This is a genomic window from Streptomyces sp. NPDC101151 (assembly GCF_044768335.1).
GTDB lineage: Bacteria > Actinomycetota > Actinomycetes > Streptomycetales > Streptomycetaceae > Streptomyces.
This window is the reverse complement of record NZ_JBIWPP010000028.1, coordinates 1,906-113,212: the sequence shown is the minus strand read 5'-3', so window position 1 is coordinate 113,212 and position 111,307 is coordinate 1,906. Positions and strand designations below refer to the sequence as shown.

Genomic DNA, 111,307 nt, shown 5'->3' with positions numbered 1-111,307 from the left:
CCTCTCGGCCGCCAAGGCGTCGACCGACCCGGCCACGGGCCAGAAGGCTCTGGACTACATCGCCCAGATCGACAAGATCTTCTGGGAGACCAAGAAGGCCTGATCTTCGATCACTCGACCTGTGACTTCTTTGGTCGCCTGGTCCATCTGTCCGCACCCGGTCCGCAGGCCGCCGAACACGGCGTCCATGGCGGTCCGGGTGCGGTCTTTTCGTCTGCACGCGCCGGCACGGCCGTCGCATCGGGCCGGAAAGACTCGCGTGCACATCGCTCCCGCCGAACCGGTCCGCCGCACCCGCCTCTGCGGAACTCCCTTTTCGGAAAACCGGCTTCGCCGCCACCCTCCGCGAAGCCGGCGGTCGCGACGCCCGGCCGTCACCCCTGGACGTGGTCCCGGTCGTCCTCGCCGGCCTCCAGCAGGCCGGCCGCGGCGCCGATGATGCGCGGGTCGGGCGTGCCGACGACCTCCTCGTCCTTGTCGCCGTACGCGAAGCGCGCCAGCACGCTGCGCATCGCCTCGACGCGGGCCCGCTTCTTGTCGTTGCTCTTCACCACGGTCCACGGGGCGTGCTCGGTGTCCGTCTCACGGAACATGGCGACCTTCGCCGCGGTGTACTCGTCCCAGCGGTCCAGGGAGGCCAGGTCCATCGGGCTGAGCTTCCACTGCCGTACGGGGTCGACCTGGCGGATCGTGAAGCGGGTGCGCTGCTCGCCCCGGGACACCGAGAACCAGAACTTGACCAGGTCCACACCGTCGTCGACGAGCATCCGCTCGAACAGCGGTGCCTGGCGCATGAAGCGCCGGTACTCGTCGTCCGTGCAGAAGCCCATCACCCGCTCGACACCGGCCCGGTTGTACCAGGAGCGGTCGAACAGCACGATCTCGCCGGCGGTCGGCAGGTGTTCGACGTACCGCTGGAGGTACCACTGCCCGCGCTCGCGCTCGGTCGGCTTCTCCAGCGCCACCACGCGCGCGCCGCGCGGGTTCAGATGCTCGGTGAACCGCTTGATCGTGCCGCCCTTGCCGGCCGCGTCCCGTCCCTCGAAGACGATGACGAGCCGGCGTCCGGTCGCCTTGATCCAGCTCTGCAGCTTCAGCAGTTCGATCTGCTGCAGCCGCTTGTGCCACTCGTACTCCTTGCGCTCCATCCGTTGGTCGTAGGGGTAGTTCTCCCGCCAGGTGTCGACGGGGGTGCCGTCGGGCCGGATCAGCGCGGGGTCGTCGTGGTCGGTGTGGTCGACCCGCAGGCCCTCCGTCATCAGAGGTGTCATCTCGTCCCCTTCCGGGTCAGTGGAACTGCGGCACGATCAGACAGATCCCGTACGCCACCACCGCCACGCAGGCGAGAAAGCACAGCCCCGCCTGGGCGAAGCCGAGGGACGAGGTGCCACCCGGCTGCTCGCGGGCGGTCTCGACCCGGGCGAGACCGAGGACGCCGAGGGCGAAGACGACGACCACCGCGACGGTGACGCCGATGCTCACCGCGGTGACCTGGCCGAGTGCGGTCCAGTCCAGATGCATGTCAGCTCTCCGTGGCTCAGGCGGCCGTGCCGACGTCGGTCGGCGCGGGGGTGCGGATGGCGACCTCGTGGTGGTCGTTGACGTTGTTCGCATGCACCGGGTTGCGGCGCGCGGCCAGGACGATGACCGCCGCGAGGGCGAGCGCGACCAGCGCGATCACCGCCGTACCGACGTTGCCGCCGTGCTTGACCACGCTCGCGGCGAGCCCGCCGGCCAGCGCGGCGGCGGGCAGGGTGATCAGCCAGGCGGCCACCATGCGGCCGGCGACGCCCCAGCGGACCTCCGCCAGCCGGCGGCCCAGGCCCGCACCGAGGATGCTGCCCGAGGCCACCTGGGTGGTGGACAGGGCGAAGCCGAGGTGGGCGGAGGTGAGGATCACGGTCGTGGAGGCCGTCTCGGCGGCGAAGCCCTGCGGGGACTGGATCTCGGTGAGGCCCTTGCCCATGGTGCGGATGATCCGCCAGCCGCCCAGGTAGGTGCCGAGGCCGATCGCGACACCCGCCGAGGCGATCACCCAGACCGGCGGCCCCGCCTCGTGGCCGAGCGCGCCCGCCGAGATCAGGGTGAGGGTGATGACGCCCATCGTCTTCTGCGCGTCGTTCGTGCCGTGCGCCAGCGAGACCAGCGAGGCCGAGGCAATCTGGCCGACCCGGAAGCCCTTGGTCACCGAGTCCCTGCGGGCCCGCTCGGTGAGCCGGTAGGCGAGGTAGGTGGCGATCAGCGCGGCGACGCCCGCCACCACCGGCGATGCCACCGCGGGGATCAGCACCTTCTCGACAACCTTGTCGAAGTGCACGCCGTCGGACCCCGCGCCGACCCAGACGGCCCCGACGAGCCCGCCGAACAGGGCGTGCGAGGAGCTGGACGGGAGGCCGGCGAGCCAGGTCAGGAGGTTCCACAGGATCGCCCCCACCAGACCGGCGAAGATCATCGCCGGCGTGACGAGCGTGTCGTCCACGATCCCGCCGGAGATCGTCTTGGCGACCTCGGTGGACAGGAATGCACCGACGATGTTCAGGACACCGCTCACCAGGACCGCCGTCCGTGGTTTCAGCGCCCCGGTCGCGATGGATGTCGCCATCGCGTTCGCCGTGTCGTGGAATCCGTTGGTGAAGTCGAAGGCCAGAGCCGTGACGATGACGACCGCCACGAGGAACGTGATGTGGTCCATTCCCCGAGGAAAGCAAGGGCAGGCCAATGCGAGGCGAACTGGAGGCGAAGGCCCAGTCGAACTCGGGGGACTCTGTTGTGTGTTCCTGTGCGAATGCGTTCTGTGCCAAGCTGAGGAGGTGACTCTGGAGGACCTGGTACGGCTGCGGCGGACACGCGACCGCATGGACCGCGAGTACGCGGAACCGCTCGACATGACCGAACTGGCCCGTGGCGCCCACATGTCGCCCGGCCACTTCCAGCGCAGCTTCCGCAAGGCCTTCGGGGAGACGCCGTACAGCTATCTGATGACCCGCCGGGTCGAGCGGGCCAAGGCGCTGCTGCGCCGCGGCGACCTCACCGTGACCGAGGTGTGCATGGCCGTGGGCTGTACGTCCCTCGGCTCCTTCAGCGCCCGCTTCACCGAGCTGGTCGGCCAGACCCCGAGCGCCTACCGGGCAGGCTCCCACGAGGAGAGCGCGGTGATCCCGTCCTGCGTGGCACGTACGTTCACCCGCCCCCGGCGCCGGCTGCACTGAGACGTTCCTCGCGCGGCGGCCCGGCGGGGCCTAGCGTAAGGCCATGGACCTGAAACTCAAGCAGTGCTTCATCGCTGTGGACGACCACGACAAGGCGCTCGCCTTCTACTGTGACGTCCTCGGCATGGAGATCCGCAATGACGTGAGCTTCGAGGGGATGCGCTGGGTCACCGTGGGCTCGCCGCTCCAGTCGGACGTGGAGATCGTGCTGGAGCCGCCGGGCGCGAACCCGGACATCTCGCCGGCCGACAAGCTGGCCATGGCCGAGCTGCTCGCCAAGGGCATGCTGCGCGGCGTCATCTTCACCACCTCCGACTGCGACGCCCTCTACGAGCGGGTCCGGGAGGCCGGTGGCGATGTGCTCCAGGAGCCGACGGACCAGCCGTACGGGGTCCGCGACTGTGCGTTCCGCGACCCGGCCGGGAACCAGCTGCGGTTCCTCCAGCGGGCCGCGGCCTGAAATCCCCCCGGCTCACCGGGCACCGAAGGCCTACGATCCCCGGCGTGATCACCATTCGCTGGACGTACGCCTTCGCCGACCGCCCCGCCGACCGTCTGACCGGGGCCCGCGCCTTCTGGAGCGCCGTCACCGGCACCCGGCCGTCCGAACCACGCGGCGAGCGCGGCGAGTTCATGACCCTGCTGGCCGACGGCTCGGACGCCTGCGTGAAGCTCCAGGGGGTCACCGACGGCGCGGGCGGCGCGCACCTGGACCTCTGTGTCGAGGACCCGGCTGCCCTGGTCCGGGCGGCCGTGGACCTCGGCGCGGTGCTCGTGACGGACCACGGCGACTGGGCCGTGCTGCGCTCGCCCGCCGGACAGCTGTTCTGCGCCGTGCCCTGGCACGGGGAGGCGGCACGGCCCCCGGTGGTCGAAGGCAGCCGCCTGGACCAGGTGTGCCTGGACGTCCCGCCGTCCTCGTACGACACCGAGACCGCGTTCTGGGCCGCGCTGACCGGCTGGGACCTGCTGCCGGGTTCCCTGCCGGAGTTCCGCGTGCTCACACCGCCGGCGAGCCTGCCCGTACGGATCCTGCTCCAGCGGCTCGGCGACGAACGCCCGGCCTCCGCCCACCTGGACCTCGCCTGCGCGGACATCGCGGCGACCCGGACCCGGCACGAGCGACTGGGCGCCACCCACGTGCACCAGGGCCGCCACTGGGCGGTGATGCGCGACCCTGCCGACGGCACGTACTGCCTGACCGGCCGGGATCCCGAGACGGGCGGGCTGCCCGCGGGGGTCAGGGAGCCGTAGCCGCGTACGCGCAGACGACGTGCACCGCACCCGGAGCCCGCGTCGACCACTGGGCGGTGATGCGCGACCCGGCCGACGGCACGTACTGCCTGACCGGCCGGGATCCCGAGACGGGCGGGCTGCCCGCAGGGGTCAGGGAGCCGTAGCCGCGTACGCGCAGACGACCTGCACCGCACCCGGAGCCCGCGTCGACCCGGGCTCCGGGTCCGGCGGGCACCCGTCGTCGTCCGCGCCCGTCCCGCGGAAGGGGCCGGGCGTGCCGTCCTGAGCGTTCCGTGGCTCCGAGCCGTCCCCGTTCTCCCGGACGTACGGCCCGTGCGGCCGGACCGAGCCCTGAAGCCACAGGGTGAACCCGCCCCCGGCAGCCACCGCCACGGCCCAGCCGCGGACGGCCCAGCGCCACCACCGGCGCCGTGGCGCACCCCCCTGCCCGGTCACCCCCAGGGCTCCACGTCCACCACGGCCTCGACCGGCACCGGCCCGTACACGTGCGGGAACTCCTCGCCGTGCGGTGGCATGGCGTCGTACTTCAGCGGCACATCGAGCCGGGCCGGGTCCACGACCAGCACCACCAGCTCGTCCGGGCCCTCGTAGTCGCCGTACAGGAAGGCGGCGATGCGCGGGAGTTGCTCGCGGGTGGAGAAGTGGATGAAACCCTCCTCCTGCAGAGTGCGGCCACGGGTCGACACCTCGTAGACGCCTCGTTCGCGGGCCGCCTCCCACAGGGGGCGCTCGGTGATGTGGACGATGTGCGCAAGCTTCGGCATGCGGCCACGCTACGGCCTGAGCCGTGCCGCGCGCGTCTGCAGATAGCGCCGTTCCGGCAGGCTGAGCGTCCCGGCGGCGGCCGAGGCGTAGGCGGCGCGGGCACGGTCGTGGGCCCCCGCACGCTCCCACAGATGCCCGCGCACCGCGTCCAGGCGGTGGCTGTCCCCCAGGTCCCGCTCCAGTCCCTGCAGTTCGGCGAGGCCGGCCTGCGGGCCGTGCACCATGGCGACGGCCACCGCGCGGTTGAGCCGTTCCACGGGTCCGGGCACCCGGCGGACGAGGAGGTCGTACAGACCGAGGATCTCCCGCCAGTCCGTGGCCTCGGCGGAGGGTGCCTCGTCGTGCACGGCCGCGATCGCGGCACGCAGCGCGTACGGTCCGGCGGGGCCCTGCGACAGCGCCCGGGTGACGAGGGCGACACCCTCCTCGATCGCGGCCCGGTCCCAGCGGCCGCGGTCCTGTTCGTCGAGCGGGACCAGTTCGCCGTGCGGGCCGGTGCGCGCGGCGTGGCGGGCGTCGGTGAGGAGCAGCAGCGCGAGCAGGCCCGTGACCTCGCCGTCGTCGGGGAGCAGCCGGTGGGTGGTGCGGGTCAGCCGGATCGCCTCGGCGGCCAGGTCGCTGCGCTGGAGGGCGGTTCCGGAGGTCGCGGTGTAGCCCTCGTTGAAGATCAGGTAGAGGGTGTGCAGAACGGCGGGCAGCCGCTCGGCCCAGTGGTCCGGCCGTCCGAACCGCACGCCCCGCACCTTCTTCTTGGCCCGGCTGATCCGCTGGGCCATCGTCGCCTCGGGGACCAGGTACGCGCGGGCGATCTCGGCCGTGGTCAGACCGCCGACCGCGCGCAGGGTCAGCGCGACCTGCGCGGCCGGGGTCAGATCGGGGTGGCAGCACAGGAAGAGCAGGCTGAGCGTGTCGTCCTCGCGGGGTGCCCGGTCGGGCGGGGTGTCACGGACGGCGAGGGCCGCCGCCCGTTCCTCCCGGGCCCGCCGTGCCTCGTCCGAGCGCAGCGCGTCGGTCAGCCGGCGGGCCGCCACCCTGATCAGCCAGCCGCGCGGATTGTCCGGCACCCCGCTCTCGGGCCACTGCCGGGCCGCCGCGAGCAGTGCCTCCTGTACGGCGTCCTCGGCGGCGTCGAAGTGCCCGTACCGCCGCACCAGCGCACCGAGGACCTGCGGCGCGTGCCGGCGCAGCAGGTCCTCGGTACCGGTCGCCTCCGTCATTGGGCGCAGATGTCCCCGGCGCCGTCCATGATCGGCCGGATCACCACGGGGTACTCGGTCAGGCCCTCGGGTCCGGGACAGCGCGTGACGCGTTCGGCGATCTCGGTGACCCGCTCCAGGCTCGCGCAGTCCACCACCCAGTAGCCGGCCATCAGCTCCTTGGTCTCGCCGTACGGCCCGTCGGTGATCACCGTCCCGCCGTCCGTGTCGCGCGCGACCAGCCGGGTCCGGGCGGGCTCGGCCAGGCCCTGGGCATCGACGAGTTCGCCGGACTCGGCGAGGTCGTCGTTGATCGCGCCCATGTACGCGTACATGGCCTGCAGCTGCTCCTCGTTCCAGGACGGGGCGTCCGCGGAGGCCTCGCCCCGCATCGCGTCGTAGTCCGCCTGCGTGCCCTGCACCATCACCAGGTACTTCATGGTCCGCTCCTTCGGCTCGGGGCCGCCCTCGGTGGGCGACTCTCACAGGGGACGTCGGAGCCGGGCCGGGATTCTCGACACGGGCTCAGGATTTTTCCGCGCTCAGGATTTTTCCGCGGCGGACTCATCGGGGTGCGCTTGCTCGGAGTGCGGTTGTCGCTCGTTCCCGGTGACCGGGGCCGCGGGCTCGGCATGCTTCCCATGGGACGCGCAGTCGGGGTTGCGGCACGGGCCGGGGCCCCACACCGGCACCCATGCGCCCAGTGTCTTGTGCCGCTTGACGATCGTTTCGACGGGCTGTCCGCAGACGGGACAGACGTGGTCCTCGCTGTCCATGTCCTCAGGGTAGGGCGGCCGGGGGTTCAGCGCTTCCTGCGGTACGTCCGCACGAGCGCGCCGTTGCCGAAGGTGCGCACGGAGTCCAGGGCGAACTCCTTGATGTCCAGGCCGGTGCCGAACATCGGCATGCCGGTGCCGTAGACGATCGGGTAGGTCTTGACGACGAGTTCGTCGATCTCGTCGAGCAGGGCTCCCGCCAGCTGTGAGCCTCCGCAGAGGTAGATGTCCAACCCGCCCTCCTCCGCCTTGAGTTCGCGGACCCGGCCGGTCAGGTCGCCGTCGATGATCTCGACGTGCGGGTCGGGCGAGGCGCCCAGGGTGCGCGAGGCGACGTACTCGCGCAGGTGGGCGTAGGGGCTGGTGATGCCTTCCTTCAGTGCCACCTCGTAGCTGGCGCGGCCCTGGATGACGGTGTCGAACCGCTTGTTCCCCAGGTGATCCAGGCCGAGCGGCCTGCGGCCGTGGGTGGGCAGGGTCTCCGGGAACTCCGTCTTGAGGAAGTCGAAGTACTCCTCGTCCACGAAGCGGAGCATCTCGGAGGCGTCGCCGTGTTCGTCGCCGATGAAGCCGTCGAGCGAGCAGGCGATGAAGTAGGTGAGCTTTCGCAAGCCGGTCTCTTTTCGTAGGCTGCGGAGCGATTGGATGACCACTCCGGTTGTAGTGCTTCATTTGTAGCACTCCGCCTGTAGTGGTGCAAGGTGTTTTCCGGGCTGCCGTCGGCACCGAGGGCAAGTGGGAGAAGGGATTCCGTATGGCGGGCAATCCGGAACGGCGGGCGGCGCTGGTGGACGCCGGGATCGCGGTGCTGGCACGGGAGGGCGCACGCGGGCTGACCTTCCGCGCCGTGGACGGCGAGGCGCGCGTGCCCACCGGTACCGCGTCCAACTACTTCACCGGCCGCGACGACCTGCTGCGCCAGATCGACGCCCGGCTGCACATCCGGCTCGCGCCGGATCCGGAGGTGATGGAGACACTGCTGCGCGCACCCCGTGACCGCTCGCTGGTCACGGCCTTCATGCGGGACATCATGGATCGCGCCACCCGCGACCGGACCGGCTATCTGGCCCTGCTGGAGATGCGCCTGGAGGCCACCCGGCGGCCCGAACTGCGGGCCTCCTTCACCGGGTCGGTGCGCGGTGACCTGGTGCAGGGCATGGAGTTCCACCGACAGGCCGGCCTGCCCGGCGGCGACGAGACCGTCACCGTCCTCTACCTCGCCATGCTCGGCCTCATCCTGGAACACCTGACCCTGCCCGGCGTCCTGGACGGAGTCCTGCGGGGCGTGAGCGTGCCGGAGGGACTGGTCGAGAGGATCGTGGCCACGGTGGTGCCCGAGCAGTAGCCGGCCGATCCCACGCCCCGCTCCCCATCGGCGAGGAATCCCAGCACCTCGCCACCACAATCGGCGGGCCCCGCACATTGTGGGGATGTGCGGGGCCTGCCGGCCGGAGCCGCCGGTGGCCGTGCGGGGTCAGGAACCGCGCGGTCCCGGTGGCTCCGGGGTCCTTTGCCGGCCGCCGGTCACGGCAGCCTCAATTGGTGCGCCGGGTCACGAACTCGGCCAGGGCCAGCAGACCGCCCGCCGCCTCCGGTGCGGGCACCGCGCGGGCCAGCTCCTGCATGGCGAGGGCCATCCGGTCGGCCGCCTCGGCCTGCGCCCAGTCCCGGCCGCCGGCCTGCTCGACGGCCAGGGCCGTCCGCGCGATCTCCCCGCCGTCCCCGGCCTCGCCCGCCACGTACGGCTTCCCGTACAGCGCGGCGAGTTCGCTCGCCGCCGGAGTGCCGGAGACGAGCGCCGCCACCACCGGCAGGGACTTCTTGCGGACCGCGAGATCCGCGCCGGCCGGTTTGCCGGTGCGCCGTGGATCGCCCCATATGCCGATCACGTCGTCGATCAGCTGGAAGGCCAGCCCGGCCTGGCGGCCGAAGCCGTCCAGCGCCGCCACGTCCTCCTCGCCGGCGCCCGCGTACAGCGCGCCGAGGGCACAGGCGCAGCCCAGCAGCGCGCCGGTCTTCGCCTCGGACATGGCGAGCACCTCGTCCAGGGTGACCTCGTCGGGTGCGCGGTGCTCCATGTCCGTGTCGGTGTGCTGTCCGGCGCACAGCTCGACGACACAGTCGGCGAGCCTGGCCGCGGCCGGGCCGGAGGCCGGGTGCGGGTCCTCGGCGAGCAGCCGCAGGGCCAGCGCCTGCAGGGCGTCCCCGGCGAGGATCGCGTCGGGGACGCCGAACACGGTCCAGGCCGTGGGCCGGTGCCTGCGGGAGGTGTCCCGGTCCATCACGTCGTCGTGCAGCAGCGTGAAGTTGTGGACCAGCTCGACCGCCGCGGCCGCCCGGACGGCGGCCGCCCTCGCCCTCGGACCACCGAGCGCGGCAGCCGCGGCGAGGACGAGCGCGGGCCTCATGGCCTTGCCCGCGTTGCCCGCAGCCGGGGTGCCGTCCGCATGCTCCCAACCGAAGTGGTAGAGCGCGATCCGCCGCATCGAGCCGGGCAGCGACTCGACCGCCGCACGCAGCTCCGGATCGACGACGGCCCTGGTGCGCTCCAGCAGCGCGGCCGCCTCCTGTCCGTCGAGCGGACCGGCCCCGGCCTCACCGGCGGCCCCCCGCCGCTCGGACGCTCCTGGTGAACGCTGTTTGGTCTCCGTCATGAACTCGGCCATGAGTCCCCCTCGCGCAGTCCGCGGACGGTGGCACTTCCGCTCCGGCAGGACACATACCCCGAGGATGTACCCGCCCCGAAGGGCGGGAACACGGCCGCGAAGTGCGGAAACGTCACCTCCACCGGCCGATCTCGACGTTCTCCAGCACACCGAGCGCGTCGGGCACCAGCACGGCGGCCGAGTAGTACGCCGTCACCAGGTACTTGATGATGGCCTGTTCGTTGATGCCCATGAAGCGCACGGACAGGCTCGGCTCGATCTCGTCCGGGACGCCGGACTGCCTGAGCCCGATGACACCCTGGTCGGACTCACCGGTACGCATGGCGATGATCGAGGTCGTACGGGCCTCGGTGACCGGGATCTTGTTGCACGGGTAGATCGGCACTCCGCGCCAGGTCGGGATGCGGTTGCCGCCGATCTCGACGGTCTCCGGGACCAGTCCGCGCTTGTTCAGCTCACGCCCGAACGCGGCGATCGCGCGCGGGTGGGCGAGGAAGAGCTTGGTGCCGCGCCGGCGGCAGAGCAGTTCGTCCATGTCGTCGGGGCTGGGCACACCGTCGTGCGGCTGCAGCCGCTGGTCGTACTCGCAGTTGTGGAGCAGCCCGAACTCCCGGTTGTTGACCAGCTCGTGCTCCTGGCGCTCCTTCAGCGCCTCGACCGTGAGCCGCAACTGCTGCTCGGTCTGGTTCATCGGCTGGTTGTACAGGTCCGCCACGCGCGTGTGGATGCGCAGCACGGTCTGGGCGATGCTCAGTTCGTACTCGCGCGGCCGCGCCTCGTAGTCGACGAAGGTGTTCGGGATGTCCGGCTCGCCGCTGTGGCCGGCCGCCAGCGCGACCTCCTTCTCGCCGTACTTGTTGGTCCGCTCCTCGGGGACCGCGCGCAGCTCCTGGAGGTGCTCGCGCAGCGTGTCGGAGCGCTCGGCGACCTGTTCGACGTCCTGCCGGCTGAGGATCAGCACCGTGCACGCGGTGTCCGCGCGGGCGGTGTACTCCCAGATGGCGTCCGGGTCCAGCAGCGCCTGCTCGCCGAAATAGGCGCCGTCGGCGAGGACTCCGAGGACCGCGTCGTCGCCGTACGGGCCGGTGCCGACCTTCTCGACCCTGCCGTGGGCGAGCAGGTACACCTCGTCGCTCTGGTTGCCGAACGAGGTGATGACCTCGCCGGGCGCGTAGTCCCGCTGGCGGCAGCGCCGGGCCAGCTCGGTCAGCACCTCGATGTCCTCGTACGCCCGCAGCGCCGGAAGTTCGCCGAGTTCCGCCGGGATGACCTCCACCTGGTCGCCGGTCTTCACGAACGTGATACGGCCGTCGCCGACGGCGAACGTCAGCCGCCGGTTCACTCGGTACGTGCCGCCCTGTACGTCCACCCAGGGCAGCGTCCGCAGCAGCCAGCGGGAGCTGATCTCCTGCATCTGTGGAGCGGACTTGGTCGTGGTGGCCAGGTTCCGCGCCGCCGCTGTACCGAGAGACTGCTGCGGCTTGCCCTGCTCGGTGCGGACCTCTTCGCCTACCGACATAAGAAAATGCCCTCTCATGTATGTCCCGGTGCCGCATCGCACACCGGTCTCACGAGCGAGCCTTCCATCACGCAACGTACTCGCACCATTACCCGAAAGAGCGGGAATGGATCATCACACCACTGGGCAGAAAGAGGGATCTTGTCCAGTGCCCCCCACTTGCGAGGTCTGTCCGGATCGGCTCGCACAGTGTGCGAACGATGTAGTCCGGGACGTCCGGTTTCGGTAGAAGCAGCGGTACGACAGGGCCGCGACCGGCGGCACCGGGCACAGCACGAAGGAGGCGGCCGTGGCCCCACCCATGTCCGCGAGCGGGTTTCTGGATGCGCTTCGAGCGGAGGGCGTCGAGATCGTCGAGGTCGGCGACTGGCAGACCCACAACCGCAACCACAAGGGCCCCTGGGGTCCCGTCCACGGTGTGATGATCCACCACACCGTGACCCGCGGCAGCGCGCACACCGTGGAGCTCTGCCGCAACGGCCACTCGGCGCTGCCGGGCCCGTTGTGCCACGGAGTGATCACCAAGGACGGCAGGGTCCATCTGGTCGGCTACGGCCGCGCCAACCACGCAGGGCTCGGCGACGACGACGTCCTGCGCGCGGTGATCGCCGAGAAGCGGCTGCCGCCGGACAACGAGGCGAACACCGACGGCAACCGGCACTTCTACGGCTTCGAGTGCGAGAACCTGGGCGACGGGGAGGATCCCTGGCCCGAGGCGCAGCTCGACGCGATCGCGCGGGCCGCCGCGGCCGTGTGCCGCCACCACGGCTGGACGGAACGCTCGGTGATCGGCCACCTGGAGTGGCAGCCCGGCAAGGTGGACCCGCGCGGCTTCTCGATGGCGTGGCTGCGGGAGCGGGTCGAGGAGCGCCTCAAGGCGTAGCCGCGCGGGATGCCGGGCGACAATGAGGGCGTGACCAGCACCGACCCGCTCGCCCCGCGCCTCCCCTCCCCCCTGGAGGAGATCCGGGACGACCGGTTCGCCCGGCACGGCCTGCGTCTGCTCCTCAAGCGGGACGACCTGATCCACCCGGACCTGATCGGCAACAAGTGGCGCAAGCTGGCGCCGAACCTGGAGGCGGCGCGCGGCCGGGCGCTGGTCACCTTCGGCGGGGCCTACTCCAACCACCTGCGGGCCACGGCCGCCGCGGGCCGGCTGCTCGGGCTGCCGACCACGGGCGTGGTCCGCGGCCAGGAGCTGGCCGGCCGCCCGCTCAACCCCTCCCTGTCCCGGTGCGCGGCCGACGGCATGCGGCTGCACTTCGTCGACAGGTCGACGTACCGGCGCAAGGGCGAGCCGGAGACCCTGGCGGCGATCCTGCGCGCGGCCGGCGCCGAGGAGGCGTACGTCGTCCCCGAGGGCGGCAGCAACGCCGCGGCCGTACGCGGCTGCCGGGCCCTCGGCGAGGAGCTGCGCGGCCGGGCCGACGTCGTCGCGGTGGCCTGCGGCACCGGCGGCACCCTCGCCGGGCTGGCCGCCGGACTGGCCACCGGGCAGCGCGCGCTCGGCGTACCGGTGCTCAAGGGCGGCTTCCTGGAGCACGACACAGCGGCCCTCCAGAACCGCGCCTTCGGCGCCCGCACCGGCGACTGGTCGCTCGACGACCGCTTCCACTTCGGCGGCTACGCCCGTACGCCCCCCGAACTCGACACCTTCGCAAAGGACTTCGAACAGCGCCACGGACTGCCCGTGGAGCGTCTCTATGTCGCCAAGTTGCTGTACGGACTTGTCGCCCTGGCGGGTGAGGGCGCCTTCGCGCGCGGGACGGCGCTCGCCGCTGTCGTCACCGGGCGGCCGTTCCCGTAGTACTGGGCCCTGTCGTCGAACTCCCGCCTGCATCGCGACGCCATGGACGCACTAGGCGGCCTCTCGGTAGGCGGCCGCTTCCTCCAGGTCCAGTCGTCTCAGCAGCGCGCGGAGCATCTCGTCGTCGATGTAGCGGTGGTCGCGGAGCGTGACGAAGACCTCGCGTTCGGCGCCGATCATCTCGCGGGACAGTCGCCGGTAGGTGTCGTCGACCGACTCGCCGGTGACGGGGTTGACCTGGCCGAGGCGCTCCCAGACGGCGTTGCGGCGGCGCTCCAGGACGGCGCGCAGACGGTCGGCGAGCGGCGGGGGCAGCGCGTTGCGTTCGTCGGAGAGGAGGTCGTCCAGGCGGTTCTCGGCGGCCCTGGAGGCCTGTGCCTGGGCGTTGGCCTCGGCAAGGGTCTCGGCCTGCTGGTCGTGGCCGGGGAACTTCAGCCGGCGGATGAGGACCGGGAGCGTCAGGCCCTGCACGACCAGTGTGCCGATGACCGTGCTGAAGGTCAGGAACAGGATCAGGTTGCGCTGCGGGAAGGGGCCGCCCCCGTGCACCTCGGCCGGGATCGAGAAGGCGATGGCCAGGGAGACCACGCCCCGCATGCCGGCCCACGACGTCACCATGGCCCCCCTCCAGGTGGGGTTGTCCTCGCGCTCCCGAATGCGCCTGGAGAGAACGCGCGGCAGGAACGCGGCCGGGTAGACCCACACGAAGCGGGCGGCGACGACCACGACGAAGACGGCGGCCGCGTACCAGGCGGCGTCCACACCCCGGTACTCCCCGAGACCCCTGAGCACCGGCGGCAGCTGCAGTCCGATCAGCGCGAAGACCGCCGACTCCAGGAGGAAGGCGACCATCCGCCACACCGCGTCCTCCTGGAGCCGGGTGGCGAAGTCGACCTCCCACGCGCGGTGTCCGAGGTAGACGCCGACCACCACGACCGCGAGGACGCCGGAGCCGTGCATCTGCTCGGCGACGCCGTAGGCGACGAACGGGATCAGCAGGGAGAGGGTGTTCTGCAGCAGCGCCTCCTTGAGGTGCGTGCGCAGCCAGTGGATCGGCACCATGAGCACCAGTCCGACGACCACACCGCCCACCGCGGCGCGCAGGAACTCGCCCACCCCGCCCGCCCAGGTCGCGCCCGCGCCCACGGCGGCGGCGAGCGCCACCTTGTAGGCGGTGATCGCGGTGGCGTCGTTCAGCAGGGACTCGCCCTGGAGGATGGTGGTGATCCGCGACGGCAGCCCGACCCGGCGCGCGATCGCCGCGGCCGCGACCGCGTCCGTCGGCGCCACCACGGCGCCCAGCACCAGAGCGGCGGGCAGCGGCAGCCCCGGAACGACGACATAGGCGGCCCAGCCGACGACGAAGGTCGCGAAGAGGACGTACCCGACCGACAGCAGCGCCACGGGCCGCATCTGCGCACGCAGGTCGAGATAGGAACTCTCGGTGCCCTCCTTGTACAGCAGCGGGGGCAGCACCAGGGGCAGGACGACCTCGGGGGAGAGCGTGTAGTCGGGGACGCCGGGCACATACGAGACCGCGAGCGCCACGGCCACCAGCAGCAGTGGCGCCGGCACCGGGGTGCGCCGCGCGGCCCCCGCCACCGCGGCACTTCCCGCCACCAGCAACAGCAGCGGCATCACGTCCATCGTCCTCGCCCACCCTCGTTTTCCGCGCGGCCACCCGCACACCCGTCGTAATCTGGCAATCATGAAACAGTGCACGCACTCCGACGCGCTGCCGCACCCGGAACCCGAGCCCCTGACCGAGACCTGCCCGGAGTGTCTCGCCCGTGGGACGCATCCGGTGCAGCTGCGGATCTGTCTGTCGTGTGGCCACGTCGGCTGCTGCGACTCCTCGCCGGGCAGACACGCGACGGAGCACCACGAGGCGTCCGGCCACCCGGTGATGCGGACCTACGAACCCGGCGAGGACTGGCGCTGGTGCTTCGTCGACCACGTTCTCGTGTGACACTGCACTGACAGGGCATGCGGCCAATGGCCGTGGACGGTTCGGGCGTCCGACGCCGGGGTACGTCAACCCGGCGCACGCTCTTCCCATTTGGGCCCGCAAACCCTCTAGACACGGAGCGTATCCACAGCTTTACTGTGAGTGACGTCGGGGGGTTGGGGTCCCGGGGACAGGACCGTTCGGGGCGCGATAGCGTCACCGCGGAACCACATATGCGTTACCCCGGGGGGCGACCCTCGGCCCCGTAAAGCTTGTACCACCATGGAGGTGAGGGTGTCCCAGATCGCAGGCGAGCCCGCGACCCAGGACTTCGTGGAAGTCCGGCTGCCGGCTGCGGGTGCCTACCTGTCGGTGCTGCGGACGGCCACGGCCGGTCTCGCCGCCCGCTTGGACTTCACCCTGGACGAGATCGAGGACCTGCGCATCGCCGTGGACGAGGCCTGCGCGATCCTGCTGCAACAGGCCGTGCCCGGCTCCGTGCTCAGCTGCGTCTTCCGGCTCGTCGACGACTCGCTGGAGGTCACGGTGTCGGCACCGACCACCGACGGCCACGCCCCCTCTCGGGACACCTTCGCCTGGACGGTGCTCTCGGCCCTCGCGGGCAAGGTCTCGTCCGCCGTCGACGAAGACAAAACCGTGTCGATCAGCCTCTACAAACAGCGCGGCGCGGGCCCCGGGCCGGCGTGAGGAACGGGGACGGGCCGGTGCGGGACGAAGAACGCGGCACACGGGAGCTGCCGACGGGGGACCGAGGCCCCACGGACGCTTCCCGGCGCATGGCGGACGGCATCGACGGCATCCCCGAGCAGGCCAGGCCGCATCCGGAGGACGACTCCGCTGAGGCCGGCAGCGACGGTGCCGTGCAGAGCGCGCCTTCGGAGGGACGCGGCGGCGTCGGGTCCGCCGCCCCCGCGGAGGCGAGGGCTCGGGGAAGGGCTACGGGCGGGACGATGAGCGAGCACGAGCGATACGCCGAGGACGCCGCGCTGGGCGCGGAGGCCGTGCAGGCCACCCAGCACGACCCCCAGGACCGCAGCGGGACGCGTGCCGCGGAGGCCGTGCGGGCCACCCGGCACGACCCCCAGGACCGCAGCGGGGCGCGCGCCAAGTTCGTCGAGCTGCGCAAGCTGAAGGAGGGCAGCCCGGAGTACGCGGAGCTGCGCAACCAGCTGGTCCGTATGCACCTGCCGCTCGTCGAGCACCTGGCACGCCGCTTCCGCAACCGCGGCGAGCCGCTGGACGACCTCACACAGGTCGCCACGATCGGCCTGATCAAGTCGGTCGACCGCTTCGACCCGGAGCGCGGCGTGGAGTTCTCCACGTACGCCACCCCGACCGTCGTCGGCGAAATCAAGCGGCACTTCCGCGACAAGGGCTGGGCGGTCCGTGTGCCGCGCCGGCTGCAGGAGCTGCGTCTCGCGCTGACGACGGCGACGGCCGAGCTGTCCCAGCAGCACGGCCGCTCCCCCACGGTCCACGAGCTGGCCGAGAAACTCGCCATCTCCGAGGAGGAGGTCCTGGAGGGCCTGGAGTCCGCCAACGCGTACTCCACGCTGTCGCTGGACGTCCCCGACACCGACGACGAGTCCCCGGCGGTCGCCGACACCCTCGGCGCCGAGGACGAGGCGCTGGAGGGCGTGGAGTACCGCGAGTCCCTCAAGCCGCTGCTGGAGGACCTGCCGCCGCGCGAGAAGCGGATCCTGCTGCTGCGGTTCTTCGGGAACATGACCCAGTCGCAGATCGCGCAGGAGGTCGGCATCTCCCAGATGCACGTCTCCCGGCTGCTCGCCCGCACCCTCGCTCAGCTGCGGGAGAAGCTGCTCGTCGAGGAGTGAGCCCTACTCGGCCCGGCCCGGTCCCTTGATCCCGAGGGCCTGGGTCGTCGCCGGGTTCACCAGCAGCACCAGCGCGGCAAGGGCCACGACGGCCAGGGCGATGCCGCCCGGGATGGCCATGCTGTCGGCCTGGAGCAGGTTGTAGGCCACCGGAAGCGCCATGATCTGCGTGATGACGGCGGGGCCTCGGCTCCAGCTGCGCCTGAGCATCAGACCGCGGGCGGCGAGCAGCGGCAGCAGCGCGAGCACCACCAGAGTGATCCCGCCGGTCACGGCCTGCTGTCGGTCGTCCGGGTCGCCCGTGAGTCCGAGGACGACGATCCAGACACCCCCGATCACCAGGGCGACGCCCTCCAGCGCGGCCAGCGCCGCCGCGTACGTCAGCCGGCGCGGGCGGGGCCCGTCGGCCGTGGCGGCTCGGGCGGTGTCCGGGGCGGTGTTCTGCTCACTGCTCACCCCGGAAGCGTAGCCCCGTGCCCCGTGGCGGCCGCCTCCACCCCGCACGCCGGACAGTCATGAGTGTCCAGGCTCACGCTCCTTTCTCTTACCGGATCCCTACCTCGGTCTGGGCCGGGTACCCCCCAGTAGGTACGCTGCCATCCATGCGTGCACTTCTCGTGGTCAATCCGGCGGCAACCACCACAAGCGCACGCAGGCGCGATGTCCTGATCCACGCGCTCGCGAGCGAGATGAAGCTGGAAGCGGTCACCACCGAGTACCGCGGCCATGCGCGCGACCTGGGCCGGCAGGCAGCGGAGAGCGACGACATCGACCTGGTCGTGGCCCTGGGCGGCGACGGCACGGTCAACGAGGTCGTCAACGGCCTCCTGCACGCCGGCCCCGACCCGGACCGTCTGCCCGGACTCGCCGTGGTCCCCGGCGGCTCGACCAATGTCTTCGCTCGCGCCCTGGGCCTGCCCAACGACCCCGTCGAGGCCACCGGCGCGCTGCTGGACGCCTTGCGCGAGAGCAGCGAGCGGGTCGTCGGTCTCGGACTGACCTCGGGCACGCCGGGCACCGAGGACGAGGCGGTGCCGGACCGCTGGTTCACCTTCAACGCCGGACTGGGCTTCGACGCGGGCGTGGTCGGCCGGGTCGAGCAGCAGCGCGAGCGCGGCAGGAAGTCGACGCACGCGCTGTACGTGCGGCAGGTGGTCCGGCAGTTCCTCGGCGAGCAGAACCGCCGGCACGGCGCGATCACCCTGGAGCGGCCCGGCGCGGACCCGGTCACCGATCTCGTTGTCGCCATAGTCTCGAACACGTCCCCTTGGACGTATCTCGGCAATCGCCCGATGTACACGTCACCTAAGGCATCGTTCGATACAGGCATCGACGTGCTCGGTCTCAGCCGACTGTCGACGGCCGCGGTTGCCCGGTATGGCACCCAGTTGCTCACTTCGTCCCCCGAGCGCGGACCCCATGGCAGGCATGCCGTCTCACTGCACGATCTGGACCAGTTCACCTTGCATTCGAAGGTCCCTCTGCCCCTTCAGATGGACGGCGACCACCTCGGACTGCGTACGAGCGTGACGTTCACAGGCGTACGCCGCGCACTGCGTGTGATTGTGTGAGCGGAACGGGCGAAAGTCCTTTCACTCGAACGTTTAGGCCAGGATCCACCCCATGGAAGTACGGCTGTGACCCAGTCGACACCGAGGAATCAAAAAAAACTTTCCGGAAGGGGTTGTATCCGCCGCTGAGGTTTGCGAGTCTCTACGTGGCGATCGGGACGGCCCGCAACACCGGCCTCCACTGATCACCGGAACCCCTCTTCAAACCACAGGACCCCGCCGGGTGAAGACTTGGCGTTCGGCCCTTCACTTGTTGAGGGATTCGTGAAAGCGTTCACATTCACAAGCAACTTGCATGTAATACCAAGGAGAGGTAGCAGCCATGGACTGGCGTCACAACGCCGTTTGCCGCGAGGAAGACCCCGAGCTCTTCTTCCCCATCGGCAACACCGGTCCTGCGCTGCTGCAGATCGAGGAAGCCAAGGCCGTCTGCCGTCGCTGCCCGGTTATCGAGCAGTGCCTGCAGTGGGCGCTCGAGTCCGGTCAGGACTCCGGCGTCTGGGGTGGTCTCAGCGAGGACGAGCGCCGCGCGATGAAGCGCCGCGCCGCCCGCAACCGGGCCCGTCAGGCCTCCGCCTGACAGTCCCACCCCTGCTGACAGCCTGAGCTTGGCGGCGCGTACAGCGAGTACGCATCTCCCGCCCCCGAGCCGCAGCGCGCAGTACCCCCGATGCGCTTAGCGACATAGCAGAGCAGCAACGAGCTTTAAGCCCCGGACCACCAAGTGGCCCGGGGCTCAATGCTGTTCGGGGCCGATCGGGTACGCCGTCCGTTCGGCCTTCCGGGTGATTCCTACTTCTGCGCCCGCACCGGGATGTCGAGGATCACCCGGGTCCCCCGCTCCGGTGCCGGGACCATGTCGAAGGTGCCGCCCAACTCGCCCTCCACCAGGGTGCGTACGATCTGCAGGCCGAGGTTGCCCGAGCGGTGCGGGTCGAAGCCCTCGGGCAGGCCGACGCCGTCGTCCTGGACGGTGACGAGGAGACGGGCCTCCTTGGTGGTGCCGCCGCGGACCGCGGAGACCTCGACCGTGCCGGTGTCGCCCTCGCGGAAGCCGTGTTCCAGGGCGTTCTGCAGGATCTCGGTCAGGACCATGGACAGCGGGGTGGCGACCTCGGCGTCGAGCACCCCGAAGCGTCCGCTGCGCCGGCCCGCCACCTTGCCCGGCGAGATCTCGGCGACCATCGCGAGCACCCGGTCGGCGATGTCGTCGAACTCCACGCGCTCGTCCAGGTTCTGCGAGAGCGTCTCGTGCACGATCGCGATGGAGCCGACCCGCCGTACGGCCTCCTCCAGGGCCTCCCGGCCGCGCTCGGAGTCGATGCGCCGGGCCTGCAGACGCAGCAGCGCCGCCACGGTCTGCAGGTTGTTCTTCACCCGGTGGTGGATTTCCCGGATGGTCGCGTCCTTCGTGATCAACTCGCGTTCGCGGCGCCGGAGTTCGGTGACGTCCCGGAGCAGCACCAGGGAGCCGATCCGGGTGCCCTTGGGCTTGAGCGGAATGGCCCGGAACTGGATCACCCCGTCACCCGACTCGATCTCGAACTCGCGCGGCGCCCAGCCGCTCGCCACCTTGGCGAGCGCCTCGTCCACCGGACCCCGGGTCGGGGCGAGTTCGGCCGTGGTCTGCCCGAGGTGGTGGCCGACCAGGTCGGCGGCGAGGCCGAGGCGGTGGTAGGCGGAGAGGGCGTTCGGGGAGGCGTACTGGACGACGCCGTCCGCGTCCAGCCGGATCAGACCGTCGCCGACGCGCGGCGAGGCGTCCATGTCGACCTGCTGGTCGGGGAAGGGGAAGGAGCCGGCCGCGATCATCTGCGCCAGGTCCGAGGCGCTTTGGAGGTAGGTCAGCTCCAGCCGGCTCGGTGTACGGACAGTGAGCAGATTGGTGTTGCGGGCGATGACGCCGAGGACGCGGCCCTCACGCCGTACGGGGATCGACTCGACCCGCACGGGGACCTCTTCGCGCCATTCCGGGTCCCCCTCGCGCACGATGCGCCCCTCGTCCAGCGCCGCGTCCAGCATGGGCCGCCGGCCGCGCGGGACCAGGTGGCCGACCATGTCGTCCTGGTACGAGGTCGGGCCGGTGTTGGGGCGCATCTGGGCGACCGAGACGTACCGGGTGCCGTCGCGGGTGGGGACCCACAGCACCAGGTCGGCGAAGGAGAGGTCGGAGAGCAGCTGCCACTCCGAGACCAGCAGGTGGAGCCACTCGAGGTCGGAATCGCCGAGGGCCGTGTGCTGGCGTACGAGTTCGTTCATGGAGGGCACGGTGCGAGCGTACCCGGGGCCTCGCCGGCGGCCGAAAAACACCCGCGGGCCGCGGCGCCTGGGAGGGACCCTCAACCCACCCGGCACCGCAGCCCGGAGCATCATCGGCCGTGGGGTGTGCGGTCCCGGTCGGCCGAAGGTCGAGGAGCCGGGGCAGTCAGGGCAGAGAGCACCGGTTCCTCGGTCCGTCCTCCTGTGCGGGGAAGACGGAAGCTGTTCAGTTTTCCCTACGATGGTCGCCTACGCATTGTGGACTAGACCACGATGGCGTGTCCATGCGGGAGAGGGTATGCGTTGAAGTCCGCGGGCACGCAATGCCACGCAGCCTAGCCCGCTCGGGTCAGCCTCGGGGCCAGATGGCCATGGCAATTTCCGCGAGCGCCTCGAGTTCCGCCCGGCTCGCGCCGTCCCGGGCCTGCTGGGACATGCCCTGGATCATGGCTCCGGCGTGCCGTGCGAGGGCAGCGGCGTCGGTGCCTGCCGGCAGCCGCCCCGCGGCCACGTCGGTCCGGATCCGGGACTCGACGGCCGCGATGCCCGTGTTGCGCCGCTCCCGCAGCAGTTGTTCGACCTCGGGGCTGGTGCAGTTGGTCGCCGCGTGGACGACCAGACTGCCGTACGGGTGGGCTGGGTCGGTGTACACGGCGGCGGCCTCGCGCAGCGTCCGCTCGACGGCGGCGCGGGCGGTGGGCTCCTCGGCGAGGGCGCGGTCGCCGAAGGCGCCGTGGGTGTCGGCGTAGACCCGGACGACCTCTTCGAACAGGGTCCGTTTGTCACCGAAGGCCGCGTACAGACTCGGGGCGCCGATGCCCATGATCCGGGTGAGATCGGAGACCGAGGTCGCCTCGTAGCCGTGCTCCCAGAAGGCCATGAGCGCCTTCTCCAGCGCGGTGGCACGGTCGAAGGAGCGCGGACGGCCCCGCGACCGCGACGCCCTGACCTGCCCTGTCGCCTCTGCCGTCTGCCGGACCGTCTCCCGGGCGCTCACCATGGAGTGCATTTTATAGCGTCCCCTAGAGAAATGCCGGAGAAGTGCCGGCACAACAGGCGCCTCACCTGGGCCCGGGAGTCCGATTCTGTTAGATTGGTCTAAACCACATAGAGACCTTTGCTCTGACCTCTCCCAGACCTCCAGGCCCTCTTCAGAACGGCAGGCCCAGCGTGGAAGTTGTCATCGTTCCGGACGCCGCGGCGGGCGGCGAGCTGATCGCCGAGGCCATGGCCCAGCTGCTGCGACGCAAGCCCGATGCCCTGCTCGGTGTGGCCACCGGCTCGACTCCACTGCCCGTCTACCAGGCGCTGACCGGCAAGGTGCGCTCCGGTGCCGTGGACACGTCGCGGGCACGGATAGCCCAGCTCGACGAGTACGTGGGTCTGCCCGCCGAGCATCCCGAGTCCTACCGCTCGGTGCTGCGCCGGGAGGTGCTGGAGCCGCTCGGGATCGGGATGGACGCGTTCATGGGGCCGGACGGCACGGCCGAGGACGTCCAGGGGGCGTGCGAGGCGTACGACAGGGCGCTCGCCGGGGCCGGCGGTGTGGACCTGCAGCTGCTGGGCATCGGGACGGACGGGCACATCGGGTTCAACGAGCCGTGCTCCTCGCTCGCCTCGCGCACCCGGATCAAGACGCTGACCGAACAGACCCGGATCGACAACGCGCGCTTCTTCGACGGCGACATCGAGCAGGTGCCGCACCACGTCATCACCCAGGGCATCGGCACCATCCTGGAGGCCCGGCACCTGGTGCTGCTGGCGACGGGCGAGGGCAAGGCGGACGCGGTCGCGGCGACCGTCGAGGGGCCGGTCGCGGCCGTCTGCCCGGCCTCCGCGCTCCAGCTGCACCCGCACGCCACGGTGGTCGTCGACGAGGCCGCCGCGTCCAAGCTCAAGCTGGCCGACTACTTCCGGCACACCTACGCGAACAAGCCGGACTGGCAGGGGATCTAGTCCGGGGCGCCGGCACCGCTCCGGCACCCGGGACAGGCACCGCTCGGGCGGTCGCGCCGCCGTAGGAGCGTCGCCACCGCACACCTCCCGCCCCCCTGGACTAGACCAACACCGGGTCCGACGGTATATAGAGGAGATCACGGAGCGTGCGGGTGGAGCCCTGAGGCGCGAAGCCGTGCCACGATGTGAGCCGTGACCGATGGGATGTCGGTCGCTTTCGGCATCAGGAGCCGGGAAGGCAGAGCATGAGCACCGACGTCGGCAGTGCGGAGAACGAGGCCGGGACGACGGTCCGTACCGCGCGCGTGCCCAAGTACTACCGCTTGAAGAAGCACCTGCTCGACATGACGGAGACGCAGGCGCCGGGCACGCCGGTCCCGCCCGAGCGCACACTGGCGGCCGAGTTCGACACCTCCCGCACCACCGTCCGCCAGGCCCTGCAGGAACTCGTCGTCGAGGGCCGGCTGGAGCGCATCCAGGGCAAGGGCACCTTCGTCGCCAAGCCGAAGGTCTCGCAGGCGCTGCAACTCACCTCGTACACGGAGGACATGCGCGCCCAGGGCCTGGAGCCCACCTCGCAGCTGCTGGACGTCGGCTACATCACCGCCGACGACCGGCTCGCCGAGCTGCTCGACATCACGGCCGGCGGGCGCGTGCTGCGCATCGAGCGGCTGCGCATGGCCAACGGCGAGCCGATGGCGATCGAGACCACCCACCTGTCGGCCAAGCGCTTCCCGGCCCTCAGACGCTCGCTGGTGAAGTACACGTCCCTGTACACGGCCCTCGCCGAGGTCTACGACGTCCATCTCGCCGAGGCCGAGGAGACCATCGAGACCTCGCTGGCCACCCCGCGCGAGGCCGGCCTGCTCGGCACCGACGTGGGCCTGCCGATGCTGATGCTCTCCCGTCACTCCCTGGACCGGGAGGGCAAGCCGGTGGAATGGGTGCGGTCCGTCTACCGGGGCGACCGGTACAAGTTCGTGGCACGGCTGAAGCGCCCGCAGGACTGACCGGAGTTCGGTTCTTCACGCCACAACCCCGAAATCGACATACCGATATACGGACGAGGTCTTCCGCTGCCCTGACACCGTCACCTAGATTGCCTGCGCATTACACAGATGATCAGCGAGGGGACGGAGCCATGGCATGTCCGAAACGCCTGAAGTGAGACCACCGGTCGTGACACCGGTCCGCGTGATCATCGGCCTGTGTCTCGTCGCGCCCTTCGTGGCGATGCTGTGGGTGGGCTCGTACGCCAAGAACGATCCCGCGTTCATCGGGATCCCGTTCTTCTACTGGTACCAGATGCTGTGGGTGCTGATCTCCACCGCGCTCACGGTGCTCGCGTACAAGCTGTGGCAGCGCGACCAGAGCGCCCGCAGGGCCACGCAGGACAGGGGGGCGGCGCAGTGAAGGACGGCGTCAACGGCGTCGCGCTCGGCGTCTTCATCTTCTTCTTCCTGGCCGTCACGGCCATGGGCTTCCTCGCCGCGCGCTGGCGCAGGGCCGACAACGAGCAGTCCCTGGACGAATGGGGCCTGGGCGGACGGTCGTTCGGCACCTGGGTCACCTGGTTCCTGCTCGGCGGCGACCTGTACACGGCGTACACCTTCGTCGCCGTACCGGCGGCGATCTACGCGGCGGGCGCGGCCGGCTTCTTCGCGGTGCCGTACACGATCCTGGTCTACCCGCTGATCTTCACGTTCCTGCCCCGCCTGTGGTCGGTCTCGCACCGCCACGGCTACATCACCACCTCGGACTTCGTGCGCGGCCGCTTCGGCTCGAAGGGGCTGTCGCTGGCGGTGGCGCTCACCGGCATCCTCGCGACGATGCCCTACATCGCGCTCCAGCTCGTCGGCATCCAGGCGGTGCTGGACGTGATGGGTGTCGGCGGCGGCGAGAACACCAACTGGTTCGTGAAGGACCTGCCGCTGCTCATCGCCTTCGGCGTGCTGGCGGCGTACACCTACTCGTCGGGGCTGCGCGCGCCCGCGCTGATCGCGTTCGTGAAGGACACGCTGATCTACATCGTCATCGCGGTGGCGATCATCTACATCCCGATCAAGCTGGGCGGGTTCGACGACATCTTCGCCAAGGCGGGCGACAAGTTCACCGCGGCGGGTGCGGGCGGTCTCGTACCGGCCCCCGCGGGCCAGTGGACGTACGCCACGCTGGCGCTCGGCTCGGCGCTCGCGCTGTTCATGTACCCGCACTCGATCACCGCGACGCTGTCGTCCAGGAGCCGTGAGGTGATCCGGCGCAACACCACGATCCTGCCGCTGTATTCGCTGATGCTGGGCCTGCTCGCGCTGCTCGGCTTCATGGCGATCGCGGCCGGGGTGAAGGTCACCAACGGGCAGCTGGCGATTCCGCAGCTGTTCGAGGACATGTTCCCGGACTGGTTCGCGGGCGTGGCCTTCGCGGCGATCGGCATCGGCGCCCTGGTGCCCGCGGCCATCATGTCCATCGCGGCGGCGAACCTCTTCACCCGCAACATCTACAAGGACTTCATCCGGCCCGACGCCACGCCCGAGCAGGAGACCCGGGTCTCCAAGCTGGTGTCGCTGCTGGTGAAGGTGGGTGCGCTGGTCTTCGTCCTGACGATGGACAAGACGGTCGCCATCAACTTCCAGCTGCTGGGCGGCATCTGGATCCTGCAGACCTTCCCGGCCCTGGTCGGTGGCCTGTTCACCCGGTGGTTCCACCGCTGGGCGCTGCTCGCCGGCTGGGCGGTCGGAATGATCTACGGCACGTTCGCCGCGTACGGGGTGGCCTCGCCGACCCAGAAGCACTTCGGCGGCTCCGCGAAGGAGATCCCGGGCATCGGTGAGATCGGTTACATCGGTCTCACGGCCTTCGTGCTGAACGTCGTCGTCACGGTGGTCCTGACCTTCGTCCTGAAGGCCGTGAAGGCCCCCGAGGGCCTCGACGAGACCAGGCCGGAGGACTACACGGCGGACGCCGGCGACGCGGGCGTCGAGGTGGAGCTTCCGCCGGCCACGGCAGGCGCCGGTCACTGAACCGCGCCCGAGGGGCACGGGCAACCCCACGCACCCCGCAGCGGGCCGCCGAGCACCACGGCGGCCCGCTGTTCGTGCCCGCCCGCCGTGGGGCCGCCGTCCGCCCAGCGCCCGATGCGCAGCGCCCCACCGCATCGGCGCCCGGAGGAGCCACGAACACCTCGGCCCCGTTCGCACACGCGCGCGGAACCGGAACCCCGTCCCCCACCTGGACGCCGTCCGGATCCCCACCTACGAGTTGACACTCTGAAGCCGCCGCAACACGCAACAGACACAACATCTGGGGGTGACACCACAGCCCGGCACTAGATGTATGCTCGTCCTCGCTGTCGTCGCAGGGGAATCCGGTGCGAATCCGGAACTGTCCCGCAACGGTGTACTTGCGTGTATCCGCACGCCTGTTCAGTCCGAGGACCTGCCGGCAGCGCGCGCCCGGCCGTCCGGTCCGGGTGCCTCCAGACGTCCGGGCTTCGTGGAGTGGGCCGGTGGACGCGACGCCGTGCGCGCTCGTGCTGCCCCCTGCCCTCCGCCAGGCCCCCGTGCCGAGCGAGGGAGAGCCCCACGTGACCATCGCGCCAGCCGAACCGGCTTCAGCCATCCAGGCGACGCAAGCCCCGGTGGACACCGACGGTCCCGGTGCCGCGCTGCTGCGGACCCTGACCGAGCTGACCGCCGACCTCCCCGACGCCGACCCCGGCCGCGTCGCCGCGGCCGCGCTGCGGGGCCGCTCCGCCCGGGCGGACGAGGCGGAGTTGCGCGAGCTGGCCACGGAGGCGGCCGCCGGCCTCATCTCCGAGGACCCCGCCTACTCCCGGCTGGCCGCCCGGCTGCTGACCGTCTCCATCCGCGCCGAGGCCGCCTCGCAGGGCGTCACGTCCTTCACCGAGTCCGTCGCCGTGGGGCACCGCGAGGGCCTGGTGGCCGACCGCACGGCGGAGTTCGTGCGGCTGCACGCCGAGCGTCTGGACGCGCTGGTCGACCGGACCGCCGACGACCGCTTCGGCTACTTCGGCCTGCGCACCCTGCACAGCCGCTACCTGCTGCGGCACCCCATCACCCGCAAGGTGATCGAGACGCCCCAGCACTTCATGCTGCGCGTCGCCGCGGGCCTCGCCGAGGACGACACGGCCCGCTCCGTGGACGAGGTCTCGGCGCTGTACGGGCTCATGAGCCGCCTCGACTACCTGCCTTCCTCCCCCACCCTCTTCAACTCCGGCACGCGGCACCCCCAGATGTCGTCCTGCTACCTCCTCGACTCCCCGCTGGACGAGCTGGACTCCATCTACGACCGCTACCACCAGGTCGCCCGCCTCTCCAAGCACGCCGGCGGCATCGGTCTGTCGTACTCCCGGATCCGCAGCCGCGGTTCGCTGATCCGCGGCACCAACGGGCACTCCAACGGCATCGTCCCGTTCCTGAAGACCCTGGACGCCTCGGTCGCCGCGGTGAACCAGGGCGGCCGACGCAAGGGCGCCGCAGCGGTGTACCTGGAGACCTGGCACTCCGACATCGAGGAGTTCCTGGAGCTGCGCGACAACACCGGTGAGGACGCCCGCCGTACGCACAACCTCAACCTGGCCCACTGGATCCCCGACGAGTTCATGCGCCGGGTCAACGCCGACGAGCAGTGGTCGCTGTTCTCCCCGGCGGACGTGCCGGAGCTGGTCGACCTGTGGGGCGCGGAGTTCGACGCCGCCTACCGCAAGGCGGAGGCGGACGGGCTGGCCAAGAGGACCATCCCGGCCCGCGACCTGTACGGCCGCATGATGCGCACCCTCGCGCAGACCGGCAACGGCTGGATGACCTTCAAGGACGCCTCCAACCGCACCGCCAACCAGACGGCCGAGCCCGGCCATGTCGTCCACTCCTCCAACCTCTGCACGGAGATCCTGGAGGTCACGGACGACGGGGAGACCGCGGTCTGCAACCTGGGGTCGGTCAACCTCGGCGCCTTCGTGAGCAACGGGGACATCGACTGGGAGCGCCTCGACGAGACGGTCCGCACGGCCGTCGCCTTCCTCGACCGCGTGGTCGACATCAACTTCTACCCGACCGAGCAGGCGGGCCGCTCCAACGCCAAGTGGCGCCCGGTGGGCCTGGGTGCGATGGGCCTGCAGGACGTCTTCTTCAAGCTGCGTCTGCCCTTCGACTCCCCCGAGGCCAGGGCCCTGTCCACCCGGATCGCCGAGCGCATCATGCTCGCCGCGTACGAGGCCTCCGCCGACCTGGCCGAGCGCAACGGCCCGCTGCCGGCCTGGGAGAAGACCCGGACGGCCAAGGGTGTCCTGCACCCGGACCACTTCGACACCGAGCTGAACTGGCCTGAGCGCTGGGCGGCCCTGCGCGAGCGGATCGCCGCGGTCGGCATGCGCAACTCGCTGCTGCTCGCGATCGCCCCGACCGCGACCATCGCCTCCATCGCGGGCGTGTACGAGTGCATCGAGCCGCAGGTCTCCAACCTGTTCAAGCGTGAGACGCTGTCCGGCGAGTTCCTCCAGGTCAACTCCTACCTGGTGCAGGACCTCAAGGACCTGGGCGTGTGGGACGCGCGCACCCGTGAGGCGCTGCGCGACTCCAACGGCTCGGTGCAGGACTTCGCGTGGATCCCGGCGGACGTGCGGGCGCTGTACCGCACGGCGTGGGAGATCCCGCAGCGCGGTCTGATCGACATGGCCGCGGCCCGTACCCCGTTCCTGGACCAGTCGCAGTCCCTGAACCTGTTCCTGGAGACGCCGACCATCGGCAAGCTCTCCTCGATGTACGCGTACGCCTGGAAGTCGGGCCTGAAGACGACGTACTACCTGCGCTCCCGCCCGGCGACCCGGATCGCCCGCGCGGCCCAGGCGCAGACGCAAGCGACCATCCCCGTCCAGCAGGCGGCCGACCCCGACGCCGTCGCCTGCTCCCTCGAGAACCCCGAGTCCTGCGAGGCCTGCCAGTAATTCCCGCCCGCCACCCGACCGCCACCCCTGGAGGACGGCGCTTCGCGCCGACGACAATGACTCGTAACACCAACCTGCTCGACCCGGGCTTCGAGCTGACTCTCCGCCCGATGCGCTACCCCGACTTCTACGAGCGCTACCGCGACGCCATCAAGAACACCTGGACCGTCGAGGAGGTCGACCTCCACTCGGACGTCTCCGACCTCGCGAAGCTGACGCCGGCCGAGCAGCACCTGATCGGCCGTCTGGTGGCCTTCTTCGCGACGGGCGACTCGATCGTCGCGAACAACCTGGTGCTGACGCTGTACAAGCACATCAACTCCCCGGAGGCGCGCCTCTACCTGTCGCGCCAGCTGTTCGAGGAGGCCGTGCACGTCCAGTTCTATCTGACGCTGCTCGACACCTACCTCCCCGACCCGGAGGACCGCGCCGCCGCCTTCGCGGCCGTGGAGAACATCCCGTCCATCCGTGAGAAGGCCGGGTTCTGCTTCAAGTGGATCAACGAGGTGGAGAAGCTGGAGCGCCTGGAGTCCAAGGCGGACCGCCGGCGCTTCCTGCTCAACCTCATCTGCTTCGCCGCGTGCATCGAGGGCCTGTTCTTCTACGGCGCCTTCGCGTACGTCTACTGGTTCCGCAGCCGGGGTCTGCTGCACGGTCTCGCCACCGGCACCAACTGGGTGTTCCGCGACGAGACCATGCACATGTCCTTCGCCTTCGACGTGGTCGACACCGTCCGCAAGGAGGAGCCGGACCTGTTCGACGACGAGCTGCAGCAGCAGGTCACCGACATGCTGGCGGAGGCCGTCGAGGCCGAGCTGCAGTTCGCGCGCGACCTGTGCGGTGACGGCCTCCCGGGCATGAACACCGAGTCCATGCGGCAGTACCTGGAGTGCGTCGCCGACCAGCGCCTCACGCGCCTCGGCTTCGCCCCGGTGTACGGCTCGGAGAACCCGTTCTCCTTCATGGAGCTGCAGGGCGTTCAGGAGCTGACGAACTTCTTCGAGCGCCGCCCGTCGGCGTACCAGGTCGCGGTGGAGGGCACCGTCGACCTGGACGAGGACTTCTGAGCCTCCTTCTCCCGCTGGTTCCCTGTGCGGTTCTCCTGGGCCTCCCTGAGCTGCCGGTCGATGCGCCTGTCGCGCACGATGCCGAGCACGGACGGGAGGACCAGGAGGACCAGGATGCCGAGCGTGACGAGCATTCCGATCAGGCCTTCGATCTGGTTTCCGTTCATGTCACTACTGTCGCGCTGAATACTCCTTACCGGGAGTGGCAGGACTGCCGTACACCATCGATTTACTGCCAGCGGTGAGGCACACTGGCCCCATGCTGAAAAACGTGGCGGCCGTGCTGCTCGACGGCGTGCATCCCTTCGAGCTGGGCGTGGTGTGCGAGGTGTTCGGCATCGACCGCAGCGACGAGGGCCTGCCGGTGTACGACTTCGCCGTGGTCTCGGCCGAGAGCGAGACGCTGAGCACCCATGTCGGCGGGCTCACCGTGTCGACGCCGTACGGCCTGGACCGGCTGGAGGAGGCCGATCTGATCGCGGTGCCGGCCGGGAGCGACTACGTCAGCCGGGAGTACCCGCCCGCGCTGCTCGACGCCCTGGTGCGGGCCGTGGAGCGGGGCACACGGGTGCTGAGCGTGTGCTCGGGCGTCTTCGTGCTCGGCGCCGCCGGGCTGCTCGACGGGCGGCGGTGCAGTGTGCACTGGCGGCAGGCCGAGGAGCTGGCGGTGCGCAATCCCCGGGCGATCATCGAGCCCGATGTCCTGTACGTCGACGAGGACCCGGTGATCACCTCCGCCGGCACCGCGGCCGGTATCGACGCCTGTCTGCACCTCGTACGCAAGGAGCAGGGCCCGGAGGTCGCCAACAAGATCGCCCGGCGCATGGTGGTGCCGCCGCACCGGGACGGCGGTCAGGCGCAGTACATCGAGCGGCCGCTGCCCAAGGCCCCGTGCGACACCGTCGGCGAGGTGCTGGTGTGGATGGAGGAGCACCTCGACCGGGAGGTGACCGTCGAGCAGCTCGCCGCCCGCGCCCATCTGGCACCGCGCACCTTCGCCCGCCGTTTCCAGCAGGAGACGGGGACCACCCCCTACCGCTGGATCCTGCGCCAACGGGTGCTGCTGGCACAGCAGTTGCTGGAGGGCACGGACGAGACCGTGGACGCGGTGGCCGCGCGCACCGGGTTCGGTACGGCAGCCGCGCTGCGCCACCAGTTCGTCCGTGCGCTCGGCACGACCCCGAACGCCTACCGGCGCGCGTTCCGGGGCCCCGAGGCCGCCTGAACGCGCGCCGGCCGGCAGTGGACGCCGCTCACCACTCCACTGGCTTGAGCAGCAGCCGGTGGGGCCGGAGGGTGATGCCCACACGGGTGCCGTCGTTCGACCCGCTGACCTGCTCGAAGCGGTACTTCGCGGATATCGCCGCGGTGATCAGGCTCAGCTGGGCCATGGAGAAGTGGTCGCTGGGGCACTTGCGGTTGCCGACACTGAAGGGGCTCATGGCGTACTTGGGCACCTCCTTGACCCGCTCGGGCAGCCAGCGGTCGGGGTCGAAGTCGAGGTTGCGGTCGTAGGAGCGGCCGTCGCGCTGGATGGCGTAAGGGCTGTAGACGATGTCCGCCCCGGCCGGAATGCGATAGCCGCCGAGCGCGGTGTCGGTCACCGCGCGCCGCGTCAATATCCATACGGCGGGCCGCAGCCGCATGGCTTCGACGACGACATTGTTGGTGTGCCTGAGTCCCCGGACGTCCGCGAATCCAACGGGCCGACCGCCGGTCACGGATTCGACCTCGGCGCGCACCTTCTGGGCGTGTTCCGGGTGTTCCGCGAGCACCTGGAGCAACCACATGATCGTGGAGGCGACTGTTTCGCTGCCTGGGGTGACTATCGCGACGACCTGGTCGTGGATCTCCTGTTCCCCGATGGGGTCGCCATTGTCGTCCTTCGCCTCCAGCAATGCCGTCAGCAAATCGTCCGGCTTTTGACCAGATGACCTCCGCTCGGCGACGATCTCGTCGACCAGCAGATGCAAATCGGCCAGCGCCCGGTTGAATTCGCGGTTGGCGGGGAACGGCAGCCGGTACAGCGGCCCGAGCGGGACGACCATCCTGCGGTACATACCGCGGAAGACGGTGGCGAGGTCGATGCTCAGCCGCTCCGCGCGCTCGTCCATGTACTCGCCACGCAGCAGGCAGCGGGCGGCGATGCGCACGGCGACCCGGAACGACTCCGAGGTGCAGTCGACGGTCTCACCGGGCTGCCAGCGCTCGGTCAGCGCATGCGCCTCCTCCTCCATGACCGCGCCGTACGCGGGGATCGCGTCGAGCCGGAACGCGGGCTGGATGGTGCGCCGTTGGCGGCGGTGCCGGGGGCCGTTGGCGGTGGCGACGCCCTCCCTGCCGAGCAGGCCCTCGAGGGACTCCCACAGCGGACCGTCGATCTTGTAGTCGGGGCTGAGCGCGAGTGCGCCGGTGAGCGCGGGCGTGGTGACGGCGTACACCGTCTTGGGGCCGAGCTTCAGGCGCACGACGTCGCCGTGCTCGCGCAGCCCGGACATGAAGGCGAGCGGGTCGCGCACCAGTTTCAGACCGTGCCCGAGGACCGGGACGGCGCCGCCGGCGAGGGGCGGTTCACGCAGTTCCGTGGCCTCGGGGGCCACTGGCTTCACAGACTCGACGGTCATTTCTCACCTGCCGCTTCGTTGTTGACGTACGGGGGCGTGGACCGGTCGTCCCAACTGTCGACCATGTACCGGCCGGACTCGTGGTGGAACCAGTAGACGGAGCTGAACCAGTTCCGCATATTGCCGACACAGCCGCGCACGGCGGCGCTCAATTCCCCGCCGCTGGGCGTGCCGTCGGACAGTTCGGCGGCGAATCGCAGGGCGACCCGCTCGGCTTCGAGAAATTCATCGACGCATTCCTCGACGCGCCACCTGACTTCATCCACCGCTTCTTCGAGGGTCATTCCCTCATGGGTGATGAGACTGATTCCGAGATTGTGCACCTCATCGCCCGCTATTTCCTTGGGCAGCGAGCAGAGGTCGTTGTACCAGGCGGCGAATTCCTGGCTCAGGAGTGCCGGACGGTGATAGGCCGGATGTTTCCTCACGGCGTCCGGGAGTTCACACCCGGCGCTCGGCTCCAGCAGGTCCGTCCATATCCAGTGTGCGAACGTGAGCCGCCGCAGGGCGAGGTATTCCTCGACCTTCGGTACGTACCCTTCGGTACGGTTTCGGAACTCGCGGTCGTAGGCCTCGATCACCTCGTGGAAGTGCCGGGCGAACCGCAGGTTCCAGGTACGCGGCAGGAACGAGTACAGCCGCAGCACGCTGTCCGCGAACCCCGCCACCAGGGGGTCCGGGTGGTGCAGATGGTGCCGCGGTGCGTCGAGGGCCGCGTGCAGGCGGTACCTGAGCCGCCGCCAGTCGGCCACCCGGCCGTGCACGATGTCACGGTCGTGGCGGTCGTCCCAGACGAAGAACCAGGCGCTGTAGTCGGCTATGGCCTGCAGGACCTCGTCGGGGGCTCCGGTGTAGTACCCCGCCATGAGGTCGGTGTAGCAAAGTCCGTCGGCATATTCACGTACCTTGTCCGCCGGCATGAGCCGTTTTTCCAGCAGCCACTGCCGAGTCTTCTCCTGTAGCTTCGGCCAATACGGGTGGAGTTGCCGGGGAAAGACGTCCTCGATCACCGGGAGGGCGAGAGACGGCGGTACTGCGACCGCAGTCGACGATGTGGTGCCGTGTGAGAAAGCGTGCACGAACAGTCCCCTCTCAGCCGCCTGGAGCACACACCCTTCGCTCCGTGTCGTGCCGGGCGCGTGCCGTTGCGTATCCCCGCACTTCCCATTCAGCACCACAACTGACCGTTATGGGAACGGATTTGCTTCACTCACCACCCCAAGATGCCGGGAATCATGCGACGAACAAACGAACGACGCCCGGTCGGGAAGGATCCCGACCGGGCGTCGTAGCGTGCGTCGTCGCTGCTCTCGTACGGTGCTCGTACGTCTCGGCCCGACGTCTCAGTCGTTGGCGACCACGGGGTAGCGTGGCTCGTTCTCGGCCATCTGCCGCAGCGCGTCCTTGCGGTCCCGCTTGGACAGACGGTCGATGTACAGGTAGCCGTACAGGTGATCGGTCTCGTGCTGCAAACACCGTGCGAAGTAGCCGGTGCCGCGGACCTTGATCGGGTTGCCCTTCTCGTCCTGGCCGGTCACCTCGGCGTAGTCGGGACGCGCCAGCGGCGCGTAGGCGGTCGGCACGGACAGGCAGCCCTCGTTGCTGTCGTCCAGGCGGCGCCGGTCGGCGGGCAGGTCGACCAGCTTAGGGTTGCACACCACGCCGACGTGCCGCGCGCCCTCGTCGTCCTGGCAGTCGTAGACGAAGACCTTCAGGTCGACACCGATCTGGTTGGCGGCCAGGCCCACGCCCTCGGCGGTGCGCTGGCTGGCGAACATGTCGGCGACCAGCCGGCCCAGCTCCTCGCCGAACTCGGTGACGTCCTTGCACTCCTTGTGCAGGACCGGGTTGCCGACGACCGTGATCGGCCGCGAGGTGCCGCGCTCGCGCCAGGCGTTCTCGCGCTCCTCGCAGTCCTCCGTGTCGACGACATAGCCCTCGTCGTCGACGGGGAGCACGCCCGCGTGCTGCTGATCGGTGTCCTGCTGCGCCATGACCGACGTACGCCTTCCTCAAATGAACAGGGGGGTGAAGTTGCTGATACAGGGTACGTGCAGCGCCCCTGCGGGGTCCTCAGCAGACCTCTTCCAGGTCCCTCCAGTCCCGGGAATCAGGGCTGTCCGCCACCCAGCCGTCCAGCAGCCCCCGGACCAGCGAAGCCGGCGCAGCGACCCCGCACTCCCGCTCCGGCACCCACAGCTGCCCGTCGGTGCGATGGCCCAGCGGCCCGGGATGGCCGGGCTCGCTGTGATCGTGCGGATCCAGGTGGACACCGTCGCCCTCGTCGGACGGCATCCGCGACTCCGAGCACATCCGGCACAGCAGCCGCACCGAGGAGGACCAGTCCTCCGCCGCGAACCCCGCGTCGGCGGCCAGCTGCTCCAGCGCGTCGCGGTCGGCCTCGGTGGCCGCCTCCAGCAGTACCACCCAGGTGGGGACGGGCGAGGGCGCCCACAGCTCGATCTCGTCGAAGACCGGGTAGGAGTGCCCGGCGGACGTCGTGCGTTCGCCGTGCGGGACACCGTCGTGCAGCACGACCTCGCCCCAGCGCCGTCCGGACGAGGGAAGCGGAATGGACAGCACCTCGATCCGGGCGGGGTCCAGCCTGCGGCCCCACACCACTTCGGCCTCGCCCTCCGGGGAGAGCCGTACGGCCGCGCTGCCCAGCTCCATGCCGAGCGGCTCGCCCGAGGCGGTGGCCCCGCCGGGTACCCGCAGCCCGTACGCCTGCCAGGCGCGGCGGGCCAGCGGCCAGTCCTGCAGGGCGGTCGCGGCGATGCCGACGTTCCACCAGTCGGGAGCGCCGCTCTCCCGGTCCAGGAGGGCCACGGCGCGCAGTCCGGCGGCGCGGGCCTGCTCCCAGTCGTGCCGGAACTTGTGCAGCAGGGCGAGGTTGAACCAGGACTCCGACAGCCAGGGTTCCAGGTCGGCCGCGCGTGTCAGCAGCTCTCCCGCGTCCTCGTACCGGCCGTCGCCGATGAGCGTGAACGCGCGGTCGGTGGCCTGCCGCCAGGAGGCGGAGGGCCGGTGCCGTCCCTTGCCGAAGATCCTCACGATTCCCGCCTGCCAGTTCCAGTTCCGCACGTGGGCTGGCTTGTGCCCCCGGACACCCTCTCCCTCGCATCCAACCACGTACGGTCTCAAGGGCGCTCATTACCCATGGGTTACCCCGCCACGGGCAGGGTCAGACAGTCCCGGGACAGAACCCGGGCGAGCGACTCCACCACCTCGGGAGCGTAGTCGCCGGCGGTGGCCAGACGCAGCTCCTCCAGGGCCCGGAGCGGCCCGTCGGGCCCGGCGTCCCGGGCCTTCTCGTCGTAGGCGTTCACGGCCCTGATGATGCGCGCGGCCGGCGGCTGCTCCCGGCAGGGATCCGCCTGCCGTTCCACCACAACGGCGACCGCCGCGTCCACCCCGGTCTGCCGTACGACGGCCCCGCCGAGCAGGGCGATGCGCCGCTGCTCCGCCGTGGGCAGGGTGGCGGTGGCGCCGACCGGGACCGGGTCGACCAGGCTGAGCTGGCCGATGTCGTGCATGAGGGCCGCGTACTCCAGGACGGTCAGCTCGGGACCTGACAGGCCCAGGTCCCGGCCGACGGCCAGACTGAGCGCGGCGACCCGGCGGGCGTGCCCGGCGGGCGTGTATCCGGCGATCTCGGTGGCCCGGGCGAGGGAGGCGATGGTCTGCCGGTAGGTGGCGCGCACGGCGGCGTAGCGGCGCACGGACAGCTGGGCCAGCAGCAGCGGCAGACAGAACACCGGCAGGGCCCACAGCCCGACCACGGCGACCGCGAGCGCCATCACCGCGCCGGTCGCGCACACGGCGGATCCGATGCCGAGCAGCCCGCGCAGTTCGTCGCGGAGCAGCGGGCCGAAGGGCCAGCGGGTGCGGGAGTGGGCGAGGGCGGCCGCGAGGACGGCGTCGCACAGGGCGGTGAGGACGAGGAGGGCGACGAGCAGCAGCGCGTAGGCGGGGCCGCTCCAGGTCGCGAACACGCCCTTGTTGGAGAGGGGTTGGAAGCAGACGGCGGCGAAGCCGACGGTCAGGACGCGGCGGGCGAGGTGGTCCAGGGTCGGGGTGCGGCCGCACCAGATGTGCGGCACGCTGCCGAGCAGCGAGGCGGCGAGAACGACGGTGACGACCTGCGGGGCGTCGTGCAGCGTCTGGTGTCCCGCGTCGGGTCCGAGCAGGGCGTACGACAGCGATCCGGCGGTGCCCAGCGGCGCGGCCTGCCGCACCTGGGCTCCGCTCCACCGGGTCAGCTCGCCGACGGCTATGAGCATCCCGAAGGCGAGGCCGACGCCCCGGTCGGCTATGCCGGTCCACAGGATGACCGCGAGGGAGGCGGTGACGGTGAGGGCTGCGGAGGCGTGGATGAGCCGGAGGGCGGTCATCGCGGGGCCCCGGTGCGAGCGCCGGCGACCGGCTGCTGGGCCGGGACCTCCTGCGCCCTCTCGTCGGCCGTGACGGCCGGGTGCCAGCCGTGGCGGCCGAGGGCCCGGGCGAGCGCCGTGACCATTCGGGGGTCGAACTGGGTTCCGGCGCACCGCTCCAGCTCGGTGACCGCCGCCTCGACCGGGCGCGCCCTGCGGTAGGAGCGGGTGGAGGTCATCGCGTCGAAGGCGTCCGCCACGGCCACCACGCGGGCGCACTCGGGGATCTGAGCGCCCACCAGCCCGTACGGGTAGCCGCTGCCGTCGAGCCGTTCGTGATGGTGCAGGATCGCCGCGCGGGCCTCGCCCAGAAAGGAGATCCCGCGGACCATCTCGTGGCCGTACTCGGGATGCAGCTCGATGATCCGCCGTTCCTCGGGGGTCAGCGGGCCGTCCTTGCGCAGCAGCCGGGTGGGCACGCCGAGCTTGCCCACGTCGTGCAGGATGCCCGCGAAGCGCAGCACCTCGACGCGTTCGTCGTCCATGCCGAGTTCGCGGGCGATCATCACCGAGGCCTGGCCGACGCGTTCGCTGTGGCCGCGGGTGTAGCCGTCCTTGATGTCGACGGCCTGCACGAGCGCGCGGATGGTGGCCTGGTGGGCGGCCCGTTCCCGGTGGTACTGGGCGAAGACCCAGCAGGAGACGCACATCGGCAGCAGCACGAGCAGCGCGGCGACGGGCCCGTAGCGGCTGCGCCACAGCACGGCCATCATCAGCCCGGCGAGTCCGTGCACGGCGACCGGCGCGAGGGAGCGCAACAGCAGCCCGCGCCAGGCCCTGCGCAGGGGCACCCTCCCCCACTGCCTGAACGGCGTGGGCGGTACCCCCACGCCCGTCGCGCGGATCCCGCCGTCGAGTGCGGTGAGCACCAGGCAGAAGGCGAGGACGGCCGCCCCCGCGGGCACGAGGGCATAGGGGAAGTCACAGGCCACGACGGCGTCCCGGCCGCCGAGTGCCCAGTGGACCCGGGCCGCGCCCCACACGGCGAGCGAGGGCCGCGCGGCCCGCCACACGCGGCGCAGCAGGACGGGCCGGTCCTCGACCCCGCCGAGCAGGGCGGCCGACAGCGGGACGAGCGCGGCGGCGGGCGGGGGCAGCAGGAACGCCCCGGCGAGCAGGACGGGATAGAAGGTGCCGCCGAAGCGGCGCCGTACGACGTGCTCGCAGGCCGCGTAGAGCGCGGCGAGCAGGGCGAGCGCCCACCAGGGGCTGTGTGTGGCCGGCACCGGCAGGACACAGAGCACGGCCAGCAGAGCGACGCAGGCCACATAGCCCCGCGCTCTCGCCGGAACCGCCTCCATCGCGCCCCTCCCCCGACCATGCCGGTCCAGGCTCGGAGCCTAGGGCGGGAATCGGGGGGGCCGGGGGCTTATGACCCGAGGATTAGCACGTTCGGGTGACGGCTGGTGCTCAGCTCTCTTGAGGAGTTGCGGTCACGTCGTGATCCGGGACGGCCTGCCCGGAGCGGATCAGGTCGAGCCGCCCCATGACCTTGGCCCGCAGGTCGGCGGGCACGTCGTCATGTCCGCAGCACCGCTTGACCAGCTTCTTCACGGCCTGCTCCAGGCCGTACTTCTCCAGGCACGGAGAGCATTCCTCGAAGTGGTGCTGGAACTTGTCGCGATCGACGTCCGGCATCTCGCTGTCGAGGAACTCGTACAGGTGGTCGAGGACCTCACTGCAGTCAGTCTCGTGCGGCTCTCCGCAGCTCATGAGCCCGAGCCTTTCGCTTCGTTCGACTCTCCGGCGCCCGCCGGGACCAGCCCGCGCTCACGGGCGTAGTCCTCCAGCATGCCGCGCAGTTGACGGCGGCCCCGGTGCAGCCGGGACATCACCGTACCGATGGGTGTCCCCATGATGTCCGCGATCTCCTTGTACGCAAAGCCCTCTACGTCCGCGAGGTAGACGGCGATGCGGAACTCTTCGGGGATCGCCTGCAGCGCTTCCTTCACGTCCGAGTCGGGCAGGTGGTCGAGCGCCTGCGACTCGGCGGAGCGCAGACCCGTCGACATGTGCGACTCGGCGCGGGCGAGCTGCCAGTCCTCGATCTCCTCGGCCGCACTGCGCTGGGGCTCGCGCTGCTTCTTGCGGTACGAGTTGATGAAGGTGTTGGTGAGGATCCGGTACAGCCACGCCTTGAGGTTGGTGCCCTCGCGGAACTGGTGGAAGGACGCGTACGCCTTGGCGTACGTCTCCTGCACCAGGTCCTCGGCGTCGGCCGGATTGCGCGTCATGCGCAGCGCGGCCGAGTACATCTGGTCGAGGAATTCGAGCGCGTCCCGCTCGAAGCGCGCGCTGCGCTCCGTGGTCGTCTCCGCGCTGTCGCCCCGGCCCTCGGGCTGCTCCGCCTGGCCGTTGTCGGTCCCTGCGTCGGTCCCAGTGACCGGACCCACCTCCTCAAGATCCCGGGCGGGACCGAAACCGGCCCCACTCGTTTCGGAGGATAGAACACGACCCGTGCCTGCCGCCGCTCGAATAGGCGTGGTCTTGGCCGAGTGCAGCACCGTCCAGTCCAGGTCAGTGCGGCTGCTGCGGCTCGAATCGAACTCTGTCGGGCGCGACCCGTCCACGGGGTGGTGGTGGGCGACGGGCGGGCAGATGGTCGAACCCATGCGGCGGACTTCCTCTCCTACGACGTCGGTGCCGGTCGCTCAGCACTTCTGTCCGCCACAACAGCGATGCGCCGCGTGACATTCCCGGGGTCACCCGAGTGACGCGATCCACTCCACGACACCGTCGGTGACGATCTCCAGCGCCCGCTCCTGGGTGATCTCCGCGCGCTTGGGGACGGCCAGGCCGTGATCGCCGTACGGCACCTCGACCAGTTCGAAGTCACCTTTCGGGAACTCGTCCGGCTTCCCGAAGGGGTCGTTCCCGCCCTGGACGACGAGCGTGGGCACCCCGGCGCCGAGCAGCTCACCGGCGCGGGACCGCTCCGGCCTGCCGGGCGGGTGCAGTGGGAAGCTGAGGGCGAGCACGGCGTGTGCCTCCAGCTCCGTGGCGGTCCGGCAGGCGACCCGGGCCCCGGCGCTGCGGCCGCCGGAGATCACCGGCAGCCCGGGACCGGCCAGCGCGGGCCAGATCCCGCGCCAGCCGACGTCGAGGGTCTTCGGCGCGGGCGCGACCTTCTTGCCCGCGACCCGCCAGGGCTGCTCGACGAGGGCCACGGTCACACCGTGTGCGGGGAGCACGTCGGCGAGCGCCCGCAGATCCCGCGCCTGGATGCCGCCCCCGGCGCCGTGGCTCGCGGCCAGCACCAGCCGGGCCTTCTTCGCCCTGTGCCAGGTGATACGGGCGGGGCCGGCCTCGGTCTCGGTGGTCTCCTGCGTCACGTCGCTCTCTTGTGCCACGTCGCTCTTTCGCGTCACGTCGGACTCTTGCGTCACGTCAGAAGAGCGTGCCCGCTTCCGGTGCCGCCAGCTCCTTCAGCAGCTCCGGGCCGTTGTTGCGGACGTTGCTGACGGCCGTGCCGACCGGGTAGGCCCGCATCAGGCCGGCCGGGGGCGGGGCCAGCAGCTCACGCAGGCTCTCCGGGTCGGTGCGGGAGGGGTCGAGCCAGGCGTCCCAGCGGTCCGGAGTGAGCATCAGCGGCATCCGGGGGTGGATCTCGGTGAGCGAGTGCGGCCCCTCGGCGGGGGCGACGGCCAGCGGGGTCTGCTCCGCCTCCGTGGTGATCACCGAACAGGTGACCCACCAGGCCTGCGGGTGGTCGTCGGGCAGGGTCCGGTCCCGCCAGAACTCGTACAGCCCGGCCATCGCGAACACCGAACCGTCGGCGGGCAGCACGAAGTAGGGCTGCTTGCGCGGCCGTTTCTTCTTCCCCTCGGCCTCCAGCTCCCGCTCCTCCTTGCCGGTGACCCACTCGTAGTAGCCGTCGGCGGGCACGATGCAGCGCCGGGCGGCGAAGGCGCGCCGGTAGGCCGGCTTCTCGTGCACGGTCTCCGCGCGCGCGTTGATCATCCGGGCGCCGCCCTCGGGCGTCTTGGCCCAGGAGGGCACCAGCCCCCACTTGAGCTTGCGCAGCTGCCGAACCGGACGCGGTGTGTCCGCGTCTTTCAACGGACGGTCCAGGACCGCGTAGACCTCCTTGGTCGGAGCCACGTTGTAGTCCGGCTCCAAGGTCTCCTCGGGTTCCCACTTCTCGATCTCAAAGATTCCTGCGAGATCCTCGGGCCTACGACTGGATGCATACCGTCCGCACATACGTGCCACACTGCCAGGCCCACCCGCCACCCGACCACCACTCCTCGATGCCGGCGCCGCACGCCGACCCCGATGGATGACGACGACAGGGAGCCATCTCCGGACATGGACAGCCTCGCCGCCACCGCGCTGCCCGACCTCTGGGGCCGTCTCACCGGCACCCAGCCCGACCCCGACCTGTGGGTGGTGCTCGCCACCCTGGGCGCCGCGCTCGCCGTCGTCGTCCCGCACACCGTGTGGCGGCTCTCGCGCAACGCCATCACCATCGCGCACGAGGGCGGCCACGGCCTGGTGGCCCTGCTCACCGGCCGGCAGCTCACGGGTATACGTCTGCACTCCGACACCAGCGGCCTCACGGTCAGCCGCGGCAAGCCGTACGGCGTGGGCATGATCCTCACGGCGGCCGCGGGCTACACGGCGCCCTCACTGCTGGGCCTGGGCGGTGCCGCACTGCTGGCCGCCGGCCGCATCACCCTCCTCCTGTGGGTGGCCACCGCCCTGCTGGTGGCGATGCTGGTGATGATCCGCAACGCGTACGGGGTCCTGACCGTGGTCCTGGCCGGGGGCGCCTTCCTGCTGGTGTCCTGGCTTGCGGGGTCACAGGTGCAGGCGGCGTTCGCGTACGCGGTGGTGTGGTTCCTGCTGTTCGGCGGTGTACGACCGCCGTTCGAGCTGCAGGCCAAGCGGGCCCGGGGCGGCGCGGGCGACTCGGACGCGGACCAGTTGTCGCGGCTGACGCATGTTCCGGCGGGCCTTTGGCTGTTCCTGTTCCATGCGGTGTCACTGTGTTCGCTGATCGGTGGGGGCCGCTGGCTGCTGGAAGGTTGACGGCCGACCCTCCTTATAAAGTGGCCCCATGGCCCCGAACACCGCACACCCCGCCCTCTGGCCCGCCCCGCACGCGAGCGGAGCCGTCGACGCGACGGTCCACGTGCCCGGGTCCAAGTCCGTCACCAACCGCGCCCTCGTGCTCGCCGCCCTCGCCTCCGAGCCCGGCTGGCTGCGCCGCCCGCTGCGCTCCCGCGACACGCTGCTGATGGCCGGTGCCCTGCGGGCCATGGGTGTGGAGATCGAGGAGACGGTGTCGTCCAGCTCCTCCGGCGCGGGGGGCCCGGACGGCTCGGGGGAGGCCTGGCGGGTGCTCCCCACGGGCCTGCACGGTCCGGCCACGATCGACGTCGGCAACGCCGGCACGGTGATGCGCTTCCTGCCGCCGGTGGCCGCGCTGGCCGACGGCGCCATCCGGTTCGACGGGGACCCGCGGTCGTACGAGCGTCCTCTGAACGGTGTGATCGACGCGCTGCGTGCGCTCGGCGCCCGGATCGACGACGACGGCCGGGGCGCGCTGCCGCTGACCGTGCACGGCGGCGGGGCCCTGGACGGCGGCCCGGTGTCGATCGACGCCTCCTCGTCCTCCCAGTTCGTGTCGGCGCTGCTGCTGTCGGGGCCCCGTTTCAACCAGGGCGTCGAGGTCCGTCACACCGGTGCGAGCCTCCCCTCCGTGCCGCACATCCGGATGACCGTGGACATGCTGCGCGCGGTCGGCGCCCAGGTGGACACCCCGGAGTCCGGCGGCGAGCCGAACGTGTGGCGGGTGACGCCGGGCGCGCTGCTCGGCCGGGACCTGACGATCGAGCCGGACCTGTCGAACGCCCAGCCGTTCCTGGCGGCGGCCCTGGTCACCGGGGGCAAGGTGCTGATCCCGGACTGGCCGGCCCGCACCACCCAGCCGGGTGACCGGCTGCGGGAGATCTTCACCGAGATGGGCGGTTCCTGCGAACTGACCGAGTACGGACTGGAGTTCACCGGCTCGGGCGCCGTCCACGGCATCGACGTGGACCTGGGCGACGTCGGCGAACTGACCCCGGGCATCGCGGCGGTTGCCGCCCTCGCGGACTCCCCCTCCACCCTGCGCGGCGTGGCGCATCTGCGCCTGCACGAGACGGACCGGCTGGCCGCGCTCACCAAGGAGATCAACGAACTCGGCGGTGACGTCACCGAGACGGCCGACGGCCTCCACATCCGCCCGCGCGCGCTGCACGGCGGGGTCTTCCACACCTACGACGACCACCGCATGGCGACGGCCGGGGCGATCATCGGCCTGGCGGTCGAGGGCGTGCAGATCGAGAACGTGGCGACGACGGCGAAGACCCTGCCCGACTTCCCCGACCTGTGGACCGGGATGCTGGGGAACTGACGGGCGGACTGGGACCATGCGCCGCTACGGCAAGCACACCGACGAGGACGACATCCGCACTCGTCCCAACCGCAAGGGCAACCGGCCGCGTACGAACATCCGGCCCAAGCACGAGGACGCGGCCGAGGGCATGGTCCTCACCGTCGACCGGGGCCGGCTGACCTGCCTGGTCGGGGACCGCACGATCATGGCGATGAAGGCCCGCGAGCTGGGCCGCAAGGCTGCCGTGGTGGGCGACCGGGTGGCCCTGGTCGGTGACCTGTCCGGCAACAAGGACACGCTCGCGCGGATCGTGCGCATCGAGGAGCGCAGCTCGCTCCTGCGTCGTACGGCCGATGACGACGACCCCTACGAGCGGGTGGTCGTCGCCAACGCCGACCAGCTGGCGATCGTCACGGCCCTCGCCGATCCGGAACCGCGCCCGCGGCTGATCGACCGCTGTCTGGTCGCGGCCTACGACGGCGGTCTGGAACCGCTGTTGGTGATGACCAAGTCGGACCTGGCCCCGCCCGACAAGCTGCTGGAGCTGTACGGCGCCCTCGACATCCCCTACATCGTCACCAGCCGCGAGGAGCTGGGCAGCGGCGATGCCGCGGACCTGGTGCGTGAGCATCTGGACGGCCGGATCACCGCTTTCGTGGGTCACTCGGGCGTGGGCAAGACGACCCTGGTCAACGCCCTGGTCCCGGTGGAGCGCCGCCGTACGACGGGCCACGTCAACGCGGTGACCGGACGCGGCCGCCACACCACCACCTCGGCGCTGGCGCTGCCCCTGACCAGTCCGGGCGGCTGGGTCATCGACACCCCGGGGGTGCGTTCCTTCGGCCTCGCGCACATCGACCCGTCCCGGGTGATCAACGCCTTCCCGGACCTGGTGCCGGGCACGGAGGGCTGCCCGCGTGCGTGCAGCCACGACGAGCCCGACTGCGCGCTGGACGCGTGGGTCGAGGAAGGCCACGCGGACCCGGCGCGGCTGTATTCGCTGCGCCGGCTGCTGGCCACACGGGAGCGCCGGGAAGGCGACTGAGCACCGCGGTGTTTGCCGGGGTGCGAGCCAGGTAAGTGCATAATCGCACCGAGCCGGAGGGCCGGACCTACGGGAGGACAGCACATGGCGTGGCTGCTGGTCATCGTGGCCGGGATTCTGGAGACCGGTTTCGCCGTGTGTCTGAAGCTCTCGCACGGGTTCACCCGACTGTGGCCGACGGTCGCCTTCGCCACGTTCGCGCTGGGCAGCTTCGGCCTGCTGACCCTCTCGCTGAAGAAGCTCGACGTCGGTCCCGCGTACGCCGTGTGGACCGGGATCGGCGCGGCGGGCACCGCGATCTACGGCATGATCTTCCTCGGTGACCTGGTGTCCACCCTGAAGATCGTCTCGATCTCCCTCGTGATCGTCGGCGTGATCGGCCTCCAGCTGTCGGGCTCGTCCCACTGAGCGCAGCGGGGCTCACGCCGGCTGCCGGAGCAGGGCGCTTCGCACCAGCGCCGCCACCCCGCCCTCACCCGGCGGGGCCGCGACGCAGGACAGCGCGACCCGTACGGCCAGCTCGCAGGACCGGGCCAGCTCGGCGGTGTCCGCAGCGGCGGCGGGACCGGACAGCACCGTCACCGCCCGGTCCCGCACGATCTGCACGAAGTCGCGGGGCGACGGCAGCGGCCCGTCCGCCCGGCGTTGCGCGGGAACGGCGGAGGAGGACGGCACGGCGGACAGGGTCGGCGCAGGCAGGCGCTCGCTCCAGCAGCCGGTGAGCATGGCCCGCACCAGGGCGTTGTCCCGGGCGGCCGACGCCATCCACTCCGCGGTGGCGGTCAGTCTCTCCCGCGGGTCGGTGTGCGCGGCAAGGGCCCGCTCCACCCCGGCGAGATATCCGTCGGCCTCCCGGCGCACCAGTGCCCTGGCCAGCCCGTCCTTGCTCCCGAACTCGTTGTACAGCGTCTGCCGGGACACCCCGGCCGCCACGGCCACATCGACCATCCGTACCGCGGACCACGGCCGACGCACGAGCGCCGCATAGGCGGCGTCCAGTAGCGATTCCCGCGCTGCAGGCATCATCGCCTCCCTGGGGCGAGCGGCTCTGCGCCCAGATTTGACGCGCATACATGCACTGTCAAGGGTTCGCGGTGGTACAAGGGGGCGCCCCTCGGCCACGATGCACCGCACAGCCGCGGGCCGCCGCGGGCGCCGCGCCCTCTCCCCCGCCCGACTCCCGGGCCCCCTGTAGCCCCGCACCCCCTCGACAGATACCGTTCGTCACATGCCGGACTACCTTGACGACCTCCGTCTCTCCCATGTCCTCGCGGACGCGGCCGACGCAGCCACCATGGCCCGCTTCAAGGCCCTCGATCTCAAGGTGGAGACGAAGCCGGATCTGACCCCGGTGAGCGAAGCGGACAAGGCGGCGGAGGAACTCATCCGCGGCCAGCTCCAGCGCGCCCGCCCGCGGGACGCGGTCCTCGGCGAGGAGTACGGCATCGAGGGCACGGGCCCGCGCCGCTGGGTGATCGACCCGATCGACGGCACCAAGAACTACGTACGCGGCGTCCCCGTCTGGGCCACGCTCATCTCGCTGATGGAGGCGGGCGAGGGCGGTTACCAGCCCGTCGTCGGGCTCGTCTCCGCCCCCGCCCTCGGCCGCCGCTGGTGGGCGGCGAAGGGCCACGGCGCCTTCAGCGGCCGCAGCCTGACCTCCGCGACCCGCATCCACGTCTCCGGCGTCGCCAAGCTGTCGGACGCCTCGTTCGCCTACTCCTCGCTCTCCGGCTGGGAGGAGCAGGGCCGCCTGAACGGCTTCCTCGACCTCACCCGCGAGGTGTGGCGCACGCGCGCGTACGGCGACTTCTGGCCGTACATGATGGTCGCCGAGGGCTCGGTCGACCTCTGCGCGGAGCCCGAGCTTTCGCTGTGGGACATGGCCGCCAACGCGATCATCGTCACCGAGGCCGGCGGCACCTTCACCGGACTCGACGGCCGCCCGGGTCCACACAGCGGCAACGCGGCCGCGTCCAACGGCCCGCTGCACGACGAGTTGCTGGGGTATCTCGGCCGGCGCTACTGAGCAACGGGAGAAACCCGCGCACGCCCTCAACTGGCCCCGCGCGCCCTCTTGTTGACCCGCTCTTTACCTGGCACTCTGAAGCCACCCCACTTGTGAACTTGTGAATCCCTGAACTAACGGCCATGCCGCCGCAGGTCAGGGATTCCCATAGGAGGTGGCCCATCCCATGCTCGTACGTGACGCCATGAGCACCGTGATCCTCACCCTCGGCCCCACCCACACTCTCCGCCAGGCAGCCGCCCTGATGTCCGCCCGCCGGGTCGGCGCCGCCGTGGTCCTCGACCCGGACGCAGGCGGCATCGGCATCCTCACCGAACGCGACATCCTCAATTCCGTCGGTCTCGGCCAGGACCCGGACACGGAACGCACCCACGCCCACACCACCAACGACGTCGTCTTCGCCGCCCCGACCTGGACCCTGGAGGAGGCGGCCCGCGCCATGGCACACGGCGGCTTCCGGCATCTGATCGTCCTCGACCGCGGCGAACCCGCCGGCATCGTCTCGGTCCGCGACATCATCCGCTGCTGGGCCCCGGCCCGGGAGCCGGCCCCGGCGCTCTGAGTACGCCGAGCGGGCCGGAACCCGCAGGGATCCAGCCCGCCCGGTGACGGTGGAGTCTCAGCCGCGCAGCTCCCGGACCGCGGCCTCCAGCCGCTTGCCGAAGTCGTCGTCCGCCCGACGGAAGTTCCCGATCGCGCGCTCGGCGATGGCGTCGCGGGAGACGCCCGCGATCCCGCCGGCCAGATTGGCGACCAGGCGCTCCTTCTCCTCCTCGGGCATCAGCCGGTAGAGGTTGCCCGCCTGGCCGAAGTCGTCGTCCTCGGCGTGCGCCGGGGTCGGATGGTTGCCCGTGACTCCGGTGACGGAGGTGGACCGCCACAGCGGGCGGTCCGTCTGGGCGGGGCCGCCGAAGCTGTTCGGCTCGTAGTTCTTGGCACCGCCGTGCCGGCCGTCGTAGAGGAAGCCGTCGCGGGAGTGGGTGCGCGCCTCGGTGGCGTGCGGACGGTTCACCGGCAGGTGGTCGGCGTTGATGCCGACGCGGTAACGGTGCGCGTCGCCGTACGCGAACAGCCGGCCCTGGAGCATCTTGTCGGGCGAGGGGCCGATGCCCGGGACGAAGTGCGCCGGCGAGAAGATCGACTGCTCGACCTCGGCGAAGACGTTCTGCGGGTTGCGTTTCAGCTCCAGCCTGCCGATCTCGACGACCGGGTAGTCCGCGTGCGGCCACACCTTGGTCAGGTCGAACGGGTTGAAGCGGTACGCCGCCGCGTCCGCGGCCGGCATGATCTGCACGCCCACGGTCCAGCTCGGGAACTCGCCGCGCTCGATCGCCTCGCGCAGATCGCGCTGGTGGGAGTCGGGGTCCCGGCCCGCGAGGACCCCGGCCTCCTCGGCGGTGAGGTTCCGGATCCCCTGGTCGGTCTTGAAGTGGTACTTGACCCAGAAGACCTCGCCGGCCTCATTGTTCCACTGGAAGGTGTGCGAGCCGAAGCCGTCCATGTGGCGGTAGGACGCCGGGATGCCGCGGTCGCCGAACAGCCAGGTCACCTGGTGGGTGCTCTCCGGGCTGAGCCCCCAGAAGTCCCAGACGTTGTCCGCCTCCTGGCTGCCGGTGTACGGGTCGCGCTTCTGGGTGTGGATGAAGTCCGGGAACTTGATCGCGTCGCGGATGAAGAACACCGGGGTGTTGTTGCCGACGAGGTCGTAGTTGCCCTCCTCGGTGTAGAACTTCAGCGCGAAACCGCGCGGGTCACGGACCGCGTCCGCGGCGCCGAGGTTGCCGGCCACGGTCGAGAAGCGCAGGAAGACCTCGGTCTCCTTGCCGGCCTCGGAGAGAAACGCGGCACGCGTGTACGGCGTGACGTCGGCGGTCACCGTGAAGGTGCCGTAGGCACCGGCACCGCGGGCGTGCACCACCCGCTCCGGGATGCGCTCGCGGTTGAAGTGGGCCAGTTTCTCCAGGAGCAGCTGGTCCTGCGCGAGCACCGGGCCGCCGACGCCCGCGGTCTCGCTGTTCTGGTTGTCGGCCACCGGAGCTCCGGCCTCCGTGGTGAGCGGTCCCTGCGTCACGTGCGCCTCCTGCGTCATCACTGACCAATCCTGTCCATTGGCCAGAGTCAAGCTAGATCCTACATTGGACTTAATCTAAATCAATTAGAGTTCCAAAGTCACACCTGTTCGGAATCTGGTCCCCTTGCTGTTACGCTGGACCGCATGAGCGACCTTCTGGAACGGCTGCGCGGACGCGGATGGCGGATGACCGCACAGCGGCGCGTCGTGGCCGAGGTACTCGACGGCGAGCACGTCCATCTGACGGCCGACGAGGTCCATGCGCGGGCCGTCGCGAAGCTGCCCGAGATCTCCCGGGCGACCGTCTACAACACGCTCGGCGAGCTGGTCTCCCTCGGCGAGGTGCTCGAGGTGGCCACCGACAAGCGCGCCAAGCGGTACGACCCGAACGCGCACCAGCCGCACCACCACCTGGTCTGCGCCCGGTGCGGCGCGATCCGTGACGTGCATCCCACGGGAAACCCGCTCGCCGACCTCCCCGACACGGAGCGCTTCGGCTTCACGGTCTCGGACGTCGAGGTGACGTACCGCGGGCTGTGCCCGAACTGCGCGGGGATGTAAGACAGGACGCCCACAGGGCGTACGGCCGGGGGGCTCGAACCCCCGGCTCTTTGCTTTGCTCTGTCGCTTCCGGAAAGCACCGAGGGCCGGAATCCATCTCTGGATTCCGGCCCTCGGCCTTCAGTAGCGGGGACAGGATTTGAACCTGCGACCTCTGGGTTATGAGCCCAGCGAGCTACCGAGCTGCTCCACCCCGCGTCGGTGAACACGACATTACGCGAGGGAAGCCCGCTGAAGCAAATCAATTACGGCGGAGTGGCCCGGGTCACCTGCCGGCCGACCGAGACGTGCGGACAGACGACAGAAATCCATCGAGACCCGGCACATCGTCACGCCGACAGCTCCTCCCGGAGCGCGTCCCGCAGCCGGCCCGCCCGCTCGGAGACCTCGGCCGGCCCGAGCGCCACCGCCCGGTCCGCCCACTTCTGTCCTTCCGCCAGCTCACCGCGACGCGCGTAGACGAGGGCGAGCCGCAGCGCTGCCCGGCCGTGCCCGGCGTCGGCGGCGCGGGTCCACCACACCGCCGCCTCCGGCTCGCTACCCTCCCGGGCCAGCAGCAGCCCCAGATTGAACGCCCCGTTGCGCGAACCCGCCTCGGCCGCCGCCCGGTACCACCGTGCCGCCTCGACCACGTCGCCCCGGGCCGCCGCGAGCATGCCCACGCGCACCTGTGCCCGCCGGTGCCCCTGGGTGGCAGCCCGCTCGTACCACTCCTCGCACTCGGCCTTCTCGTGGACGATCTCGCCCAGCTCGTGCGCGGGCTCCGGCGGGCGCCGTGCGTCCAGCACGGTGGCCAGCCGATAGGCCGCCTCGGCGCTGCCGCCGCCGGCCGCGCACCGCAGATGCCGCTCGGCCTCCTGCTCGTTGCCCGCGCGCAGCCGCGCGATCCCGACCTGCAGCGCGGCCTCGGTATGCCCGGCGGAGGCCGCCCGCTCGTACCAGCGCAGCGCGATCTTCGCGTCCTCCCGGGTGCCGCGCCCGGCGTGCAGGATGCCCAGGTTGAACGCGGCGTCCACGCTGCCCGCCTCGGCCGCCTTGGAGAACCACGGCTCGGCGCCGGCCGTGTCGCCGCCCTGGAGCAGCAGGATCGCCAGCGCGTTCGCCGCCTCCCGGTGCCCGGCGTAGGCGGCCCGCCGGTACCACTGCTCGGCCTGTGCGGTCCGCCCCTGCTCGGCGCAGAGCAGCCCGAGGTTGTACGCCCCGTTGTCGTCCCCGGCGTCCAGCGCCGCCCGGTACCAGCGCTCGGCGGTCTGCGTCTCGCCGCGCTCGGCGTGCAGCGCGCCCAGCGCGTTGGCCGCGTTGCCGTCGCCGTCCTGGGCGGCCTTGAGCCACCACACGGCCGCGCTGTCGGCGTCCCCGGCGTCCCGCAGCAGGAAGCCGAGCGCGCAGGCGGCGCGCGGCTCCCCGTCCTTGGCGGAGGTCAGGTACCAGCGACCGGCCTCCTTCAGCTCTCCGCGCTTCTCCAGGATCGCCCCGAGGTGCAGCGCGGCCCGCCGGTGGCCGCGTGCGGCGGCCTGCCGGTACCACTGCTCGATCTCCTCGACAGCGTTGTCAGATCCGGTCTCGTCCTCGCGCACGGCCTTGCGATCAAGGGCGCGCGCCAGCCGGTAGGCGGCCTCACGGTGCCCGCGTTCGGCGGCGGCCCGCATCCAGTGCTCGGCGTCCACGTCCCCGCGGTGCTCCAGCAGGTCGGCGAGCGCGTACGCACCGAGCGCATGGCCCTGTTCGGCGGACTGGCGCAGCCAGTACTCGGCGGCGGGCTCGTCCCCGCGCTCGCGGTGGTGACGGCCGAGCGCGTGCGCGGCGGCGGCCGAGCCGGCGACGGCGGCGATCCGCCACCAGCCGGCGGCCTCCTCGGGGTAGCCGCGCTGGTGCAGGAGGACACCCAGGTTGTTGGCGGCGGCCCGGTCCCCGGCCGCGGTGGCGGCACGCAGGCAGGGCTCGGCTCCGTCGAGGTCGCCACGGCGCAGCAGGATGGCTCCGAGGACGCTCATCGCCTCGGCGTCACCGGTCTCCGCGGCGAGCCGGAGGCGTACCTCCTCGGCCGCGTCCCCCATGTCGCCCATCTCGTCCCGCGTCGGCTCCTCTACCGAAGGCTGCACAAATCGCCCTGTCTCGAACAGAGTTGCCTTGTCCCCCATAACGTCCATCGTCGCACCACCTGCAACCTGGGTACACCCGGTATACCGCAGCCCGTGAGGTCACTTCAGCGTTTTGTCGACATGCCCACAGAGAGATAAGTCAAACACAGTTCCCCCAACTCCCCACGGCGGCGAGGCCGTCCCTGCCCTCAGCACATGAGTTCGCACACCACGAAGGCCCGGATCCTGTCAGGATCCGGGCCTTCGACTGCAGTAGCGGGGACAGGATTTGAACCTGCGACCTCTGGGTTATGAGCCCAGCGAGCTACCGAGCTGCTCCACCCCGCGCCGTTTGCCTGGTAACAGTACCACGGTGCGGAGCCGCCTTGATCAATTCTTGTTGCCGCTTGTCCTATCGCTTGTCTTGTCGCTTGTCCTGTCGGCCGTCTTGTCGACCTTGGACTGTGCGTCCTCGGCCCGCTTCAGCGCGTCCTCAAGATCCTTCTGCGCCTTGGCGTACGCATCCCAGTCCGGCCCCTCCTTCAGCGCCTGCTGCCCGGCGTCGAAGGCCTTCTGGGCGTCCTGCAACGCCTGCTGGACCGTCGGGTTGCCGGAGCCGGGCGGTTCGGTGGTGCCGGTGTCGGGTGGCGTGGTGGACCCCTTCACCCCGAACACCTTGTTGAGCGCCTCGTCCAGGGTGTCCTCGAAGGCCGTCTTGCCCTCGTAGGTGACCAACACCTTGCGCAGCAGGGGGTACTTGAGCTCGCCGCCGCGTACGTAGACGGGCTCCGCGTACAACAGTCCCCCGTCCAGCGGGACGGTCAGCAGATTGCCGTATTCGACCTTGGAATGGCCTCTGCTCAGCAGGCTGATGGTCTCGGCGATGTCCTGTTCGGAGTTGAACTGGCTCTGAACCTGTTTGGGTCCGTCGACGGTCGTGCTCGTCGGCAGTTTCAGGATTCTGATCTTGCCGTAGTCGGTCGCGCGCGGATCGGAGTCGACGGCCATGAAGGCGCTGAGGTTGTCCCGCCCGTTCGGCGTGAACGTCGTCGTCAGCGAGAACGCCTGGGCGCTCTGGTCCGGCATCTTCATGCTCAGGTAGTACGGCGGCACCGCGCTGCCGGAGTCGTTGGTCGGATCGTCCGGGACCTCCCACACCTCGCTGCCGCTGAGGAAGGTCTGCGCGTCGGTCACGTGGTACCGGGTGAGCAGCTCGCGCTGGACCTTGAACAGGTCCTGCGGGTAGCGCAGATGGGCCATCAGGTCCGCGGAGATGTCCGCGCGGGCCTTCACCGTGCCGGGGAAGGCCTTCATCCAGGTCTTCAGCACCGGGTCCTTGGTGTCCCACTGGTAGAGCTTGACCTCGCCGGTGTACGCGTCGACGGTCGCCTTCACCGAGTTGCGGATGTAGTTGACCTGGTTCTGCTGGGCCACCACCGCACGGGAGTTGTTGGTGGCGGTCAGCGAGTCGGCGGTCGTGTCACCGAGGGTCGTACGGGAGGCGTACGGGTATCCGTTCGTGGTCGTGTACGCGTCCACGATCCACTGGATGCGGTGGTTCACCACGGCCGGGTAGGCGTCGCCGTCGATGGTCAGCCAGGGGGCGACCGCCTCGACGCGGTCCTTGGGCGTGCGGTTGTACAGGATCCGCGAGCCCTTGCCGATCGCGCCGGAGTAGAGGATCTGCGGCTCGTTGAACGCCACCGCGTACGCGGCCCGGTTGATCGGGTTGTCGAGGTTGACCCCGCTCTTGCCGGTGTAGCTGGTGGTCTTCTCGCCCTCGTCGTCGGAGTAGTCGATCTCCTTCTGGGGACCGCCGACGATCGAGTAGGTGTCGGTCTTCTCGCCGTAGTAGATCCGCTGCTCGTACGTCCCGAGGTCGCCCTTGGACGGCAGGTTCTTCTCGGTGAAGACCGGCCGGCCCTCGGGGTCGGCCTCGGTGCCCTTGGCGGCGACCGCGCCGTAGCCGTGCGTGTAGCGGAAGTGGTCGTTGATCCAGTTGTTCTTCGGGATGCCGTCCAGGTTCAGCTCGCGCAGGCCGATGACGGTGTCCTGCTCCTTGCCGTCCTTGGGGTACCGGTCGACGTCGAGGTTGGTCGGGAACCCGTAGTAGTTCCGGATCTGCTGCAGCTGCTGGAACGTCGGCGAGACGACGTTCGGGTCCATGATGCGGATGCTGGCCGTGTCGTCGACCTGGTCGCGCAGCTTGGTCTTGTCCGAGGTGGTGGACTTGCCCGGGTACTCGGTGACCTTGGTGTCGTCGATGCCGTACGCCTCACGTGTCGCCTTGAGGTTCTTCTGGACGTACGGGGCTTCCTTGGCCTGCTCGTTGGGCTGGACCTGGAACTTCTGCACGATGGCCGGATACAGGCCGCCGATCAGGATCGCGGAGAGCACCATCAGGCCGAAGCCGATGACGGGCAGCTGCCAGGTGCGCCGCCAGAGGGTCGCGAAGAACAGCAGCGCGCAGATGACGGCGATGCAGAACAGGATGGTCTTGGCCGGCAGATAGGCGTTGGCGTCGACATAGCGCAGGCCGGTCCAGTTGCCGGTGGCCTTGAAGTCGCTGGACTTGACGGCGAGGCCGTACCGGTCGAGCCAGTAGGCGACCGCCTTGAGCGCCACGAAGACGCCGAGGAGCACCGACAGGTGGCCGGTCGCGGCGGCCGTGGCACGGGCGCCGGGGCTGGTGACGCGCAGCCCGCCGTACAGGTAGTGGGTGAGCGCGGCGGCGATCAGGCAGAGGATCGCGGTGGCGAAGCCGAAGCCGAGCAGGAACCGGTACCAGGGCAGATCGAAGGCGTAGAAGGAGACGTCGAGGTGGAACTGCGGGTCCTTCTGGTGGAAGGGCACGCCGTTGACCCACATCAGCCAGGTGCGCCACTGGCCGGCCGCCGACGCACCCGCGATCAGGCCGACGAGGGAGGTGACGGCGAGCAACAGCCACGTCTTGTACGGCGCGATCCCCATCCGGTAGCGGTCCAGGCTCTGCTGTTCCATGGACATGGCGCTCAGCGGGGGCCGCATCCGGTGCGCGAGCCAGATGTTGAAGCCCACGGCGAGAGCCATCAGCAGGCCGAAGACGAAGAACAGCCCGATCTTGGTCGACAGGGTGGTGGTGAACACGGACGAGTAGTGCACCGACCGGTACCACAGCCAGTCCGTCCAGAAGCCCGCGAACATGGTGAACGTCATGCCCAGGACGGCAAGGACGCCCAGTGTCATGAGCAGGGTCCGGACGCGCCGGGACGGGCGGCCCGCTCTGATCCGCGGTCCCGTCGGGCCTCCGCCGCGGTCCGGCATCTGGAAAGCCAAGGTGCGCACCTCGAAGTTCGCTGTCGATCCGTCAGGCCCTCGTGTTCGCGGGCCCACCGTGGCCCCCCGTGATCGCGGGCCCACACCTATGCAACTTACTCACGGTTTACTCGGTTCCCGATTCCGGCCGGGAACGAGGCAGGATTGTGACCATGTCGAACACTCCCATGGCAGCGAACCCGCTCACCCGGGCCGTACTCGAGATCGACGAGTACACCTCCGGCCTCGGCTGGGACCAGCCCGCTCGCCTTTTCGCCCTCGTAGACACCGCACGGCTGCGGGCTCAGGAACCCTCGCTCGCCGCCCAGCTCGGTCTGCAGGACGCGCCCGAGACCACCGGTCTCACCCCGATCGAGCAGGACGAGGTACCAACGGACAAGGCGCTCGACGAGTTCCTCGGGACCATCGCCTGGCCGGACGCCGTGGTCGGCTGTGCGCTCACGGTGGAGCGCATGATGCTGCCTCCGTCGGCCGAGGCGCAGGTCCCGCAGGGCCTGAGCGATGCCAAGCTGGCCAGGTGGGTGGCGGAGCACCCCGAGCGCCAGGAGGTCCGCATGACCGTCGCGGTGCTGCGCGACGGCAGCCGTGACTCGGCGCTGCGCCTGCGCGAGAAGGACTCGCCGACGGAGGTCCTGACGGGCCCGGACCTGGTGCCGGGACTGGCGCAGGCGCTGGCGGCCACGTTCGAGGACTGATCTCCTCCTGTACGGCGCTGGGGGCGCCCCTTGCCTGAAGGGGCGCCCCCAGCCGTGTACCGGGGTCCGTCGGTCAGCCCTTGGCGGTGCACTTCGGCAGCTCGGCGGTGTCGCCGCTGCGGATGTCCTTCAGGGCGTCGAGCGCGTCACCGATGGTCTTGACCTTGACCAGGGTGAGCCCGCCGGGGGTGTCCTTGGCGGCGGCCGCGCAGTTGTCGGCGGGCGTCAGGAAGTACTGGGCGCCCTTGTTGCGCGCGCCGACGGTCTTCATCTCGATGCCGCCGATGGGCCCGACCGTGCCGTTGTCGTCGATGGTCCCGGTGCCGGCGACGAACTTGCCGCCGGTGAGGTTGCCGGGGGTGAGCTTGTCGTAGATGCCCAGCGCGAACATCAGACCGGCGCTGGGCCCGCCCACGTCGGCGAGCTTGATGTCGATGCTGAACGGGAAGGTGTGGTCGGTCCCGGCGGAGATCCCGACGATGGCGCGCTTGGCGCCGCTGTCGTCGGAGGTCGTCGTGGTGATCGTGACGTCCTGCGTCCTGGTCGCCGTCTTGTGCTCCTTCTCGGCGGCGGCCTGCTCCTTGACCGGGACGACGGTGAAGACGACGTTCTGGCCGGGCTTGTGCTTGGTGACGAGCTTGGCGACGTCGGACGGCTGCTTGACCGCGGTGCCGTCCACGGCCTTGATCACATCACCTGCGTGCAGCCTGCCCTGGGCCGGGGAGTCCTTGACGACGGTGGAGACGATCACCCAGGACTTCACCGGAACGCCCAGCTCCTTCAGGGCGGCGACCTTGGCGCTCTCCTGGGACTGGCTGAACTCCTCGGCGTTCTCCTGGGTGGACTGCTCCTCCGTCTTGCCGTCCGGGTACAGCGTGTCGTGCGGCACGATCTTGCTGTCGTGCGCCAGCCAGCCGTAGACGGCTTCCACCAGGTTCATCCGGAAGTCGGCACTGGTGACCCGGACGGTGGTCATGTTCAGGTTGCCGTCGGCCGGATACGTCTTGTGCCCCGCGATCTGCAGCACCGGCTCACCGTCGTGGTCCCCGAGCGTGTTCACGGTCGGCCCCGGGGACATCTCCGAGTACGGCACGGGGATGAGCACTCCCGCGCACAGGAGCGCGATCAGCATCAGGGTGGAGGCGAGCATCGTCGCGGTGCGGCGTGGCATGGCACGACAGTACGGGACGCCTCTGTCAGCGCACCGTCAGGGCACCCCGTCAGGCGCCGCGTGCGCCCGAGCCGGGCTTCTCCATGGCCTCGCGGAATCGCGCGTACCCGTCCAGTTCGGGCCCGTCACTGCGCACCTTCCGCGTCCGGTTGGCCCAGCTGCCCCACAGACCGGCACCTACCGCAGCCACCAGCGGAATCAGCAACCATGCAAGCGCCGCCATGCCGACCTCCCAACCCCTTGAGTGTCCGCGACTGACTGATCAGCAGATTACCCATCCGCACTGACAACGCTCACGCGCGGGGGGTGGTTACGCAACCGGAGGGGTGGAGGGCCGAACGTGACGGGTGGTGCGACCGGGGTCAGCAGGCGCCGACCCACTCCTCGGTACCGTCGGAGAACTTCTGGTGCTTCCAGATGGGGACTTCGTGCTTGAGGTCGTCGATGAGCCTGCGGCAGGCCTCGAAGGCCTCGCCCCGGTGGGGGCAGGAGACACCGACGACGACGGCGAGGTCCCCGACCTCGAGGTCCCCGACCCGGTGGACGGCAGCCAGCGCCCGCACCGGGTACTCGGCGACGATCTTCTCGGCGATCCGGCGCATCTCGGCCTCGGCGCTGGGATGGCAGGAGTACCCGAGTGCGTCCACGTCGGCTCCCCCGTCGTGGTTCCGCACGGTGCCCACGAACAGCGCGAGGCCGCCGGCGGCCTCGTCCCCCACGGCCCGGAACACCTCGTCCACGGACAGCGCCGTCTCCCGGATGCCGATCAGCTTGATGGGATCCTGAGCCGCCTGCTCACCGGGGTGATCGTTCGTGGGTGCCATGCCTCCATCGTGCCGCATGCCCCCGACTACCCGGAATACGACTTTCACCAGGCACGCGCGCGGACCGCTTTGGAGCCTCCTACAGTCCCTTCCAAGGGGCGGGACCCTTGGAAGCACAGCCACCGCCATCTCACAGCCGCCGCCGTCTCACAGCCGCCGCCGTCTCACAGGCGCCGCCGTCTCACAGGCGCCGCCGTCTCACAGGCGCCGCCGTCTCACAGGCGCCGCCGTCTCACAGGCGCCGCCGTCTCACAGGCGCCGCCGAGCCTTCCGAGCCCGCCGCACCACAGCGGCAGCGCCCAGCAGAGCCACCGTCGCTCCCGCGGCACCCGCCGCCGTGGCGTCCTTGCGCCCCAGTCGACGCCCCGCCACCGTGTGCCGGCCCGAAACCTCCTCCAGCAGCTCCGCGAGGACCTCCTCGTTGGTCCATCCCGGCCGCCATCCGGCCTCGTGCAGCCGGCTCCCGCTGACCACCCAGGGGTACATCGTGTACGCCAGGTCCCCCGCCGGGGACGGAGTGAGCCCGATCCGGTGCAGCCGAGCGGCGGCGCCGAGCGCGACCGTCGACGGCAGCTCCATCCGCCGGATCCCGCTCAGCTCCTCGACCTCCTCCTGCTCCAGCCACCCGTCACAGCCGACCACCAGCTCCCCGTCGACCTTCTCCAGAACGGCGTACTCCAGAGCACTGCACAGGTCCTCGACATGGCAGAACTGCCAGGCCGGCCGCGATCCGGCCACCACCAGCAGCCGAGGCGACTCGAAGTACCGGGTGAGCGCGGTGTCCGTACCCCCGACCAGCACGGCCGGCCGCACGACGGTGACGTTCAGCCCCGGATGCGCCCGCGGAGCGCGCCGCGCCAGCCGTTCGATCTCCAGCAGGTCACCGACCCCGGTGGCCTCGGCCGTGGCCTTCAGCTCGGCGTCCTCCGACAGCGGCAGCTCGTTGTCCGGCAGCGCTCCGTACACCATCGAGGACGTGCACAGCACCACCCGGTGCACGCCTGCCGCCGCGGCGGCGGTCAGCACGGTCTGGGTCCCCCGGACGTTGTAAGCGGTACGAGCGGCCGCGTCGCTGCCCAGGTCCAGGTCGAGCGCCAGATGTACCACCACGTCCGCGCCCCGCAGTTTGTCCGCGATCGCCGGGTCGCGGACGTCGAGGATGTGCCACTGCGCGGCCGCGCACTCGCCGCGCCGCTCGTCGATGGCGATGACCTGCTTGATCTCCTCGGAGGCGGCGAGCCGCTCGGTGAGCAGGGCGCCCACCCCTCCGGCGGCGCCGGTGACCGCGACGACGGGCCCGCGCAGGGCGGGAGGGGTTGAGGGGTTTCGCGCTGCGCGAACCTGCGGATCTGGGGAACTCACCGGGCGTCTCCAGCGGTTGTCTTCAGTACGGGCGCGAGTGACGCGCACGTACCAGGTGCATCCATCCTGCCGCAGGCGTTCTGTGGACGAAGCACCGAGGCCCGATCGGGTCCGGGTGTCTACGCTGGGTGGTGATGTCGGGCAGCCGCGCCTCCGGTGAGAAACCGGTGGCCTTACCAGCCGAGGAACCCCGTGAGTGACACCCCATTCGGATTCGGCCTTCCGCCGGAGGAGCCGGACGACGGCGACGAGGGCAAGAAGAAGGACCAGCAGAGCGGTGGTGGGCAGGGACCGGCCAATCCGTTCGGCTTCGGCGGCCTGCCCGGAGCCGGTGGTTTTGGCGGCCCCGGCGCCGACAATCCGCTCGCAGCGATGTTCGGTTCCCTGAACCCCACCGACCTGGGCGCCGCGTTCCAGCAGCTGGGCCAGATGCTCTCCTACGAGGGCGGCCCGGTGAACTGGGACATGGCCAAGCAGATCGCCCGCCAGACGGTCTCCCAGGGCACCCCGGACGGCGTCAAGGACGCGAGTATGGGCGCCTCCGAGCGCTCCGCGGTCGAGGAGGCCGTACGCCTGGCCGATCTGTGGCTGGACGACGCGACGTCCCTGCCGTCGGGCGCCGCCTCGGCGGTGGCCTGGTCGCGCGCGGAGTGGGTCGAGGCGACCCTGCCCGCGTGGCAGGAGCTGGTCGACCCGGTCGCCGAGCGGGTCGGCGCGGCCATGGGCGATGTCCTGCCGGAGGAGATGCAGGCCATGGCGGGCCCGCTGATCGGCATGATGCGCTCGATGGGCGGTGCCATGTTCGGCACCCAGATCGGGCAGGCCGTCGGCGTGCTCGCGGGCGAGGTCGTCGGTTCGAGCGACATCGGCCTGCCGCTCGGCCCGGCCGGCAAGGCCGCGCTGCTGCCCGCCAACATGGAGTCCTTCGGCAAGGACCTCGGCGTGCCGCAGGAGGAGGTCCGGCTCTATCTGGCCCTGCGCGAGGCCGCCCACCAGCGCCTCTTCGCGCATGTGCCGTGGCTGCGCTCGCACCTCTTCGGCGCGGTCGACGGGTACGCGCGCGGGATCAAGGTCGACACGGCCAAGCTGGAGGACGTGGTCGGCCAGTTCGACCCGCAGAATCCCGAGCAGCTGCAGGACGCCCTCCAGCAGGGCATGTTCCAGCCGGAGGACACGCCCGAGCAGAAGGCGGCTCTGGCCCGTCTGGAGACCGCTCTGGCGCTCGTCGAGGGCTGGGTGGACGCGGTGGTCCACGCGGCCGCCAAGCCGCGTCTGTCGTCCGCCGACGCCCTGCGCGAGACCCTGCGCCGCCGCCGTGCCACCGGCGGCCCCGCGGAGCAGACGTTCGCCACGCTGATCGGCCTGGAGCTGCGCCCGCGCCGGCTGCGCGACGCCTCGCGTCTGTGGGCCTCGCTCACGGACGCGCGCGGGGTCGACGGCCGGGACGCCCTGTGGGCCCACCCGGACATGCTGCCGACGGCCGGCGACCTGGACGACCCGGACGGGTTCGTGCACCGTGAGCAGCTGGACTTCTCCGAGCTGGACAAAATGCTCGGCGAGGCGGCCGAGGGGCCTGACCTGCGCAAGAAGGACGAGGGCAAGCCCCAGGGCGACGACGAGGCCAAGGGCGACGGCGCCGAGTGAGTCTGTACGACGACGCGGTCCTCGTGCTGAAGGGGCACGAGGGCCAGGAAGACCTCCGCCAGGCGTACCTGGACCATCTGGCGGCTCACCCGGACGGCATGTGGAAGCCCTGCCGGGCGGGCCATGTCACGGCGAGTGCCCTGGTGATCGACCCCGAGCGCGGCCGGGTGCTGCTCACGCTGCACAGGAAGCTGCGGATGTGGCTGCAGATGGGCGGCCACTGCGAGCCGGGCGACGCCTCGCTGGCCGCGGCGGCGCTGCGCGAGGCGACCGAGGAGTCCGGCATCACGGGCCTGACGCTGCTGTCCGGCGGCCCGGTGCGCCTGGACCGGCATCCGATCCCGCCGCCGTGCAACTGGCACTTCGACGTGCAGTACGCGGCCCTGGCTCCGCGCGACGCCGAGCACGCGATCAGCGACGAGTCGCTGGACGTGCGCTGGTTCCCCTACGCCGAGGTGCCGGGCGTGGCGGACGAATCGGTCGTACGTCTGCTGGACGCGACCCGCGCCAGGCTCTGAACGGGTAAGGGGCGACCGCCAAGGCGGTCGCCCCTTGCGTGTGCTTTCCGGACGGTCAGCTCCAGACGTTGCCCTGGTTCTGTCCGCGTACCCCGTGCTGCCCCATACCGAACTGCGCGGCGACGCCCTGGCCGATCTGCGCGTTCTGCGGCGGCAGCAGCTCGCTGGGCTGCACCAGCGCGAATCCGGAGCCCATGAAGCTCAGCTCCCAGCCCTCACCGGTGTTGCCGCGGCGCCGCCACACTCCCGAGGAGTGCGTCTGGGCCTGCATCTGCACGCGCAGCCCGGTGGACCAGGCGACGATCGCGTCGGCGTCGCAGTTGACGTACTTGTCGGGCGTGACCTGCATCAGCAGCGGAGCGCCCGAGGTCATGAGGGCCACCTTGCCGCGTCCGGTGATGTTCAGCTGGTACTTCCCGGACCCGGAGATGCCGTAGAGGCTGTCGACGGCGATGACCTCGTGGTGCAGCGAGGAGTCCATGGCGAGGACGTAGCTGCTGTCGACCGTCAGCCCGTCCTGCTCGACGTCCATGATGTGCACGTGCTGGGCGAGATTGGCGAGATAGACCGTGCCCTGCCCGTGGCAGCGCATCAGGCTCAGGCCCTCGCCGGTGTGCGCACGCGCGCGTGCCTGGCTGTTGCTGCGGTACTCGGCGTCGAACTCGACGAGTCCCTGGTAGGCGACCATCGTGCCCTTGCGGGCGAGAAGGTCGTCGTGGCCCTCCAGCGTGACGCGGAGCATCTGCTTGTTCTGCAGGCTCCAACGCTCCTGCGTCTGGAGGTCGTTGTGCGCGAAAAGCGGGCTCTGCATGGTGTTTCTGGCTCCCCCTCAGCCCCGGAACCGGAGGCGGTCGGTGCTGTCCTCGCTGGGCTGGACGACGACGATGCCCTGGCCGGAGAAGGCCATCTGGTAGGCCTCGCCGCTGCCCCGGCCGATCAGTGACTGCGCCTTGAAGCTGCGCTTGCCCTTCACCTTCAGGTTCGGGGACCAGGCGACGAGCGCGTCGGGGTCGACATACGTCTCGTCCTCGCCGCCGCCGCAGTCGACGACGATCGGCTTGCCCCGGGAGGTCAGCGCGACCCAGCCCTGCCCGGAGATCTTGGTGTTCCACAGGCCCTGCCCGGCGAACTTGGCGAGCCCCTTGACGCGCTCCACGCCCCAGCTGAGGTGGGCGTCGAAGGCGAGCAGGTTGGTGGCGTTGACGGAGATGCCGTCACCGTTGAGGTTGATCACGACGACGTCGGCGCCGTAGTCGGCGAGGTACAGCAGTCCGTCGCCGGTGCACTTCATCAGCGGGGCGCCCTCGCCGGTGATCCAGTCGCGGGCGATCTGGCGGACGGCCGGCGGGTTGGGCTCGTACTGGATGAAGCCTTCGTAGGCGACCATCGACCCCACGCGCGCGAGGAGGTCGTTCCCGGTCTGCATGGCGACCTTCAGCATGTGGTTGCCGTGGTTCTCCATGCGGGCGGTGACGGGTGCGGGAGCGTAGCCCGCGAGCGGCTGGTTCATGACGGGCTCCCTCAGACCTCGTACGGCTGGACGACGATGAAGTTGCCGGGCGCACCCCGGAACTGGAGGTTGACGCTCTCCCCCGTGTCGCCCGGGTAGGCGTTGCGGCGCATCCGCACCTGGCTGGAGACGATCACCTGGGAGGCGGCGGACCAGGCGACCACCGCGTTGCAGTCGGCGAACGTGGTCGGCGTGACGGGCAGGACGACGGGCGTGCCGTGCGTCTTGACCACGATCGTGCCGGTGCCCTGGAACTGCATGGTGAACAGCGCGCCGCCGGGGATGCCGTGTCCCTCGATGCGACGCACCTCGTGCTGGAGGCTCTCGTCGAAGGCGAGGACGTTCTCCGCGGAGACGCAGATCGCGTCGCCCTGCAGCTCGACGGGGTGCAGGTGGGTGGAGTTCTCGGCGAGGAACACCTGGCCCTGGCCGGTGCAGCGCATCAGCTGCATCTCCTGGCCGGTCGCGTTGCCCACGATCCGCCCGGCGAACCCGGCGCCCTTGTAGCTGAAGTCGACCTTGCCCTGGTAGAGCACCATGCTGCCCTGCCGGGCCAGCACGGGCTGCCCGCCGATGCCGAGGTCGACGCGGATGAGCTTCTTGTTCTGCTGTGTCCAGCGCTGCCCGGTGGGCGTCTCCTTGAACGCCTGGAGCGCCGCCGACACACCGGCACCGCCCTGGGGAGTGCCCTGCGGCACTCCGTAGGCGGCGGCCTGCTGGCCGGGGACCTGGCCGTACGACGGCTGCTGGCCGTAGCCCGGAGGCATGGGCGCGCTCGGCTGGCCGCCGTAGGAGGGCTGCTGGCCATATCCCGGAGGCATCGGCGCGCCGGGCTGGCCGCCGTGCGACGGCTGCTGCGGCGGCTGGCCGTAGGGCGCGGGCGCCGGGGCAGGCGGATGGACGGTGCCGCCGGGGGGCGGGGTCAGGGGGGCGATGACCGTCGGCGCCGCGTGCATGTTCGGCGCGGGCGCCGGAGCCGGCGGCGGAGTGGTGCCGGGCGACGGGAGGCCCTGCGGAGCGGGAGCCGGGGCGGGCGCGGGGACCGGAGCGGGCGCGGGTGCAGTCGGGGCGCCGAACGCGGGCGGCGGGCCGGACTGGGCGGGCGGGGCGAAGCCGGGGGCGGCGCCGGACTGCGGCTGCTGCGGGGCGGCGGGCGCCTCCTCCTCCAGCACCTCGCCGCCGAAGTTCTTCAGCAGCGCGTCCAGACCGCCGTCGAAGCCCTGCCCGACCGCGGCGAAGCGCCACACGTCCTTGAAGTAGAAGTCACCGAGCATGACGGCGCGCTCGGTGGAGAACTCCGAGCCGTTGAAGGAGTACCGCGCGACCTCCTCGCCGCCGGCCACGATGCGCACATATCCGGGACTGACCTGCGACATCTGCCCGGCGCCGTCGAGGGTCGCCGTGAACGACAGCTTGCGGATGCCGGCGGGGATCCGGTCCAGAGTGATCCGGAACGACTCCGTGTCACCGGACTGGGCACCCAGCAGCTGGATGGACTCCTCCGGGGACTTCGGCTGGTTGAAGAAGACGAAGTACCGGTCGTCCGAGAGGCGCTCGTCGGCGTCCAGACCGAAGCAACTGATGTCGAAGGTCAGTCCGGGTCCGGAGATCTGCACACCTACGTACAGATCCGTACCCGCCGTGAGGTCACTGATCCTGGCCTTGTGGCCGCGTTGGAATTCCCTGGCCATGCGTTACGACCGTCCCCCATCCCGAATATGAGTGCGTCGCGCCAGGCTAACGGCAAACCCCGGCATCGGACGCAGCCGGTACAGACCCGGTACACAACCGCGCCCGGGAGCGGACGTACGGCGCCCGGCTCACTCCCCGCGCGCCCCGGGCACATGCGGCAGCCGCTCGGCGGCCACCACCCCTTCCAGGTAGCCGCGGGCCCGCTCGGTGCGCGGGTAGGACTCCAGCAGCCGCCAGAAGTCGGGCCCGTGACCGGGCACCAGCAGATGCGCCAGCTCATGGCAGAGGACGTAGTCGACGACGTACTCCGGCATCCCCTGCAGCCGGTGCGAGAGACGGATGCTGCCCTCGGCCGGCGTGCACGAACCCCAGCGGGTGTTCTGGTTGGTCACCCAGCGCACGGAGTCGGGCCGCGCCCGGCCGTCGAAGTACTGCGCCGAAAGCCGCTCGGCGCGCTCGGTCAGCTCGGCGTCGCCCAGCACCCGTTTGCTCTCCTGGGCGGCGAGCTTGTCGAGCATGACGGTCACCCAGCGTTGCTCCTCCGCCTCGGACATCCGGGCGGGGATCAGCACGACAGTGCGATCACCCTCGCGGTACGCGGAGACCGTACGGCGACGCCGGGTACTCCTGCGGACCTCGATCGCGCTCGCCCCCGAGCCACTCGGCGGCTGGCTCGTCGTGCTGCGCTGTGGCTTTCCGGCGCGGTGCAGTGGGTCGGCGGGCACGCCCCGACGTTACCCGCTGGACAGGGCCGAAGTCCCGGCTCCGGGACGGTTCGATGCCGATGCCCCACCATGCGTTTGATTTGTACGACCGATATGCCCGACTGACCCGACCGGCTTATATGACAATCACCCCCTGCCTGTGGACAACGCCCCTCACCCCACCACACGACCCGGCATGCTGACAGGCGTCGGCAGAGCGTGACCAGCTCCACCGACACCGGACACCTGCCGACCCAACAGGCATTTCGGGTCACATCAAGGAATACGGGGGCCTGTCATGCATCCGATGGTGAAGCCCGCGCTGCGACGCGGCTGGCGCGACCTCAACACCGTCCAGTTCGGGATGACTCCCGCACACGCGATGACACTGGGACCGATGGACACGGCCACGGGCAGCTTCCTGGAACTGCTCAACGGCACCCGCGGACTGCCGCTGCTGCGTGAGGAAGCCCGGCGCATGGACCTGCCGGACGGCCATGTCGACGCACTGGTGGACCGGCTCGCCCACGCCGGCCTGCTCGACGACACGCGTGGCGGCGGCCCGGCCGCCGACGCACTGCGCGAAGAGACGGACGCCCTGGAGCGACTGCGCCCCGACCTCGCCTCGCTCTCCCTGACCACTCCCGAGCCCGGCGACGCCCTCGGCCGGCTCGCGACCCGCCGCGCACTGCGCGTGCAGGTCCAAGGCGCCGGACGGGTCGGCGCCCTGCTCGCCTCGGTGCTGTCCGGCGCGGGCGTCGGCGAGGTCGACGTACGCGACGTGGGACGCGTGGAACCGTGGGACGTGGCCCCGGGCGGACTGCCCGCCGAGTCGCTCCGCGAACGCAGGGACGAAGCGGCACGGGCGGCCGTCCGCCGCGCAGCCCCCGGCCGCCCACCGCGCCGCACCCGCTCCTCCCACCCCGGCACAGAACATCCCGGCCTCTCCCTGGTGATCCTCACCCCCCGGGACGACGTCGCCGTCCACACACCGGACCCCTTCGCCGCCGAACCACTCATGACCTCGGGAACACCCCACCTGTACGCGGGCGTCGTCGAGGGAACCGGCATCGTCGGGCCACTCGTCCTGCCCGGCGGGACGAGCTGTGCCGGCTGCCTCCACCAGGACCGCACGGACCGGGACCCGGCCTGGCCCCGCCTCGTCGCCCAATGGCGTTCCGGCAAGGCCCGCCGTGTCGGGGCCTGCGATCTGGCCCTCGCCACGACCGTCGCCGGACTGGCCGCCGCACACGCCCTCGCCTTCCTCGACGGCGAATCCCCGTCCAGCGCGGGCGCCCGCTGGGAGACATCCCTACCCGGCCTGAACTGGCGTTCCCGCCCGGTGTGGCCGCACCCGGCCTGCGCGTGCGGGGTGGCGGAGAGAGGTAAAGGGGAGCACTCCTCAACCGACGGGGAGCCGCGCGAGACAATGGCGGTGCAACGGCCGTCGCCGGAGCGACGACGCGAGGCAGGTGCGGCGCGGCCGACTGGGACTTGGAGGGCGCATGTCTGATCTTCCCCGGAAAGCGGTCACCCGTACCGCCAAGCTCGCCGCACTCCCGCTCGGCATCGCCGGCCGGGCGACCTGGGGGCTCGGCAAGAGGATCGTGGGCGAGTCCGCGGAGATCGTCGGCCGGGAACTGCAACAGCGCACGGCCGAGCAGCTGTTCAAGGTCCTCGGGGAGCTGAAGGGCGGGGCCATGAAGTTCGGACAGGCCCTGTCCGTCTTCGAATCCGCCCTGCCGGAGGAGGTCGCCGGCCCCTACCGCGCGGCACTCACCAAGCTCCAGGACGCGGCGCCGCCGATGCCGACCCGCACGGTGCACGCGGTGCTCCAGGAGCGGCTCGGCGCGGACTGGCGCGACCTCTTCCTGGAGTTCGAGGACAAGCCGGCCGCCGCCGCCTCCATCGGCCAGGTCCACCGGGCGATGTGGCACGACGGCCGGGAGGTCGCGGTCAAGGTGCAGTACCCGGGCGCGGGCGAGGCCCTGCTGTCCGACCTGAACCAACTGAGCCGATTCGCCCGCCTGTTGGGGCCGCTCATCCCCGGCATGGACATCAAGCCGCTGATCGCGGAGATGCGGGACCGCGTCTCCGAGGAACTGGACTACGCACTGGAGGCCCAGGCCCAGGACGCACACGCGCAGGAGTTCGAGGACGACCCGGACGTGGTGGTCCCGGCGGTTGTGCACCAGTGCGACCAGATCCTGGTCACGGAGTGGATCGACGGGATCCCGCTGTCGGAGATCATCACGGACGGCACCCAGGAGCAGCGCGACCGCGCCGGCCAGCTCCTGGCCCGCTTCCTCTTCTCGGGCCCGGCCCGCACCGGCCTGCTGCACGCCGATCCGCACCCGGGCAACTTCCGCCTGCTGCCCGGCGGCCCGGACGGCGACGACGACTGGCGCCTGGGCGTCCTGGACTTCGGCACCGTCGACCGGCTCCCGGGCGGCCTGCCGACACCGATCGGCATCTCACTGCGAATGGCCCTGGACGGTGAGGCCGACCCCGTCTACGAGCTTCTGTGCACGGAAGGCTTCGTCAAGGAGTCGATAGAGCTGAACCCCGACGCGGTCCTCGACTATCTACTGCCGATCATCGAACCGGCCCGCGTCGAGACGTTCACCTTCACCCGCTCATGGATGCGCAGCCAGGCCGCCCGCATCGCCGACCCCCGCTCCCCCGCGTACCAGCTGGGCAAGCAGCTCAACCTGCCGCCGGCCTACCTGCTGATACACCGGGTGACCCTGAGCACGATCGGCGTCCTGTGCCAGCTGGGAGCCACGGTCCGGCTACGGGACGAACTGGAGGAATGGCTGCCCGGGTTCGTACTCGAAGACGACCTGGACGAGGAGGAGCCGGCTGCGGAAGCGTGACCGCGGGTGCCGGGCTGCACTGCAGCCCGGGCTGCCACGACGTTGGCGAGGGGCGGGGTGGGTGGGGAGGGGGGAGGGGAGGGGCCCCGAGAAGCGTTCTCACCACCAGGCCGAGTCCAGCCGCCCCTCGATCGCCCGCAGGTTCTCCCGGGAGCAGACGTCGCAGAAGTACTGACGGATGCCGTTCTCCACGGAGCAGGTCCAGGTGGTCGGCTGGGGGCCGCCGGCGGGGGTGCCGCAGCGGGCGCACACGAGGGGGCGGGGCTCCGTGGTGGAGCCGCCCTGATCACTTCCTCCGGGAAGACTCGTCACTCACCGACGATAACTCTCCGGCCGGTGGATCGCCGTGCACAACGCACCGCGGGGGCCGGTCCGTTCGGTCGGACCGGCCCCCGCGGGAAGGTTTCGCCTCCCTGGGCCGGGAGGCCACCGCTTCGGGTGTGCTCGGTTACTGCATGACGGCCATGGCGAGCGCACGGCGGGCGCGCAGCGAGGCACGCTCCGCCCGGCGCTGCATCCGCCGGGCGGTCACCAGGCGCGCGGCCCGGCGTTCCTGCTCGGCCTCATGCAGGCGGTCGTGCATATGCGCACGGGCCAGGGCTTCTGGGATGAGTTGCATCTCTCGGGTCCTGTTCTGACGCGAGCCGGTCGCGCCGCTGGTGCTGAAGTCTGGGGTCGCGGAGCCGGTGGGCTCGCTGGTGGACGGCTTCATCGGGGCCTGCTTCTTGGGGTCGTGCGTGAGGGGGCGGTCGATCGTTCCTGCGGTGTTCATGCCGTGACCGGGTTCTTGCGCGGGCGGCCACGAGGCCGCTTCCGGGCGACGACGACACCCTGGACGAACAGCTCGCCACCCCAGACGCCCCAGGGCTCACGCCGCTCCTTGGCGCCGGCGAGGCAAGCCTCCATCAGCGGGCAGGTGCGGCAGAGGGACTTGGCGTACTCGACGTCCGCCGGCGACTCCGCGAAGAAGACCTCCGGGTCGTAGGAGCGGCAGGGGACGGGTACGCCGAGGTTCTCGATGGCGTCGTCGAGCGCGGTGAGCGCCGTGAGGGGGGTCAAGGTGGAGTCCTCCGTGAGGCCGGGCGGGGGGATCGTTTGTGAAGGCGGTACGGACGGGGCGTGCGCTTCGAGTTGCACGGTTGGTCTTCCTCGTCTGGTCGTTCCGGCCGGTTGACCGGGTGTCGGCTTGGTACCGGGTTCTTTTCTTGTCCCGAGGCCCCTTCGCTCTGTTGCCCTGTTCGGGGCAAACAGAAGGGCCGCGGATCCCGGGTGGGGTTCCGCGGCCCTGAAGGCGCCGGCCTGATCGGCTGTCAGGCTGGATCACTCCAGGGTTCTGGCCCACGGAAGGCCCACATCAGGTGGTGCTGCGTCGTCTGCTTCCGGAATCCGGCACCGGCCGCCGCAATGGCATAGGCATGTGCCTGTGCCGCTACCGCTTCCAGTGCCTTGGTCGGTCGCTCATTGCGCTCACGGATGGGAAGACCCGCGAGAGACAGGTAGGACGTCGGCCGGGCGGCACGAATGCCGGACAGACCGGTGCCCTGGGCCGAGGCGCCGAGCATGCACGTGGAGACGGCCGAGCGATCGGTCAGTTTGGCCGTGCTGATGGTGCTGGTGTTGATGCTGATCACTGGACTCGCCTCCTCTCGGCGTCTTGGGGACTGGGGTGAGCCAGTCCGTTCGGATATGCAAGTACAACACGGAATCAGGGCCTTCGAGAAGGCGCTGTTTCCGTGCCTAGAACCTATGGGGATTGCTGGGGCATGCGCAAACTATTTTTTCGACGAGTTCGTATCAGTCGTCCTCGTCGCCCTCGGTACCCTCCTGGCCTGCACAGATGGCCAGAACGTCGGCTCCGTAGCGCTGCAGCTTGCGGTTGAGGACGCCGGGGATGCGGGACAGCTCGGCGGGGCTGTCGGGCCGTGCTTCGGCGATGGCCATCAGGGTGCGGTCGGTGAAGACGCAGAAGTCCGGCTGTCCGCTGCGCTCGGCCTGGACCGCGCGCCATGCGCGCAGTCGCTCGTAGAGGCCTTCGTCCATGTCGGAGGGGCAGTCCTCGCAGCGCATCAGCTTCATCTCGCCGGCGTCGGTGAGTGTGCGGCCGCAGACGCGGCAGCGGGCCGGGGTGCGTTGGGTGCGGCGGGGGACGGCCGGGGTTGCTGCGAGGGTGCCGCGTTCGATGCCGCCTCCGGCGGCTCCCGCGCCGGTGCGGCCGACGGTGGCGGTCGAGCCGGGGCGCAGTCCGTCGAGGAAGTGGCTGGGCCGGCGGTTGGGGCGGCCGCCGGGTGAGCGGGACAGGGACCAGGAGAGGTGGAGCCGTTGTCGGGCGCGGGTGACGCCGACGTAGAGGAGGCGGCGTTCCTCCTCGATCTGTTCGTCCGTCTTCGCGTAGGTGATCGGCACCATGCCTTCGGCGATGCCGACCAGGAAGACGACGTCCCACTCCAGGCCCTTGGCGGCGTGCAGGGAGGCGAGGGTGACGCCCTGGACGGTCGGGGCGTGCTGGGCGTTCGCCCGTTCGTCGAGTTCTGTCACGAAGTCGCCGAGGGTTGCTCGGGGGTGGGCGGCGGCGAAGTCGTGGGCGAGGTTGACCAGGGCGGTGAGTGATTCCCAGCGTTCTCTGGTGGTGCCGGAGCCGGCGGGGGGTGTGCTGGTCCAGCCCTCGCCGGAGAGGACGGCGCGTACTTGCGAGGGCAGGTCCACGGCGTCGTCGAGCAGGGAGTCGTTGCCGCCGAAGCGGGCTGCGCCGCGCAGGGCGATGCCTGCTTTGCGTACTTCGGGGCGGTCGAAGAAGCGTTCGGCGCCGCGCAGCTGGTAGGGGACTCCGGCGTCGGCGAGGGCCTGTTCGTAGGTTTCGGACTGGGAGTTGGTGCGGAACAGGACGGCGATCTCGGCGGCCGGGACGCCGGCGTCGATCAGTTCGCGGATGCGGCGGGCGGCGCCCTCGGCCTCGGCGGGCTCGTCGGTGTATTCGGTGTAGACGGGTTCGGGGCCCGGGGGGCGCTGGGAGACGAGTTCCAGCCGGTGGTCGGCGGCGCGGCCGCTGGCCTGGGCGAGCAGGCCGTTGGCGAGGTGGACGACCTGGGGGGTGGAGCGGTAGTCGCGGACGAGTTTGACGACGGTGGCGCCGGGGTGGCGGGTGCGGAAGTCGAGGAGGTGGTCGGGTGTTGCTCCGGTGAACGAGTAGATCGTCTGGCTGGCGTCGCCGACGACGCACAGGCTGTCGCGGTTGCCGAGCCACAGCTCCAGGAGTCGCTGCTGGAGGGGGCTGACGTCCTGGTATTCGTCCACGACGAAGTGCTGGTACTGGGTGCGGACCTGTTCGGCGATGTCTTGCCGGTCCTGGAGGACGGCGACGGTCAGCAGCAGGACGTCTTCGAAGTCGATGACCGCGCGGTCGCGCTTGAGGTCTTCGTAGGCCGCGTAGAGGTGGGCGATCTCGGCGGGGTCGCGTGGGGTCTCGCGGCCGGCCTTCGCGGCCGCGTACGGGTAGTCGGCGGGGACGGTCTGGGTGACCTTGGACCATTCGATCTCGGCGGTGGCGTCTCGCAGCTCGCCGCGGTCGAGGCGGAGCTTGCAGGCGGCGGCGGCGTCGGCGACGAGTTGGATCTTGCGGTCGACGAGCCGGGGCACGGAGCCACCGATGGCTTTCGGCCAGAAGTACTGGAGCTGGCGCAGGGCGGCGGAGTGGAAGGTGCGGGCCTGTACGCCGTGGGCGCCGAGCTGACGCAGGCGGCCGCGCATCTCGCCTGCGGCGCGGTTGGTGAAGGTGACGGCGAGCACGCTGGACGGCTGGAGGATCCCGGCGCGCACCCCGTAGGCGATGCGGTGGGTGATGGCGCGTGTCTTGCCCGTGCCCGCTCCGGCGAGGACGCACACCGGGCCGTGCAGGGCGGTGGCCACCTCGCGCTGCTCGGGGTCGAGCCCTTCGAGCACCGCGTCGGCCGAGTCCGGTGTCTGCGGGAAGAGGGGGGAGTGCGTTGCTGCTGTCACATGGCCATGCTGCCAGGTCGTCCGAGGCTGCTGTGCCGGTTGTCCACAGGGGGGCACTCGCAGTCGTACTAATGCGGCGGTCGTCACAGCGCGGGCGGGGTACCCCGGGCGGGAATGTATGGCGGGGTCCCTTGTGTTGTGCCGCTGGACGACCTTCCCCGAGCTGCCTGAGGAGCGCGAGACATGCAGGGCACTGTGACGATGTACAGCACGACTTGGTGCGGTTACTGCCGCCGGCTGAAGAGCCAGCTGGACCGCGAGGGCATCGCGTACACCGAGATCAACATCGAGCAGGACCCCGAGTCCGCTGCTTTCGTGGAGAAGGCGAATGGCGGAAACCAGACGGTCCCGACCGTGCGTTTCGCGGATGGCTCGACGCTGACGAACCCGTCGCTGGCGCAGGTGAAGCAGAAGCTCGCCGCGTAACGGGGCGGGCCGCGCCTGCTGGGGAGGCGGCTCCTGAGGCTGTGGTGCCTCAGGGGCCGCTTTCTTATGTCTTGTCGCCTTGCGTCTTGTCTTCTTGTGTCTTGTCTCCTTGTGTCTTGTCCCACACCAGGGTGTAGCGCCACAGCGGCCGTCGCCGGAAGCGGCACCCCGGCAGGAGCTTGTGGGAGGCCTTGCGGACCTCGCCCCAGTGCATGGCCGGGTCGTCGGTCGGCATGCCGAGGGGGCCGTGCTTGCCGCCGCGCAGGAGCGCGTACAGGCGGCTGACGGGCAGCCCGCAGCCGCTGATCACCCGGTCCATGAAGGTGTGGTTGTACGCCAAGCCGACGATCATCAGGCGGCCGCCCGGCGCGACCAGCCGGGTGAGGCGGTCCACAGCTTCCTCGAAGCGGGCGTGGTGGACGACGGCGACCGCGCTGACATAGTCGTGGGCACCCTCGTCGAGCGAGTTCTCCCCGAGGTAGTCCGCCTCCAGGAAGGTGACGTTCGCCGGCTGCCGCTCGCGGGCAAGCCGGATCATCTCCGGGGAGCGGTCCACGCCGGTCACCTTCGCCGCCCTGGTGGCGAGCTTGCGGGCCAGCAGGCCGTCGCCGCAGCCGACGTCCAGGGCCGTGCGGCAGCCGTCGGGTACGGCGGCCAGCACGGTCCGGTGGTAGTGGACGTTGTGGTTCCAGTACGGGTCGGCGGTCATCCGCGCCGTTTCGGCCGCCTCAGACGAGGCTCCTCGTCGGCAGCGGCTTGCCGTACCACATCTCGATCAGCCGGGCGGCGATGGAGATGCCGTACGGGGGCAGCACGTCGCCGGTTTCGAAGGCCGCGTGGAGCTCCTCGCGGGAGAACCAGCGGGCTTCGTGGATCTCGTCGCCGTCGACGTTGATGTCGGTCGAGGTGGCGCGGGCCATGAAGCCCAGCATGAGGCTGGACGGGAAGGGCCAGGGCTGGCTGGCCACGTACTCGACCGGGCCGACGGTGATGCCGGCCTCCTCGAAGACCTCGCGGCGCACGGACTGCTCGATGGACTCGCCGGGCTCGACGAAGCCGGCGAGCGTGGAGAAGCGGCCCTCGGGCCAGTGGACCTGGCGGCCGAGCAGGATCCGGTCCTCCTCGTCGGTGACGGCCATGATCACGGCGGGGTCGGTGCGCGGGTAGTGCTCGGCGCCGCAGGCCGGGCAGCGGCGGATGTGGCCGGCGGCGGCGATGACCGTGCGCTCGCCGCAGCGGGAGCAGAATCGGTGGGTGCGCTGCCAGTTCTCCAGGCCGACCGCGTGGACCATGAGGCCCGCGTCGCGCGGTGACAGGAGGAGTCCGGCCTCGCGCAGGCCCGCCGGGCGCGCGGACTGGTCGATGCGGCCGGGCAGCGCGTCCTTCTGGAGCGCGAAGTAGCTGACGCCGTCGTCGTCGATGCCGAGGAAGTAGCGGTGGGCCTCGGTGAGCGGTGCCTCGAAGGAGGGGGTCATGACGAGTTCGGTCCGGCCGTCGGGTGTCTCGTCGATCAGTACCTGGCCGCCGGAGACCACGAAGCAGCGGGTGGTTGGGTGGCTCCACGCCGCCGCGAGCCAGGCCTCGTCGAGCCGGTGGTGGGCGGCGCGGTCGATGCCGCTCGGGGCGGTCAGCGAGATGGGTCGGTCTGCGGTGTGGTCGGTCCAGGTGGTCACGGGTGCTTCCAACTCCCCCAGTGGAACGGTTCGTTTCGGCGGGCGGTTCGGCGGGACGTAGGGCGGGAGGGCACCGGGCCGGGCCGGCGGGGTGTGCGGGCGGTTTCTCCAGTGTGCCCCGCGCCCGGTGCCGTCCCGTACGGCGTCTTCCGGTCAGGGGGCGTGACGCCAGTTCTCGGCGAGGTCGCCCCACAGGTAGGCGCTGGTTTCGACGCCCTTGAGGAGGAGGTCGAGTTCGACCTTCTCGTTCGGGGCGTGCCAGCCGTCGGAGGGGACGGAGATACCCAGGAAGAGGACGGGGGCGCCGAGGACCTCCTGAAGGTCGGCGGCGGGTCCGGAGCCACCCTCACGGGTGAAGCGGACCGGCCCCTGGAAGGCGCGGCTCATGGCGCGGGCCACGGACTGCAGCGCGGGGTGGTCGAGCGGGGTCAGGCAGGGGCGTGTGGCGGAGCCAAAGCTGATCTCGTGTCCGATCCCGGCGGGTATCTGCTCGGCGGCCCAGGCGCGGACGGCCTTCTCGACGTGGTCGGGGTCCTGGCCCGCGACCAGCCGGAAGGACAGCTTCACCATGGCCGAGGACGGGATGATCGTCTTGCTGCCGGGGCCCTGGTAGCCGCCGCCGATGCCGTTGACCTCGGCGGTGGGGCGGGCCCAGATGCGCTCCAGGGTGGTGTGCCCGGACTCGCCGTGGGTGGCGTGGGACTTGGCGGTGCGCAGCCACTGCTCCTCGTCGAACGGCAGCTCGGCGAAGAGTTCGCGTTCGCGGTCGGTCAGCTCCACGATGCCGTCGTAGAAGCCGGGGACCGCCACGCGCGCGTGCTCGTCGTGCAGGGCGGCCACGAGGCGGGCGGCGGCGGTGGCCGGGTTGGGCACGGCGCCGCCGAAGGAGCCGGAGTGGATGTCCTGGTCGGGTCCGTGGAGCCGGATCTCGCACTCGGCGAGGCCGCGCATGCCGGTGCAGACGGTCGGGGTGTCCTCGGACCACATGCCGGTGTCGGAGACGATCACGGCGTCGGCGGCGAGCCGGCCGGCACGGTCTTCGACAAGGTCCCGGAAGTGCGGGGAACCGGACTCCTCCTCGCCCTCGATCAGCAGCTTCAGGGTGAGGGCGGGGGCGGTGCGCCCGGTGGCCGCGAGGTGGGCGCGGACGCCGAGTGTGTGGAAGAACACCTGGCCCTTGTCGTCGGCCGCCCCGCGCGCGTAGAGCCGGTTCTCCCGGATGACGGGCTCGAACGGCTCGCTGTCCCAGCCGTCCTCGCGGGCGGCGGGCTGCACGTCGTGGTGGCCGTAGACGAGGACGGTGGGCGCCTCGGGGTCGTCCGAGGGCCACTCGGCGAAGACGGCCGGGGCGCCCGGGGTCGGCCAGACCTCGACGGTCGGGAAGCCGGTCTCCCGGAGCTTGACGGCGAGCCAGTCGGCGCTGTGCCGTACGTCGGGCGCGTGGTCGGGCTGGGCCGACACGGAGGGGATGCGCAGCCATGCTGTGAGGTCGTCGAGGAAGGCGGCGCGATGCTGCTCGATGTACGTGCGGACGGCGCTGTCCGGGGTCTGGCTCATGTTCACGAGCCTATCGGCCCGCACCGACATCCTCGGCGGGCGGTTCGTCACACCTGGGATCCCCGACGAGCCTCTTGCGTGTCGCCCGGGAGATCCCCGGTGAGCAGCCGTTCCAGGGCGGCCCGGTCCGGCAGGCCTTCGGGGCGTACGACCTCGCCGCTGCGCACGTACAGGAAGGATGCCGTGACCGACTCGGGCGGTACGCCCTGCTGCTCGGCCCAGGCCAGCCGGTACACGGCGAGCTGGAGCGGGTCGGCGGTGCGGGTGCGGCCGGTCTTCCAGTCGACGATCTCGTAGGTCGCCGCGTCGCCGTCGCCGTTCCTGTAGACGGCGTCGATACGGCCGCGTACGACCCGGCCGGCGAGGGTGAGCTGGAAGGGGGTCTCGATCCGGTACGGGGTGCGGTGGGCGTACTCGGTGCGTTCGAAGGCTTCCTTGAGGGCTTGGAGGTCGCGTTCGTCGGCGATCTCGGCGTCGCTGCCGGGCAGGTCGTCAGGCTCCAGCAGGGGCAGCGTCAGTTCCTCGAAGCGCGCCTCGACCCAGGCGTGGAAGCGGGTGCCACGGCGCGCGGCGGGTTGTGGCGGGCGCGGCATGGGGCGCGCGAGTTCCTGCGCGAGCCCGTCCGGGTCCTCGGCGAGACGCAGCAGCTGGGACGCGGTCAGCGTGGCGGGCAGGGGGACGTCCGTGACGCTGTTCCGGGCGCGCAGCAGCTCGCCGGTGAGCGCGTCGAGGTCGCGGTCCCAGGAGGCGATCGTGCGGGCCTCCTCGGGCGTGGGGGGCGTGGGGTGCTCCGTTTCGGCGCGGTGGTTGCGTGCGCTGCCGTGGGCGCGGTCGGCCGGGGCGGGCGCCTGGTGGGGGACGGTCGGCCGCTCGGCGGTCCAGGAGTCCCAGTCGTCGGGGTCCTGCGGGGAGGGGGCAGCCTTTGGTGCCGTGTCGTACGGTGCCGAGTCGTACGGTGCCGAGTCGCGCAGTGCCTCGTCGTACGGTGCCGCTTCGCCGAAGGGGTCCTGGTCGTACGAGGACTCTTCGCCGTACGGGTCCTCGTCGTCCGTCGGGGCGGCCCAGTCGGGGGTGTCTTCGTCAGGTGGCGCGGGCCAGTCGGGGTCGTCGAAGGCGGCGGGGTCGTGGGCGGCGGGCGGGTGGCCGTCCTGCCGGGCGGCGTGGGCGGCCAGGGCGTCCAGGTGGGTGAGGACGGTCTCGGCGGCGGTGCGGCGGCGGGCCAGGGCCGCCTCGTCGAGGGGCAGGGGCCACACCTGATCGGCGGTGGCCGTGTGCAGGGCCGGGTTCTCCTCGTCCTCGGCGGGTTCGTCGGCCCACGCCTCGGTCTCGCCGTACCCGGCGGCGCAGTGGTCGTGGAGGGCCTGGAGGAAGTCGGAGGGCCCGCGTGGCTTCTTCTGGCTGGGCCCCCACCAGTGGCCGGAGCCGAGGAGGAGGGAGCGGGGGCGGGTGAGGGTGACGTAGCCGAGGCGGAGTTCCTCGGTGTGCTGGTGCTCCTTCATCGCCTCGTGGAAGGCCTTCATGCCCCGGGAGTCCCAGGAGTCGACGTCGGGCAGGGTGTCGGTGTCGCCGCGCAGGGCGTGCGGCAGCACCTTGGCCTGCGCGGTCCACTTCTCGCGGCCCTGGGCGCTGGGGAAGGTGCCGTTGACCAGTCCGGGCACGGCGACGACGTCCCACTCCAGGCCCTTGGACTTGTGCGCGGTGAGCACCTTGACGGTGTTCTCGCCGCCGGGCAGGGCGTTGTCGAGGCCCTTCTCGTACTGGGCGGCGGTGCGCAGGAAGCCGAGGAAGGCGAGCAGCGTGGCCTCGCCGTCGCCGGCCGCGAAGGACGCCGCGACGTCCAGGAAGTTGGACAGGGTCTCGCGGCGACGGGCAGCGAGCGCGTGCGGGGACGCGGACAGCTCCACCTCCAGGCCGGTGACCGCGAGGACGCGGTGCAGGACGTCCATCAGCGGGTCGGACAGGGAGCGGCGCAGATCGCGCAGTTCGGCGGCCAGGCGGGCGAAGCGCACGCGCGCGTCCGGGGAGAACGGCAGCCCGTCGTCGTCCTCTTCGCCCTCGTTCAGGGGCGACTCCAGGAACGTGTCCAGGGCGTCCGCGAGGGATATCACCTCGGACGGGTCGACGCCTTCGACGGCCTCGGCGAGCCTGCGGTCGGGGTCGTCGCTGCCGTCGCCCACGCGCGCGTGGGCGACGAGCAGGCGGGCGCGGCGGCCGAGGAGGGCGAGGTCGCGGGGGCCGATGCGCCAGCGCGGGCCGGTCAGCAGGCGGACCAGGGAGGCGTTGGCCCCGGGGTCCTGGAGGACTTCGCAGACGGCGACGAGATCGGCGATCTCGGGCAGGTGCAGCAGCCCGGAGAGGCCGACGACCTCGACGGGGATGTCGCGGGCGACGAGGGCGCCCTGGATCTCGGCGAAGTCGGTCGCCGTGCGGCACAGTACGGCGATCTCGCCGGGGGCCTTGCCGGTACGCACCAGGTGGGCGATGGAGTCGGCGATCCAGTCGATCTCCTCCGCGTGGGTGTGCAGCAGGGCGCAGCGGACCGTGCCGTCGCGTTCGGCGCCGGGCGCCGGGCGGAGGGCCTCTACGCCCGCGTGCAGGGCTCGCAGCGGCTCGGCGAGGCCGTTGGCGAGGTCGAGGAGGCGGCCGCCGCTGCGGCGGTTCTCGCTGAGCGCCTGGCGGGTGGCGGGGCGGCCGTCGGCGCGGGCGAAGTGCTCGGGGAAGTCGTCCAGGTTGGCGACGGACGCGCCGCGCCAGCCGTAGATGGCCTGGCAGGGGTCGCCGACGGCGGTCACCGGGTGGCCCGTGCCGCCGCCGAACAGGCCCGACAGCAGGACCCGCTGGGCCACGGAGGTGTCCTGGTACTCGTCCAGGAGCACCACGCGGAACTCCTCGCGCAGCAGGCGGCCCGCCTCGGGGATGCCGGCGAGGCGGGCGGACAGGGCGATCTGGTCGCCGAAGTCGAGCAGGTCGCGTTCGCGTTTGGCGGCCCGGTAGCGCACGACGAGGTCGGTGAGTTCACGGCGGGCGGCGGCGGTCTCGGGAACCTTGCGCAGGTCGGCGTTGGTGAGCCTGGCGCCCTCCAGGGTGCCGAGCAGGCGGGCGTCCCAGGCACGCAGTTCCGCGGGGTCCACGAGGTGTTCGGCGAGTTCGGAGTCGAGGGCGAGCAGGTCGCTGACGAGGTCGGCGAAGGAGCGGGTCAGCGCCGGGTAGGGCCCGGGAGCCTCGCTGAGCACGCGAGCGGCGAGCTGGTAGCGGGTGGCGTCGGCCAGCAGCCGGGAGGTGGGTTCGAGCCCGATGCGCAGTCCGTGGTCGGCCAGCAGGCGGCCGGCGAAGGCGTGGTACGTCGAGATGACCGGCTCGCCCGGCGGGTTGTCCGGGTCGATGACCTCGGGGTCGGTGACGCCGGCCTTGATCAGTGCCTTGCGCACTCGCTCGGCCAGCTCGCCCGCGGCCTTGTTGGTGAAGGTCAGGCCGAGGACCTGTTCGGGGGCGACCTGGCCGGTGCCGACGAGCCAGACCACGCGGGCCGCCATCACCGTGGTCTTGCCCGAGCCGGCTCCGGCGACGATCACCTGCGGTGCGGGCGGCGCGACGACGCAGGCCGTCTGCTCGGGGGTGAACGGGATACCGAGGAGCTCTTTGAGCTGCTCGGGGTCGGTGATACGCGCGGGCATGTCGTCAGAGGCTAGCGGCGAGCACTGACAACCGAGGACGGATCGGCCGCCCGGGGAGGAAGAGACGCAGGTCAGCGCGGGTGGTGCCGTACGTCACTCGGGTACCCGCCGCGCTGCGGTGCCGTACGTCACTCGGGTATTCGCCGCGCTACGGCAGCCGTGCGTCACTCCACCACGTGCCGCCCCTCGGGCCGGGCACTGCAGGAGGCGCGGAACGCGCAGTGGGTGCAGTGCTGGCCGGTGGTCGGTGTGAACCGCTCGTCGAGGACCTTTCCGGCGGCGGTTGCCAGCAGGTCGCCGGCCCACTCCCCCGTCAGTGGCTCCTGGGCCTGCACCTTGGGCACGCTGTCGCCGCCGTCCCGTTTGGCCGCGGCCTGCCTGAGGTGTACCAGTTCCGCGCCGCCGGGTTCGGGTCGTACGCCGTCGAAGGCGCTGTCGGCGGCGCCTTCGCGGACGGCGAGCTGGTAGACGGCGAGCTGCGGATGGCGGGTCACCTCGGCGGCGCTGGGTGCCTGCTTGCCGGTCTTGAAGTCCACGACGTAGGCGCGGCCCTCGCCGTCCGCCTCGACGCGGTCCATCTGGCCGCGGATGCGGACCTGGTAGTCGCCGGCTTCGAGGGTGATGTCGAAGTCCTGCTCGCTGGCCACCGCGGTGCGGCCGGTGCGGTCCAGTACGTGCCAGTTCAGGAACCGTTCGAGCGCCACGCGCGCGTTGTCCTTCTCCTGCGCCGACTTCCAGGGCGCGTCGAAGGCGAGCGCGTTCCACACCGATTCGAGGCGCTCCATCAGCACGTCGAGGTCGGCGGGGGTGCGGCCGGAGGCCACTTCGTCGGCGAGGACGTGGACGACGTTGCCGAAGCCCTGGGCGGTGGTGGCGGGCGCGTCGGCCTTCACCTCGCGGCCCAGGAACCACTGCAGGGCACAGGTGTTGGCGAGCTGGTCGAGTGCGCTGCCGGAGAGCACGACGGGCTGGTCGCGGTGGCGCAGCGGCACCTTGCTCTCGGTCGGTTCGAACATGCCCCACCAGCGGTAGGGATGCGCGGACGGCACCAGGGGGCGGCCGTCCTCGTCGGCGAGCGCGGCGAGCCTCGCCAGTCGGCGGGCGGCGGCCTCTCGCAGGGCGGCGGAGACGCGCGGGTCGACGGTGGTGGCGCGCAGCTCGGCGACGAGCGCGGCCACGGACAGGGGACGGCGGGGGCGGCCGGTGACGTCCCGGGGTTCGACACCCAGCTCGGTCAGGAAACGGGAGGGCTGGTCGCCGTCGTCGGCCGGTGCCTTCACGGCGGTGACGACGAGACGTTCGCGCGCGCGCGTGGCGGCCACGTAGAACAGGCGGCGCTCCTCGGCGAGCAGCGCGCCCGGGGTGAGCGGTTCGGCGAGTCCGTCGCGGCCGATGCGGTCGGCCTCCAGCAGGGAGCCGCGGCGGCGCAGATCGGGCCACAGGCCCTCCTGGACACCGGCGACGACGACCAGCCGCCATTCCAGGCCCTTGGCGCGGTGGGCGGTCATCAGGCGGACGGCGTCGGGGCGTACGGCTCGGCGGGTGAGGGTGTCGGCGGCGATGTCCTCGGCGTCGATCTCCTCCAGGAAGTTCAGGGCGCCGCGGCCTCCGGTGCGCTCCTCCGCGCGCGCGGCGGTGGCGAACAGCGCGCACACGGCGTCCAGGTCGCGGTCCGCGTTCCGGCCGGCCGCGCCGCCGCGCCGGGCGGCGCGCTCCAGGCGCGCGGGCCAGGGCGTGCCCTCCCACAGGTCCCACAGGGCTTCCTCGGCCGTACCGCCGCCCGCGAGGCGTTCGCGGGCCTTGCGGAGCAGCGCGCCGAGGCGCTGTGCCCCCCGCGCGTACGCCGGGTCGTGCGCCACCAGGCGCTCGGGTTCGGCGAGCGCCCGCGCGAGCAGCTCGTCGGAGGGCGGCGGCAGCGGGTTCCCGGCGGCCCGCTCCTCCTCGCGGAGGGCGCGTCCCAGGCGGCGCAGGTCGGCGGTGTCCATGCCGGCGAGGGGGGAGGCGAGCAGGGTGAGGGCGGTCTCGGCGTCGAGCCAGTGCGTGTCCAGGCTCTGCTCGTCGCCGGGCATCCGGCTGTCGGGTTCGGTCGCCGACGGGACGTCGGCAGGAGTCTGCCGGTCGGGGTCGGCGGCCGATGGCTCACTGGCGGCCGCCAGCCTGTCGGATTCAGCGGCCGACGGGGCGTCGGCAGGTGCCTGCGGGGCGGCGTCGGGGTCGGCGGTCGACGGCTCGCCCACGGACCCCTGCGGGTCGACTTCAGCAGCCGACGGCCCATCGCCGGACCTGTGCGAATCGGCCTCTGCAGCCGACAGCTCGCCCAGGGACCCTTGCGAATCGACCTCAGCAGCCGACCGCTCACCCACAGACCTGTTCGAATCGGCCTCGACAGCCGACAGCTCGCCCACGGACCCCTGCGTATCGATTTCGGTATCCGACCGCTCACCCACAGACCCCTGCGAATCGACCTCAGCAGCCGCTGCCCCCTCGGCTTCGCCGGTCGCTCGCTCACCGGGGCGCCGATCGGCCTCCGCCGTGGCCACCGCCCTGAGTGCCGTCAGCAGCGGGGCAACCGCCGGCTCGTGGCGCAGGGGCAGGTCGTCGCCGTCGATGTCCAGGGGGACGCCGGCCGAGGTGAGGGCGCGGCGGAGCGTGGGGAGGGTGCGGGAGCCGGCGCGGACGAGGACGGCCATGTCGCTCCAGGGGACGCCGTCCTCCAGGTGCGCGCGGCGCAGGATGTCGGCGATGTTGTCCAGTTCCGTACCGGCCGTGGGGTACGTGTAGACCTCGACGCGGCCGCCGTCCCGTACGGCTGCCGGCTCACGGTGGACGCGTACCTTCTCGGCGGGCAGCCGGGGCAGCGGCATGCGCTGGGTGATCAGGCGGGTCGCGGCCAGCAGGGCGGCGGCGGAGCGGCGGGAGGTGCGCAGCACCTCGACGGGGGCGGGGCGGCCGTCGACGCGCGGGAAGGCCGCCGGGAAGTCCAGGATGCCGTTCACGTCGGCGCCACGGAACGTGTAGATCGACTGGTCGGGGTCGCCGAATGCGACCAGGGTGCGTCCGCCGCCGACCAGGGCGTGCAGGAGCCGTACCTGGGCGGGGTCGGTGTCCTGGTACTCGTCGACGTACACGGCGTCGTACCGGGCGGCGAGCCGTGCTGCGGCCTCGGGGCGGTGGGCGAGCAGCACGGCGCGGTGGACGAGTTCCGCGTAGTCGATGACGCCCTGCAGGTCGAGGACGTCGAGGTATTCGGCGAGGAAGGCGGCGGCCGCACGCCAGTCGGGGCGGCCGATGCGGCGGGCGAAGGCGTCCAGGGCGGCGGGGCCGAGGCCCAGCTCGCGGCTGCGGGCGAGGACGGCGCGGACCTCGTCGGCGAAACCGCGCGTGGTCAGGCAGGCGCGCAGCTCGTCCGGCCAGCGCACGTGGTCGAGCCCGAGCCGCTCCAGCTCGGGCTGCCCGGCGAGCAGCTCGCGGACGGTGACGTCCTGCTCGGGGCCGGAGAGCAGGCGCAGCGGCTCGGCGAACAGGCCGCTGTCCTGGTGGGCGCGGACCAGGGCGTAGCAGTAGGAGTGGAAGGTGGTCGCCCGGGGCGCGTGGGCCGCGCCGATGCGCAGGGCCATGCGGTCGCGCAGGCCGACGGCGGCCTTGCGGCTGAACGTCAGCACCAGGATCCGTTCCGGATCGCCGCCGCGGGCGATGCGGGCGGCCACGGACTCCACCAGGGTGGTGGTCTTGCCGGTGCCGGGACCTGCGAGAACGAGCAGCGGACCGGACCGGTGGTCAACCACCGCGCGCTGTTCGGCGTCAAGACGAGGGGGATCCGTCTTGGTCGGAGGGGTACGGACCAGTCGGTAAGCGCCACGGTTCCCCTGCCGCACCGGGGGGTGCGGCAGGCGCCTGGTGGAGGAAGAGGAGCTCACGTGGTTCGCCGGTCCTGGTGGTTGTGCTGGTGGGCAGGCGGTCACGCGTGGGAGGCGGTGGCCGCGGGGTGAGGGGGACACGTGCAGCCGACGCTACGCCGCCGCCCCGGACGGAAGCAGGGCTTCCGATTCTTCCCTCGCGGCGCTCGTGGCCCTCGCGTCACGCGGGTCCCTCACCTCACGAACGTACGTCATGCCACGGACGTCCCCCGTGTCCCTCGTACGGGCCACGGGTTCCCCTCGGTGGCATCCGATGGCGGAAGCTGTCAGGTGTGACCGTCCGCGACCGCGCCGCCGTCCCATCGCGCCCGTCTCATGTCGAGCCGCGGCAGATGGCCCTCGGTGCTCCTGCCCGCCTCCTTCAGGGGTGTGCCCTCCTCGCGGTAGTGACCGAGAGCACGCAGTTCGTGGCCGGGCAGCAGCACCCCGTCGGCGCGGACCACGCGCCACCACGGGACGGCGCCCCCGTAGAGGGCCATCACCCGGCCGACCTGGCGCGGGCCTCCCTCCTCGAGCCATTCGGCGACATCGCCGTACGTCATGACCCGCCCGGGCGGAATCCGCTCGGCGACCCCGAGGACCCGCTCGGCGTACTCCGGCAGCGCGTCCGTGTACCCCTCTCGGGTGTCCTCGGCAGGGCTCTGCTCGCTCATTCGCCCCATCCTGCCGCACGCCACCGACAACGCGGTGAGGAAGTCCGGGCACGGTCCTCTCGCCCTCCGGCGACGCTTCCGGCAGACTGTCCGCCCGCGCATCCGCACCCTGATGCCCGCTTGTGTCGGTGGGGCATGCCACCATCGTGCGGGCGGTGACCGGTGATACGAGACCAAGAAGAGACCATGAAGCAGCAGGGCGTGCACCCCGAAGACGCGGAGGGCACCCCTGACGTTTCCGCACGTCCGGACACCGCCCGAGCCGGCCGGACCGACGGCGATACGCCGGGCCGGGACGGCACCGGCGCCGCGGGCAAGGACAACGGCGCCGCGGGCAGGGACGACCGTGCCGCAGGCAAGGACGACCGTGCCGCAGGCAGGGACAACGGCGCGGACGAGGACGGTACGCGCGCGCGTGCGGCCGACGCCGGCGCCTCCGAGGGGGCGCACACCCGCGGGAATCCGCGCCACGGCGACGGACCGGGGGCTCAGGACGAGGATCCGCACCCGGAGGAGGTCGAGGGCGACGAACCGCTGCTGCCCGCGCGCGTGCACCGTCCCTCCGACCTCATGCGGCTGCTGGTGGGCGTACTCGCCATCGTCGTGCTGCTCGCGATCGCCGCGTTCGCGCACGGCACCACCTCGGGCCTCGAACAGGACATCAACAAGGGCACCGGGCAGGCCCCCGACCTGCTGATCAAGATCGCGGGACTCGCGTCCAGCATCGCGATCCTGCTGGTGCCGGTCGCCTTCGCGATCGAGCGGCTGATCAAACGGGACGGGCTGCGGATCGCCGACGGCGTCCTCGCCGCCGTCCTGGCGCACGGAGTGACCCTCGCCACCGACCTGTGGGTCGCCCAAGCCGCCCCGGACTCCATCCAGGAGGCGCTCACCCAGCCGTCACCGGGCGACATCCACGCTCTGACCGACCCGGTGCACGGCTATCTCGCGCCCGTCATCGCCTATATGACGGCCGTCGGCATGTCCCGCAGGCCCCGATGGCGTGCGGTGCTGTGGATCGTGCTGCTGCTCGACGCGTTCTCGATGCTGGTCACCGGCTACACAACACCGTTCTCGATCATCCTGACGGTGCTGATCGGCTGGACCATCGCCTACGGAACGCTGTACGCGGTCGGCTCGCCCAATGTCCGCCCCACCGGGCAGACCCTGATGGCAGGCCTCAGGCACGTGGGCTTCCACCCGGTCACCGCGGCCCGCGAGGAGGCCGTGGAGACGGAGAACGGCGACCGGGGACGGCGCTACTTCGTCACCCTGGAGGACGGCCCGCCGCTCGACGTCACCGTCGTCGACCGGGAGCAGCAGGCCCAGGGCTTCTTCTACCGTGCCTGGCGCAATCTGACCCTGCGCGGCTTCGCCACCCGCTCCAGCCTCCAGTCGCTGCGCCAGGCGCTGGAGCAGGAGGCGCTGCTCGCGTACGCGGCGATCGCGGCGGGCGCCAACGCGCCCAAGCTGATCGCCACCTCCGAACTCGGCCCGGACGCGGTGATGCTCGTCTACGAGCACTCGGGCGGGCGCACGCTGGACTCGCTGCCCGACGAGGTGATCACCGACGAGCTGTTGCGCAACGCCTGGCACCAGGTGCAGGCGTTGCAGTCCCGGCGCATCGCGCACCGCAGACTCGCCGGTGACGCGATTTTGGTGGATCGTTCCGGCAGGGTGATCCTCACCGAGCTGCGCGGCGGCGAGATCGCGGCCGGCGACCTGCTGCTTCGGATGGACGTCGCCCAGCTGGTCACCACACTCGGCCTGCGGGTGGGCGCCGAACGGGCCGTGGCCTCGGCCGTCGGTGTGCTCGGACCGGACGCGGTCGCCGACTGCCTGCCGATGCTGCAGCCCATCGCGCTGACGCGCTCCACGCGCTCGACGCTGCGCCGGCTGGCCCGCGAACGGGCCCAGCGCGAGCGCGAGGCGGTGCTGGAGGCGTCCCGGCTGGCCAAGCAGGCCCGGCTGGAAGAGGCCTCCGAGACCGCCGGGCCCGTGCTCGAAAAGCCCGACAAGAAGACGGTCCGGGCCGAGCAGCGGGCCGAGAAGCGCGCCATGGACGAGGCCCTCGAAGAGGCCCGCGAAGAGGATCTGCTCACGCAGATCCGGCACGAGGTGCTGCGGATCAGGCCGCAGGCCCCCGTGGAGCCGGCCCGCCTGGAGCGGGTGCGGCCGCGCACGCTGATCAGCTTCATCGCGGGCGCGATCGGCGCCTACTTCCTGCTGACCCAGCTCACCCACATCGAGTTCGGCAGGCTGTTCGCGCAGGCCCAGTGGGGCTGGGTGATCGCCGCGGTGCTGTTCTCCGCGCTCAGCTACGTGGCCGCCGCGATGGCGCTGCTCGGCTTCGTACCGGAGCGGGTGCCGTTCCTGCGAACGGTCGCGGCCCAGGTCGCCGGGTCCTTCGTGAAGATCGTGGCACCGGCGGCGGTCGGCGGTGTCGCCCTGAACACGCGCTTCCTGCAGCGCCAGGGCGTACGCCCCGGGCTCGCGGTGGCGAGCGTCGGCGCGTCACAGCTGTTCGGGCTCGGCTGCCACATCCTGATGCTGCTGTCCTTCGGCTACCTGACCGGCACCGAGAAGACGCCGTCGCTGTCGCCGTCCCGGACGGTCATCGCGGGGCTGCTGACCGTGGCGGTGCTGGTGCTGGTCGTGACGTCGGTGCCGTTCCTGCGGAAATTCGTCGTCACGCGCGTGAGGTCGCTGTTCGCCGGTGTCGTGCCGCGCATGCTCGACGTGCTCCAGCGTCCGCAGAAGCTCGTCACCGGTATCGGCGGCATGCTGCTGCTGACCGCCTGCTTCGTGATGTGCCTGGACGCCTCCATCCGCGCGTTCGGCGACGACTCGACCTCGCTGAGCATCGCCAGCGTCGCCGTGGTCTTCCTCGCCGGCAACGCGCTCGGCTCCGCGGCGCCCACCCCGGGCGGTGTGGGCGCGGTCGAGGCGAGCCTGACGCTCGGCCTGATCGCAGTCGGCCTCCCCAAGGAGGTCGCCGCACCGGCCGTCCTGCTGTTCCGGCTGCTGACGCTGTGGCTGCCCGTGCTGCCGGGCTGGCTCGCCTTCAACCAGCTCACACGCAAGGGCGCCCTGTAGGCACGCCTCCCGGAACAGAGCTGCGGAGCAGACCCGGGGGACGTACCTCGTACGGCCCGCGCCCCGCGCGCCCCGGCGGGCGCGGGCCCAGGATGGAACCATGGCGAACCCCTCCCGGCTGCGTGCCGCCGCCCTGACCACCAGCGCCGTGCTGCTGGCCGCTCTGCTGGCCGGATGCAGCGGCGCAAGCGCCGAGGACGGGGACCTCACGGCACAGAAGCTGGACTGGAAGGACTGCCCGGCTCCGTCGGAGGCGGAAGGCGGCGGCAGCACCCCTTCCCCGCTGCCGAACGGCACCAAATGGCAGTGCGCCACCATGAAGGCGCCCCTGGACTGGAGCAAGCCCAAGGGCGACACCATCGGACTCGCCCTGATCCGCGCCAAGGCCAGCGGCGACCCGGGCAAGCGGATCGGCTCGCTCGTGTTCAACTTCGGCGGCCCCGGCGGCAGCGGCGTCACCACGCTGCCCGCCTTCGGCTCGGACTACGCCACCCTGAACACCCGCTACGACCTCGTGAGCTTCGACCCCCGCGGGGTGGGCCGCAGCGCGCCCGTCGAATGCGAGAACGACGCCCAGCTCGACGAGTACTTCCAGCAGGACGCGACGCCCGACGACAGCGCCGAGCGCACCCAGCTGCTGGAGCGCACCAAGCAGTTCAACGCGGCCTGCGAGAAGCACTCCAAGACGGTCCTTCCGCATGTGCGCACCACCGACGCGGCGCGCGACATGGACCTGATGCGCCAGGTCCTCGGCGACGACAAGCTGCACTACTTCGGCATCTCCTACGGCACCGAACTCGGCGGCGTCTACGCCCATCTGTTCCCCAAGAACGTCGGCCGGGCGGTGTTCGACGCGGTCGTCGACCCCACCCAGAACCCCGAACAGAGCGCGCTCGGGCAGGCCAAGGGCTTCCAGCTCGCGCTCGACAACTTCGCCGAGGACTGCACCTCGAAGACGACCGAGTGCCCCATCGGGGACACCGCGCAGGACGTCAAGGACCGTATCGCCACACTGCTGAAGGACCTGGAGAAGAAGCCGATCCCCGGCGTCCTCCCGCGGCAGCTGACCCAGACCGCGGCGACCAACGGCATCGCGCAGTCCCTGTACTCCAAGGACTTCTGGGACTACCTCACCGAGGGGCTCGAGCAGGCGTACGACGGCGACGGCAGGATCCTGATGCTGCTGTCCGACTCGATGAACGGACGCAGCGAGAACGGCGAGTACAGCAACATCACCGCGGCCAACATCGCCATCAACTGCTCCGACGAGAAACCCCGGTACACCACGGACCACGTCCAGCAGCAGCTTCCCGAATTCCGCGCGGCATCCCCGCTGTTCGGGGACTACCTGGCCTGGGGCATGATCAGCTGCACCGACTGGGCTGTGCCCGGTGCCGCCGACCATCCCGACGTCAGCGCGCCGGGATCGGCGCCCATCCTCGTCGTCGGCAACACCGGTGACCCCGCCACCCCGTACGAGGGCGCGAAGAAGATGGTGGACGCGCTCGGCAAGGGCGTCGCCGTGGAGCTGACGTACAAGGGCCAGGGACACGGGGCGTACGACAGCAAGAACAAGTGCGTGCAGAGCGCGGTGAACAACTACCTGCTGAACGGGAAGGTGCCGAAGGCCGACACAGTCTGCACCTAGTGAAAGTCGCCGCGACATCGCAGGTCAGAGGGTTATCCACAGGCCGTCACGGAGTGGGTGCGCTCAGCCTACGATGGCCTGGACGCCCGCCGCGGCAGGACGCGGAGGGCCTGCGAGGGGGTGCACATGTCGCGATTCCTGCGGTGGACGGCCGCCGCGGCCGCAGCGCTGCTGGTGGCCGGATGCGGGGGCGGTACGTCGGACGGGGGCCAGGACGAGGGCAAGGGGACAGGCTCGGCGAAGGCGTCCGGGCCGGCTCCCGCACCGGCGTCACCGTCCCCGGTGCACCTCCCCTCCTCCCTCACCTCCCAACGGCTCGGCTGGAAGGGGTGCAAGGCCACCGGCGATGCCACCGCGCCGAGCGACGACTGGCGGTGCGCCACACTCAAGGTGCCGCTGGACTGGTCGAAGCCGGACGGCAGGACGATCGACCTCGCGCTCATCCGTGCCCGGGCGACCGGAAGCGACCGGATCGGCTCGCTGCTGTTCAACTTCGGCGGCCCCGGCGGCTCCGGTGTGTCGATGATGCCGTACTACGGAGCCACCGTCTCCGAACTGCGCGAGCGCTACGACCTCGTGAGCTGGGACCCTCGTGGGGTCGGCGCCAGCGAGGGCGTCCGCTGCCGCAGCGACCGGGACATCGAGGCCGCCGAGCAAGTGGACGCCACCCCGGACACCCCGGCCGAGGAGAAGGCGTACCTGCAGGACGCCACCGCCTTCGGCAAGGGGTGCCAGAAGGCCACCGGCGAGCTGATGGCGCATGTCTCCACGACCGACACCGCGCGCGACATGGACCTGATGCGTCAGGTACTCGGCGACCGGACGATGCACTACTTCGGCATTTCCTACGGCACCGAACTGGGCGGTGTGTACGCCCACTTGTTCCCGAAGCGGGTCGGCCGGCTGATCCTCGATGCGGTGGTCGACCCGACGGCGGGCGCGGTGGGCCACGCCGAGAACCAGACCCGCGGCTTCCAACGGGCTCTGGACAACTATCTGAAGTCCACCGGCCAGGACCCGAAACAGGGCTCCCGGAAGATCGCGGACCTGCTCCAGCGGATCGACGCCAAGCCGCTGCCCACCTCGTCCGGGCGGAAGCTCACCCAGACGCTCGCGGTCACCGGCATCGTCCTGCCGCTCTACAGCGAGGCCGCCTGGCCACGGCTGACGAGCGCGCTCAAGTCGGCGGAGAGTGGGGACGGTTCGAAGCTGCTGGCACTCGCGGACGACTACAACGACCGGGACTCCTCAGGTCACTACGGCACGACGAGCCACGCCCAACGGGTCATATCGTGCCTGGACGACAGGCAGCGGCCCACGCTCGCGCAGACGAAGAATCTGCTGCCCCGGTTCGAGCGGATCTCGCCGGTGTTCGGGGACTTCCTGGGCTGGGACGCGGCCGGCTGGTGCCACGACTGGCCGGTGCCGGGCCAGTACGACACCCCCGAAGTCAGCGCCCCTGGCGCGGCACCGATCCTGCTGGTCGGCAACACCGGCGACCCGGCGACACCGTACGAGGGCGCCCGCAGGATGGCCGACGAACTGGGCAAGGGCGTCGGAACCGAGCTCACCTGGAAGGGCGAGGGCCACGGGGCGTACGGCAACGGCAGCGACTGCGTCGACGCGGCGGTGAACGCCTACCTGCTCGACGGGACGGTCCCGAAGGACGGCACGGTCTGCTCATGACGACGGCGGGGCCCGGGCGTCTTCCGTGGCGAACCGGTGGGATCGCGAGAACCGAACCGTCGCGGCGTTACCGTAGCCACGCGTCGACTGCCTGACAGTGCCGGAGGAGCAAGCCGCATGGAGATCGTGACGTCACAGAAGATCACCACGTTCTTGATGTTCGAGGGCAACGCCGAGAAGGCGATGACCTTCTACATCTCGCTCTTCGACGACGCTGAGATCGTCAGCATCACCCGCTACGGCGCCGATGGTCCCGGCAAGGAGGGGAGCGTGCAGCATGCGACGTTCTCGCTCGCCGGCGAGCAGTTGATGTGCATCGACAGCCCCGCGAAACACGACTTCACCTTCACACCCGCGGTCTCGCTCTTCGTGCAATGCGAGAACGAGGCCGAGATCGACCGCCTCTACGCCGCCCTCGCCGAGCAAGGAGCAGAGCTCATGCCGCTGGGAAGCTACGGCTTCAGCCCCAGGTTCGGCTGGGTCAACGACCGGTTCGGTGTCTCCTGGCAACTGAACCTGCCCGCGTGAGCCAATGAGTTCCGAGACATATGGGAACGGACCGAACTCCGGAAGCGGTGGTCGTCGGCCGCACCGTCGTTCGTGCCGACTTCGTGATGTTCCGAGGCGAGTCGGTGGCTGCTCCGAGGATGCTGCTCCTGAACGAGATGAAGTTCGAGCCGGGTGGATGGTTCGAGCTCGAGCGGCCCCTGTTCCTGAAGGCGGGTGACCTGCTCGTCAGGGACGGCGACCAGGTCATCGTGCGCCGAGCCACCGGGCAGGAGGAGCGGCCGGCCGGGAGCTTCTCGCCTTGGTGCCGGCGCACGCGACTGCGCTGACGGCAAAAGCAGAAGCCCACGGCATCCGACCTGGTCAGAGCCGTGGGCTTCTGCTGTCCCGCTGGCCGGCGGAACCGTTGATCAGTAGACCGGCTTGTCCGGCTCGATCTGGTTCACCCAGCCGATGACGCCGCCGCCGACGTGGACGGCGTCCGCGAAGCCCGCGGACTTCAGCACGGCGAGCACTTCCGCACTGCGGACACCCGTCTTGCAGTGCAGGACGATCTTCTTGTCCTGCGGGAGGGCCTCCAGGGCGGTGCCCATGAGGAACTCGTTCTTCGGGATCAGCTTGGCGCCCGGGATCGAGACGATCTCGTACTCGTTGATCTCGCGGACGTCGATGATCTCGATGTTCTCGCCGTCGTCGATCCACTCCTTGAGCTGCTTGGGAGTGATCGTCGAGCCGGCGGCAGCCTCCTGGGCCTCCTCGGAGACGACGCCGCAGAAGGCCTCGTAGTCGATGAGCTCGGTGACGGTCGGGTTCTCGCCGCAGACCGCGCAGTTCGGGTCCTTGCGGACCTTGACCTGGCGGTACTGCATCTCCAGGGCGTCGTAGATCATCAGACGGCCGACCAGCGGCTCACCGGTGCCGGTGAGTACCTTGATCGCCTCGGTGACCTGGATGGAGCCGATGGACGCGCACAGCACGCCCAGCACTCCGCCCTCGGCGCAGGAGGGGACCATGCCGGGGGGCGGGGGCTCCGGGTAGAGGCAGCGGTAGCAGGGGCCGTGCTCGGACCAGAAGACCGAGGCCTGGCCGTCGAAGCGGTAGATCGAGCCCCACACGTACGGCTTGTTCAGCAGCACGCAGGCGTCGTTCACCAGGTAACGGGTCGCGAAGTTGTCCGTGCCGTCGACGATCAGGTCGTACTGGCTGAAGATGTCCATCACGTTCTCGGCTTCGAGCCGCTCTTCGTGAAGGATCACGTTCACGTACGGGTTGATGCCCAGGACGGAGTCGCGCGCGGACTCCGCCTTGGAGCGGCCGATGTCCGCCTGGCTGTGGATGATCTGGCGCTGCAGGTTCGACTCGTCGACCTCGTCGAACTCCACGATGCCGAGGGTGCCCACGCCCGCGGCGGCCAGGTACATCAGCGCCGGCGAGCCCAGGCCGCCGGCGCCCACACAGAGCACCTTGGCGTTCTTCAGCCGCTTCTGCCCGTCCATCCCGACGTCGGGGATGATCAGGTGGCGGGAGTACCTGCGGACCTCGTCTACGGTGAGCTCAGAGGCTGGCTCGACCAGGGGTGGCAGCGACACGGGGACTCCGTTGGTCGGTCAATCACTACGGTTGTTCTCCCCGTAACACTGCCACGGCCTTCTTCATTCCGAGACACCCGTTCCGACACGCGAGACGATTTCGTCCCAGTAGCCGGGCATGGTCTCCCATGGATCGGTGCGGCCGCCGTGATCGGTGCGGTCGGTGAAGTAGATCGTCGCCGCGCCCTGCCAGCGCGCGATGCGCAGCGCCTCCTCCAGATGGCCGCGGGGCACACCGTGCACGAAGTGGCAGAAACGGTCGGGCGGATAGTCGGCGGTCCACTCGGCGACCTGCGAGAAGCGGTAGTCGGACCAGGGACCGGAGAAGGTCACCAACTGGTCGGCGCTCTCCGCGTAGCCGGGGTAAGGGTGGCTGCCGTGGCCGAGGACGATGTGGGCGGTGTCGGTGATCGTCCGCAGCGCGGCGATCGCCCGGCGGACCTCGGGAAGCGCGGCGCGCTCCGCGGGACAGCGGTCCAGCAGGAAGCCGTCGACGCGGTACCAGTCCAGGTGGCGGTGCGCGTCGGAGAGCAGGTCGCCGAAGGGGCGGGCGCCATGGGTGAGGTCCAGCTGGCCGAGGACCCGGACGCCCGTGTTGCGCAGCCGGCCCGCGGCTTCCAGACAGTGCGGGTCGGGGCGGGTGCCGGGCCCGGCGGCGACGTTGAGCACGACCCAGTCCAGGGGTGTGCCGGGGCGGGTGAGTTCGGCCCACTGGGCCGGGGCGACGAGCGGGTGGGCGTAGCCCGGGATGCCGAGGGCGGTACGGACGTCGGTGCCGGTGGTGCCGGTTGTGGTGCTGGTCAGATGCGGCATGCCGCCTCCATCCAGATGTCGGCGAGGGATTCTTCGAGGTTGATCCGGGGCCGCCAGCCGAGCCGGTCGCGGGCGGTGCGCACATCGGCCTGCTGCCAGCTGCCGCAGCCGTCCGGGTACGGGTATGCGACGGGGGACACGTGGTCGGAGTCGGCGCGGGGGTGGCCGATGGCGCTGCGCAGTGGCCCGGGAGGGGCGTCGAGTTCGTGCAGGGCGCCGCCGTATCCGGCGACCCGGGCGAGGACGGCGGCGGCGTCGCGGAGGCGGACGCCGCGGCCGGAACCGATGTTGATGACGCCCTGTGCGGCGGAGAGCGAAGCGGCGTGCACGGCGCGGGCGACGTCGCGGACGTCGACGAAGTCCCGCTGGACGCCGAGCCCGCCGAGCTTGAGTTCGCCGTCGCCGGACTGCATGGCGCGGCGCATGGCCTCGGCGAGGCGGCCGAGCGGCGAGCCGGCCGGGGTGCCTGGTCCGGCGGGTGAGAAGACGCGCAGGACGACGGCGTCGAGGCCGGAGCCGAGGACCAGTTCGGTGGCGGCGAGCTTGCTGACGCCGTACGGGCCCCCGGGGCGGGGCACGGCGTCCTCGGCCGTGGAGGAGCCGGGCTGGCTCGGGCCGTACTCGGAGCCGCACCCGATCTGCACCAGGCGGGCGCCACAGCCGCTGCGGCGCAGAGCCTCGCAGACGGTGGCCACGGCGACGGTGTTGTGCCGGGTGAGTTCGCGGGCGCCGCCGCGGGTGGCGCCCGCGCAGTTGACGACGACTCCGGGGTGGACCGCGTCCAGGAAGCGGGTGAGCGCTCCGGGGCTGCCGGTGGCGAGGTCGAAGCGGACGTCGGCGTCGTCGCCGCGGCCGAGCGCGGTGAGCTGGACGGCCGGGTCGGCGAGCAGGCGGTCGGCGACGAAGCGGCCGATGTACCCGTTGGCTCCGATCAGCAGGACCCTCATCGGGCGGCTCCCGGGGTGTGCGCTCCGGCTGCTCCCAAGGCTCCGGACGCTCCGGACGCTCCGGGCGCTCCGTGTCGGGAGGTGGTCATCTGGTCTTCTCCTTCGCAGGGGTGATGCGGTTGCCTCCGGCGGTGGGCCGGGCGCCTGGGCCCTGTCGTCGCCTTCCCGTCGTCCGCCCGGAGGGCGGGTCCCGCGGCGTCCGGTCGCAGGGCGCCGCGGCGCCCTGGAGGGGGATCCCCCCGCGTGAGCGGAGCCGAGCGTGGGGGAGAAACCGCCTGGGCGGTTCGGCAACGCGGCGAGCGCGCGCCAGGCACCGCGGGGCGGGCGGGAAGGTGGCGACAGAGCCTTGAAGCCGCGGCCCGGTGCTGCCACGCGCTCGGGGCGGGTGGCGGGCTCGGTTCGGGCCGGTGGCGGAAGGTTCATTCGGATGCTCCCGTCGACGCGTGGGCCGAGGCCCGGGTGAGCGTGCGCAGGGCGTGGACCAGCAGGGTCAGGGCCGCGCTGCCGCAGGCGAGCGCCGGGACGGCGGCCGGGCCCCCGGCGTCCACCAGGGTCTGGACGGGGGTCGCAAGGACGGCGCAGCCGGGCAGCCGGCCGGTCAGGAGCAGGGCGGGGGCCGCCGCCTCGATGGCCGCCGCCGCGCCCAGCATGAGGGCGGGAGCGTGCCGGTGGTGGTGCACGGTGAGGAGGCGGGCGAGCAGGAGGAGCGCGCCCAGGGTGAGCGCCTGCGGGTAGCCCGCGCTTTCGTGGAGGACGGCGCCGCACAGGGCGAGCAGGGCGGCGAGAGCGCCGAGGAACAGGGCGAACGTGCCGAGCAGCAGCGGCCGGGCGGCGGCGGTGAAGTCCTCCAGGCCCCGGCTGGCGGCGAGCCTGCGACGGGCTCCGGCGGTCAGGAGATGGGCGCACCAGGCGGCCGGGGCACAGGCCAGGGTGAGCGCGAGCGTGGGTGCGACGGTCATCGGCCAGGGGCCGTCCGGGGCGCCGGTGGGCAGGGTGTCGGGGCCGCCTGCCGCGACGGCGGACAGGAGTCCGTCGCCGAGCAGGGCGTATCCGAGCAGAGAGAGGGCGCAGGCGCGCGTGCCGGGTGCCGCCCGCCACGGGGGTGCGCCGGGCTCGGTGGCGAGGGGGCCGTGGCGCAGCGCGGCGCGGACGGCGAGGGCGACGGCGAGGAGTCCGCCGAGGGCCACCAGCAGCCGGGCCTGCCCGTGGGTGAGGCGCAGCCCGGCCACGGCGGCCGCACCGAGCGCTCCGGGCAGGAGGGCGAGGAGGACCCAGCCGGCCCGGACGCGGGGTACACGGACGGGGTCGGGCTGCGGGCGCGGTGCGCCGTCGCGGGGCACGCGCGCGTACAGCTCCTCGGCGAGCGAGAACACGTCGCGGTGGCGGAAGCGGGCGGCCGTGCGGTCGGTGACCCCGTGCGCCTCCAGCCCGGCGGCGATCTCCAACGGGTCCACGGCCCGTTCGCACAGCTCCCGGTGACGGTGCAACAGGGCTTTCACGGGGTCGGCGGCACCGCGCCGGGCGGCGGTTCTACGGCTCCTGCCGAGCCCGGAGTCCGTTTCGGTCCGCAGCGGCACCGGGCGGGCCGAGGGGCGGGCCGCGCCGGCGGAGGTCCCCGCGCGCGCGAAGCCGTCGACGCTCGCCCCGCCGTGCTTCCCGGCGCCTGTCGCCCACTCCCCCGAGCGCTCGTCCCAGGCATCGGCGCCGCTGGGCATCGCGGGCCGGTCCGATCCGCCCGGCTCGCTCATGACGTGCCTGCCGTCCCGGGTGCCGTCCGCCCCGCCGGAGCCGCTCACCGTGCCCCCTCCGGAGCCGCCAGCGGGGTTGCGCGTACCGGGCCGCCTGCCGCCCAGCCCGGAACGCCCCGGGTCAGGACGCGGGCCGTGGGGCCGGTCCAGCGGACGGGGACGTGGGCCTCGGCCGGGGCGGCGAAGGGCAGCGGGGCGCCGGCCTTGTCGAGGACGACCCGGCGTACCGGGCAGTGCGAGACGATATCCAGGTAAATGCTGTGAAATGCCGAGATGTTCTGTTCGACGGTGAAGAGTTCGAGCGCGCGGGCGCGCGCGGCGGCACCGAGGCGCTCACGGCGCTCGGGGTCGCGCAGCAACGTCACGCACGCCTCCGCGAGCGCCCGCGGATTGCGCGGGGGCACGACGAGGCCCGTGCCGCCGATGGCCTCCACCACGGCGCCGACGTCGGTGGACACGGTGGCGCGGCCGCAGAACATGGCCTCGACCAGGCTGACCGGGAAGCCCTCGACGACGCTGGAGAGGACCACGACGGCGCCGGCGGCGTACGCGTCGGGCAGGGTCGGGGTCTCGGGGCCGCCGATCTCCTCGAAGGAGACCGGGTTGTCGCCGACCGCGTGCGCACCCTCCGCCTCGTCCGGGAAGAGCTGGGCCGCGAGGGCCCGGCAGTGGCCCAGATAGGCCTCGCCCTCGGGGGCCGTCGGCGCGCCGACGATCCGCAGACGGGCCTTCGGCTCCTCCTTGCGCACCTCGGCGAAGGCGTGCAGCAGGGAGACCAGGTCCTTGACGGGTTCGACGCGGCCGACCCAGACGAGCGTGTCCGCATCGGCGCGGTCCGGGGACTCGCCGACCTCCGCGAATCGGGCGGCCTCCATGCCCGGGTGGACGGTGCGGATCCGGGAGCGGTCGGCGCCGCACCGTTCCTGCCAGCGGCGGGCGTGTGCGTTGCCGGGCGTGAGGATCGCGGCGCGCTGGTAGACCTCGGCGGCCAGCCGGCCGTGGAAGGCGGCGAGCAGAGCGCGTACGGCGGGGGCGGCGGTGTCGGGGCCGAGGGCCAGGTAGTGCGAGCGCAGTTGCACGCCGTACTCGGTGACCAGCAGCGGTACGTCGCCGAAGTGCCGGGCGAGCAGTCCGGGCAGGGCGGCGGGGCCGCCGGCGGTGGCGTGGCAGAGGTCGGCCGCGCCGAGGCCCTGGTCGCCGTACCAGTCGAGGGAGAGGGGGCGCAGGGCGCGTTCGAGGTGCGCGGTGACGGTGAGCAGGTCGGGCACGCGCGCCTCGTGCGCCGTGCGCAGCGCGCCGGGTGCGCGGCAGGCGCGTTCCAGGGCGCGTACGGCGGTGTCGGAGCGGAGTGCACCGACCAGTCCGCCCTCGTCGCGGGCGAGTTCGGCGAGTCCGTAGAGCGCGCTGCCGAAACGGTCCGCCAGTTGGCCGGACTCAGCATCGGACGGGGCGTCGGCCCCGGCGCACACCACCCCGACCAGTTCGCCGTAACACTCGGTGAAGCGCCGGCGCGCGCGCCGACCGTAGGCGACCCCGTCGTCCTCGGCCGTCCACAGCGGGGCCGTACGCACCCTGCTGACCTGCTCGGGGAGCGGGACCCAGCCCGCGTCCTCCTGCTGTCTGCTGCGGCTGAGCGCGTAGATGTCGAACTCGTGCTGTGCGAGCCCGCGCACGAGCCGGTCGCACCAGAGCCCGGCGTCACCGCTCACATACGGATAGCCACCCTCCGTAAGCAGTCCGATGCGCACGCGTGCACCCCCGATCTCCTGTGAGTGAGAGCCGCCGTTCTTCCCGGCGGCTCACAGCGGGAAGAAGGTATGCGGACAAGGCGGTGGTGCGACGGACGGTTGTCCATCGCACCACCAAAAGGGGTGAACGGTCGTAACTTTCGTGTGCGGGTCGCGTTCCGTCACGCTAGGAGATCAGACGGTGATCACCCGCATGCGAAACGTTGCGCCGCGGCAGGCTCCTGGGCGTCACGCCGCGGCAGGCTCCTGCCGGGCCGCCCGCCGCTGGGCCGCCACCTCGGGGTCGAGGGCGGGTACGGCGGCCAGGAGCTGCCTGGTGTACGGATCGCGCGGGGCGTCGTACACCTCGTCGACGGGTCCGCACTCCACGACCTGACCGCGGCGCATCACCGCGACGCGGTCGCTGACCTGGCGGACGACCGCGAGGTCGTGTGCGATGAACACGAGCGCGAGGCCGAGTTCCCGCTGCAGTTCGCCGAGCAGGTCGACCACCTGGGCCTGTGTCGTGACGTCGAGCGCCGAGACGGGCTCGTCGCAGACGATGACGCGCGGGTCGGCCGCGAGCGCCCGCGCGATGCCCACGCGCTGGCGCTGTCCCCCGCTGAACTCGTGCGGGTAGCGGTCGTAGTGCGCCGCTTCGAGCCCCACGCGCTCCAGCAGTTCGGTCACGCGCCCCCGGACGCGCTGCTCGTCACGTTCCCCGCGCGCGCGGAGCGGGTCGGCGATGGACTCGCCCACGCTGCGGCGGGGGTTGAGGGAGGAGACGGGGTCCTGGAAGACCATCTGGAGGGCCGGGTTCACGCCGGTGTGCGGGCGCCCCGCGTGGCGGATCCCGCCGGCGGTCGGCTCCAGCAGCCCGACCAGCATGCGGCCGAGCGTGGTCTTGCCGCTGCCGCTCTCCCCCACGACGCCCAGGGTCTCGCCCCGGCGGACGGTGAGCGAGACGTCGTCCACAGCCGTGAAGGCCCGCCTGCCGCGCCCGAACTCGCGCCGGAGCCCGGTGGCCTCCAGCACGACCTCGTCGGCCGGCCGGGAGGGCGGGCGCGGGGCGTCCACGCGCGGGACGGCGTCGAGCAGTTCGCGGGTGTACGCCTGCGCGGGCGCTCCCAGGACCGTGCCGACCGGACCGTGTTCGACGGCCTTGCCGTGCCGCATGACCAGCACCTCGTCGACACTCTCCGCGGCGACGCCGACATCGTGGGTGACGAGCAGCAGACCCATGCCGGTCTCCTCGCGCAGCGTGTGCAGCAGGTCGAGGATCTGGGCCTGGACGGTGACGTCGAGGGCCGTCGTGGGCTCGTCGGCGATCAGCAGGTCGGGCGAGCAGGCGAGCGCCATGGCGATGAGGGCGCGCTGGCGCATTCCGCCGCTGAACTCGTGCGGACGGGAGCGGGACCGGCGCCGTGCGTCCGGGATTCCCACCCTGTCCAGGACCTCGACGGCCCGCGCGCGTGCGGTCCGGCGCGACACGCGCGCGTGCACGCGGTGGACCTCGGCGATCTGGTCACCGATCGCGTAGTACGGGTCGAGCGAGGACAGCGGGTCCTGGAAGACCATGGCTGCCTTCGCGCCGCGCAGCCGCCGCAGTTCCTCGTCGGTGGCCCGCTGTACGTCCGTGCCGGCGACGCCGACCGAGCCGCCGACCCGCGCTCCGGTGCCCCGGTGCAGGCCCAGCAGGGCCCCGGCGACCGTGGACTTGCCGGAGCCGGACTCGCCGACGAGCGCGAGGGCGGCGCCCTTCTCCAGCCGGAAGGAGAGCCCGTCCACGGCGCGCAGGGAGCCGAACTCGACGGTCAGACCGGTGACTTCCACCAGGCTCATGCGAGTACCACCCGTCGGTCGGCCACCGCGTACAGAACGTCCGCGACGGCGTTGGCGATGACCACGAAGAAGCCGATGACCAGGACCATGCCGACGACGACCGGCAGGTCGACGACCTTCACCGCGTGCACCAGCTCCTGGCCGATGCCGGGCAGGCCGAACAGGGTCTCGGTGAGGACGGCGCCGCCGATGGCCGAGCCGACGTTGTTGGCGTTCAGCGCGATGACGGGCGCGAGCGCGCCGCGCAGGGCGTGCCGGGCGACGATCGCCCGCTCGCTCACGCCGTAGGCGCGGAAGGTGCGGATGTGGTCCTCGGCGAGGGTCTCCAGCATCGAGGCACGGGTGAGCCGGGCGAACGCGGCGGCCTCGATCAGGGCGAGCGAGAGCCAGGGCAGCAGCAGGTTCCACGCCCACTGTTCGGGGTCGTCGCCGAAGTTCACGTACTGCGGGAAGGGCAGCAGCCGGAGTTCTCCGCAGACGACGATCATCAGGACGAGCCCGAGGACGAAGACGGGGGTCGCCCAGCCGGCGAGTGTGACCGCGGTCAGCACGCGCTCGGAGAACCGGCCGCGCCGCCAGGCGGACAGCACACCGGTGCCGACTCCGATCACGAGCCACAGCACCATCGCGCCGAGGACGAGGGACAGGCTGACCGGCAGCTTGGTCAGGACGATGTCCAGGACCTGCTGGTCGCTCTGGTACGACAACCCCAGGCAGGGCGCCGAGCAGTGCGCCACCGAGGTGCCGGTCGAGAAGTCCTGGCCGACGAGGAGGCCCTCGAGGAAGTGCCAGTAGCGCAGATAGAGCGGGTCGCCGAGCTTCAGCTGCGCGGCGACCTGGTGCACCTGTTCCGGGGAACAGCGCGGGCCGCAGGTGATCTGGGCGACGTTTCCGGGGGTGGCGTAGAAGACGACGTAGACGAGCACCGAGATGGCGAGCAGGGTGACCACCGTGCCCGCGGCGCGGCGCAGGAGGAATCCGCCGAAGCCGCTCATGCGGTCGCCTCCTTGTCACTGCTCAGGGGTGCGTTCCTGCCGGCCAATGTGTCCTTGCCGGTGGATACGTTCTTGCCCACGGATGCGTTCTTGCCTGCGGATGCGTCCTTGCCGGTGGATGCGTCCTTGCCGGTGGATGTGTCCTTGCGGCCGGACGGGTCCTTGCGCCCGGTGCCGACACGCAGCCGGGAGGCCGCGCGCGGGTCGAGGGCGGTACGCACGCCGTCGCCGAGGACGGTGAGGGCGAGGACGGTCAGGAACAGGGCGCCGGCCGGCAGCAGCAGGTACTGCGGTGCCGCCTGGTACCAGACGTCGGCGGCGGTGAGCATCTGGCCCCAGGAGGGCGTCGGCGGCTTCACACCGACGCCGAGGAAGGACAGGGCCGCCTCGGCTGAGATGTTCGTGGGCACGAGCAGCGCGGCGTATGTGAGGACGGGCGCGGCGAGGCCGGGCAGCAGCTCACGGCGGGCGATCCGCCAGGTGCCCCAGCCGCTCAGCCGGGCGGCGGAGACGTAGTCGAGCCCCTTGAGGGTGAGGGTCTGGGCGCGCACGATCTTGGCGATGTTGCCCCAGGCGATCAGGCCGATGACCAGGCTGACCAGGACGGGCCGCGGGAAGCTCGACGGGACGATCGCGAGCAGCGCCAACGACATGATCATCAGCGGCAGGGCGACGATGACGTCCGTGATGCGGCTCAACAGTTGATCAACCCATCCACTGCCGAGGGCGGAGGCCACACCGATCACGACCCCGATGACGACCTGCATCACGGTGGCCGCGAACGCGACCGCCAGCGACACCCGTGCCCCGTACACCAGACGCGCGAACAGGTCGCGGCCGGTCTGCGGTTCGACGCCCAGCCAGTGGTCGGCGCCGGCGCCGCCGAACGAGCCGATGGGCACGCCGCCGCGCGCGGAGTCGATCAGGGAAGGGTGGTACGTGGTCGGGTCCTGGCCCTCCAGGGCGGTGAGCAGGGGTGCGGCGAGCGCGACCAGGACGAGCAGCGCGACGACGGCCGCGGCGGCCAGGGCGGCGCGCCGCTCCCGCAGCCGCCGCCAGAACTGACGGGCCCCCGAAACCCCAGGGACAGGTGTGCCCGTCCCGGGGGCCTGGGAGGCGACAAGTGCCTCACTCACGGCTCTACCTCACCGCGACCTGGGAGATGTCCAGCACGCCGGTCCAGTCGCTGATGACGATGTTCTTGACGTCCTTGCCGTACAGGCGCTGGTAGACCGGGTGGAACAGCGGCACGACCAGGGCCTGCTCGCCGATCTTCTTGTCCAGTGCACCCCACCGCTGGGCGGCAGCGTCAAGGTCGGTCAACTTGTTGATCGCGTCAATCTCGTCATTGACCGACTTGTCGTTCAGCAGGCCCGTGTTGAAGTTCGCTCCATCCTTGACGATCTGCCGGCCGTCGAAGATCGGGGCGAGGAAGGGACCGCCGGAGGGCCAGTCGGCACCCCAGTGGGCGAGGAAGAGGCCGGGCTCGGTCCTGACGCCGTGGATCTTGTCCGCGTAGTCGTTCTCCTCCAGGCCCTGCAGCTTGACCGTGATGCCGGCCTTCTTGAGCGCGTCCTGGACGGCGGTCGCGATCTCGGGGCTGGTCTCGAAATCCTTGCTGTTGGAGTGGGTGAGCGTGATGGTGAGCCCGTTCTTGTGGCCCGCCTCCGTCAGCAGCGCCTTGGCCTTGGCCGCGTTGCCGGTCCCGCCCGCCGGGAAGAGGTCGTAGGGCGTGTAGCCGAAGGACTTCTGGTCGGGCAGGAAGGTGGTGGCGGGCTCGGCGAGCGCCGAACCGCCGGCCGCGTTGACGACGGACGTCCGGTCGATGGCGTACGAGATCGCCTGCCGCACCTTGGGGTCGTCGAACGGCTTCACCTTCGGGTTGAAGGCGAGGTAGTCGGTGTAGCCGAAGTGGCCGGTGCCCACGCGCGCGGCCAGCTCCTTGTCGCCGGTCACCTTGGCGAGTTCGGCCGGGCCGAGGTTGGTGTCCGTGGTGACCGTGGCCGCGTCCGCTCCCTGGGACGCGGACAGCCGCTGGTTGATCACGGAGGAGTCGAGGCCGGAGCGTACGTCGATGGTGTCCGGGTACGCCTTGCGCTCGGCGTCGACGGCCGTGGACCAGTGGGTGTTGCGCTCCAGGACGAGGTGCTCGCCGTCGTTCTCGTTCTTGACGACCTTGTAGGGGCCCGAGGAGACCGGGTGCTCCTCGTACTTGGTGCCCGTGTCCTTGCTCTTCGGGACCGGGGTGAACTGCGTCTGCGTGGCGAGGAAGGGGAACTCGCCCTCGGGCTTGTTCAGGTGGAAGACGATGGTCCGCTCGTCGGGCGTCTCGATCGCCGAGAGGCCCTGCTTGTCCTTGTAGGGGCCCTGGTAGTCGGCGGCGCCGACCAGCCAGTCCCGCAAGTAGGGGGCGCCGCCGGAGAGTTCGGGGGCGAACGAGCGCTCGATGCCGTACTTGATGTCGGCCGAGGTGATCGGGGTGCCGTCCTCGTACTTGAGGCCCTTCTTCAGGGTGTACGTCCACACGGTCGCGTCCTTGCCGGGACGTCCGGTGTCGGTGGCGAGGTCCGGGACGACCTCGGCGCCGGCCGCGCCGTTCTCGCGGTTGCGCGTGGTGAGCGTACGGAAGACCAGGGACGGGACGTTGCCGCCGCCGGAGGTGTACAGGCGGGCGGGGTCGAAATCCTGCTGGGGGTTGGAGTTCAGCACCGTGAGCGTGCCGCCCTTGCGCGGCGCGGAGTCGCCGCCGGAGCCCTTGGCATCGTTGTCCTTCGGGCCACAGGCGGCGGCGCCCGCTGCCACGACCAGGGCAAGCGAAACGGTCGCCACACGGGCTCTGTTCACGGACGGTTGACGCATCGGAATGACGACCTCTCGGGGAACTGATCGAGGATTTCTCGAAGAGTGAGACATGCGGACGAGGAGTGAGACGACTGCGGGCAGACGTCGGCCCCGGGCGTCGGGTCGTCGAAGAGTCCGCGACATGGTCACGGACGGAAAAAGGGAGAGATGTCGCGACGCGAACGCCAGGGAGGGGCGTCAGCGACAGTGGATGTCGGCCACGCAGAGCGCGGTCACGCCGATCAGCGCCAGCTCGATGGCGGCGCTGCTGGAGACGGCATGACTAGACCACATGCTTGAAAATATGAACGAACCTGCGACTCATGTCAATGTGACACAAGTGGCACCCGTCAACTCCGGGGATAGGGCCAGGGGTTGGGCAGACAGTGGATTCCGTCATGGTCGAGGAATTTCGTCTGCTGCTGCATGACCGGGGCGAGTTCGCCGTCCTTGTCGCACGTCACATGGCCGTGACCGAGCCGGTGGCCGACCTCGTGATTGATGAGCATCTGCCGGTACGGATAGATTTTGTCCCCGTATGTCTTGCTGCCCTGGGCCCACCGGTAGGCGTTGATCATCACGCGTTCGGTGGACGCCGAGTCGCAGGAGACGTTGTCCTCGGTGGTGTCCAGACCGGACTTGGCGCACCACTTGGCGGTGGTGCCGGGACTGGCCAGTGTGATCACGAAGTCGGGTTTGCCGGAGGAGATGCGCTCGAAGGTACGGGCGCCTTCATGGGCCCAGCTGCGGTTGTCGTTCAGCGTCTTCTGCACGGCCTCGGCGAACAGCGCGCCGTCCAGGCCGAGCCCCTGCTCGACATCCACGCGGTAGGTGTACTTCTGCCCCTTGCCGGGCGCCTTGTCGAAGCCTGGGACGGCGTCGAACTTCCCCGAGCCCTTCAGCGTGACGCTGAGCGGGTACTTCTTGTCCATCTTCTGCTCGTACGTCAGCGTCGCCGCGCTCGGCGCGGCGGACGGGACGCCCTGCCCGGCGGCCGGGGTGCCGCCCGCCCGGTCGGGGGCGGACTGCGACCGTACGTCGGAGTCGTCATGGTCGCCGACGACCTGCCCGGCGACGATGACCGCGAGCACGGTGGTCACGGCCGCGGCCGCGATGCCGGTGAAGGCCCTCCCCTTGCCGCCGCGCTGCGCGGGCAGCCCGGCCGGGGGTGCGTCGTCGCCGTCGTCACCGGCTCCGGCCGCCGACGGGTCGACGACAGGGCTGTACGGCTCCTGCACCTCGCCGGGCACAGCGCCGCCGGAGCGGGGCTCGAAGACGTCGACGTCCTCCTCGAAGGCTTCGAGGTAGTCCTGCCTGGGCCCGCCACCGGAACGCCTCGGGCCGCCCTGCCGCTGGCGCGGGAGCGCAACGCCGGGCCCACCCTCGCCCTGCCGGACCCCGGGAGCCCCGGGAGCGATCCCGGTACCACCGCCGGGCGGTCCCGCGAACTCGCCCCAGCCACCACCGACTTCACGCTGCTCGGGATGTCCGCCTCGGGACTGGGCGGCGCCACCGCCGAATCGCGGGACACCGTGGGCGGGGGTGCCGTCCGGCAGCCGGGGAACGCCGTGGGCGGGCGTGCCGTCCGGCAGGCGCGGAGTCCCGTGCGCCGGAGTGCCCTCGGGCGCACGCCGGCCCCCTTGCGCCCCCGGTCCACCCGGGAAACGCGGAACACCCTGAGCGGGCGTGCCGTCGGGCAGCCGGGGCACCCCATGGGCGGGCGTGCCGTCAGGAAACCGCGGTACCCCCTGAGCCGGAGTTCCCTCGGGAAAGCCCGGCACCCCATGGGCGGGCGTGCCGTCGGAGAACCGCGGCACGCCTCCCGTCGGCGTCCCCGCCGGGAAACCGGGCGGGCCCTGGGCCGGGCGCGGTGCGCGACGGCCGTTGGGAGCCTCGTCCGGTGCCTGTCGCCGGCCGGGCAGGCCGGGCTGTCGGGCCTCGCGCGAAGTGACGGAGGCCGAGCCCCGCCCCCCTCGCTGTCCGGCTATGTCCGCGGGCTCGCTCTTGGGGGCCGGGCCGCGGCGGCTGTGACGTCCCACCTCGGCCTCAGCTCCCCGCGCCCGTGGCGGCGACGTCGCCACCGGCGGCAGTGGCGGAGCCGGTGCCCGGCGCCGCGACCTCCGCGGCCCCGGACGGCCCCGTGTCCCCGGACGGCCCCGTACGTGCGGACCGGCCGGCACCGCCCACCTGACCGGCGCCCCCGAACTCCCGCGCCTCCGAGAGGAGTTCCCGGAACGCCCCGGCCACCACCTCCGGGTACTCCATCATCGCCACGTGCCCGGCCGTCGGCAGGGACAGCAGGCGGGAGTCACGGAAGGAGCGGGCGGCCTTGCGGGCCATGCGGAAGCCGACCAGCTGGTCGCGGCCGCCGTAGATCAGAAGGGTCGGAGCGAGCACGCGCTCGGCCTGGCGCCACAGCCCGTGCTGGCCGCCGAGGGTGTAGGCGTTGACCACCCCGCGCGCGGAGCGCGACATCGCGTCCCAGAAGTACGGCAGTTGCAGCCGCCGTTCCAGCTCCTCCACCGCCTGCTGGAACGCCTCGTGCGAGACCCGCCCGGGGTCGCCGTAGCACAGGGCCAGCACACCGCCGACCCGCTGCTCGGCCGTCCACTCCTTGGTGAGGCGGGTGAAGAGCGCGGCCACTCCGGGCACGCCCAGCAGGGCCGTCGGCACCGCGGTCCGCTGCACACGCAGCTCCGGCAGGGCCGGCGAGACGAGTGTGAGAGTGCGTACGAGGTCGGGGCGTACGGCGGAGACGCGGGTGGCGACCGCTCCCCCGAGGGAGTTGCCGAAGAGGTGGACCGGGCCGCGCCCGGCGGAGTCGAGATAACGGATGACCGCGCGCGCATGCCCGGTGACCGAGTAGTCGCCGTCGTCCGGGGGCGGGGAGTCACCGAAGCCGGGCAGATCGACCGCCTCGCTGTCGACGACGCCGTCCAGCTCTCTCATCAGCGCAGACCAGTTCTGCGAGGACCCGCCGAGCCCGTGGACGTACAGCGCGGTCGGCAGCCCCTCGCGCGCGGGGCCCCTCGAACGGACCGACAGGGTGACCCCCGGCAGCCCCACCGACCTCAGCCGCTCGCCCTCGCCGACCCGGACGGGCGCCACCCTCGGAAGGACACTGGCGGCCGGTACGAACGGCGATTCGGTCGAAGACATGCGGCAATGTTACGAGACGATCACGCTGTGGCTCATGTGTTCGCCGTCACAGGGTGAGTCCCGGCGTGGCGGGAACGGGTCCGCAGAACCACACGGAGAAAGGGCCCGGAGAACCGCACGGCGACAGTACCGGGGAACCGCACGACGAACGGGCCCACACGGCATGGCGTCCGGATCAGGTGTCTCCTAGGCTCATACAGAGGCACCCGCATGTGGCCCCTGCTGCTTCCAGGGACGTTCGTAGGAAGGGAGCCCACCATGGCCTATGACCCCACCGAGCCCGACGCCATCGAAGATCTGGACGCCGACGACACCCCGGAGATCGACGTCGAGGCCCCGGAGGGCGACGCCGTCGAGCAGCACGCCGACATCACACCGGACCACGACGAACCCCTGACAGGTGTGGACCCGGACCGCGGGAACGAGGCCGATCTCATCGAACAGGCGCGCGTGGTCACGCTCGACGAGGACGACTACCGCTGACCTCGCGGGACCTCGCGGCACTCGGGCGGCCATGCAAGGGGGGCTTCGTGGCTTTCTTCGGCGTCCGGTACGTGAAATTCTGCGCTCGCACCGCGCACACCACGGTTACCGAAAAGTACGATGGCCGCGCGGCCGACACCGCATGTGGACGACTTTGGGAGGCGGCGTGACAGCCATCGAGCACACCGAGGCGGCGCGCCCGCGTGGCACCCGTCTGCCGCGCCGAGCCCGACGGAACCAGCTCCTGGGCGCTGCCCAGGAGGTCTTCGTCGCACAGGGCTACCACGCGGCGGCGATGGACGACATCGCCGAGCGGGCGGGCGTGAGCAAGCCGGTGCTCTACCAGCACTTCCCCGGCAAGCTCGACCTCTACCTAGCCCTTCTGGACCAGCACTGCGAGTCGCTGATCCAGGCCGTGCGCGGCGCGCTCGCGTCGACGACCGACAACAAGCAGCGCGTGCGGGCGACCATGGACGCCTACTTCGCGTACGTCGAGGACGACGGCGGCGCCTTCCGCCTGGTCTTCGAGTCGGACCTGACGAACGAGCCCGCGGTGCGCGAGCGCGTCGACAAGGTCACCAACGACTGTGCCGAGGCGATCTGCGAGGTCATCGCCGAGGACACGGGCCTGTCGAGCGCGGAGTCGATGCTGCTCGCCTCCGGTCTGGGCGGTCTGGCCCAGGTGGTCGCCCGTTCCTGGCTGCACAGCGACCGCAGTGTGCCGCGCGACCAGGCGGTGCAGCTGCTGACCTCGCTGGCCTGGCGGGGCATCGCCGGCTTCCCGCTGCACGGCACCGAACACCACTGACGGACATGTGTTCCCGCCCGGTGTTCGCTGTTGGCGTTCCGGCCCGCAGCGTGTACGTCCCCTCACCGGGCTAATGTGTGCTGCGTACGGCGCGGAAGATCGCGCACATCACTGACCGTCGGAGGGACATAGCCGTGGAGGTCAAGATCGGCGTGCAGCACGCGCCCCGCGAGATCGTTCTGGAGAGCGGTCAGAGCGTCGCGGAGGTCGAGCGCGTGGTGTCGGAGGCGCTGGCCGGAAAGACGCAGCTGCTGAGCCTCGAGGACGAGAAGGGCCGCAAGGTCCTGGTTCCGACGGACCGTCTGGCGTACGTGGAGATCGGCGAGCCGACCGTCCGCAAGGTGGGCTTCGGCACGCTCTAGGCCAAGTCGCAGAGGGGCCCCGTGGCATGTGCCGCGGGGCCCCTCCGCCTGTGGGGCGTGCGCACAGATGGCGCACAAGTCGTCCACAGAGGAGGATTGCAATCCGCAGGTCACGGGTATGACGGGCTACGACCGTGAAGCACGGGCCGGCCGTGGGAGGGACCCCCCGACATGATCCTGGAAGCACTCGGATCCGCCTTGCTCGGCCTGCTTCTCGCCTGGGTGGCGACCCAGCGACTGGCACACCGCCTGCCCACCCGCCCGCTTGTCTTCTCGACAGGCATCGCCGGAGCCCTTTTCGGTGACTTCGTCACCCACAGCGCCCTCGGCCCCGGCAGCGTTCTGCTGAGCCTCCTGGGCGCCGCGATCGTCTCGGCGGCCTCGCTCTCCCTGCTCCTGCGCCCGGCACGCCGTCTGCGCCGACGATCAGCGACGGCGTAGCCGCCCGGACGGCGCAGCCGACAGGACGCGACGTGGCCGACAGGACGACGTGGCCGCAGGGCTGCGGGGAACTGCGCGGCCGGCCACGAACGAGCGCCGGCCGCGAGACGGCCGAACCGCCCCGCAGGCGGTGCGACGGCTCTCAGGCCGCGAGGCCCAGCGCAGCCATCCGCTTCGTGTGCGCCTCGGTGATCCGAGAGAACATCCTGCCGACCTCGGCAAGATCGAACCCGTCGGCGACACCGCCCACGAGCATCGTGGACAGCGCATCCCGGTCGGCGACGACCCGCTGCGACTGCGACAGCGCCTCGCCCATCAGCCGTCGCGCCCACAGCGCCAGCCGGCCGCCCACGCGCGGGTCGGCGTCGATCGCCGCACGCACCTTCTCCACCGCGAAACCGGCGTGCCCGGTGTCATCGAGAACGGCCAGAACCAGCTCGCGCGAGTCGGAGTCCAGCCGGGCCGCGACCTCCCGGTAGAAGTCGCTCGCGATCGAGTCACCGACGTACGCCTTGACCAGGCCCTCCAGCCAGTCCGAGGGCGCCGTCTGCTTGTGGAAGCCGTCCAGGGCCGCCACGAAGGGCTCCATCGCCGCGGTCGGCTCCTCGCCGATCTCGGTCAGCCGGTCCCGCAGCCGCTCGAAGTGGTGGAACTCGGCCGAGGCCATCTTCGCCAGCTCCGCCTTGTCCGCGAGCGTCGGCGCCAGCTTGGCGTCCTCCGCGAGCCGCTCGAACGCCGCAAGCTCCCCGTACGCGAGCGCACCCAGCAGGTCCACGACCGCGGCACGGTAGTGCGGGTCGGCGGAGGCCTGCGCCCAGTCCTGGGCGGCGACACCGGTGAGTTCGGCGGACTCGTTCTCAGGCTTGTCAGAGCTAGTCATGAGGCGCACAATAGCTCGCTTGCCCTGCCCCGGAAGCCCTGGTCAACCACTGTGACCACGACTACGTGACCAAATCGGCCATCGCATGTGCGCGAATCCGGGGTATGGTGGTAATGCGCCTGGCTGAGTGCGTCGACGATGTTCGATGCGTCCCGACAGGCCGCACGCATGAGGATGCCCGGTCGGTGGCCCGATCGGCTCCGACCCGACAGCCCTCCCTGGCCGTACGCCGGATTACGTACGACGACCGGAGGGACACCCTCAGCGGTACGAGCGCTAGAGCGTCGGCAGTGGTCCCGTGTCATACGGCTTGCCCCAGTGGTTCGTCCGTACGGCAGCCGACGTCCCCGGCACGGTCAGACATGACCCCCGCGCTCGCCTCGCACCGCGTTCACAGAAGAGGCATAACCCTGACTACGACGTTTCGTGACCTCGGGATCCTTCCCGAGACCGCCGAGGCCCTGGAAGCCGTCGGCATCATCACTCCCTTCCCCATCCAGGAGATGACGCTCCCCGTCGCCCTTTCCGGCACGGACGTCATCGGCCAGGCCAAGACCGGCACCGGCAAGACGCTGGGCTTCGGCCTCCCGCTCCTCGAGCGCGTCACCGTCCCCGCCGATGTCGAGGCCGGACGCGCCGCCCCCGAGGCCCTCACGGACGCCCCGCAGGCGCTCGTCGTGGTGCCCACACGCGAGCTGTGCACCCAGGTCACCAACGACCTGCTGACGGCCGGCAAGGTCCGTAACGTGCGCGTGCTCGCGATCTACGGCGGCCGGGCCTACGAGCCCCAGGTCGAGGCCCTGAAGAAGGGCGTCGACGTGGTCGTCGGCACTCCTGGCCGGCTGCTGGACCTGGCCGGGCAGAAGAAGCTGAACCTCAACCACATCAAGAGCCTGGTCCTCGACGAGGCCGACGAGATGCTCGACCTGGGCTTCCTGCCCGACGTCGAGAAGATCATCAACATGCTTCCGGCCAAGCGCCAGACGATGCTGTTCTCGGCGACCATGCCGGGCGCGGTCATCGGGCTCGCGCGCCGCTACATGTCGCAGCCCACGCACATCCGCGCCACCGCGCCGGACGACCAGGGCGCGACCGTCGCGAACATCAAGCAGTTCGTCTACCGCGCGCACTCCATGGACAAGCCGGAGATGGCCGCCCGCATCCTGCAGGCCGACGGCCGCGGACTCGCGATGATCTTCTGCCGCACGAAGCGGACGGCCGCCGACATCGCCGAGCAGCTGCAGCGCCGCGGGTTCGCCTCCGGCGCGGTTCACGGCGACCTCGGCCAGGGCGCGCGCGAGCAGGCCCTGCGGGCCTTCCGCAACGGCAAGGTCGACGTCCTCGTCTGCACCGATGTCGCCGCGCGCGGTATCGACGTCGAGGGCGTGACCCACGTCATCAACTACCAGTCCCCCGAGGACGAGAAGACGTACCTGCACCGCGTCGGCCGTACCGGCCGTGCGGGCGCCAAGGGTACGGCGATCACCTTCGTCGACTGGGACGACATCCCGCGCTGGCAGCTGATCAACAAGGCGCTGGAGCTGGACTTCAACGACCCGCCGGAGACGTACTCGAGCTCCCCTCACCTGTTCTCGGACCTCGGTATCCCCGAGGGCACCAAGGGCACCCTGCCGCGCTCGGAGCGCACCCGCGCCGGGCTCGACGCGGAGGAGCTGGAGGACCTGGGCGAGACCGGCGGCCGCGGTGCACGCGGTCGCGGTGGCCGGGGCGGTCGTGACCGCGACCGTGACCGCGCCGACGCCGCCACGGCCGAGCGTGAGCGCTCGGCGCGCACCCCGCGCCGTCGCCGCCGCACGCGCAACGGGTCGGTGGTCGAGGACTCCCCGGCCACGACCACCACGGCGCCGGCCGCCGAGACCGGCACCGCGGAGGAGCCGACGGCGACCCGCACCCCGCGCCGCCGTCGCCGCACCCGCGGCGGATCCGCGGCCGAGGCGGTCACGGCCGCTGCCGCCACCGCGACCCCCGAGGCCGCTGTGGACACGGTGGAGGGCCCGGCCACGCTGGAGACCTCGGAGAAGCCGCGCCGACGCCGCACCCGCAAGTCGGCGGAGACGGCCGAAGCCCCGGTGACCGAGGCTCCGGTGACCGAGGCCGAGCCGGTTGACGCCGCGCCGGTGGCCGAGGCCACTGTCGAGGCCGCCGAGGCCAAGCCGCGCCGCCGGACCCGCAAGACGGCCGAACCGGCCGCCGAAGCAGCGGTCGCGACGGCCGAAGGCACGGACGAGGCCGCCCCGGCGACCAAGCCCCGCCGCACCCGCAAGACCGCAGCCACCGCTCCGGAGGCGGTGGAGGCGGAGGTCGAGACCAAGCCGCGCCGCACCCGCAAGACGGCCGCAGCCGCCGAAGCCGCGGTCGAGACGGCCGAGGCCATCGAGGCCAAGCCGCGCCGCCGGACCCGCAAGACGGCCGAACCGGCCGCCGAAGCAGCGGTCGCGACGGCCGAAGGCACGGACGAGGCCGCCCCGGC

The 111,307-nt window shown here is 71.2% G+C and carries 104 protein-coding genes, 2 tRNA genes and 1 riboswitch (1 of these 107 cut by a window edge); of the genes, 42 read left to right on the top strand and 64 right to left on the bottom strand.

The genetic code is table 11. The features are described from left to right. Positions 1-103 carry the end of a superoxide dismutase, Ni gene (gene sodN / locus ACIRU3_RS35675; RefSeq protein WP_404065520.1) on the top strand. The gene continues 293 nt to the left of window position 1, outside the view, so the window shows 103 of its 396 coding nt (coding positions 294-396); its start codon lies off the left edge, out of view; its stop codon occupies positions 101-103. Between the two features lie 271 nt (positions 104-374). Here the strand turns inward: sodN and ppk2 are convergent, their stop codons facing one another. The 3 genes from ppk2 to ACIRU3_RS35660 are packed head-to-tail and all read right to left on the bottom strand — an operon-like array spanning position 375 to position 2,692. Next, entirely contained in the window at positions 375-1,271 is an 897-nt protein-coding gene (ppk2, locus tag ACIRU3_RS35670) for a polyphosphate kinase 2 (protein ID WP_404065518.1), read from the bottom strand. A gap of 16 nt (positions 1,272-1,287) precedes the next feature. Beyond that, complete coding sequence (locus ACIRU3_RS35665) at positions 1,288-1,521, bottom strand: hypothetical protein (RefSeq protein WP_404065516.1); 234 nt, start codon at positions 1,519-1,521, stop codon at positions 1,288-1,290. Between the two features lie 16 nt (positions 1,522-1,537). Beyond that, on the bottom strand, positions 1,538-2,692 hold the full coding sequence (locus tag ACIRU3_RS35660) for an anion permease (RefSeq protein WP_404065513.1): 1,155 nt from the start codon (positions 2,690-2,692) through the stop codon (positions 1,538-1,540). Positions 2,693-2,810: 118 nt separating this feature from the next. Between ACIRU3_RS35660 and ACIRU3_RS35655 the strand changes: the two genes are divergently transcribed. The 3 genes from ACIRU3_RS35655 to ACIRU3_RS35645 are packed head-to-tail and all read left to right on the top strand — an operon-like array spanning position 2,811 to position 4,463. Further along, a complete protein-coding gene (locus tag ACIRU3_RS35655) occupies positions 2,811-3,209 on the top strand; it encodes a helix-turn-helix transcriptional regulator (protein ID WP_404065510.1) in 399 nt (132 codons plus the stop codon). A gap of 43 nt (positions 3,210-3,252) precedes the next feature. Next, entirely contained in the window at positions 3,253-3,669 is a 417-nt protein-coding gene (locus ACIRU3_RS35650; protein WP_404065508.1) for a VOC family protein, read from the top strand. A gap of 47 nt (positions 3,670-3,716) precedes the next feature. Beyond that, a complete protein-coding gene (locus tag ACIRU3_RS35645) occupies positions 3,717-4,463 on the top strand; it encodes a VOC family protein (protein WP_404065543.1) in 747 nt (248 codons plus the stop codon). A 132-nt stretch (positions 4,464-4,595) separates the two neighbouring features. Here ACIRU3_RS35645 and ACIRU3_RS35640 read toward each other — a convergent pair whose 3' ends face one another. The 6 genes from ACIRU3_RS35640 to ACIRU3_RS35615 all read right to left on the bottom strand — a co-directional run bounded on the left by ACIRU3_RS35640 (position 4,596) and on the right by ACIRU3_RS35615 (position 7,814). After that, positions 4,596-4,901, bottom strand: a complete 306-nt coding sequence (locus tag ACIRU3_RS35640) for a hypothetical protein (protein ID WP_404065506.1) — start codon at positions 4,899-4,901, stop codon at positions 4,596-4,598. Continuing rightward, positions 4,898-5,230, bottom strand: a complete 333-nt coding sequence (locus ACIRU3_RS35635) for a DUF952 domain-containing protein (protein WP_404065504.1) — start codon at positions 5,228-5,230, stop codon at positions 4,898-4,900. The genes ACIRU3_RS35640 and ACIRU3_RS35635 overlap by 4 nt, the downstream gene beginning before the upstream one ends. A gap of 9 nt (positions 5,231-5,239) precedes the next feature. Then, positions 5,240-6,448 (bottom strand): RNA polymerase sigma factor, encoded by a 1,209-nt coding sequence (locus tag ACIRU3_RS35630; protein ID WP_404065501.1) that lies wholly within the window; start codon positions 6,446-6,448, stop codon positions 5,240-5,242. Next, positions 6,445-6,867, bottom strand: a complete 423-nt coding sequence (locus ACIRU3_RS35625) for a YciI family protein (protein WP_404065499.1) — start codon at positions 6,865-6,867, stop codon at positions 6,445-6,447. Before ACIRU3_RS35625 ends, ACIRU3_RS35630 begins: the two co-directional genes overlap by 4 nt. 102 nt (positions 6,868-6,969) lie before the next feature. Then, positions 6,970-7,203, bottom strand: a complete 234-nt coding sequence (locus ACIRU3_RS35620) for a hypothetical protein (RefSeq protein WP_404065496.1) — start codon at positions 7,201-7,203, stop codon at positions 6,970-6,972. Positions 7,204-7,229: 26 nt separating this feature from the next. After that, entirely contained in the window at positions 7,230-7,814 is a 585-nt protein-coding gene (locus tag ACIRU3_RS35615; RefSeq protein ID WP_404065494.1) for a dihydrofolate reductase family protein, read from the bottom strand. A 143-nt stretch (positions 7,815-7,957) separates the two neighbouring features. Here ACIRU3_RS35615 and ACIRU3_RS35610 point away from each other — a divergent pair, with 143 nt between their 5' ends. Next, on the top strand, positions 7,958-8,548 hold the full coding sequence (locus ACIRU3_RS35610) for a TetR/AcrR family transcriptional regulator (protein WP_404065541.1): 591 nt from the start codon (positions 7,958-7,960) through the stop codon (positions 8,546-8,548). A 190-nt stretch (positions 8,549-8,738) separates the two neighbouring features. Here the strand turns inward: ACIRU3_RS35610 and ACIRU3_RS35605 are convergent, their stop codons facing one another. Together ACIRU3_RS35605 and ACIRU3_RS35600 are read right to left on the bottom strand one after the other, a co-directional pair. Beyond that, positions 8,739-9,869: a family 2 encapsulin nanocompartment cargo protein polyprenyl transferase gene (locus tag ACIRU3_RS35605; protein ID WP_404065491.1), complete on the bottom strand. Its 1,131-nt coding sequence runs from the start codon at positions 9,867-9,869 to the stop codon at positions 8,739-8,741. A 112-nt stretch (positions 9,870-9,981) separates the two neighbouring features. Continuing rightward, a complete protein-coding gene (locus ACIRU3_RS35600; RefSeq protein ID WP_404065488.1) occupies positions 9,982-11,388 on the bottom strand; it encodes a family 2B encapsulin nanocompartment shell protein in 1,407 nt (468 codons plus the stop codon). Positions 11,389-11,677: 289 nt separating this feature from the next. On the opposite strand from ACIRU3_RS35600, the gene ACIRU3_RS35595 reads away from it, so the two are divergent. Both ACIRU3_RS35595 and ACIRU3_RS35590 read left to right on the top strand, forming a co-directional pair. Further along, positions 11,678-12,271, top strand: coding sequence for an N-acetylmuramoyl-L-alanine amidase (locus ACIRU3_RS35595; protein WP_404065485.1), 594 nt, complete (start codon positions 11,678-11,680; stop codon positions 12,269-12,271). Between the two features lie 9 nt (positions 12,272-12,280). Next, positions 12,281-13,195 (top strand): 1-aminocyclopropane-1-carboxylate deaminase/D-cysteine desulfhydrase, encoded by a 915-nt coding sequence (locus ACIRU3_RS35590; protein ID WP_404065482.1) that lies wholly within the window; start codon positions 12,281-12,283, stop codon positions 13,193-13,195. Positions 13,196-13,246: 51 nt separating this feature from the next. Here ACIRU3_RS35590 and ACIRU3_RS35585 read toward each other — a convergent pair whose 3' ends face one another. Further along, positions 13,247-14,842 (bottom strand): Na+/H+ antiporter, encoded by a 1,596-nt coding sequence (locus ACIRU3_RS35585; RefSeq protein WP_404065480.1) that lies wholly within the window; start codon positions 14,840-14,842, stop codon positions 13,247-13,249. Positions 14,843-14,903: 61 nt separating this feature from the next. Here ACIRU3_RS35585 and ACIRU3_RS35580 point away from each other — a divergent pair, with 61 nt between their 5' ends. The 3 genes from ACIRU3_RS35580 (at position 14,904) to ACIRU3_RS35570 (ending at position 16,999) form a co-directional block, all read left to right on the top strand. Continuing rightward, positions 14,904-15,164: a UBP-type zinc finger domain-containing protein gene (locus ACIRU3_RS35580; protein ID WP_404065477.1), complete on the top strand. Its 261-nt coding sequence runs from the start codon at positions 14,904-14,906 to the stop codon at positions 15,162-15,164. A gap of 273 nt (positions 15,165-15,437) precedes the next feature. Beyond that, entirely contained in the window at positions 15,438-15,851 is a 414-nt protein-coding gene (locus tag ACIRU3_RS35575; protein WP_004925829.1) for an anti-sigma regulatory factor, read from the top strand. Next, positions 15,848-16,999: an RNA polymerase sigma factor SigF gene (locus ACIRU3_RS35570; RefSeq protein WP_404065475.1), complete on the top strand. Its 1,152-nt coding sequence runs from the start codon at positions 15,848-15,850 to the stop codon at positions 16,997-16,999. The genes ACIRU3_RS35575 and ACIRU3_RS35570 overlap by 4 nt, the downstream gene beginning before the upstream one ends. Positions 17,000-17,002: 3 nt before the next feature. Here the strand turns inward: ACIRU3_RS35570 and ACIRU3_RS35565 are convergent, their stop codons facing one another. Continuing rightward, on the bottom strand, positions 17,003-17,455 hold the full coding sequence (locus tag ACIRU3_RS35565; protein ID WP_404065472.1) for a hypothetical protein: 453 nt from the start codon (positions 17,453-17,455) through the stop codon (positions 17,003-17,005). 146 nt (positions 17,456-17,601) lie between these two features. Between ACIRU3_RS35565 and ACIRU3_RS35560 the strand changes: the two genes are divergently transcribed. Both ACIRU3_RS35560 and ACIRU3_RS35555 read left to right on the top strand, forming a co-directional pair. Next, complete coding sequence (locus tag ACIRU3_RS35560) at positions 17,602-18,570, top strand: diacylglycerol/lipid kinase family protein (protein ID WP_404065469.1); 969 nt, start codon at positions 17,602-17,604, stop codon at positions 18,568-18,570. 322 nt (positions 18,571-18,892) lie between these two features. Beyond that, positions 18,893-19,150, top strand: a complete 258-nt coding sequence (locus tag ACIRU3_RS35555) for a WhiB family transcriptional regulator (protein WP_003992873.1) — start codon at positions 18,893-18,895, stop codon at positions 19,148-19,150. Between the two features lie 212 nt (positions 19,151-19,362). Here ACIRU3_RS35555 and ACIRU3_RS35550 read toward each other — a convergent pair whose 3' ends face one another. Both ACIRU3_RS35550 and ACIRU3_RS35545 read right to left on the bottom strand, forming a co-directional pair. Beyond that, the gene (locus tag ACIRU3_RS35550) at positions 19,363-20,829 is read right to left on the bottom strand and encodes a sensor histidine kinase (RefSeq protein WP_404065539.1); all 1,467 of its coding nucleotides are present in this window, start codon (positions 20,827-20,829) and stop codon (positions 19,363-19,365) included. Positions 20,830-21,178: 349 nt separating this feature from the next. After that, the gene (locus tag ACIRU3_RS35545; RefSeq protein WP_404065467.1) at positions 21,179-21,829 is read right to left on the bottom strand and encodes a TetR/AcrR family transcriptional regulator; all 651 of its coding nucleotides are present in this window, start codon (positions 21,827-21,829) and stop codon (positions 21,179-21,181) included. Positions 21,830-21,999: 170 nt separating this feature from the next. On the opposite strand from ACIRU3_RS35545, the gene nagB reads away from it, so the two are divergent. The 6 genes from nagB (at position 22,000) to ACIRU3_RS35515 (ending at position 29,814) form a co-directional block, all read left to right on the top strand. Beyond that, a complete protein-coding gene (nagB, locus tag ACIRU3_RS35540) occupies positions 22,000-22,785 on the top strand; it encodes a glucosamine-6-phosphate deaminase (RefSeq protein ID WP_404065464.1) in 786 nt (261 codons plus the stop codon). A gap of 245 nt (positions 22,786-23,030) precedes the next feature. Beyond that, positions 23,031-23,795: a GntR family transcriptional regulator gene (locus tag ACIRU3_RS35535; protein WP_404065461.1), complete on the top strand. Its 765-nt coding sequence runs from the start codon at positions 23,031-23,033 to the stop codon at positions 23,793-23,795. Between the two features lie 136 nt (positions 23,796-23,931). Further along, entirely contained in the window at positions 23,932-24,198 is a 267-nt protein-coding gene (locus ACIRU3_RS35530) for a DUF3311 domain-containing protein (RefSeq protein WP_404065458.1), read from the top strand. Further along, positions 24,195-25,805 (top strand): monocarboxylate uptake permease MctP, encoded by a 1,611-nt coding sequence (gene mctP, locus ACIRU3_RS35525; RefSeq protein WP_404065455.1) that lies wholly within the window; start codon positions 24,195-24,197, stop codon positions 25,803-25,805. Before ACIRU3_RS35530 ends, mctP begins: the two co-directional genes overlap by 4 nt. Before the next feature lie 300 nt (positions 25,806-26,105). Beyond that, a riboswitch (cobalamin riboswitch) is annotated at positions 26,106-26,243 on the top strand. 125 nt (positions 26,244-26,368) lie between these two features. Then, the gene (locus tag ACIRU3_RS35520; protein WP_404065453.1) at positions 26,369-28,747 is read left to right on the top strand and encodes a ribonucleoside-diphosphate reductase subunit alpha; all 2,379 of its coding nucleotides are present in this window, start codon (positions 26,369-26,371) and stop codon (positions 28,745-28,747) included. Positions 28,748-28,803: 56 nt separating this feature from the next. Further along, positions 28,804-29,814 (top strand): ribonucleotide-diphosphate reductase subunit beta, encoded by a 1,011-nt coding sequence (locus ACIRU3_RS35515; RefSeq protein ID WP_404065451.1) that lies wholly within the window; start codon positions 28,804-28,806, stop codon positions 29,812-29,814. Here ACIRU3_RS35515 and ACIRU3_RS35510 read toward each other — a convergent pair. Beyond that, positions 29,727-29,981, bottom strand: coding sequence for a hypothetical protein (locus ACIRU3_RS35510; protein WP_404065448.1), 255 nt, complete (start codon positions 29,979-29,981; stop codon positions 29,727-29,729). The two genes, ACIRU3_RS35515 and ACIRU3_RS35510, sit on opposite strands and share 88 nt — an antisense overlap. Positions 29,982-30,073: 92 nt before the next feature. On the opposite strand from ACIRU3_RS35510, the gene ACIRU3_RS35505 reads away from it, so the two are divergent. Beyond that, positions 30,074-31,039, top strand: coding sequence for a helix-turn-helix domain-containing protein (locus ACIRU3_RS35505; protein WP_404065445.1), 966 nt, complete (start codon positions 30,074-30,076; stop codon positions 31,037-31,039). A gap of 28 nt (positions 31,040-31,067) precedes the next feature. On the opposite strand, the gene ACIRU3_RS35500 is transcribed toward ACIRU3_RS35505, so the two are convergent. From ACIRU3_RS35500 to ACIRU3_RS35455, 10 genes are all read right to left on the bottom strand, one after another. Next, positions 31,068-32,438, bottom strand: coding sequence for a cytochrome P450 (locus tag ACIRU3_RS35500; protein ID WP_404065442.1), 1,371 nt, complete (start codon positions 32,436-32,438; stop codon positions 31,068-31,070). Next, positions 32,435-33,517 (bottom strand): epi-isozizaene synthase, encoded by a 1,083-nt coding sequence (cyc1, locus tag ACIRU3_RS35495; RefSeq protein ID WP_404065439.1) that lies wholly within the window; start codon positions 33,515-33,517, stop codon positions 32,435-32,437. The genes ACIRU3_RS35500 and cyc1 overlap by 4 nt, the downstream gene beginning before the upstream one ends. A 264-nt stretch (positions 33,518-33,781) precedes the next feature. Then, the gene (def, locus tag ACIRU3_RS35490; RefSeq protein WP_404065437.1) at positions 33,782-34,432 is read right to left on the bottom strand and encodes a peptide deformylase; all 651 of its coding nucleotides are present in this window, start codon (positions 34,430-34,432) and stop codon (positions 33,782-33,784) included. 79 nt (positions 34,433-34,511) lie between these two features. After that, positions 34,512-35,492, bottom strand: a complete 981-nt coding sequence (locus ACIRU3_RS35485; RefSeq protein WP_404065434.1) for a tetratricopeptide repeat protein — start codon at positions 35,490-35,492, stop codon at positions 34,512-34,514. 110 nt (positions 35,493-35,602) lie between these two features. Then, positions 35,603-36,832, bottom strand: coding sequence for an HD-GYP domain-containing protein (locus tag ACIRU3_RS35480; RefSeq protein ID WP_404065431.1), 1,230 nt, complete (start codon positions 36,830-36,832; stop codon positions 35,603-35,605). Then, the gene (locus ACIRU3_RS35475; RefSeq protein WP_404065428.1) at positions 36,829-38,172 is read right to left on the bottom strand and encodes an HD-GYP domain-containing protein; all 1,344 of its coding nucleotides are present in this window, start codon (positions 38,170-38,172) and stop codon (positions 36,829-36,831) included. The genes ACIRU3_RS35480 and ACIRU3_RS35475 overlap by 4 nt, the downstream gene beginning before the upstream one ends. A 109-nt stretch (positions 38,173-38,281) precedes the next feature. Continuing rightward, positions 38,282-38,584: a mycothiol system anti-sigma-R factor gene (gene rsrA / locus ACIRU3_RS35470; RefSeq protein ID WP_129306695.1), complete on the bottom strand. Its 303-nt coding sequence runs from the start codon at positions 38,582-38,584 to the stop codon at positions 38,282-38,284. Then, positions 38,581-39,264, bottom strand: a complete 684-nt coding sequence (gene sigR, locus ACIRU3_RS35465; protein WP_404065424.1) for an RNA polymerase sigma factor SigR — start codon at positions 39,262-39,264, stop codon at positions 38,581-38,583. Before sigR ends, rsrA begins: the two co-directional genes overlap by 4 nt. Positions 39,265-39,573: 309 nt before the next feature. Next, entirely contained in the window at positions 39,574-40,203 is a 630-nt protein-coding gene (locus tag ACIRU3_RS35460) for an alpha/beta family hydrolase (RefSeq protein WP_404065536.1), read from the bottom strand. Between the two features lie 55 nt (positions 40,204-40,258). Further along, positions 40,259-41,074, bottom strand: coding sequence for an SOS response-associated peptidase (locus ACIRU3_RS35455; protein ID WP_404065421.1), 816 nt, complete (start codon positions 41,072-41,074; stop codon positions 40,259-40,261). Between the two features lie 105 nt (positions 41,075-41,179). On the opposite strand from ACIRU3_RS35455, the gene ACIRU3_RS35450 reads away from it, so the two are divergent. From ACIRU3_RS35450 to ACIRU3_RS35435, 4 genes are all read left to right on the top strand, one after another. Then, positions 41,180-41,902, top strand: a complete 723-nt coding sequence (locus ACIRU3_RS35450; protein ID WP_404065418.1) for a M50 family metallopeptidase — start codon at positions 41,180-41,182, stop codon at positions 41,900-41,902. 28 nt (positions 41,903-41,930) lie between these two features. Beyond that, on the top strand, positions 41,931-43,271 hold the full coding sequence (gene aroA / locus ACIRU3_RS35445) for a 3-phosphoshikimate 1-carboxyvinyltransferase (protein WP_404065416.1): 1,341 nt from the start codon (positions 41,931-41,933) through the stop codon (positions 43,269-43,271). A 16-nt stretch (positions 43,272-43,287) separates the two neighbouring features. Continuing rightward, positions 43,288-44,298 carry a ribosome small subunit-dependent GTPase A gene (rsgA, locus tag ACIRU3_RS35440; RefSeq protein WP_404065413.1) on the top strand — a complete coding sequence of 337 codons (1,011 nt, stop codon included), beginning with the start codon at positions 43,288-43,290 and terminating at the stop codon, positions 44,296-44,298. Between the two features lie 84 nt (positions 44,299-44,382). Next, on the top strand, positions 44,383-44,706 hold the full coding sequence (locus ACIRU3_RS35435; protein WP_404065411.1) for a DMT family transporter: 324 nt from the start codon (positions 44,383-44,385) through the stop codon (positions 44,704-44,706). A 12-nt stretch (positions 44,707-44,718) separates the two neighbouring features. On the opposite strand, the gene ACIRU3_RS35430 is transcribed toward ACIRU3_RS35435, so the two are convergent. Beyond that, positions 44,719-45,324, bottom strand: coding sequence for a TetR/AcrR family transcriptional regulator (locus ACIRU3_RS35430; RefSeq protein WP_404065408.1), 606 nt, complete (start codon positions 45,322-45,324; stop codon positions 44,719-44,721). A 202-nt stretch (positions 45,325-45,526) separates the two neighbouring features. On the opposite strand from ACIRU3_RS35430, the gene hisN reads away from it, so the two are divergent. Continuing rightward, positions 45,527-46,327, top strand: a complete 801-nt coding sequence (gene hisN, locus ACIRU3_RS35425) for a histidinol-phosphatase (protein ID WP_404065406.1) — start codon at positions 45,527-45,529, stop codon at positions 46,325-46,327. Between the two features lie 166 nt (positions 46,328-46,493). After that, positions 46,494-46,889, top strand: coding sequence for a cyclic nucleotide-binding/CBS domain-containing protein (locus ACIRU3_RS35420; RefSeq protein WP_404065404.1), 396 nt, complete (start codon positions 46,494-46,496; stop codon positions 46,887-46,889). A 57-nt stretch (positions 46,890-46,946) separates the two neighbouring features. Here the strand turns inward: ACIRU3_RS35420 and ACIRU3_RS35415 are convergent, their stop codons facing one another. Further along, positions 46,947-48,398, bottom strand: coding sequence for a catalase (locus ACIRU3_RS35415; protein ID WP_404065402.1), 1,452 nt, complete (start codon positions 48,396-48,398; stop codon positions 46,947-46,949). Positions 48,399-48,542: 144 nt separating this feature from the next. Here ACIRU3_RS35415 and ACIRU3_RS35410 point away from each other — a divergent pair, with 144 nt between their 5' ends. Further along, positions 48,543-48,959 (top strand): Fur family transcriptional regulator, encoded by a 417-nt coding sequence (locus ACIRU3_RS35410; RefSeq protein WP_404065399.1) that lies wholly within the window; start codon positions 48,543-48,545, stop codon positions 48,957-48,959. Positions 48,960-49,083: 124 nt separating this feature from the next. On the opposite strand, the gene ACIRU3_RS35405 is transcribed toward ACIRU3_RS35410, so the two are convergent. The 4 genes from ACIRU3_RS35405 to ACIRU3_RS35390 form a co-directional block, all read right to left on the bottom strand. Next, positions 49,084-49,157: transfer RNA gene (locus ACIRU3_RS35405), tRNA-Met, on the bottom strand. 131 nt (positions 49,158-49,288) lie between these two features. After that, entirely contained in the window at positions 49,289-51,109 is a 1,821-nt protein-coding gene (locus ACIRU3_RS35400) for a tetratricopeptide repeat protein (protein WP_404065397.1), read from the bottom strand. Positions 51,110-51,314: 205 nt separating this feature from the next. Then, positions 51,315-51,388 (bottom strand) — tRNA-Met (locus ACIRU3_RS35395). Positions 51,389-51,430: 42 nt separating this feature from the next. Then, complete coding sequence (locus ACIRU3_RS35390; protein WP_404065534.1) at positions 51,431-54,343, bottom strand: UPF0182 family protein; 2,913 nt, start codon at positions 54,341-54,343, stop codon at positions 51,431-51,433. 164 nt (positions 54,344-54,507) lie between these two features. Between ACIRU3_RS35390 and ACIRU3_RS35385 the strand changes: the two genes are divergently transcribed. Beyond that, entirely contained in the window at positions 54,508-55,050 is a 543-nt protein-coding gene (locus ACIRU3_RS35385; RefSeq protein ID WP_404065394.1) for a PPA1309 family protein, read from the top strand. Positions 55,051-55,123: 73 nt separating this feature from the next. Here ACIRU3_RS35385 and ACIRU3_RS35380 read toward each other — a convergent pair whose 3' ends face one another. The 4 genes from ACIRU3_RS35380 to ACIRU3_RS35365 all read right to left on the bottom strand — a co-directional run bounded on the left by ACIRU3_RS35380 (position 55,124) and on the right by ACIRU3_RS35365 (position 58,407). Beyond that, positions 55,124-56,221: a PDZ domain-containing protein gene (locus ACIRU3_RS35380; RefSeq protein ID WP_404065392.1), complete on the bottom strand. Its 1,098-nt coding sequence runs from the start codon at positions 56,219-56,221 to the stop codon at positions 55,124-55,126. 49 nt (positions 56,222-56,270) lie between these two features. Continuing rightward, positions 56,271-56,444, bottom strand: a complete 174-nt coding sequence (locus tag ACIRU3_RS35375; protein ID WP_404065389.1) for a hypothetical protein — start codon at positions 56,442-56,444, stop codon at positions 56,271-56,273. A 139-nt stretch (positions 56,445-56,583) separates the two neighbouring features. Further along, positions 56,584-57,045, bottom strand: a complete 462-nt coding sequence (locus tag ACIRU3_RS35370) for a molybdenum cofactor biosynthesis protein MoaE (protein ID WP_404065386.1) — start codon at positions 57,043-57,045, stop codon at positions 56,584-56,586. A 249-nt stretch (positions 57,046-57,294) separates the two neighbouring features. Then, complete coding sequence (locus tag ACIRU3_RS35365; RefSeq protein ID WP_404065384.1) at positions 57,295-58,407, bottom strand: SDR family oxidoreductase; 1,113 nt, start codon at positions 58,405-58,407, stop codon at positions 57,295-57,297. Positions 58,408-58,599: 192 nt separating this feature from the next. Here ACIRU3_RS35365 and ACIRU3_RS35360 point away from each other — a divergent pair, with 192 nt between their 5' ends. Next, positions 58,600-60,051: a zinc-dependent metalloprotease gene (locus ACIRU3_RS35360; protein ID WP_404065381.1), complete on the top strand. Its 1,452-nt coding sequence runs from the start codon at positions 58,600-58,602 to the stop codon at positions 60,049-60,051. Then, the gene (locus tag ACIRU3_RS35355; protein WP_404065378.1) at positions 60,048-60,569 is read left to right on the top strand and encodes an NUDIX hydrolase; all 522 of its coding nucleotides are present in this window, start codon (positions 60,048-60,050) and stop codon (positions 60,567-60,569) included. The genes ACIRU3_RS35360 and ACIRU3_RS35355 overlap by 4 nt, the downstream gene beginning before the upstream one ends. Positions 60,570-60,624: 55 nt before the next feature. On the opposite strand, the gene ACIRU3_RS35350 is transcribed toward ACIRU3_RS35355, so the two are convergent. The 4 genes from ACIRU3_RS35350 to ACIRU3_RS35335 form a co-directional block, all read right to left on the bottom strand. Then, entirely contained in the window at positions 60,625-61,380 is a 756-nt protein-coding gene (locus ACIRU3_RS35350; protein ID WP_404065375.1) for an AIM24 family protein, read from the bottom strand. A gap of 18 nt (positions 61,381-61,398) precedes the next feature. Continuing rightward, a complete protein-coding gene (locus ACIRU3_RS35345; protein WP_404065372.1) occupies positions 61,399-62,079 on the bottom strand; it encodes an AIM24 family protein in 681 nt (226 codons plus the stop codon). 11 nt (positions 62,080-62,090) lie between these two features. After that, complete coding sequence (locus tag ACIRU3_RS35340) at positions 62,091-63,770, bottom strand: TerD family protein (RefSeq protein ID WP_404065369.1); 1,680 nt, start codon at positions 63,768-63,770, stop codon at positions 62,091-62,093. Between the two features lie 129 nt (positions 63,771-63,899). Then, the gene (locus tag ACIRU3_RS35335; RefSeq protein ID WP_404065366.1) at positions 63,900-64,496 is read right to left on the bottom strand and encodes a M48 family metallopeptidase; all 597 of its coding nucleotides are present in this window, start codon (positions 64,494-64,496) and stop codon (positions 63,900-63,902) included. Positions 64,497-64,773: 277 nt separating this feature from the next. Between ACIRU3_RS35335 and ACIRU3_RS35330 the strand changes: the two genes are divergently transcribed. Further along, positions 64,774-65,988, top strand: coding sequence for a TOMM precursor leader peptide-binding protein (locus ACIRU3_RS35330; protein ID WP_404065363.1), 1,215 nt, complete (start codon positions 64,774-64,776; stop codon positions 65,986-65,988). Beyond that, positions 65,981-67,351: an ABC1 kinase family protein gene (locus tag ACIRU3_RS35325; protein WP_404065362.1), complete on the top strand. Its 1,371-nt coding sequence runs from the start codon at positions 65,981-65,983 to the stop codon at positions 67,349-67,351. Before ACIRU3_RS35330 ends, ACIRU3_RS35325 begins: the two co-directional genes overlap by 8 nt. Before the next feature lie 99 nt (positions 67,352-67,450). Here the strand turns inward: ACIRU3_RS35325 and ACIRU3_RS35320 are convergent, their stop codons facing one another. From ACIRU3_RS35320 to ACIRU3_RS35300, 5 genes are all read right to left on the bottom strand, one after another. Next, complete coding sequence (locus ACIRU3_RS35320) at positions 67,451-67,663, bottom strand: hypothetical protein (protein WP_404065359.1); 213 nt, start codon at positions 67,661-67,663, stop codon at positions 67,451-67,453. 136 nt (positions 67,664-67,799) lie between these two features. Further along, positions 67,800-68,123, bottom strand: a complete 324-nt coding sequence (locus ACIRU3_RS35315; protein ID WP_404065356.1) for a hypothetical protein — start codon at positions 68,121-68,123, stop codon at positions 67,800-67,802. Continuing rightward, positions 68,120-68,488, bottom strand: coding sequence for a WhiB family transcriptional regulator (locus ACIRU3_RS35310; RefSeq protein WP_103817702.1), 369 nt, complete (start codon positions 68,486-68,488; stop codon positions 68,120-68,122). The genes ACIRU3_RS35315 and ACIRU3_RS35310 overlap by 4 nt, the downstream gene beginning before the upstream one ends. Before the next feature lie 173 nt (positions 68,489-68,661). Then, positions 68,662-68,982, bottom strand: a complete 321-nt coding sequence (locus ACIRU3_RS35305) for a hypothetical protein (protein WP_404065353.1) — start codon at positions 68,980-68,982, stop codon at positions 68,662-68,664. 163 nt (positions 68,983-69,145) lie between these two features. After that, entirely contained in the window at positions 69,146-71,344 is a 2,199-nt protein-coding gene (locus tag ACIRU3_RS35300; protein WP_404065350.1) for an ATP-dependent DNA helicase UvrD2, read from the bottom strand. Positions 71,345-71,527: 183 nt separating this feature from the next. Here ACIRU3_RS35300 and ACIRU3_RS35295 point away from each other — a divergent pair, with 183 nt between their 5' ends. After that, positions 71,528-71,770 (top strand): mycoredoxin, encoded by a 243-nt coding sequence (locus tag ACIRU3_RS35295; RefSeq protein WP_061924256.1) that lies wholly within the window; start codon positions 71,528-71,530, stop codon positions 71,768-71,770. A gap of 64 nt (positions 71,771-71,834) precedes the next feature. Here ACIRU3_RS35295 and ACIRU3_RS35290 read toward each other — a convergent pair whose 3' ends face one another. From ACIRU3_RS35290 to ACIRU3_RS35265, 6 genes are all read right to left on the bottom strand, one after another. Continuing rightward, entirely contained in the window at positions 71,835-72,479 is a 645-nt protein-coding gene (locus tag ACIRU3_RS35290; RefSeq protein WP_404065347.1) for a class I SAM-dependent methyltransferase, read from the bottom strand. A gap of 19 nt (positions 72,480-72,498) precedes the next feature. Beyond that, positions 72,499-73,443 (bottom strand): NAD(+) diphosphatase, encoded by a 945-nt coding sequence (gene nudC / locus ACIRU3_RS35285; RefSeq protein ID WP_404065345.1) that lies wholly within the window; start codon positions 73,441-73,443, stop codon positions 72,499-72,501. 153 nt (positions 73,444-73,596) lie between these two features. Then, the gene (locus tag ACIRU3_RS35280) at positions 73,597-75,000 is read right to left on the bottom strand and encodes a dipeptidase (protein ID WP_404065343.1); all 1,404 of its coding nucleotides are present in this window, start codon (positions 74,998-75,000) and stop codon (positions 73,597-73,599) included. Between the two features lie 47 nt (positions 75,001-75,047). After that, positions 75,048-78,674 carry a UvrD-helicase domain-containing protein gene (locus ACIRU3_RS35275; RefSeq protein WP_404065341.1) on the bottom strand — a complete coding sequence of 1,209 codons (3,627 nt, stop codon included), beginning with the start codon at positions 78,672-78,674 and terminating at the stop codon, positions 75,048-75,050. A gap of 164 nt (positions 78,675-78,838) precedes the next feature. After that, positions 78,839-82,459, bottom strand: coding sequence for a UvrD-helicase domain-containing protein (locus ACIRU3_RS35270; protein WP_404065338.1), 3,621 nt, complete (start codon positions 82,457-82,459; stop codon positions 78,839-78,841). A 398-nt stretch (positions 82,460-82,857) separates the two neighbouring features. Beyond that, on the bottom strand, positions 82,858-83,244 hold the full coding sequence (locus ACIRU3_RS35265) for an MGMT family protein (RefSeq protein ID WP_404065335.1): 387 nt from the start codon (positions 83,242-83,244) through the stop codon (positions 82,858-82,860). A gap of 186 nt (positions 83,245-83,430) precedes the next feature. Between ACIRU3_RS35265 and ACIRU3_RS35260 the strand changes: the two genes are divergently transcribed. From ACIRU3_RS35260 to ACIRU3_RS35240, 5 genes are all read left to right on the top strand, one after another. Then, positions 83,431-86,340, top strand: coding sequence for a lysylphosphatidylglycerol synthase domain-containing protein (locus ACIRU3_RS35260; protein ID WP_404065333.1), 2,910 nt, complete (start codon positions 83,431-83,433; stop codon positions 86,338-86,340). 100 nt (positions 86,341-86,440) lie between these two features. Further along, the gene (locus tag ACIRU3_RS35255; RefSeq protein WP_404065330.1) at positions 86,441-87,988 is read left to right on the top strand and encodes an alpha/beta hydrolase; all 1,548 of its coding nucleotides are present in this window, start codon (positions 86,441-86,443) and stop codon (positions 87,986-87,988) included. 126 nt (positions 87,989-88,114) lie between these two features. Then, on the top strand, positions 88,115-89,674 hold the full coding sequence (locus ACIRU3_RS35250) for an alpha/beta hydrolase (protein WP_404065327.1): 1,560 nt from the start codon (positions 88,115-88,117) through the stop codon (positions 89,672-89,674). A 117-nt stretch (positions 89,675-89,791) separates the two neighbouring features. Beyond that, positions 89,792-90,202 carry a VOC family protein gene (locus ACIRU3_RS35245; RefSeq protein WP_404065324.1) on the top strand — a complete coding sequence of 137 codons (411 nt, stop codon included), beginning with the start codon at positions 89,792-89,794 and terminating at the stop codon, positions 90,200-90,202. A 20-nt stretch (positions 90,203-90,222) separates the two neighbouring features. Beyond that, positions 90,223-90,510, top strand: coding sequence for a hypothetical protein (locus ACIRU3_RS35240; RefSeq protein WP_404065322.1), 288 nt, complete (start codon positions 90,223-90,225; stop codon positions 90,508-90,510). An 81-nt stretch (positions 90,511-90,591) separates the two neighbouring features. On the opposite strand, the gene moeZ is transcribed toward ACIRU3_RS35240, so the two are convergent. The 12 genes from moeZ to ACIRU3_RS35180 form a co-directional block, all read right to left on the bottom strand. Beyond that, positions 90,592-91,770 carry an adenylyltransferase/sulfurtransferase MoeZ gene (gene moeZ, locus ACIRU3_RS35235; RefSeq protein WP_404065320.1) on the bottom strand — a complete coding sequence of 393 codons (1,179 nt, stop codon included), beginning with the start codon at positions 91,768-91,770 and terminating at the stop codon, positions 90,592-90,594. 63 nt (positions 91,771-91,833) lie between these two features. Beyond that, positions 91,834-92,583 (bottom strand): spherulation-specific family 4 protein, encoded by a 750-nt coding sequence (locus ACIRU3_RS35230; RefSeq protein ID WP_404065317.1) that lies wholly within the window; start codon positions 92,581-92,583, stop codon positions 91,834-91,836. Then, complete coding sequence (locus ACIRU3_RS35225; RefSeq protein WP_404065315.1) at positions 92,571-93,530, bottom strand: NAD-dependent epimerase/dehydratase family protein; 960 nt, start codon at positions 93,528-93,530, stop codon at positions 92,571-92,573. Before ACIRU3_RS35225 ends, ACIRU3_RS35230 begins: the two co-directional genes overlap by 13 nt. Positions 93,531-93,949: 419 nt before the next feature. Next, entirely contained in the window at positions 93,950-95,278 is a 1,329-nt protein-coding gene (locus ACIRU3_RS35220) for a hypothetical protein (protein WP_404065532.1), read from the bottom strand. Positions 95,279-95,322: 44 nt separating this feature from the next. Further along, positions 95,323-97,026: a DUF3492 domain-containing protein gene (locus tag ACIRU3_RS35215; RefSeq protein WP_404065313.1), complete on the bottom strand. Its 1,704-nt coding sequence runs from the start codon at positions 97,024-97,026 to the stop codon at positions 95,323-95,325. A gap of 228 nt (positions 97,027-97,254) precedes the next feature. Next, positions 97,255-98,847 carry a dipeptide ABC transporter ATP-binding protein gene (locus ACIRU3_RS35210; protein WP_404065311.1) on the bottom strand — a complete coding sequence of 531 codons (1,593 nt, stop codon included), beginning with the start codon at positions 98,845-98,847 and terminating at the stop codon, positions 97,255-97,257. Next, the gene (locus ACIRU3_RS35205) at positions 98,844-99,842 is read right to left on the bottom strand and encodes an ABC transporter permease (protein ID WP_404065308.1); all 999 of its coding nucleotides are present in this window, start codon (positions 99,840-99,842) and stop codon (positions 98,844-98,846) included. The genes ACIRU3_RS35210 and ACIRU3_RS35205 overlap by 4 nt, the downstream gene beginning before the upstream one ends. Next, positions 99,839-100,978 carry an ABC transporter permease gene (locus ACIRU3_RS35200; protein WP_404065305.1) on the bottom strand — a complete coding sequence of 380 codons (1,140 nt, stop codon included), beginning with the start codon at positions 100,976-100,978 and terminating at the stop codon, positions 99,839-99,841. Before ACIRU3_RS35200 ends, ACIRU3_RS35205 begins: the two co-directional genes overlap by 4 nt. Positions 100,979-100,982: 4 nt before the next feature. Next, entirely contained in the window at positions 100,983-102,701 is a 1,719-nt protein-coding gene (locus ACIRU3_RS35195; RefSeq protein WP_404065302.1) for an ABC transporter substrate-binding protein, read from the bottom strand. A gap of 180 nt (positions 102,702-102,881) precedes the next feature. Continuing rightward, positions 102,882-102,977, bottom strand: coding sequence for an Ms4533A family Cys-rich leader peptide (locus tag ACIRU3_RS35190; protein WP_404065299.1), 96 nt, complete (start codon positions 102,975-102,977; stop codon positions 102,882-102,884). Between the two features lie 56 nt (positions 102,978-103,033). After that, positions 103,034-104,722 carry a DUF3152 domain-containing protein gene (locus tag ACIRU3_RS35185; protein WP_404065296.1) on the bottom strand — a complete coding sequence of 563 codons (1,689 nt, stop codon included), beginning with the start codon at positions 104,720-104,722 and terminating at the stop codon, positions 103,034-103,036. A 7-nt stretch (positions 104,723-104,729) separates the two neighbouring features. Next, positions 104,730-105,842 (bottom strand): alpha/beta fold hydrolase, encoded by a 1,113-nt coding sequence (locus tag ACIRU3_RS35180; RefSeq protein ID WP_404065293.1) that lies wholly within the window; start codon positions 105,840-105,842, stop codon positions 104,730-104,732. A gap of 258 nt (positions 105,843-106,100) precedes the next feature. On the opposite strand from ACIRU3_RS35180, the gene ACIRU3_RS35175 reads away from it, so the two are divergent. The 4 genes from ACIRU3_RS35175 to ACIRU3_RS35160 all read left to right on the top strand — a co-directional run bounded on the left by ACIRU3_RS35175 (position 106,101) and on the right by ACIRU3_RS35160 (position 107,936). Further along, positions 106,101-106,325, top strand: coding sequence for a hypothetical protein (locus tag ACIRU3_RS35175; protein WP_404065290.1), 225 nt, complete (start codon positions 106,101-106,103; stop codon positions 106,323-106,325). A gap of 166 nt (positions 106,326-106,491) precedes the next feature. Next, entirely contained in the window at positions 106,492-107,133 is a 642-nt protein-coding gene (locus ACIRU3_RS35170) for a TetR/AcrR family transcriptional regulator (protein WP_404065287.1), read from the top strand. Between the two features lie 134 nt (positions 107,134-107,267). Beyond that, a complete protein-coding gene (locus ACIRU3_RS35165; RefSeq protein WP_404065284.1) occupies positions 107,268-107,495 on the top strand; it encodes a DUF3107 domain-containing protein in 228 nt (75 codons plus the stop codon). Between the two features lie 171 nt (positions 107,496-107,666). Further along, on the top strand, positions 107,667-107,936 hold the full coding sequence (locus tag ACIRU3_RS35160) for a hypothetical protein (RefSeq protein ID WP_404065280.1): 270 nt from the start codon (positions 107,667-107,669) through the stop codon (positions 107,934-107,936). Positions 107,937-108,078: 142 nt separating this feature from the next. Here ACIRU3_RS35160 and ACIRU3_RS35155 read toward each other — a convergent pair whose 3' ends face one another. Next, entirely contained in the window at positions 108,079-108,816 is a 738-nt protein-coding gene (locus tag ACIRU3_RS35155; protein ID WP_404065277.1) for a ferritin-like fold-containing protein, read from the bottom strand. Between the two features lie 503 nt (positions 108,817-109,319). On the opposite strand from ACIRU3_RS35155, the gene ACIRU3_RS35150 reads away from it, so the two are divergent. Then, positions 109,320-111,307: DEAD/DEAH box helicase (locus ACIRU3_RS35150; RefSeq protein ID WP_404065274.1), on the top strand; the 1,988-nt coding region annotated here is incomplete at its 3' end.

What these genes read in the sequence shown, in the direction of transcription:
- ACIRU3_RS35345 (WP_404065372.1), bottom strand. Translation starts at nt 62,079, where the DNA reads ATGAACCAGCCGCTCGCGGGCTACGCTCCCGCACCCGTCACCGCCCGC.
- ACIRU3_RS35225 (WP_404065315.1), bottom strand. Translation starts at nt 93,530, where the DNA reads ATGAGGGTCCTGCTGATCGGAGCCAACGGGTACATCGGCCGCTTCGTC.
- ACIRU3_RS35545 (WP_404065467.1), bottom strand. Translation starts at nt 21,829, where the DNA reads ATGGTGAGCGCCCGGGAGACGGTCCGGCAGACGGCAGAGGCGACAGGG.
- ACIRU3_RS35435 (WP_404065411.1), top strand. Translation starts at nt 44,383, where the DNA reads ATGGCGTGGCTGCTGGTCATCGTGGCCGGGATTCTGGAGACCGGTTTC.
- ACIRU3_RS35220 (WP_404065532.1), bottom strand. Translation starts at nt 95,278, where the DNA reads ATGAGCGAGCCGGGCGGATCGGACCGGCCCGCGATGCCCAGCGGCGCC.
- ACIRU3_RS35660 (WP_404065513.1), bottom strand. Translation starts at nt 2,692, where the DNA reads ATGGACCACATCACGTTCCTCGTGGCGGTCGTCATCGTCACGGCTCTG.
- ACIRU3_RS35620 (WP_404065496.1), bottom strand. Translation starts at nt 7,203, where the DNA reads ATGGACAGCGAGGACCACGTCTGTCCCGTCTGCGGACAGCCCGTCGAA.
- ACIRU3_RS35390 (WP_404065534.1), bottom strand. Translation starts at nt 54,343, where the DNA reads ATGCCGGACCGCGGCGGAGGCCCGACGGGACCGCGGATCAGAGCGGGC.
- ACIRU3_RS35155 (WP_404065277.1), bottom strand. Translation starts at nt 108,816, where the DNA reads ATGACTAGCTCTGACAAGCCTGAGAACGAGTCCGCCGAACTCACCGGT.
- ACIRU3_RS35580 (WP_404065477.1), top strand. Translation starts at nt 14,904, where the DNA reads ATGAAACAGTGCACGCACTCCGACGCGCTGCCGCACCCGGAACCCGAG.
- ACIRU3_RS35210 (WP_404065311.1), bottom strand. Translation starts at nt 98,847, where the DNA reads ATGAGCCTGGTGGAAGTCACCGGTCTGACCGTCGAGTTCGGCTCCCTG.
- ACIRU3_RS35245 (WP_404065324.1), top strand. Translation starts at nt 89,792, where the DNA reads ATGGAGATCGTGACGTCACAGAAGATCACCACGTTCTTGATGTTCGAG.
- ACIRU3_RS35340 (WP_404065369.1), bottom strand. Translation starts at nt 63,770, where the DNA reads ATGGCCAGGGAATTCCAACGCGGCCACAAGGCCAGGATCAGTGACCTC.
- ACIRU3_RS35585 (WP_404065480.1), bottom strand. Translation starts at nt 14,842, where the DNA reads ATGGACGTGATGCCGCTGCTGTTGCTGGTGGCGGGAAGTGCCGCGGTG.
- ACIRU3_RS35535 (WP_404065461.1), top strand. Translation starts at nt 23,031, where the DNA reads ATGAGCACCGACGTCGGCAGTGCGGAGAACGAGGCCGGGACGACGGTC.
- ACIRU3_RS35530 (WP_404065458.1), top strand. Translation starts at nt 23,932, where the DNA reads ATGTCCGAAACGCCTGAAGTGAGACCACCGGTCGTGACACCGGTCCGC.
- hisN (WP_404065406.1), top strand. Translation starts at nt 45,527, where the DNA reads ATGCCGGACTACCTTGACGACCTCCGTCTCTCCCATGTCCTCGCGGAC.
- rsgA (WP_404065413.1), top strand. Translation starts at nt 43,288, where the DNA reads ATGCGCCGCTACGGCAAGCACACCGACGAGGACGACATCCGCACTCGT.
- ACIRU3_RS35500 (WP_404065442.1), bottom strand. Translation starts at nt 32,438, where the DNA reads ATGACCGTCGAGTCTGTGAAGCCAGTGGCCCCCGAGGCCACGGAACTG.
- ACIRU3_RS35195 (WP_404065302.1), bottom strand. Translation starts at nt 102,701, where the DNA reads ATGCGTCAACCGTCCGTGAACAGAGCCCGTGTGGCGACCGTTTCGCTT.
- ACIRU3_RS35450 (WP_404065418.1), top strand. Translation starts at nt 41,180, where the DNA reads ATGGACAGCCTCGCCGCCACCGCGCTGCCCGACCTCTGGGGCCGTCTC.
- ACIRU3_RS35190 (WP_404065299.1), bottom strand. Translation starts at nt 102,977, where the DNA reads ATGTGGTCTAGTCATGCCGTCTCCAGCAGCGCCGCCATCGAGCTGGCG.
- ACIRU3_RS35400 (WP_404065397.1), bottom strand. Translation starts at nt 51,109, where the DNA reads ATGGACGTTATGGGGGACAAGGCAACTCTGTTCGAGACAGGGCGATTT.
- ACIRU3_RS35505 (WP_404065445.1), top strand. Translation starts at nt 30,074, where the DNA reads ATGCTGAAAAACGTGGCGGCCGTGCTGCTCGACGGCGTGCATCCCTTC.
- ACIRU3_RS35600 (WP_404065488.1), bottom strand. Translation starts at nt 11,388, where the DNA reads ATGTCGGTAGGCGAAGAGGTCCGCACCGAGCAGGGCAAGCCGCAGCAG.
- ACIRU3_RS35280 (WP_404065343.1), bottom strand. Translation starts at nt 75,000, where the DNA reads ATGAGCCAGACCCCGGACAGCGCCGTCCGCACGTACATCGAGCAGCAT.
- ACIRU3_RS35160 (WP_404065280.1), top strand. Translation starts at nt 107,667, where the DNA reads ATGATCCTGGAAGCACTCGGATCCGCCTTGCTCGGCCTGCTTCTCGCC.
- ACIRU3_RS35265 (WP_404065335.1), bottom strand. Translation starts at nt 83,244, where the DNA reads ATGAGCGAGCAGAGCCCTGCCGAGGACACCCGAGAGGGGTACACGGAC.
- ACIRU3_RS35350 (WP_404065375.1), bottom strand. Translation starts at nt 61,380, where the DNA reads ATGCAGAGCCCGCTTTTCGCGCACAACGACCTCCAGACGCAGGAGCGT.
- ACIRU3_RS35635 (WP_404065504.1), bottom strand. Translation starts at nt 5,230, where the DNA reads ATGCCGAAGCTTGCGCACATCGTCCACATCACCGAGCGCCCCCTGTGG.
- ACIRU3_RS35380 (WP_404065392.1), bottom strand. Translation starts at nt 56,221, where the DNA reads ATGCCACGCCGCACCGCGACGATGCTCGCCTCCACCCTGATGCTGATC.
- ACIRU3_RS35315 (WP_404065356.1), bottom strand. Translation starts at nt 68,123, where the DNA reads ATGAACACCGCAGGAACGATCGACCGCCCCCTCACGCACGACCCCAAG.
- ACIRU3_RS35385 (WP_404065394.1), top strand. Translation starts at nt 54,508, where the DNA reads ATGTCGAACACTCCCATGGCAGCGAACCCGCTCACCCGGGCCGTACTC.
- ACIRU3_RS35555 (WP_003992873.1), top strand. Translation starts at nt 18,893, where the DNA reads ATGGACTGGCGTCACAACGCCGTTTGCCGCGAGGAAGACCCCGAGCTC.
- ACIRU3_RS35275 (WP_404065341.1), bottom strand. Translation starts at nt 78,674, where the DNA reads ATGCCCGCGCGTATCACCGACCCCGAGCAGCTCAAAGAGCTCCTCGGT.
- ACIRU3_RS35295 (WP_061924256.1), top strand. Translation starts at nt 71,528, where the DNA reads ATGCAGGGCACTGTGACGATGTACAGCACGACTTGGTGCGGTTACTGC.
- ACIRU3_RS35515 (WP_404065451.1), top strand. Translation starts at nt 28,804, where the DNA reads ATGACTCGTAACACCAACCTGCTCGACCCGGGCTTCGAGCTGACTCTC.
- ACIRU3_RS35290 (WP_404065347.1), bottom strand. Translation starts at nt 72,479, where the DNA reads ATGACCGCCGACCCGTACTGGAACCACAACGTCCACTACCACCGGACC.
- ACIRU3_RS35180 (WP_404065293.1), bottom strand. Translation starts at nt 105,842, where the DNA reads ATGTCTTCGACCGAATCGCCGTTCGTACCGGCCGCCAGTGTCCTTCCG.
- ACIRU3_RS35665 (WP_404065516.1), bottom strand. Translation starts at nt 1,521, where the DNA reads ATGCATCTGGACTGGACCGCACTCGGCCAGGTCACCGCGGTGAGCATC.
- def (WP_404065437.1), bottom strand. Translation starts at nt 34,432, where the DNA reads ATGGCGCAGCAGGACACCGATCAGCAGCACGCGGGCGTGCTCCCCGTC.
- ACIRU3_RS35230 (WP_404065317.1), bottom strand. Translation starts at nt 92,583, where the DNA reads ATGCCGCATCTGACCAGCACCACAACCGGCACCACCGGCACCGACGTC.
- ACIRU3_RS35260 (WP_404065333.1), top strand. Translation starts at nt 83,431, where the DNA reads ATGAAGCAGCAGGGCGTGCACCCCGAAGACGCGGAGGGCACCCCTGAC.
- ACIRU3_RS35205 (WP_404065308.1), bottom strand. Translation starts at nt 99,842, where the DNA reads ATGAGCGGCTTCGGCGGATTCCTCCTGCGCCGCGCCGCGGGCACGGTG.
- ACIRU3_RS35430 (WP_404065408.1), bottom strand. Translation starts at nt 45,324, where the DNA reads ATGATGCCTGCAGCGCGGGAATCGCTACTGGACGCCGCCTATGCGGCG.
- ACIRU3_RS35420 (WP_404065404.1), top strand. Translation starts at nt 46,494, where the DNA reads ATGCTCGTACGTGACGCCATGAGCACCGTGATCCTCACCCTCGGCCCC.
- aroA (WP_404065416.1), top strand. Translation starts at nt 41,931, where the DNA reads ATGGCCCCGAACACCGCACACCCCGCCCTCTGGCCCGCCCCGCACGCG.
- ACIRU3_RS35560 (WP_404065469.1), top strand. Translation starts at nt 17,602, where the DNA reads ATGCGTGCACTTCTCGTGGTCAATCCGGCGGCAACCACCACAAGCGCA.
- ACIRU3_RS35410 (WP_404065399.1), top strand. Translation starts at nt 48,543, where the DNA reads ATGAGCGACCTTCTGGAACGGCTGCGCGGACGCGGATGGCGGATGACC.
- ACIRU3_RS35550 (WP_404065539.1), bottom strand. Translation starts at nt 20,829, where the DNA reads ATGAACGAACTCGTACGCCAGCACACGGCCCTCGGCGATTCCGACCTC.
- ACIRU3_RS35650 (WP_404065508.1), top strand. Translation starts at nt 3,253, where the DNA reads ATGGACCTGAAACTCAAGCAGTGCTTCATCGCTGTGGACGACCACGAC.
- ACIRU3_RS35475 (WP_404065428.1), bottom strand. Translation starts at nt 38,172, where the DNA reads ATGGAGGCGGTTCCGGCGAGAGCGCGGGGCTATGTGGCCTGCGTCGCT.
- ACIRU3_RS35375 (WP_404065389.1), bottom strand. Translation starts at nt 56,444, where the DNA reads ATGGCGGCGCTTGCATGGTTGCTGATTCCGCTGGTGGCTGCGGTAGGT.
- ACIRU3_RS35630 (WP_404065501.1), bottom strand. Translation starts at nt 6,448, where the DNA reads ATGACGGAGGCGACCGGTACCGAGGACCTGCTGCGCCGGCACGCGCCG.
- ACIRU3_RS35175 (WP_404065290.1), top strand. Translation starts at nt 106,101, where the DNA reads ATGGCCTATGACCCCACCGAGCCCGACGCCATCGAAGATCTGGACGCC.
- ppk2 (WP_404065518.1), bottom strand. Translation starts at nt 1,271, where the DNA reads ATGACACCTCTGATGACGGAGGGCCTGCGGGTCGACCACACCGACCAC.
- ACIRU3_RS35455 (WP_404065421.1), bottom strand. Translation starts at nt 41,074, where the DNA reads ATGTGCGGACGGTATGCATCCAGTCGTAGGCCCGAGGATCTCGCAGGA.
- ACIRU3_RS35250 (WP_404065327.1), top strand. Translation starts at nt 88,115, where the DNA reads ATGTCGCGATTCCTGCGGTGGACGGCCGCCGCGGCCGCAGCGCTGCTG.
- rsrA (WP_129306695.1), bottom strand. Translation starts at nt 38,584, where the DNA reads ATGAGCTGCGGAGAGCCGCACGAGACTGACTGCAGTGAGGTCCTCGAC.
- ACIRU3_RS35510 (WP_404065448.1), bottom strand. Translation starts at nt 29,981, where the DNA reads ATGAACGGAAACCAGATCGAAGGCCTGATCGGAATGCTCGTCACGCTC.
- ACIRU3_RS35590 (WP_404065482.1), top strand. Translation starts at nt 12,281, where the DNA reads ATGCCGGGCGACAATGAGGGCGTGACCAGCACCGACCCGCTCGCCCCG.
- ACIRU3_RS35625 (WP_404065499.1), bottom strand. Translation starts at nt 6,867, where the DNA reads ATGAAGTACCTGGTGATGGTGCAGGGCACGCAGGCGGACTACGACGCG.
- ACIRU3_RS35605 (WP_404065491.1), bottom strand. Translation starts at nt 9,869, where the DNA reads ATGGCCGAGTTCATGACGGAGACCAAACAGCGTTCACCAGGAGCGTCC.
- ACIRU3_RS35370 (WP_404065386.1), bottom strand. Translation starts at nt 57,045, where the DNA reads ATGGCACCCACGAACGATCACCCCGGTGAGCAGGCGGCTCAGGATCCC.
- ACIRU3_RS35480 (WP_404065431.1), bottom strand. Translation starts at nt 36,832, where the DNA reads ATGACCGCCCTCCGGCTCATCCACGCCTCCGCAGCCCTCACCGTCACC.
- ACIRU3_RS35255 (WP_404065330.1), top strand. Translation starts at nt 86,441, where the DNA reads ATGGCGAACCCCTCCCGGCTGCGTGCCGCCGCCCTGACCACCAGCGCC.
- ACIRU3_RS35325 (WP_404065362.1), top strand. Translation starts at nt 65,981, where the DNA reads ATGTCTGATCTTCCCCGGAAAGCGGTCACCCGTACCGCCAAGCTCGCC.
- ACIRU3_RS35240 (WP_404065322.1), top strand. Translation starts at nt 90,223, where the DNA reads ATGGGAACGGACCGAACTCCGGAAGCGGTGGTCGTCGGCCGCACCGTC.
- ACIRU3_RS35330 (WP_404065363.1), top strand. Translation starts at nt 64,774, where the DNA reads ATGCATCCGATGGTGAAGCCCGCGCTGCGACGCGGCTGGCGCGACCTC.
- ACIRU3_RS35610 (WP_404065541.1), top strand. Translation starts at nt 7,958, where the DNA reads ATGGCGGGCAATCCGGAACGGCGGGCGGCGCTGGTGGACGCCGGGATC.